General features: G+C 57.0%; 100 protein-coding genes and 4 tRNA genes (2 of these 104 cut by a window edge). 64 read left to right on the forward strand and 40 right to left on the reverse strand.

Features of this window, described 5'->3' with window-relative positions:
- From DSCA_RS30560 to DSCA_RS30675, 25 genes are all read left to right on the forward strand, one after another.
- A protein-coding gene (locus tag DSCA_RS30560) for a 4Fe-4S dicluster domain-containing protein (protein ID WP_155320021.1) crosses the window boundary here: on the forward strand, positions 1-519 show its 3' portion. It extends 183 nt beyond the left edge of the window; 519 of the gene's 702 nt are visible here — the last part of the coding sequence; its start codon lies off the left edge, out of view; its stop codon occupies positions 517-519.
- Positions 519-1,748, forward strand: a complete 1,230-nt coding sequence (locus tag DSCA_RS30565) for an FAD-dependent oxidoreductase (protein ID WP_155320022.1) — start codon at positions 519-521, stop codon at positions 1,746-1,748. Before DSCA_RS30560 ends, DSCA_RS30565 begins: the two co-directional genes overlap by 1 nt.
- Positions 1,745-3,526, forward strand: a complete 1,782-nt coding sequence (locus DSCA_RS30570; protein ID WP_167528023.1) for a CoB--CoM heterodisulfide reductase iron-sulfur subunit A family protein — start codon at positions 1,745-1,747, stop codon at positions 3,524-3,526. Before DSCA_RS30565 ends, DSCA_RS30570 begins: the two co-directional genes overlap by 4 nt.
- A 22-nt stretch (positions 3,527-3,548) precedes the next feature.
- Entirely contained in the window at positions 3,549-4,043 is a 495-nt protein-coding gene (locus DSCA_RS30575) for a hydrogenase iron-sulfur subunit (RefSeq protein WP_167528024.1), read from the forward strand.
- Positions 4,036-4,884: a 4Fe-4S binding protein gene (locus tag DSCA_RS30580; protein ID WP_155320025.1), complete on the forward strand. Its 849-nt coding sequence runs from the start codon at positions 4,036-4,038 to the stop codon at positions 4,882-4,884. The genes DSCA_RS30575 and DSCA_RS30580 overlap by 8 nt, the downstream gene beginning before the upstream one ends.
- 102 nt (positions 4,885-4,986) lie before the next feature.
- Positions 4,987-5,442, forward strand: a complete 456-nt coding sequence (locus DSCA_RS30585) for a 4Fe-4S dicluster domain-containing protein (RefSeq protein ID WP_167528025.1) — start codon at positions 4,987-4,989, stop codon at positions 5,440-5,442.
- Positions 5,443-5,505: 63 nt separating this feature from the next.
- Complete coding sequence (locus DSCA_RS30590; RefSeq protein ID WP_155320027.1) at positions 5,506-6,792, forward strand: 4Fe-4S dicluster domain-containing protein; 1,287 nt, start codon at positions 5,506-5,508, stop codon at positions 6,790-6,792.
- Between the two features lie 40 nt (positions 6,793-6,832).
- On the forward strand, positions 6,833-7,825 hold the full coding sequence (gene moaA, locus DSCA_RS30595) for a GTP 3',8-cyclase MoaA (protein ID WP_155320028.1): 993 nt from the start codon (positions 6,833-6,835) through the stop codon (positions 7,823-7,825).
- A 243-nt stretch (positions 7,826-8,068) separates the two neighbouring features.
- Positions 8,069-9,235 carry a radical SAM protein gene (locus DSCA_RS30600; RefSeq protein ID WP_155320029.1) on the forward strand — a complete coding sequence of 389 codons (1,167 nt, stop codon included), beginning with the start codon at positions 8,069-8,071 and terminating at the stop codon, positions 9,233-9,235.
- Between the two features lie 193 nt (positions 9,236-9,428).
- Positions 9,429-9,953, forward strand: a complete 525-nt coding sequence (locus tag DSCA_RS30605) for a hypothetical protein (RefSeq protein WP_155320030.1) — start codon at positions 9,429-9,431, stop codon at positions 9,951-9,953.
- Between the two features lie 151 nt (positions 9,954-10,104).
- Positions 10,105-12,159, forward strand: coding sequence for a methyl-accepting chemotaxis protein (locus DSCA_RS30610; protein ID WP_155320031.1), 2,055 nt, complete (start codon positions 10,105-10,107; stop codon positions 12,157-12,159).
- A 274-nt stretch (positions 12,160-12,433) separates the two neighbouring features.
- Positions 12,434-12,781, forward strand: coding sequence for an ArsR/SmtB family transcription factor (locus tag DSCA_RS30615; protein WP_155320032.1), 348 nt, complete (start codon positions 12,434-12,436; stop codon positions 12,779-12,781).
- 51 nt (positions 12,782-12,832) lie between these two features.
- The gene (locus DSCA_RS30620) at positions 12,833-14,221 is read left to right on the forward strand and encodes a permease (RefSeq protein ID WP_155320033.1); all 1,389 of its coding nucleotides are present in this window, start codon (positions 12,833-12,835) and stop codon (positions 14,219-14,221) included.
- Between the two features lie 123 nt (positions 14,222-14,344).
- Entirely contained in the window at positions 14,345-14,575 is a 231-nt protein-coding gene (locus DSCA_RS30625) for a thioredoxin family protein (protein ID WP_155320034.1), read from the forward strand.
- Entirely contained in the window at positions 14,563-14,985 is a 423-nt protein-coding gene (locus DSCA_RS30630) for a thioredoxin family protein (protein WP_331457138.1), read from the forward strand. The genes DSCA_RS30625 and DSCA_RS30630 overlap by 13 nt, the downstream gene beginning before the upstream one ends.
- A 24-nt stretch (positions 14,986-15,009) precedes the next feature.
- The gene (locus DSCA_RS30635; protein WP_155320035.1) at positions 15,010-15,729 is read left to right on the forward strand and encodes a cytochrome c biogenesis CcdA family protein; all 720 of its coding nucleotides are present in this window, start codon (positions 15,010-15,012) and stop codon (positions 15,727-15,729) included.
- Between the two features lie 13 nt (positions 15,730-15,742).
- Positions 15,743-16,282, forward strand: coding sequence for a (Fe-S)-binding protein (locus tag DSCA_RS30640; protein ID WP_155320036.1), 540 nt, complete (start codon positions 15,743-15,745; stop codon positions 16,280-16,282).
- A gap of 30 nt (positions 16,283-16,312) precedes the next feature.
- Positions 16,313-16,774 (forward strand): arsenate reductase ArsC, encoded by a 462-nt coding sequence (locus DSCA_RS30645; RefSeq protein WP_155320037.1) that lies wholly within the window; start codon positions 16,313-16,315, stop codon positions 16,772-16,774.
- Positions 16,771-17,958 (forward strand): ACR3 family arsenite efflux transporter, encoded by a 1,188-nt coding sequence (gene arsB / locus DSCA_RS30650; protein ID WP_155320038.1) that lies wholly within the window; start codon positions 16,771-16,773, stop codon positions 17,956-17,958. Before DSCA_RS30645 ends, arsB begins: the two co-directional genes overlap by 4 nt.
- Positions 17,959-18,081: 123 nt before the next feature.
- The gene (locus DSCA_RS30655; protein ID WP_155320039.1) at positions 18,082-18,489 is read left to right on the forward strand and encodes a PA2779 family protein; all 408 of its coding nucleotides are present in this window, start codon (positions 18,082-18,084) and stop codon (positions 18,487-18,489) included.
- Positions 18,476-19,456 carry a PA2778 family cysteine peptidase gene (locus DSCA_RS30660; RefSeq protein WP_155320040.1) on the forward strand — a complete coding sequence of 327 codons (981 nt, stop codon included), beginning with the start codon at positions 18,476-18,478 and terminating at the stop codon, positions 19,454-19,456. Before DSCA_RS30655 ends, DSCA_RS30660 begins: the two co-directional genes overlap by 14 nt.
- Before the next feature lie 47 nt (positions 19,457-19,503).
- Positions 19,504-20,898: a heterodisulfide reductase-related iron-sulfur binding cluster gene (locus DSCA_RS30665; RefSeq protein WP_197904696.1), complete on the forward strand. Its 1,395-nt coding sequence runs from the start codon at positions 19,504-19,506 to the stop codon at positions 20,896-20,898.
- A gap of 192 nt (positions 20,899-21,090) precedes the next feature.
- On the forward strand, positions 21,091-21,882 hold the full coding sequence (locus DSCA_RS32090) for a PAS domain-containing protein (RefSeq protein WP_167528026.1): 792 nt from the start codon (positions 21,091-21,093) through the stop codon (positions 21,880-21,882).
- Positions 21,883-21,985: 103 nt separating this feature from the next.
- Positions 21,986-22,978 carry a response regulator gene (locus DSCA_RS30670; protein WP_167528027.1) on the forward strand — a complete coding sequence of 331 codons (993 nt, stop codon included), beginning with the start codon at positions 21,986-21,988 and terminating at the stop codon, positions 22,976-22,978.
- A gap of 373 nt (positions 22,979-23,351) precedes the next feature.
- Positions 23,352-24,257, forward strand: a complete 906-nt coding sequence (locus DSCA_RS30675; RefSeq protein ID WP_167528028.1) for a glycine cleavage system protein H — start codon at positions 23,352-23,354, stop codon at positions 24,255-24,257.
- Between the two features lie 101 nt (positions 24,258-24,358).
- Here the strand turns inward: DSCA_RS30675 and DSCA_RS30680 are convergent, their stop codons facing one another.
- From DSCA_RS30680 to DSCA_RS30730, 11 genes are all read right to left on the reverse strand, one after another.
- Positions 24,359-24,811 (reverse strand): hypothetical protein, encoded by a 453-nt coding sequence (locus DSCA_RS30680; protein ID WP_155320044.1) that lies wholly within the window; start codon positions 24,809-24,811, stop codon positions 24,359-24,361.
- 131 nt (positions 24,812-24,942) lie between these two features.
- A complete protein-coding gene (locus DSCA_RS30685; protein WP_155320045.1) occupies positions 24,943-26,295 on the reverse strand; it encodes a sigma-54-dependent transcriptional regulator in 1,353 nt (450 codons plus the stop codon).
- 83 nt (positions 26,296-26,378) lie between these two features.
- Positions 26,379-27,953 (reverse strand): sensor histidine kinase, encoded by a 1,575-nt coding sequence (locus DSCA_RS30690; protein WP_155320046.1) that lies wholly within the window; start codon positions 27,951-27,953, stop codon positions 26,379-26,381.
- Between the two features lie 30 nt (positions 27,954-27,983).
- Entirely contained in the window at positions 27,984-29,825 is a 1,842-nt protein-coding gene (locus DSCA_RS30695) for a PAS domain-containing sensor histidine kinase (protein ID WP_155320047.1), read from the reverse strand.
- A 211-nt stretch (positions 29,826-30,036) separates the two neighbouring features.
- Positions 30,037-30,447 (reverse strand): hydrogenase iron-sulfur subunit, encoded by a 411-nt coding sequence (locus DSCA_RS30700; protein ID WP_155320048.1) that lies wholly within the window; start codon positions 30,445-30,447, stop codon positions 30,037-30,039.
- A gap of 58 nt (positions 30,448-30,505) precedes the next feature.
- On the reverse strand, positions 30,506-34,942 hold the full coding sequence (locus DSCA_RS30705) for an FAD-dependent oxidoreductase (RefSeq protein ID WP_155320049.1): 4,437 nt from the start codon (positions 34,940-34,942) through the stop codon (positions 30,506-30,508).
- Between the two features lie 393 nt (positions 34,943-35,335).
- Positions 35,336-36,622 carry a (Fe-S)-binding protein gene (locus DSCA_RS30710; RefSeq protein WP_155320050.1) on the reverse strand — a complete coding sequence of 429 codons (1,287 nt, stop codon included), beginning with the start codon at positions 36,620-36,622 and terminating at the stop codon, positions 35,336-35,338.
- Between the two features lie 386 nt (positions 36,623-37,008).
- Complete coding sequence (locus tag DSCA_RS30715; RefSeq protein WP_155320051.1) at positions 37,009-37,887, reverse strand: methylenetetrahydrofolate reductase; 879 nt, start codon at positions 37,885-37,887, stop codon at positions 37,009-37,011.
- Between the two features lie 41 nt (positions 37,888-37,928).
- Positions 37,929-38,501, reverse strand: a complete 573-nt coding sequence (locus DSCA_RS30720) for a response regulator (protein ID WP_155320052.1) — start codon at positions 38,499-38,501, stop codon at positions 37,929-37,931.
- A gap of 437 nt (positions 38,502-38,938) precedes the next feature.
- Complete coding sequence (locus tag DSCA_RS30725) at positions 38,939-39,451, reverse strand: GNAT family N-acetyltransferase (RefSeq protein ID WP_155320053.1); 513 nt, start codon at positions 39,449-39,451, stop codon at positions 38,939-38,941.
- Positions 39,441-40,142 (reverse strand): AAA family ATPase, encoded by a 702-nt coding sequence (locus tag DSCA_RS30730; RefSeq protein WP_155320054.1) that lies wholly within the window; start codon positions 40,140-40,142, stop codon positions 39,441-39,443. The genes DSCA_RS30725 and DSCA_RS30730 overlap by 11 nt, the downstream gene beginning before the upstream one ends.
- A gap of 284 nt (positions 40,143-40,426) precedes the next feature.
- Here DSCA_RS30730 and DSCA_RS30735 point away from each other — a divergent pair, with 284 nt between their 5' ends.
- From DSCA_RS30735 to hemW, 7 genes are all read left to right on the forward strand, one after another.
- The gene (locus DSCA_RS30735) at positions 40,427-41,662 is read left to right on the forward strand and encodes a lactate racemase domain-containing protein (RefSeq protein WP_155320055.1); all 1,236 of its coding nucleotides are present in this window, start codon (positions 40,427-40,429) and stop codon (positions 41,660-41,662) included.
- A 39-nt stretch (positions 41,663-41,701) separates the two neighbouring features.
- On the forward strand, positions 41,702-44,569 hold the full coding sequence (locus DSCA_RS30740; protein ID WP_155320056.1) for an FAD-binding and (Fe-S)-binding domain-containing protein: 2,868 nt from the start codon (positions 41,702-41,704) through the stop codon (positions 44,567-44,569).
- A 91-nt stretch (positions 44,570-44,660) separates the two neighbouring features.
- On the forward strand, positions 44,661-44,900 hold the full coding sequence (locus tag DSCA_RS30745) for a 4Fe-4S dicluster domain-containing protein (protein WP_155320057.1): 240 nt from the start codon (positions 44,661-44,663) through the stop codon (positions 44,898-44,900).
- Positions 44,901-45,023: 123 nt separating this feature from the next.
- A complete protein-coding gene (locus DSCA_RS30750; RefSeq protein WP_155316640.1) occupies positions 45,024-46,172 on the forward strand; it encodes a 2-oxoacid:acceptor oxidoreductase subunit alpha in 1,149 nt (382 codons plus the stop codon).
- A gap of 1 nt (position 46,173) precedes the next feature.
- Positions 46,174-46,977 carry a 2-oxoacid:ferredoxin oxidoreductase subunit beta gene (locus tag DSCA_RS30755; protein WP_155316627.1) on the forward strand — a complete coding sequence of 268 codons (804 nt, stop codon included), beginning with the start codon at positions 46,174-46,176 and terminating at the stop codon, positions 46,975-46,977.
- Positions 46,978-47,520, forward strand: a complete 543-nt coding sequence (locus DSCA_RS30760; RefSeq protein ID WP_155320058.1) for a 2-oxoacid:acceptor oxidoreductase family protein — start codon at positions 46,978-46,980, stop codon at positions 47,518-47,520.
- Between the two features lie 99 nt (positions 47,521-47,619).
- Positions 47,620-48,831 (forward strand): radical SAM family heme chaperone HemW, encoded by a 1,212-nt coding sequence (gene hemW / locus DSCA_RS30765; protein ID WP_155320059.1) that lies wholly within the window; start codon positions 47,620-47,622, stop codon positions 48,829-48,831.
- 263 nt (positions 48,832-49,094) lie between these two features.
- On the opposite strand, the gene DSCA_RS30770 is transcribed toward hemW, so the two are convergent.
- The 3 genes from DSCA_RS30770 to DSCA_RS30780 form a co-directional block, all read right to left on the reverse strand.
- Positions 49,095-50,435: a DUF2333 family protein gene (locus DSCA_RS30770; RefSeq protein WP_155320060.1), complete on the reverse strand. Its 1,341-nt coding sequence runs from the start codon at positions 50,433-50,435 to the stop codon at positions 49,095-49,097.
- Positions 50,436-50,493: 58 nt separating this feature from the next.
- Complete coding sequence (selB, locus tag DSCA_RS30775; RefSeq protein WP_155320061.1) at positions 50,494-52,407, reverse strand: selenocysteine-specific translation elongation factor; 1,914 nt, start codon at positions 52,405-52,407, stop codon at positions 50,494-50,496.
- Between the two features lie 198 nt (positions 52,408-52,605).
- Positions 52,606-52,776 (reverse strand): hypothetical protein, encoded by a 171-nt coding sequence (locus DSCA_RS30780; RefSeq protein ID WP_231716324.1) that lies wholly within the window; start codon positions 52,774-52,776, stop codon positions 52,606-52,608.
- Positions 52,777-53,173: 397 nt separating this feature from the next.
- Here DSCA_RS30780 and DSCA_RS30785 point away from each other — a divergent pair.
- Positions 53,174-53,249, forward strand: a tRNA-His gene (locus DSCA_RS30785).
- Between the two features lie 66 nt (positions 53,250-53,315).
- Here the strand turns inward: DSCA_RS30785 and DSCA_RS30790 are convergent.
- Complete coding sequence (locus tag DSCA_RS30790; protein ID WP_167528029.1) at positions 53,316-54,137, reverse strand: metal-dependent hydrolase; 822 nt, start codon at positions 54,135-54,137, stop codon at positions 53,316-53,318.
- Between the two features lie 246 nt (positions 54,138-54,383).
- Between DSCA_RS30790 and DSCA_RS30795 the strand changes: the two genes are divergently transcribed.
- Together DSCA_RS30795 and DSCA_RS30800 are read left to right on the forward strand one after the other, a co-directional pair.
- Positions 54,384-54,460: transfer RNA gene (locus DSCA_RS30795), tRNA-Arg, on the forward strand.
- Between the two features lie 98 nt (positions 54,461-54,558).
- Positions 54,559-55,110 (forward strand): DNA adenine methylase, encoded by a 552-nt coding sequence (locus tag DSCA_RS30800; RefSeq protein WP_197904697.1) that lies wholly within the window; start codon positions 54,559-54,561, stop codon positions 55,108-55,110.
- A 621-nt stretch (positions 55,111-55,731) separates the two neighbouring features.
- On the opposite strand, the gene DSCA_RS30805 is transcribed toward DSCA_RS30800, so the two are convergent.
- The 3 genes from DSCA_RS30805 to DSCA_RS30815 all read right to left on the reverse strand — a co-directional run bounded on the left by DSCA_RS30805 (position 55,732) and on the right by DSCA_RS30815 (position 61,603).
- Positions 55,732-57,396 carry an IS1634 family transposase gene (locus DSCA_RS30805; protein WP_155315006.1) on the reverse strand — a complete coding sequence of 555 codons (1,665 nt, stop codon included), beginning with the start codon at positions 57,394-57,396 and terminating at the stop codon, positions 55,732-55,734.
- A gap of 504 nt (positions 57,397-57,900) precedes the next feature.
- Positions 57,901-58,716 (reverse strand): ComEC/Rec2 family competence protein, encoded by an 816-nt coding sequence (locus DSCA_RS30810; RefSeq protein ID WP_155320065.1) that lies wholly within the window; start codon positions 58,714-58,716, stop codon positions 57,901-57,903.
- Positions 58,709-61,603, reverse strand: a complete 2,895-nt coding sequence (locus DSCA_RS30815; RefSeq protein ID WP_155320066.1) for an N-6 DNA methylase — start codon at positions 61,601-61,603, stop codon at positions 58,709-58,711. Before DSCA_RS30815 ends, DSCA_RS30810 begins: the two co-directional genes overlap by 8 nt.
- Before the next feature lie 2,067 nt (positions 61,604-63,670).
- Between DSCA_RS30815 and DSCA_RS30820 the strand changes: the two genes are divergently transcribed.
- The 3 genes from DSCA_RS30820 (at position 63,671) to DSCA_RS30830 (ending at position 69,574) form a co-directional block, all read left to right on the forward strand.
- Positions 63,671-64,192, forward strand: a complete 522-nt coding sequence (locus DSCA_RS30820) for a histidine phosphatase family protein (protein ID WP_167528030.1) — start codon at positions 63,671-63,673, stop codon at positions 64,190-64,192.
- 151 nt (positions 64,193-64,343) lie between these two features.
- Complete coding sequence (locus tag DSCA_RS30825) at positions 64,344-67,184, forward strand: hypothetical protein (RefSeq protein WP_155320068.1); 2,841 nt, start codon at positions 64,344-64,346, stop codon at positions 67,182-67,184.
- 275 nt (positions 67,185-67,459) lie between these two features.
- Positions 67,460-69,574, forward strand: a complete 2,115-nt coding sequence (locus tag DSCA_RS30830) for a M28 family metallopeptidase (RefSeq protein ID WP_167528031.1) — start codon at positions 67,460-67,462, stop codon at positions 69,572-69,574.
- 1,193 nt (positions 69,575-70,767) lie between these two features.
- On the opposite strand, the gene DSCA_RS30835 is transcribed toward DSCA_RS30830, so the two are convergent.
- Complete coding sequence (locus tag DSCA_RS30835) at positions 70,768-71,277, reverse strand: phage antirepressor N-terminal domain-containing protein (protein ID WP_167528032.1); 510 nt, start codon at positions 71,275-71,277, stop codon at positions 70,768-70,770.
- Between the two features lie 495 nt (positions 71,278-71,772).
- Between DSCA_RS30835 and DSCA_RS30840 the strand changes: the two genes are divergently transcribed.
- The 8 genes from DSCA_RS30840 to DSCA_RS30880 all read left to right on the forward strand — a co-directional run bounded on the left by DSCA_RS30840 (position 71,773) and on the right by DSCA_RS30880 (position 81,201).
- Positions 71,773-72,150: a hypothetical protein gene (locus DSCA_RS30840; protein ID WP_155320071.1), complete on the forward strand. Its 378-nt coding sequence runs from the start codon at positions 71,773-71,775 to the stop codon at positions 72,148-72,150.
- 106 nt (positions 72,151-72,256) lie between these two features.
- Positions 72,257-72,970, forward strand: a complete 714-nt coding sequence (locus DSCA_RS30845) for a PAS domain-containing protein (RefSeq protein ID WP_167528081.1) — start codon at positions 72,257-72,259, stop codon at positions 72,968-72,970.
- A 317-nt stretch (positions 72,971-73,287) separates the two neighbouring features.
- Entirely contained in the window at positions 73,288-73,983 is a 696-nt protein-coding gene (locus DSCA_RS30850) for an FISUMP domain-containing protein (RefSeq protein ID WP_167528033.1), read from the forward strand.
- A gap of 512 nt (positions 73,984-74,495) precedes the next feature.
- Positions 74,496-77,546, forward strand: coding sequence for a right-handed parallel beta-helix repeat-containing protein (locus tag DSCA_RS30855; RefSeq protein WP_155320074.1), 3,051 nt, complete (start codon positions 74,496-74,498; stop codon positions 77,544-77,546).
- Positions 77,547-78,011: 465 nt separating this feature from the next.
- Positions 78,012-78,512 carry a hypothetical protein gene (locus DSCA_RS30860; protein WP_155320075.1) on the forward strand — a complete coding sequence of 167 codons (501 nt, stop codon included), beginning with the start codon at positions 78,012-78,014 and terminating at the stop codon, positions 78,510-78,512.
- Positions 78,513-78,605: 93 nt separating this feature from the next.
- The gene (locus tag DSCA_RS30865) at positions 78,606-78,860 is read left to right on the forward strand and encodes a hypothetical protein (protein ID WP_155320076.1); all 255 of its coding nucleotides are present in this window, start codon (positions 78,606-78,608) and stop codon (positions 78,858-78,860) included.
- Positions 78,861-79,620: 760 nt separating this feature from the next.
- Positions 79,621-80,796: a hypothetical protein gene (locus tag DSCA_RS30875; protein WP_155320078.1), complete on the forward strand. Its 1,176-nt coding sequence runs from the start codon at positions 79,621-79,623 to the stop codon at positions 80,794-80,796.
- A gap of 165 nt (positions 80,797-80,961) precedes the next feature.
- On the forward strand, positions 80,962-81,201 hold the full coding sequence (locus DSCA_RS30880) for a YHS domain-containing protein (RefSeq protein WP_155320079.1): 240 nt from the start codon (positions 80,962-80,964) through the stop codon (positions 81,199-81,201).
- Between the two features lie 172 nt (positions 81,202-81,373).
- On the opposite strand, the gene DSCA_RS30885 is transcribed toward DSCA_RS30880, so the two are convergent.
- Positions 81,374-82,063, reverse strand: coding sequence for an SOS response-associated peptidase (locus DSCA_RS30885; protein ID WP_155320080.1), 690 nt, complete (start codon positions 82,061-82,063; stop codon positions 81,374-81,376).
- Positions 82,064-82,424: 361 nt separating this feature from the next.
- The gene (locus DSCA_RS30890; protein WP_155320081.1) at positions 82,425-82,766 is read right to left on the reverse strand and encodes a hypothetical protein; all 342 of its coding nucleotides are present in this window, start codon (positions 82,764-82,766) and stop codon (positions 82,425-82,427) included.
- An 88-nt stretch (positions 82,767-82,854) separates the two neighbouring features.
- Between DSCA_RS30890 and DSCA_RS30895 the strand changes: the two genes are divergently transcribed.
- Positions 82,855-83,502 (forward strand): hypothetical protein, encoded by a 648-nt coding sequence (locus DSCA_RS30895; RefSeq protein WP_155320082.1) that lies wholly within the window; start codon positions 82,855-82,857, stop codon positions 83,500-83,502.
- Between the two features lie 181 nt (positions 83,503-83,683).
- Here DSCA_RS30895 and DSCA_RS30900 read toward each other — a convergent pair whose 3' ends face one another.
- Complete coding sequence (locus DSCA_RS30900; RefSeq protein WP_155320083.1) at positions 83,684-84,220, reverse strand: class I SAM-dependent methyltransferase; 537 nt, start codon at positions 84,218-84,220, stop codon at positions 83,684-83,686.
- A 224-nt stretch (positions 84,221-84,444) separates the two neighbouring features.
- On the opposite strand from DSCA_RS30900, the gene DSCA_RS30905 reads away from it, so the two are divergent.
- Positions 84,445-84,663, forward strand: coding sequence for a hypothetical protein (locus tag DSCA_RS30905; protein WP_155320084.1), 219 nt, complete (start codon positions 84,445-84,447; stop codon positions 84,661-84,663).
- A gap of 240 nt (positions 84,664-84,903) precedes the next feature.
- Here the strand turns inward: DSCA_RS30905 and DSCA_RS30910 are convergent, their stop codons facing one another.
- The gene (locus DSCA_RS30910) at positions 84,904-85,101 is read right to left on the reverse strand and encodes a helix-turn-helix domain-containing protein (RefSeq protein ID WP_155320085.1); all 198 of its coding nucleotides are present in this window, start codon (positions 85,099-85,101) and stop codon (positions 84,904-84,906) included.
- Positions 85,073-85,267 (reverse strand): hypothetical protein, encoded by a 195-nt coding sequence (locus DSCA_RS30915; protein WP_155320086.1) that lies wholly within the window; start codon positions 85,265-85,267, stop codon positions 85,073-85,075. Before DSCA_RS30915 ends, DSCA_RS30910 begins: the two co-directional genes overlap by 29 nt.
- Before the next feature lie 211 nt (positions 85,268-85,478).
- Between DSCA_RS30915 and DSCA_RS30920 the strand changes: the two genes are divergently transcribed.
- The 4 genes from DSCA_RS30920 (at position 85,479) to DSCA_RS30935 (ending at position 90,947) form a co-directional block, all read left to right on the forward strand.
- On the forward strand, positions 85,479-85,805 hold the full coding sequence (locus DSCA_RS30920; protein WP_155320087.1) for a hypothetical protein: 327 nt from the start codon (positions 85,479-85,481) through the stop codon (positions 85,803-85,805).
- A 280-nt stretch (positions 85,806-86,085) separates the two neighbouring features.
- Positions 86,086-87,468 carry a substrate-binding periplasmic protein gene (locus tag DSCA_RS30925; RefSeq protein ID WP_167528034.1) on the forward strand — a complete coding sequence of 461 codons (1,383 nt, stop codon included), beginning with the start codon at positions 86,086-86,088 and terminating at the stop codon, positions 87,466-87,468.
- Between the two features lie 27 nt (positions 87,469-87,495).
- Positions 87,496-89,805: a hybrid sensor histidine kinase/response regulator gene (locus DSCA_RS30930; protein WP_155320089.1), complete on the forward strand. Its 2,310-nt coding sequence runs from the start codon at positions 87,496-87,498 to the stop codon at positions 89,803-89,805.
- 122 nt (positions 89,806-89,927) lie between these two features.
- Positions 89,928-90,947, forward strand: coding sequence for a guanosine monophosphate reductase (locus tag DSCA_RS30935; protein ID WP_155320090.1), 1,020 nt, complete (start codon positions 89,928-89,930; stop codon positions 90,945-90,947).
- A gap of 173 nt (positions 90,948-91,120) precedes the next feature.
- Here DSCA_RS30935 and DSCA_RS30940 read toward each other — a convergent pair whose 3' ends face one another.
- From DSCA_RS30940 to DSCA_RS30955, 4 genes are all read right to left on the reverse strand, one after another.
- Positions 91,121-91,534 (reverse strand): RlpA-like double-psi beta-barrel domain-containing protein, encoded by a 414-nt coding sequence (locus tag DSCA_RS30940; protein WP_155320091.1) that lies wholly within the window; start codon positions 91,532-91,534, stop codon positions 91,121-91,123.
- A 686-nt stretch (positions 91,535-92,220) separates the two neighbouring features.
- Positions 92,221-92,499: a hypothetical protein gene (locus DSCA_RS30945; RefSeq protein ID WP_155320092.1), complete on the reverse strand. Its 279-nt coding sequence runs from the start codon at positions 92,497-92,499 to the stop codon at positions 92,221-92,223.
- Positions 92,486-92,875, reverse strand: coding sequence for a type II toxin-antitoxin system RelE/ParE family toxin (locus DSCA_RS30950; protein ID WP_197904698.1), 390 nt, complete (start codon positions 92,873-92,875; stop codon positions 92,486-92,488). The genes DSCA_RS30945 and DSCA_RS30950 overlap by 14 nt, the downstream gene beginning before the upstream one ends.
- Before the next feature lie 151 nt (positions 92,876-93,026).
- Complete coding sequence (locus tag DSCA_RS30955; RefSeq protein ID WP_155320093.1) at positions 93,027-93,368, reverse strand: hypothetical protein; 342 nt, start codon at positions 93,366-93,368, stop codon at positions 93,027-93,029.
- Between the two features lie 559 nt (positions 93,369-93,927).
- On the opposite strand from DSCA_RS30955, the gene DSCA_RS30960 reads away from it, so the two are divergent.
- Entirely contained in the window at positions 93,928-95,346 is a 1,419-nt protein-coding gene (locus tag DSCA_RS30960) for a hypothetical protein (protein WP_155320094.1), read from the forward strand.
- A gap of 18 nt (positions 95,347-95,364) precedes the next feature.
- The gene (locus DSCA_RS30965) at positions 95,365-97,176 is read left to right on the forward strand and encodes a GspE/PulE family protein (RefSeq protein WP_231716325.1); all 1,812 of its coding nucleotides are present in this window, start codon (positions 95,365-95,367) and stop codon (positions 97,174-97,176) included.
- Between the two features lie 137 nt (positions 97,177-97,313).
- Here the strand turns inward: DSCA_RS30965 and DSCA_RS30970 are convergent, their stop codons facing one another.
- The 5 genes from DSCA_RS30970 to DSCA_RS30990 all read right to left on the reverse strand — a co-directional run bounded on the left by DSCA_RS30970 (position 97,314) and on the right by DSCA_RS30990 (position 101,768).
- Positions 97,314-98,375, reverse strand: a complete 1,062-nt coding sequence (locus DSCA_RS30970) for a LysM peptidoglycan-binding domain-containing protein (protein WP_167528035.1) — start codon at positions 98,373-98,375, stop codon at positions 97,314-97,316.
- 172 nt (positions 98,376-98,547) lie between these two features.
- Positions 98,548-100,209, reverse strand: a complete 1,662-nt coding sequence (gene groL, locus DSCA_RS30975; RefSeq protein ID WP_155320097.1) for a chaperonin GroEL — start codon at positions 100,207-100,209, stop codon at positions 98,548-98,550.
- Positions 100,210-100,248: 39 nt separating this feature from the next.
- The gene (gene groES / locus DSCA_RS30980; RefSeq protein WP_155320098.1) at positions 100,249-100,536 is read right to left on the reverse strand and encodes a co-chaperone GroES; all 288 of its coding nucleotides are present in this window, start codon (positions 100,534-100,536) and stop codon (positions 100,249-100,251) included.
- A 280-nt stretch (positions 100,537-100,816) separates the two neighbouring features.
- Positions 100,817-101,101 (reverse strand): FmdB family zinc ribbon protein, encoded by a 285-nt coding sequence (locus DSCA_RS30985; RefSeq protein WP_155320099.1) that lies wholly within the window; start codon positions 101,099-101,101, stop codon positions 100,817-100,819.
- Positions 101,102-101,216: 115 nt separating this feature from the next.
- On the reverse strand, positions 101,217-101,768 hold the full coding sequence (locus DSCA_RS30990; protein ID WP_155320100.1) for a hypothetical protein: 552 nt from the start codon (positions 101,766-101,768) through the stop codon (positions 101,217-101,219).
- Positions 101,769-101,915: 147 nt separating this feature from the next.
- On the opposite strand from DSCA_RS30990, the gene DSCA_RS30995 reads away from it, so the two are divergent.
- A complete protein-coding gene (locus DSCA_RS30995; RefSeq protein ID WP_073474648.1) occupies positions 101,916-102,014 on the forward strand; it encodes a 30S ribosomal protein bS22 in 99 nt (32 codons plus the stop codon).
- Positions 102,015-102,103: 89 nt separating this feature from the next.
- Here the strand turns inward: DSCA_RS30995 and hflC are convergent, their stop codons facing one another.
- Together hflC and hflK are read right to left on the reverse strand one after the other, a co-directional pair.
- Positions 102,104-103,096 (reverse strand): protease modulator HflC, encoded by a 993-nt coding sequence (gene hflC / locus DSCA_RS31000; protein ID WP_155320101.1) that lies wholly within the window; start codon positions 103,094-103,096, stop codon positions 102,104-102,106.
- Complete coding sequence (gene hflK, locus DSCA_RS31005; protein ID WP_155320102.1) at positions 103,093-104,130, reverse strand: FtsH protease activity modulator HflK; 1,038 nt, start codon at positions 104,128-104,130, stop codon at positions 103,093-103,095. The genes hflC and hflK overlap by 4 nt, the downstream gene beginning before the upstream one ends.
- Positions 104,131-104,626: 496 nt before the next feature.
- Here hflK and DSCA_RS31010 point away from each other — a divergent pair, with 496 nt between their 5' ends.
- Together DSCA_RS31010 and DSCA_RS31015 are read left to right on the forward strand one after the other, a co-directional pair.
- Positions 104,627-104,944, forward strand: coding sequence for a DUF721 domain-containing protein (locus tag DSCA_RS31010; protein ID WP_167528036.1), 318 nt, complete (start codon positions 104,627-104,629; stop codon positions 104,942-104,944).
- Between the two features lie 100 nt (positions 104,945-105,044).
- On the forward strand, positions 105,045-105,767 hold the full coding sequence (locus DSCA_RS31015) for a tRNA1(Val) (adenine(37)-N6)-methyltransferase (RefSeq protein WP_155320104.1): 723 nt from the start codon (positions 105,045-105,047) through the stop codon (positions 105,765-105,767).
- A gap of 59 nt (positions 105,768-105,826) precedes the next feature.
- Here the strand turns inward: DSCA_RS31015 and DSCA_RS31020 are convergent, their stop codons facing one another.
- Positions 105,827-107,155, reverse strand: coding sequence for a DUF1015 domain-containing protein (locus DSCA_RS31020; protein WP_155320105.1), 1,329 nt, complete (start codon positions 107,153-107,155; stop codon positions 105,827-105,829).
- Between the two features lie 181 nt (positions 107,156-107,336).
- Here DSCA_RS31020 and DSCA_RS31025 point away from each other — a divergent pair.
- The 6 genes from DSCA_RS31025 (at position 107,337) to DSCA_RS31050 (ending at position 110,906) form a co-directional block, all read left to right on the forward strand.
- Positions 107,337-107,429: transfer RNA gene (locus tag DSCA_RS31025), tRNA-Ser, on the forward strand.
- 68 nt (positions 107,430-107,497) lie between these two features.
- Positions 107,498-107,591: transfer RNA gene (locus DSCA_RS31030), tRNA-Ser, on the forward strand.
- Positions 107,592-107,750: 159 nt separating this feature from the next.
- A complete protein-coding gene (gene dnaX, locus DSCA_RS31035; RefSeq protein WP_155320106.1) occupies positions 107,751-109,445 on the forward strand; it encodes a DNA polymerase III subunit gamma/tau in 1,695 nt (564 codons plus the stop codon).
- Positions 109,446-109,457: 12 nt separating this feature from the next.
- Entirely contained in the window at positions 109,458-109,769 is a 312-nt protein-coding gene (locus DSCA_RS31040) for a YbaB/EbfC family nucleoid-associated protein (protein ID WP_155320107.1), read from the forward strand.
- A 143-nt stretch (positions 109,770-109,912) separates the two neighbouring features.
- Positions 109,913-110,515, forward strand: a complete 603-nt coding sequence (recR, locus tag DSCA_RS31045) for a recombination mediator RecR (RefSeq protein ID WP_155320108.1) — start codon at positions 109,913-109,915, stop codon at positions 110,513-110,515.
- Positions 110,502-110,906 carry a YkgJ family cysteine cluster protein gene (locus DSCA_RS31050; protein ID WP_155320109.1) on the forward strand — a complete coding sequence of 135 codons (405 nt, stop codon included), beginning with the start codon at positions 110,502-110,504 and terminating at the stop codon, positions 110,904-110,906. Before recR ends, DSCA_RS31050 begins: the two co-directional genes overlap by 14 nt.
- A 61-nt stretch (positions 110,907-110,967) precedes the next feature.
- On the opposite strand, the gene DSCA_RS31055 is transcribed toward DSCA_RS31050, so the two are convergent.
- The gene (locus DSCA_RS31055) at positions 110,968-111,243 is read right to left on the reverse strand and encodes a hypothetical protein (protein WP_155320110.1); all 276 of its coding nucleotides are present in this window, start codon (positions 111,241-111,243) and stop codon (positions 110,968-110,970) included.
- A gap of 204 nt (positions 111,244-111,447) precedes the next feature.
- On the opposite strand from DSCA_RS31055, the gene DSCA_RS31060 reads away from it, so the two are divergent.
- Positions 111,448-112,251, forward strand: coding sequence for a CsgG/HfaB family protein (locus DSCA_RS31060; RefSeq protein ID WP_155320111.1), 804 nt, complete (start codon positions 111,448-111,450; stop codon positions 112,249-112,251).
- Positions 112,252-112,443: 192 nt separating this feature from the next.
- Here DSCA_RS31060 and DSCA_RS31065 read toward each other — a convergent pair whose 3' ends face one another.
- From DSCA_RS31065 to DSCA_RS31075, 3 genes are all read right to left on the reverse strand, one after another.
- Positions 112,444-113,271 (reverse strand): universal stress protein, encoded by an 828-nt coding sequence (locus DSCA_RS31065; protein WP_155320112.1) that lies wholly within the window; start codon positions 113,269-113,271, stop codon positions 112,444-112,446.
- Positions 113,272-113,330: 59 nt separating this feature from the next.
- Complete coding sequence (locus DSCA_RS31070) at positions 113,331-115,061, reverse strand: chloride channel protein (protein ID WP_155320113.1); 1,731 nt, start codon at positions 115,059-115,061, stop codon at positions 113,331-113,333.
- Positions 115,062-115,187: 126 nt separating this feature from the next.
- Positions 115,188-115,343 carry the final stretch of a PTS sugar transporter subunit IIA gene (locus tag DSCA_RS31075; RefSeq protein WP_167528037.1) on the reverse strand. The gene runs 519 nt beyond the window's last position, so only the last 156 of its 675 coding nucleotides appear in the window; its start codon lies off the right edge, out of view; its stop codon occupies positions 115,188-115,190.

Below are 115,343 nucleotides of genomic sequence, written 5' to 3' on the forward strand. Positions count from 1 at the left end.
GGTGCGCTCCGGCCGGCATCGATTTTTGACGGCATGGCCAGTTTCGGCACCCCGGTGTTCGATCCGAGCCGTTGCATCTTCTGCATGGAGTGCGTGCGTGCCTGCCCCACCGGCGCCATCTGCAAGGTCCCCAAGGATGAGGTCGACATCGGCAATGCCGTCATTGACAAGGAGACCTGCCTGGCCTGGCAGAAGAAAAAACGCTGCAAGGACTGCTACCGGGCCTGCAAGGCCAAGGCGATCAAACTGGAAAAACGCCGTTACCCGGTGGTGGTTGCAGAGCGCTGCAACGGCTGCGGTGCCTGTGTGCGGCGCTGTCCCACCCAACCGCTGTCGATCCGGGTTGCCGATGAGGACGCGGGGCGTTACCCGGCCCCGGAAAAGCGGATCGGCATGCGTCCCGAGGACCGGCTGGGTCCCTATGAATTCGAGCAGGACAATTTTACGACCTGGTTCGGCAAGCGGCTGGAAAAAATCGCCGCCAATCACGGACTGGTTGAAAAGAAGGGGGATCGTTAATGGAGATGCACTCCCGGACCGGTGATACCGCCGATCCCGTCCTGGTGGTGGGGGGGGGCGTGGCCGGAATCAGTGCCGCCCTCGACCTGGCCCGGGCCGGAAGAGACGTCCACCTGGTGGAAAAGGGGGGTGAACCGGGCGGCCGGACGGCACGGCTCGACAAACTTTATCCCACCGACCACTGCGGATTCTGTCCGGTGTGGTCCGAGGTCCGGCTTTGCCGGCAGCATCTCCGGGTGACGGTTCATACCCGGACCACCGTCCGGTACCTGGAGCCCGGTGACGGCTTCCAGACAGCGGTGCTTTGCCGGACACCGAATCCCATCGATCCTTCCCTTTGCATATACTGCGGGCGATGCGCCGGTCTGTGTGGGGAAAAGGCGGTGGTCCCGACAGCGCCGCATGTCTGTCCGCCCGCGTTTCGAATCGATTCGTCCGTCTGTACCCGTTGCGGGCAGTGCGTGGAGGCATGTCCCACCGGGGCCGTTGATTTCGAGCGTAAACCGGTAGATATCCGGGTGCGGGTCCAGGGCGTGATCTGGGCCACGGGTTTTGAACCGGCGGACCTGTTGCCGGCCAAGGAGTTCGGTTACGGCAGCCACCCGGACATCATGGAGGCGCTGGCCTTTGAAGACTGGATTGCCGAGGCCGGCCCCAACCGGGGCCGGGCCCGCTGCCACGACGGCCGGCCGGCCCGGCAGGTGGCGTTCATCCAGTGCGCCGGGGCGCGGGACCGTCGGTTGCAGCCCCAGTGCAATGCGGTGTGCTGCATGCACGCCCTCAAGCAGGCCCGGTGGGTGCGGCGGCGCAATCCGGACTGCCGATGCGTGATTTTTTATGCGGATATGCGGACCGAAGGGCACGATTACGAATCCTATTACCGAAACGGGGCGCTGGCGGCAGGCATTGAAATGGTCCGTGCGCGGCCCGGAATGGTATGCCCGCTTCCCGACGGAGACGGAATTGCCGTTCGGTACGAAAATACCCGGACCCGGGAACTGGCCATGGAACGTTTCGATATGGTGGTCCTCAACGGCGGGTTGCGCCCGACGGTTCCCGGGGAAAAGACAAACAGAGGGATTCCCATGAAAGCCGGAGACGGTTTTGTTGGTGCGGTTTCCGGGACTTCGCGAAGCTGCGGTTTCTGCAAGGCGCCTGCCGATGCCGAGACGTCGGCCATCCAGGGGTCGGCGGCGGCCATCGAGATCCTGACGGAGATTTGCCGATGAATCATTTGGATCCCATCGACTGCATTTTGTGCCGCTGTCACGGGGAGATCGACGGCATTGTCGATTTTGACCCGCTCCGGCGGCAGCTGGAAGCGGATCCCCGGGTGCGCACCGTCGACGTCTTCGATGCCCTGTGCCAGGGCGACGCGGTGGAAAAACTGGCCTGGCGTGTCCTGTGCCGCAAGGATCGGAAGGTGCTGATTGCGGCCTGCTCCGTCCTGGCCCGGGGGGGGGAACTGGTTGACGGCCTCTGTAAACACGGCATTGACCCGTCCCGGCTGATGGTGGCCGACATCCGCGAAGGGTGCGCCTGGATTCACGGCGATCACCCCGGGCAGGCGACCCGAAAGGCCGCCGACATCATCCGGATGGGGATCTGTGCGCTACGAAACCGGGAGGTTTCCGGGGATGTAAAGATCCGTGTCCAGCCCAGTGTACTGGTCGTGGGGGCCGGCCCGGCGGGATTGGCCGCTGCCGCTGCCCTGGGCCGTGCCGGCGTGGCAGTGGACCTGGTGGAAGCCGGCGGGCATCCCGGTGGAATGCTCAACCGGCTTTCCCGTGTGGCGCCGGGGGACCGGATTCCAGAAAAGATCCTGGCCCCTTTGCTGGAAACGCTCCAGGCGAATCCAACGATCCGTGTGCACACCCGGACCCGGGTCACCGACATCCGGGGGAGCGCCGGGGATTTTACCGTGACCCTGGCCGGAAAGGATGGCGACACCCGAACCCGGGCAGGTGCCGTCATTGTGGCCACGGGGGCAAAACCGGTGCTTCCCCGGGGCCATTACCGGTACGGTCGGCTTCCGGGGGTGATCAGCGGGATGGCGTTGGAAAAAAATCTGAAGGACGGCCTGACGGAAAATGGAAACACCGTGTTTATCCAGTGCGTGGACGTCCGGAACGAAAAACGGCCCTATTGCTCGGCCGTCTGTTGCCCGGCGGCCCTGAAAAACGCCATTCGCCTGAAAAGAACCGATCCCGGGGCTAAGGTCACGATTCTCCACAGGGATATCATGAGCCCCGGCTCCCTCCTCGAGGCGGAGTATCGACGGGCCACCCGGGCCGGGGTGCGTTTTATCCGTTTTGACCCGGAAGACCCGCCACGGATCCAGGGCGATGACCGGGTGACCGGTGTGCGTGTAACGGATGTCCTGGCCGGTGAAGAGCGGCATCTGGAGGCAGGTCGGGTTGTGCTCAGCACACCCCTTGAACCCCGGGGAAAAACGGACCGGGAAGACCCGGTCATGAACGCCATCGGGCTTGCGGTGGACACGCACGGTTTCTACCGGGTCCTGCCGTTCCTGCATACCGTGGAGACGACCGCCGCCGGCGTTTTTGTCTGCGGGGCGGCGCGCTGGCCGGTACTGGTCGACGGCGCCATGGCACAGGGGAAGGCCGCTGCGGCCAAGGCCCTGAACCTGGTGGCACACGCCGTGCGCCAGGCGTCCGGGCTGATCGGATTCCAGGAACGCCGTTTCGGCTGCGCCCGGATTTCCCAAAAGACCTGTTCGGGGTGCGGCAACTGCGTGGCGGTGTGTCCATACGACGCCTGTGCCCTTGAACAAACCAAAGACGGCCTGCGGGCCGCCGTAAATCCGGTGCGCTGCATGGGGTGCGGCAGTTGTGCGGCCGTCTGCCCGAACGGGAGTGCGTCACTTCCAGAAATGAGTGCCAAGACAATGGTTCGCATGATTGCGAACGCCTTTGCTCCCGAAACTCCCGCCGTGCCGGGGGGGGACGTCGGTGCAGCCGGCCGGCCCGTGGATGCCGGGAAATGAAAAAGGGGAGCCTCGCCAACTGATGACAACATGTTCAGAATTAGAAATGGCCCGGAACGGTCAGCACGGCGAAGCCGGTCCGAAAGTCCTGGTGTTTGCCTGCCGGTGGTGTGCCGGTATCGGCGCGGACGGGGCCGGGCGGCAGCGGCTGCCGCTGCCGGCGGGATTTCGCCTGATTTCAGTTGAATGTGTGTCGCGGATCGATCCGGATACCGTACTGAAAGCCTTTTCCCAGGGACTGGACGGGGTGGCCGTTCTCGGTTGCCACCTGGACGGGTGCCGGTACAACCGGGCCAACCATGTAACCGCCAAGCGAATGGCCATGCTGTCCACCATTCTCGAATCGGTCGGGATCGGATCCGACAGGCTCCTGACCAGTTTCGGGACCGCCCACGAAGGGTACCAGTTCGCCGGCCTGATGCGCCGGTTTGCCCAGCGGTTGCAGGCAATGCCTCCCATGGGTGACCGGGAAAGGGATATGGGGCTGGTATCAGAAAGGCGCGTTGAAGATGCTTGATGCGGTCCGGAAAATTGCAAAAGACCTGCTGAGACAGGGAGCGGTGGAAGGGGTCCTGGGCCTTGGCGAGGATGATGGGGGGGGAGCCCCCCGGGTCTTCGACGACCCCGGGGAAATAGATGCGCTGGTGCTGGAGCCCAAATGGCTCCTTGCCAAAATTGTGGTCTCGATCATGAATCGGGCTCCCGAAGGCTATCGCCTGGCCGTGGTCTGCCGGGGGTGCGATGAACGCGCACTGGTGGAACTGGGCAAGCGAAACCGGATCGATCCCGGGCGTTTGCATATCATCGGGGTGGCCTGTTCCCAGGGGCAGGCGGACCGGTGTCTGTGCCGGCGTCCATGGCCGTCACGGGTGGACGCGGGCGTCCGGGCCAGACCAGCCGATCTTTCCGGTAACGATCAGATCAGAAAGTACCTTGGCGGGAACCGCGGTGAGCGGCTGGAAAAGTGGCGGGAGGCCTTTGCCCGCTGTATCAAATGCTATGGTTGCCGGAATGCCTGCCCGGTATGCAACTGCAGCCCCTGCAAGCTGGAGGACGGGATGTGGGTCCATCGCGGAGATTTTGCTCCGGACATGCTGACCTTCCACCTGGTAAGGGCCATGCATGTCGCGGATGCCTGCGTGGGCTGCGGGGCCTGCCAGGATGCCTGCCCGGTGGACATCCCGCTGATGCTGCTGCAGTCGCCCATGCAGGCGGCATTGGATCACAGCTACCAGTACGAGGCGGGAACCCAGCCGGAACGGCAATCACCGCTGCTTTCCAGCTATATCGAAGAACCGTCCCGCGGGATTTCCATTCCTGACTGGACCGACTCCCTGGAGGCACGCCATGGAACCTGATTTTGTCAGAGCCGTGTGTCCCGGTTTTACGGACCGGCTGCACCCGGCCGCCACCATTTTTCCATGCAGGGCCTGTGCGGCCGACATTGTCAGGGAGGCAGCATGTCCGGTTCAATAAAGGACAAAATAGCTGAGATTATCAAGAATACCGGCGCGGACGGTTGCGTGGAGTGCGGTAAATGCGTGGCGGTTTGCCCCATGTCGGAAATGTACCCGGACTTTGGCTGGGAGATGTCCCCCCGGGGGGTGATCCGGCGGACCGTCATGGGGGCTGACATCCTCCGGGATCCGATGATCTGGCGCTGCACCGGGTGCAATGCCGGTACCGACGTTTGCCCGGAAGGGGTAAGCTGCCGGGACCTGGTGCGAAATCTTCGTCAGCTGGCCCTCGAAACCGGAGGTGCGGCGAAGGTCCGGACATGCGAGCTTTGCGGGGCGCCCTTTTTACCCCAACCGGTGGACGAATATGTCCAGGGCCGTCTGGCCCGTTCGAACCGTGATTACCTGGACACCTGTCCCACCTGCCGGCAGCGCCGCTACCTGGGGAGAAATGCATGAGCACTGGGGCCGTCAGCCGGGCAGACGACCGGGCAACCAACGATACAGGACGGCGATACCGATATGCTGGATAGACGAAAAACAACCGGAACCATACTGCGCATGGACGACCTGAGACCGCGGCCCGGGAAGAAAAAGCCCCCCCGGCGGCCCCCGGTGATGCTGTTCGATCCGACCCGCTGCACGGGGTGCGGCGACTGTGAAACGGCCTGTGCAAACCGTAATCCCGTGCAGGCAACCCCGGTCGCTGCGGCCATCCGGGTTCTGCGATCGGAAGAGAGCGGGAAGAATTTTGCCATTTTCTGCCAGCACTGCCGGGAACCCCTTTGCATGGAGGTATGCCCCACGCGTGCCATCGAGAAGGGTGAAGACGGGATCGTTCGCATTGACCGGCGCTTCTGCACGGACTGCGGCCTGTGCGCCCTGGCCTGCCCGGAGTCGGCCCCCCTGAAGGACCCGGTGACCGGCAGGGTCGAAAAGTGCGACCTGTGCGACGGTGACCCGGTCTGCGTCAAACACTGTCCCGAAACTGCCCTGAAACTGACCCGGGGCAAGGCCTTCGGGTGGATCAAGCTCCTGCGCTGGTCCGTCCAGGCCCTGGCTTTTTTCCTGCTGGTGATGGTTTTTACCGGAACCTTCTGCTACTTCCGGGCCGGTGCGGTCAGCCTGCAATGCCCCGCCGGTTTTCTGCAGAACCTGGCCTCTTCCCGCACCCTGTGGCTGGCCGGCCTCGGATCGGCAGGGCTGCTGATGGTGCTCACCCTGGTCATGGGACGGGTGTTCTGCGGCTGGGTCTGCCCGTTCGGATTTTTCCTCGACCTGGTCGGCAAGGTGACCCCCAGGTTCGGGCTGCCGGGGTTTGTCAAAAGCCGGATGATCAAATACGGCCTGCTGGCCGGTGCGGTGGGGGCCAGCGCCGGTCTTGGATTCCAGCCGTTCTGTACGGTCTGCCCCATTGGCAGCCTGTGCCGTTCCTATGGCCCCGACGGCCTGTTGAAGGGGGCCCAGATGGCCTTTTTCCCGGCTGTCGCTGCCCTTGAAGTCGGCCAGCGCAGAAGCTGGTGCCGGTATTTCTGTCCGGTGGGTGCAGTGCTGGCCCTGGCCGCGCGTATCGGCCTGATCAAAATCGTCATCGGTGCCCGGCAGTGCAAGAAGTTTTCCTGCATGCGGTGCGCCGATGTCTGCCCGACCGGAATCATCGATCGGAACGCCCTGCAGCAGGGAATTTCACCGCGGATTCCCATGGCCGAATGCATCATGTGCCTGCGCTGCGTCGACCAGTGCCCCTACGGTGCGGCCAAGATCCGTTTCCGGTGGCAGAAAACAGCCCCCGGGGATATCGTTTTTTAAACGCACCCCTTGAGTGGGCGGGTGCACAGGAGGTCCATAAATGCGTAAGAATGGGTTGACCGACCGCTACCGGCGGCATCTGAACTACCTGCGGGTGTCCATCACCGACCGCTGCAACCTGCGGTGCGTCTATTGCGTGCCGGGTGTCCCCGTACCCAAATTGAGCCATCGGGAGATCCTGCGCTACGAAGAAATCCTGCGGGTGATTCGCGTCGGCATCGGTCTCGGCGTCAACAAGGTCCGTATCACCGGCGGCGAACCACTGGTGCGCAAGGGGGTCACCGGTTTCCTCGGCCGGCTGACCGCCATGGACGGACTGCGCGATGTATCCCTGACCACCAACGGGGTGCGGCTGGAAGAAAACGTCGATGCCATCCGGGCCGCCGGTATCCGGCGCATCAATGTCAGCCTCGACACGCTCGACCCGGCGACGTACCTTCGGATCACCCGGCGCGACCGCTTCGACAGGGTCTGGAACGGCATCATGGCGGCCCACCGGGCCGGTTTCGATCCCATAAAAATCAACGTGGTGGCCCTGGGCGGCATCAATGACGATGACATGGCCGACCTGGCGGGGCTCACCTATGATTACCCCTTCCACGTGAGGTTCATCGAATACATGCCCATCGGCGATGTGGACCCTGATCACGGCCGCCAGATTTTCGGTGATGATATCCTGGAGCGTGTCGGCAGATTCGGTACGCTCACACCGGTTGCGCGACAGGAACTCGACGGTCCTGCCCGGCGATACCGGCTTGCCGGCGCCCGGGGAGAGATCGGGATTATCGGGGCGGTCAGCCACCATTTCTGCGGACAGTGCAACCGGCTGCGGCTGACCGCCAGCGGACGGCTGCGCACCTGCCTGCTTTCGGACCAGGAAATCGACCTCATCGGCCCCCTCAGGCGGGGATGTTCGGACAGCGATCTGGAATCCATTTTTATCCAGGCCGCCCGACGCAAGCAGGAACGGCACCACCTGAGTGAGCCCTGGATGGCAGGCGTCAATGATCGCATGTCGGCCATCGGCGGATAGCGGCACCGCATGCCGGGATCAGCCGGAAAAATTGCCCTTTAATCATTGCCGGGCTTTGTCGATACCGTCGGAATCTGCCGGCAGCCTGCCACCAGATCCGCCCACGGCGCATGTCAAAGGGGGGATGGGGGCCGGGCATTCCGGCTTCCTTCCTTCTCCGAAGCCAGGTTTCCCGATTTTACTTTTCCCGCCAGTAAAGGTATACAAAGACTCGATCCCCATACTGACAGGAGACCGGTGATCATGACCCGACGCCGCCATGACCAGGATCGTTGCCACGGGTTCGAGCAGGGCCCCATCCGGCCGCCCAGCGAAGCCCGCAGCCTGCTGATCCGGGTGACCCGCAACTGCCCCTGGAACCACTGCGCCTTCTGCCCCGTGCACAAAGGGGCGCGTTTTTCCGTTCGCCCCGAAGCCCACGTCATCGAGGACATCGATGCGGTCCACCGGCATGTGGAAACCCTCAAGGGGCTTGCCGACTCTGCCGGGCAGATTTCCCGGCAGGATATCAGTGAACACCTGCAGGACCTTGCCGTGCACGAGCAGCAGGCCTTTGCGGCGGCAACCCACTGGTTTGCCGGCGGAATGAGCGCCATCTTCCTCCAGGATGCCAACAGCCTGGTGGTCAGGCCCGATCAATTGATCCGGATCCTGCGTCACCTCCGGTCACGCTTTCCCCGGGTCGACCGCATCACCTCCTATGCCCGGTCCCACACCATCGCCCGCATCAGCGACGAGAACCTGACGCAGATGCGGCAGGCGGGGCTGAACCGGATTCACATCGGGCTGGAGTCCGGATCGGACGCCGTGCTCGAGAGGGTCCGCAAAGGGGTGGACAAGCGCACCCAGATCAAGGCCGGCCGCAAAGTGAAAGCCGCCGGCATGGAATTGTCCGAGTACGTGATGCCGGGCCTGGGGGGAAGGGACCTGTCCCGGGATCACGCCCTGGAAACGGCCGATGCCCTGAACCGGATCAACCCGGATTTCATCCGTCTGCGCACGCTGGCCATCCCCGGCGGCATTCCCCTGGCCGAGGAACACCGTGCGGGCCGCTTCGAAAAACTCAACGACCTGGAGATGGTCCGGGAGATCCGGCTGTTCATCAGCAGCCTGGACGGGATTACCAGCATGATCGTCAGCGACCACATCCTCAACCTGTTCGAGGAGATCCGTGGCCGTTTTCCCGACGCCAGAGCCGGTATGCTGGCGGTGCTGGACCGTTTCCTGTCCCTGTCCGACCAGGACCAGTGCTGCTTCCAGGTGGGCCGGCGCCTGGGCATCTTCACCCGCATGGCGGATATGGACAGTCCCAAGAGGCGGGCCAGGGTGGACGCTTTCTGCGATCAGCACGGCATCGGGCCGGATAATGTGGATGGGATGGTCGATGAGATGATGAAACGCTTCATATAGCGTTCATTCAGAGAGGGCATCTTGCGGCCCTGGCCGGCGTTCTCACGCCTTTGCAATCCTCGACGTAGCGCTGCTACGCCTGCGGTTGCAAAGCCGCTGCGGCCTTGGCCAGAACCACAACCTGCCCTCTCTGAATGAACGCTGCCGCAGTGTAAGCAATTGTCGTTCTCCAAAACAAGGAAACTCAGATTCCATGGGACTCAGGCACAGCTTCAAGACGGCCCGGAAGCGAATCGATGCCCTGGACGGGGAGGAGCGGGAGACCCTGCTGGCCATCTGCCGGGATATCCGGCATGCCGAGGAGACCCTGGCGGAAAAAGCCGCCCCCGAATTGGCCAACTGCATGGCCTGCCGGGGCCTGTGCTGCCGGAACATCCATCCCGCCGATATCATCACCGAATGGGATCTGGTCTACATTCTGGCCCTGGCACCACAGATTGAAGAGGCCCTGGCGGCCTGCGTCGCCAGAGAAGGGTTTTTCCCCGCAGACTGCATTTTTCTTGAAAACGGCACCGGCCCCTGCATTTTTCCCGACCACCTGAGGCCGGAGCGCTGCATTATTTCCTTTTGCCGGGTTGCGCCGTCCATAGAAAAAGAGATCGGCCGTGTGATGGGCGGTTTCAGCCGGCTGATTCGGTTTTTCATGCACCGTCCGTTTCGCCGGGCCTTTCGGACGCTGATCTCGTTTACCGCCTTCCGTCGCTTCCCCAACGCTTAAGCCCCCCATTTCATTTTTCATGACAAAGCAGGGCCGGCGCCGGGATTGTTCTATTTTCCTTAAAGAGATGCGCCGTATTGGCCGATAATTGCCTTGATCCTGAAAGTGTCCTTGGGACGGTTTAACCCATAATTGAGAACGGCTAGTAAAAATGCTCAGAAATCTACCGATACTTGTCAAGCAGATGCTCTATTTCTCCTGTATTACCCTGATCTTACTGGTGGTCGGGCTGGTCGGGCTGTTCGGGATGCGTGGCGTCGGTACCCAGTTGCAGGCCACCACGCGATCGGGACCGCTGATCTATGCCGCCATGGAGATGAAACTGGCCGTGGCCAATGACCTGCATCTGTTCAAAAGCCTGGAGGCGGCACAATGGCCCGATGAAATCGAGGCCACGTGGCAGGAACACGAAAAGATCGCCGTCAACTTTACCGCCCTGGGCGAGGCCATCATAAACGGCGGAAAAACGGAAGCCGGGATCATCGAAGCCACCACCGATGACGGGCTGCGGCAGGTGGTGTCCGATGCACTGGGCTTCTACGACACCTCCTTTCATGCCAAATTCAAATTACTGGCGGACCTGATCACCAAAAAAATTTCGGCAGAGCCGTACGATTATGCCCTGCTGGACCAGTTGGGGGCAGAGGCCAGCCAGATCGGCGAAACCATCATCTCCCGACTCAAAGATGTCGAAACCGGCGTCAAGGGGTCCATCGAATCGGTGAACCAGGAGGCCCGGCGGGCCATGGTCAAGGCCCGGACGTCAATGCTGGCAGGCATTGCCGCGGGGGGGGTGCTGGCGCTTCTGCTCGGCTTCGTGAGTGCCCGGAACATCACACGCCCCATCAAGCAGGTGGTCGAACTGGCCCAGCGGATGTCCGACGGAGATTTCACCCACAATCTGAAGACCGATCAAAAGGATGAAATCGGGCTGCTGTTCAACGCCCTGAACCGGCTGGTGGCACGGATGGAACGCACCCTTCGGCGGGTTGTGAACAGTGTGGACACCCTTCATTCATCGTCGACGGAAATGACCCGCATATCCCAGCGCATGGCTCAGGGTGCGGAGCTTACTGCCGGAAAATCAACCACGGTGGCCACGGCGGCCGAACAGATGAGCGCCAGCATGAACAGCGTTTCCGCGGCCAGTGAAGAGGCCACCACCAACGTGTCCCTGGTGGCGGATGCCGTTGCCGGTACCACGGAAACCATCAAAACCATCGCCCGGGATTCGAAAACGGCCAGGGCCATTTCCGGCAATGCGGTGTCCCAGGCGAACCATGCCTCGGAGAAGATGAATGCCCTGGGCAGTGCCGCCGATGCCATCAGCAAGGTGACCGAGGTGATCACGGAAATCTCCGAGCAGACCAACCTGCTGGCCCTCAACGCCACCATCGAGGCGGCCCGGGCCGGTGAGGCCGGAAAGGGCTTTGCCGTGGTGGCCAATGAAATCAAGGATCTGGCCCGCCAGACGGCCGAGGCCACCCATGAAATAAAATCCAGGATCGATGATATCCAGCACTCGACCGATGAAACCGTTGGCGAAATGCGGCAGATCTCCGATGTGATCAACCAGGTGAACGATATCGTTGCCACCATCGCCACATCCGTGGACCACCAACTGGCAACCACCGAGGAGGTGGCCGGGAATGTGCGCGAGGCCTCGATGGGTTTCGGCGAGATCAACCAGAACGTGGCCCAGTGCTCTGGCGTGACCGACCGGATTTCAGCGGACATTGCCGAGGTGAAAGCCTCGGCGGACGACCTGACCCAGACCAGCGTCGACGTGGAATTTAACGTAAAAGAGCTTTCCCAGGTCGCGGAAAAGCTTCATGACGTGGTGGAGAATTTCCAGGTCAGGCCGCCTAAATTCGATATCGCCGCCGTTAAAAAGGCCCACCTGGCATGGGGTGACCGACTTTCCGCAGCCATCAACGGAGACCTGCAGCTTTCTCCGGCGGATGTGATCGATCATAAGAGCTGCGATCTGGGGCGCTGGTACTTTGGTGAGGAGGGGCGGGCCATGGCCGGCCAGACGGGATATGCCCGGACCGGGACCTGCCATGAGGACGTCCACCGGCTGGCCCGGGAGATCGTTGTCCTGGTGAACCGGGGGGAACGTGACAAGGCCAGTCAATTGATGAGTACGTTCAACGATGCCCGGACCGCGCTTTTCGGTGAACTGGACACCCTGTACTGCGCATAACCCGGGTCGTTTCAGCAGATGATGGAAAAAGGCGCCGACGATCATCGACCTTTGGTGGCCGGCAGCGCCTTTGATTTTTTGCCAGCGGCCCACCCCCGCGATTGATGCCACCCGGATCCCCGGACGCGTCCGGCTTGCAGCCCGATGCCATTCCCCCGAGACAGCGCCCCTGCAGACACACCTTGGACACACCTTAGACACACCTTGGCGAAAAATGATGTTGACATGCTGTGGATGCGCTAATATATTCCGATAAAACGATATGGGGGAAGCCGTGAAAGAATTTATCCGCGTCATGAAGGCCATGTCCGATCCCACCCGGGTAAAGATGCTGAAAAGTCTTGAAGAACGCTCGATGTGCGTCTGTGAACTGCAGACCGCTCTCGGTATTGCCCAGTCAACGACGAGCAAGCATCTGAAGACCCTGGAGGATGCAGGACTGGTGGGCTCCCGCAAAGATGGCTTGTGGGTCAATTACCATCTGGCCGATGGCAGCCAGAGTCCATTTGCGGCCGCTTTGCTGGGCAACCTGCGGCACTGGCTGAACGAAGATCCGGACATCCGCACGCTGATGGCATCGATCAACGGCATCGATCGATTTGAGATATTGAATAAGAACTGATTTTTTTTAACCCTTTTATATGAATGTATGACGATATAGGAACTTACAGCGATGAGTGACACACTTTCCCTGACCCAACCGGACACGTCAATTCCTGCCGATGCCGACTGCAGCGAGCAGGAGGAACCCAGCCAGATTGACTGGACAGCCATCTGGAAACCGCTTGGCCTGATCGTGGGCGGTTTTGTGCTTTTCTTTTTCCTGCCGGTCGACAGCGGCCGCTTCACCCATTCGGTCATCGAGGCCCTGGCCCTGGCCAGGTGGTATGCCCGGGAGCATGTACTGCTCTGCCTGGTGCCGGCCTTTTTTATTGCCGGCGCCGTCGCGGTGTTCGTTTCCCAGGGCGCGGTGATGAAATACCTGGGTGCCGGGGCCAGTAAGGTGCTCTCCTATGGCGTGGCCAGCGTGTCGGGCTCCATCCTGGCCGTCTGCTCCTGTACGATCCTGCCCCTGTTTGCCGGCATCTGGAAGCGGGGTGCGGGGCTGGGACCGGCCATCGTATTTCTCTACTCGGGGCCGGCCATCAACGTGCTGGCCATCATCCTGACCGCCCGCATACTGGGGCCGGAGATCGGCATCGCCCGTGCCGTGGGGGCGATTGTCTTCAGCATCGTCATCGGCCTGTGCATGCACCTGATGTTCCGCAAGGAAGAGGAGGCCAAGGCCGCCGCCGCCATTCACATGCCGGAACCGGAGGTCGAACGGCCCCTGTGGCAGACCACCCTTTTGTTTGTCGCCATGGTGGGGCTGCTGGTGTCGGCCACATGGGGCCGGCCGGAGCAGGCCGGCGGTTTCTGGGCTGCCGTTTTTGGGGTCAAATGGCTGCTGGCCGGCGGCTTTGCGGTCGGCCTGGGGGGCATGATGGTCCGCTGGATGGGGGTGACGCTTTACAAGCTGGTCGTCGCCGGCACGGCCGTTCTCATCCTGGCCCTGGCGTTTCCCAGCCAGCCCCTGCTGGCCTTTTCGGCCGGCCTGATCGCCTTTGTGGGCCTGCTGACCACCACCCGGGGAGAGACCGAATCCTGGTTCACGGCGTCCTGGGATTTTGCCCGGCAGATCCTGCCCCTGCTGCTGGCCGGTGTGCTGGTGGCCGGTCTGCTCCTGGGGCAGCCCGGTTCCGAGGGGTTGATTCCCTCCGAATGGATCAGCGGCCTGGTCGGCGGCAACTCGTTGTGGGCCAACCTGTTTGCCTCGGTGGTGGGTGCCTTCATGTATTTTGCCACCCTTACCGAAGTGCCCATCCTCCAGGGGCTGATCGGGGCCGGCATGGGCAAGGGCCCGGCCCTGGCGCTGCTTCTGGCCGGTCCGGCCCTGAGCCTGCCCAACATGCTGGTGATCCGCAGTGTCATGGGCACCAGGAAAACCATGGCCTTTGTCGCCCTGGTGGTGGTCATGGCCACCATCAGCGGGCTGATCTTTGGAAGCCTCACGGCTTCGTGAGCGGTGAGGCGTGAGGCGTGAGGCGTGGCGGGGCCATGGACTGAAGCGTCAAAACAGCCTACAGCCTACAGCCCACAGCCTAAAGCCTAATAACCTGAACGGCTGTTACCAAAGGAGAAGAATATGGACATCAAAGTACTGGGGCCGGGATGCCCGAAATGCAAGCAGACGGAGAAGATCGTCAGGGATGCCGTTGCCGAAAGCGGTGTTGCCGCTTCGGTCGAGAAAGTTACCGACACCATGGAAATTGCCGGCTACGGCGTTTTCGGAACGCCGGCGGTGGTGGTCGACGGCGAGGTTAAATCGGTCGGCAAAATACCCAAGAAGGCCGAGGTCCTCGGATGGATCCGTTGACCCGCTTTCAGCGGCGATCGGTGTGTGCCATGGCGGCCCGGTTTGCCCTGGCCGCAGCCGTGTTCGCCATGGCGGCCACCGCAGGTGCCGACCCTGGAATTGATTTCAACACGCTTCCGGTCAAGGGCATGGTCACCATGATCGACTTGGGTGCCAAAAAGTGCATTCCCTGCAAAATGATGGCTCCCATCCTGGAAAAGATGGAGAAGCGGTACGCGGGCAGGGCGGCCGTCGTTTTCATCGACGTCCGGGAGCACCGGGAGCAGGCCCGCCGTTTCGGCATCAGGGCGATTCCCACGCAGATTTTTTACGATGCCGACGGTAAAGAGGTGTCCCGCCACGTGGGGTTCATGTCCGAATCCGAAATCGTGAAGACCCTTGGCGGAATGGGCGTCAAGCCGCAACGGTAACCCCAGGGGACGGGGAGTAATGGGATGCTCGACTCTGTGTTTCTCGCCATCAACGCATGGATGACCGGCGGTTCGGCCTTCGCCCTGATCGGTTGTTTCGCCTGGGGGGTGGTGAGCGTGATGTTCAGCCCGTGCCATCTGGCGTCCATCCCCTTGATGGTTGCCTATGTGGCCGGCCAGGAAACGGCCGTGGATCCCAAACGGGCCGGGCTTTATGCCGCTGCATTCACCTCCGGGCTGTTTGTCACCATCGCAGTGGTTGGAGTGATCTGCGCCGGCCTGGGACGCCTGCTCGGCGATACGGGCCTGTGGTGGCAGGTGCCGGTGGGCGCCGTCTTGATCTGGGTGGCGCTGGGCATGCTGGGGGTGCAGGCCTGCGCCGTGTCCGGTTCCATGCTCTACCGGTTGAACCTGCGCGGCATCCACGGAGCGTTCGGGCTGGGACTGGCCTACGGCATCCTTTCCGGTTCGTGCACCTTCGGCTTTATCGCCCCCATTCTGGCCGTGGTGACCGTCCAGCAGGAATGGGCAATGGGCTCGCTGATGATGCTCCTTTTCGCCTTGGGCCATTGTCTGCCCATCGGGGTTGCCGGCAGTTCCATGGCCATGGTCCGGCGGCTGACGGAAAACCGCGCCTGGCAGGAAACCGGGAACTGGTTTCGACGCGGTGCGGGGGTGCTGATCGGCCTGATGGGGATATACTTCATGGCCCGCCCATTCCTTATCGAGATACTGAGTACATAGCAGGGAGGTGAACATGCTGCTGGAATCCTATCGTCTCGAGATATTCAACAACGAATGCATGCCCGGAGCCATGACCGTTCAGTGTTTCGCCCACCTGGACCAGGACGTCTCTGACGCATTGCCCTTCCTGAACGCCGAACTGGGCGGCCAGACCTACATCAAGGATCCGCCGTCGGTGACCTTCCAACTGCAGGGCAAACTGCTCACCGTGCACGGCAGGAAGATCGCCGTCAATGCGCTCAAGGATGAAGCCGAAGCCCGCAAGATCGTCGAATGGCTGAAACGGGAGGTCAACGACGCCTGGGAACGGCGCGATACCATTACCCCGCGCTATGAGGGCCTGCCCCGGCCCCAGCTGATCCACATCCTGAAATGCCTGCCCCGGACCAATTGCCGCGAGTGCGGCGAGCCGACCTGTATGGTATTCGCCGCCCGGGTGGCCGAGGGGGCCAAGGGCAGCGACGATTGCCCGGCGCTGACGCCAGCGGCCAAAGCCGACCTGGAGGCCTATCTGAAGCCCTTCGCCATCGATGGGGACGGCATACCCTGGTGACACACCGAACCGAAAGGATCGTGGAGGCTCATGAACCAACCCATAAAACTTCTGTTTCTATGTACCGGGAATTCCTGCCGCAGCCAGATGGCCGAAGGGTGGGTGAATCACCTGAAAAGCGGCCTGATCCAAGCGCATTCGGCGGGGATCGAAACCCATGGCCTCAATCCCCTGGCGGTCAGGGCCATGGCCGAATCGGGGGTGGACATTTCTCACCACCGGTCCCGGCGGGTCGATGATTTTCTCGACGAGCCATGGGATTATGTCGTCACCGTCTGCGGTCATGCCCACGAAACCTGCCCGATGTTTCCGGGAAAAGCTAAGATCGTGCATGTGGGCTTCGACGACCCGCCGGCACTGGCCAGAGACGAAACCACCGAGGAAGGGGCCATGGCCCATTATCGCCGGGTGCGCGACGAAATCCGCGCCTTCGCGGAATCCCTTCCCGAATCACTGAACCCATACCCCGACCAGGAGCCAATCGACCGATGACTTCAGCCCCCGATAACACCCATGACCGCAAAATGACCAGCGTGTTCGAACGCTACCTGTCCGTATGGGTCCTGCTGTGCATTGCCGGCGGGATCCTGCTGGGGAAAATTGCCCCCGGTGTGGCCCGTTCCCTGGACGGGATGGCCATCCGCGTGAACGGGGCGCCGGTGGTCTCCATTCCCATCGCCATCTGCCTTTTTTTCATGATGTACCCCATCATGGTCAAGATCGATTTCGGCGAGGTCATCAAGGCCGGAAAAAGCGGCAAACCGGTGTTTCTCACCCTGTTTATCAACTGGGCCGTCAAGCCCTTTACCATGTATGCCATCGCCCTTTTTTTCCTGGGCACGCTTTTTTACGGTTTCATCGGGCCGGATGCCACGGATCTGGTCAAGATGCCCTTCGGCCTGGACCTGCCCGTGGGGGCCTCCCACGGTGCCGGCACCGTGGTCCTGGCCGACGGCATCAAGATGCTGGAAGTGCCCCTGTGGCGCAGCTACCTGGCCGGCTGCATTCTTTTGGGCATCGCGCCGTGCACGGCCATGGTGCTGGTGTGGGGCTTTCTGTCCCGCGGCAACGACGGCTTGACCCTGGTGATGGTGGCCATCAACTCGCTGACCATGCTGCTGCTCTACGGCGTGCTGGGGGGCTTTTTGCTGGGTGTGGGACGGCTGCCGGTGCCCTGGCAGGCGCTTTTGCTGTCCATCGGCATTTACGTGGCCCTGCCACTGGTGGCCGGCTACTTTTCCCGACGCTGGATCATCGCCGCCAGGGGAGAGGCGTGGTTCAAGGAGAAGTTTCTGCACGTGCTCACGCCCATCACCATCCTTGCCCTGCTGCTCACCCTGGTGCTGCTCTTCTCGTTCAAGGGAGAGGTAATTCTGGGCAACCCATTGACCATCGTCTGGATCGCGGTGCCGCTGTTCATCCAGACGGTGCTCATTTTCTGCCTGGGATACGGCCTGGCGCGACTGCTGAAGCTGCGCTACGAGGATGCCGCACCCGCGGCCATGATCGGGGCATCGAACCACTTCGAAGTGGCCATCGCCACCTCGACCATGCTGTTCGGCCTGTCATCCGGGGCGGCCCTGGCCACGGTGGTGGGCGTGCTCATCGAGGTGCCGGTGATGCTCATGCTGGTCAAGGTCTGCCTCAATACCCGATCGTGGTTCAGGCCGGCTTGACGCCCCAGGGTGACCCGGCTGCGCCGGGTGTGCGAAGCGGATTCAGGCCGGTCGCCGCACCTTGACTTTTGCCGGGGTTCGTGCCTATGGACACCAATTTCCAATCAACCGGGAGGTGAAGACATGAAACCGATCAGAACGACCGCCAAGCCGGTCAGCTGGCTGATGGCGATCCTCATGATGGTCATCGCAGCCCCCTGTCCGACCGTTTTTGCTGCCATGGTCACTGCCGAAACGATTCTCGACGCGGACCGCGTCGCCGATGCACGGGCCTATGTCGACGCCGTGCTGTCCAGGGAAGAGGTCACATCCGCCCTGACTGCCCAGGGCATAGACGTGCGTGAGGCCATGCTGAGAACCCGCGCGCTTTCCGATGCCGAGATCCTCAGCCTGGCCGACCGGATGGAACACCTGCCCGCCGGAGGGGGCGCGTTCGAAACGGTCCTCGTCGTCGGCCTGATCGTTTTTCTGGTGCTGCTGTTTACGGATATTGCCGGCGCGACCGATATTTTTCCTTTTGTCAGAAAATAACACCCCGATCACGACTGTTTGCGGATCCCAAGCAGGCGGCCGGCACCGGTGCCGATTCGCACTGATCCTGGCACTGGCTGCGGCCATGGCCGGTTGTGCGGGGCCCGGTGTGATCAGGTGGCCCGCAGCCACAGGCGACTCCCCTGATCCATACCTGCTGTCCACGGTTCCCTTTTTCCCCCAGGAGGACAATCAGTGCGGCCCGGCGGCCCTGGCGATGGCACTGGCATGGAGCGGCGTGCCGGCCACTCCCCGGGGGCTGGCGGATCAGGTCTTCACACCGGCGCTGAAGGGCAGCCTTCAGCCGGCGATGATCGCAGCCGTGCGCAGGCACGGCAGGATTGCCTGCCTGCTGGCCGGACCGGAGTCCCTGATCGAAGAAATCGCCGCCGGGCACCCCGTCATCGTGCTTCAGAACCTGGGGCTTTCCTGGTATCCCGTCTGGCACTATGCCGTTGTGGTTGGACTGGACCTCGATGGCGGCCAGGTGATCCTGCACTCAGGAACGACCCCCGGCAAGCCGGTTTCCCTCAAAACCTTTGAAACCACCTGGGCACGAAGCGGCTTCTGGGGCCTGATGGTGCTGCCGCCGTCCCGGCTGCCCGCCGCCGCCAGCGAAAAGGATTACCTGCTGGCCGTCGGCCAGCTGGAACGCCTGGGCCGCTGGGAAACCGCCGCCCGGGGTTATGCGACCGCCCTGACCCGCTGGCCGGACAGCCTGCCTGCCCGCATGGGGCTGGGGGTGTGTCGATACGAGACCGGAGACCTGCAATCGGCCGAGGCGATTTTCCGGGCCGCGACGGTCACGTTTCCCGGAGAAGGCGCCCCCTTCAACAACCTGGCCCAGGTGCTCATGGACCAGGGCAGAAAGGCGGAGGCCCTTGACGCAGCCATGCGCGCCGTTCAATGCGGCGGGCCGTTGAAAGCGCATTTCGAAAGCACCCTCGAAGCCATCCGCAACCGATGACAGCCGCCCGACAAGCACCCCATTCACCCGGAAACGATTACCCGCGTGTGCACGTGTTGAAACGGTCCTCACCATCCGAAAAAGAGCCAGTCGACCCGGCAGTCATCGTCCGGCGGGTCATCGACGCCTGCGCGGACTGCGACACCTGCCGGTTTCTGATGAACGAAGACTGCCTGTTCTTCCCGGCGCTTTACCGGCTGGTGGACCGGGAGGCCGCTGACGGCCGGCCATGCAGTGGGCGCGCGCTACGGGGTCTGGTCGAATTGTGCTCCCTTTGCGGGCTGTGTCCCTGTCCCGACATCCGCAACGATGTGATCCGGGCCAAAAGCGGCTATGTCCGTGAATCCGGCATGGCCCCGGCCCATCGCCTGATGGCCGATGTTCAGCGACTCGGACGCATCTGCGGCATGGCTCCGGATGCGGTCAATGCGGCCCTGTCAGTGGGTCCGGTTCATCGGATGGTCAGCCGGCTGGCCGGCATCCATCCCCGGCGGCGCCTGCCGCGGTTCCCCCAAGAGAGCTTTTTCAGCTGGGCCCGGAGAAAGGGCCTGTGCCGCCCTCCTGAAAACGGTCCCGGGGTGGCCTACTTTGCGGGCTGCACGGCCGGCTATCTTTTCCCCGAGGTGGCCCGGGCGGCAGTCAGGGTCCTGCAGCACAGCCAGCTCAAGGTGATGGTTCCGCCCCAGCAGTGCTGCGGCATGCCCACCCTGGTGGAAGGCGACGCCGCCCTTACCCGGCGGCGGGTGCAGGCCAATCTCGACGCCCTTCTGGCGGCCCGCCGCATGGGCTTCGATCCGGTGTGCTCCTGCCCCACCTGCGGTTTTTTGATGAAGGTGCTGATGAAAGAGGGGGCCTGCCATTCAAACGCCTATCAGCAGTCGGTCGGCGCCGCCGCCAACGAGATCAAGATCCCGGACGGTGCGGGCGGCGGTCGCTTCCTGCACCTCAGTAAATCCCTGTATGCCGGCAGGCTCAGGGACGATGGCCTGTTCAGCGATCTTGACCCGATGGATCGCCTGGCGCTGTCCGAAGGCGTGGCCGATATGGGCCAATACCTCCTGAAGCGGCTCGACGGGCGACACCTGGACGTCCCTTTTCAACCGATTGCCGGACGGATGGCGTACTTCGCCCCATGCCACCAGCGGGAACAGAAAATTGGCAGCCCCTATGTGCGTCTGCTGGCCCTGATTCCCGGACTGACCATCGAACCGGTTGGCGGGCCCATGGATTGCTGTGGCATGGGCGGGAGTCTGGGGTACAAAAAATCGTTCCACGACGCCTCGGTCTCCCTTGGCGCCGGCCTCATGCAGAAAATCAGGGCCGCTGCGCCCCAGGCGGTGATCACCGACTGCCTGAGCTGCCGGCTCCAGTTCCGGCATTTGCTGCCTTTTCCGGTTTTCCACCCCCTTGAATTGCTTGCCAGGGCCTGCGAGCCCGGTTAACATGATTTTCACCACATCTGGTTCAAGATCAGGTCCCCCCACCCGATATACTATCGGTACGGTGTGGCAAGGGTTGCGTCCGGCAATGGCATGATCAGTGATTGGGTGAGCCCCTTTCCCTGAATGCCGTCTGACCATTTTTGTGCTCATCGCCTTGTGCCGGCAGTGACCATTTTAAAATGAAAGCGACGATTGAGATTCACTTTTCCTGAACGCCATGTCAACCATTGGGCCCGCCTGGAGCGGCGGTTTATGCCCGCATCGGCGTGGGCCGGTGATCCGCTGACCTTCTGGCGGGAGCGGATTCTGTTCATCATCTGCTTTCTGGTCAGCACCCTGGGCGTTGTGGTCCTGATTCCCTCGATCACCCTGGCTTTTCTGGAAGGCCTGTGGACTGTCGTCGTTCTGGACACGGCCGCCTACCTCTTCCAGTTGATCGACACGCTGGTGCCCCTGGCGATTGCCCTGATGCTGAATGACCTGAAAAAGGCCCTGTCCAAAGAGCAGGAGACCAGCGCCAGCATGCGGGAGAGCCAGTCCCGCTATCGGACCCTGGCCAAAAATTTCCCCAATGGGGCGCTGTGCCTGATCGACCATGACTTCCGGTTTCTGGCGGCCGATGGACAGGAATTGCAGAAACACCGCCTCAGCAGTGACCGACTCATCGGGCGGACGGTCGATCAGGTCATGCCGGAAATAGCAGGCATCATCAGAACCGAATGCGCCCGGGTCTTTCAGGGCATCATCACCGTCGCCCGCGACGGGGCGATCATCGATGTCAATTCCGCATTTGTCGAGATCCTCGGTGCGCCCTCCAGACAGGCGGTTCTCGAGGCCAACGCCTTCCGGTCCCCGCACATCCAGCTCACCCGGTTTCCGGACCAGCTTAAAGATTGCATGGACCACGGTTCTTCTGGGGCCCATGAGACCTCCTTTACGAGCAGCTGGAATACATCCGTTTATCTGCGCTGCGCTACCTGTTGAGCCCACTGATGCATTCCAATGGCGACATCTATGCCGCGATCATCATTATCGGGGACATCACCAAGGAGCGCAGCCAGGAAGAACAGCTGCGGCGGGCACAAAAATGGAGGCGCCGGGGCTTCTGGCAGGCGGCGTGGCCCACGACCTCAACAATGTATTGTCCGGCATCGTGAGCTACCCGGAACTGCTTTTGCTGGATCTGCCCGACAACAGTCCGTTGCGCGATCCGGTAATGACCATCCAGCGGTCCGGCCAGCGGGCGGCCGAGATCGTTCAGGACCTGCTTACGCTTGCCCGCCGTGGTGTTGTCAGTATCGCCGTGATGAATATCAACCGGATGGTGTCGGAGTATCTCGATTCTCCCGAATTCGATAAACTGACCTCGCACCACCCGACCCTTCAGATCGAGACCCGGCTCCGGGCTGATCTGCTCGACGTGAACGGTTCCGCCATCCACATCAAAAAGACGATCATGAACCTGGTGTCCAACGCAGCGGAGGCCCATCCCAGGGGCGGGAACATACTCATTTCAACGGAAAACCGCTATGTGGACCGGCGTATTGAAGGGTACGACAATGTGAAGGCGGGCGAGTACGCGGTCCTGAGCGTCGAAGGGCAGGGGACCCGCTTTGAGCTCTATTTTCCGGCCACGCGAAAGCAACTGGCCGCAGATAAAGCCGCCGTGCCCATGGACGCCTACACGGGAAATGGTGAAACGATCCTGATTGTGGATGACGTAAAAGAGCAGCGCGTGATCGCTTCCGGGATTCTGGGGCGGCTGAACTATCGCCCCGTATCCGTGGCCAGCGGGGAAGGGGCCGTGGACTATCTCGACACCCATGGCGTCGACCTGGTTCTGCTGGACATGGTCATGGATCCCGGTATGGACGGGATTGACACGTACCGGCGGATCCGCGGCCTTCATCCGGAGCAAAAAGCCATCATCGCCAGCGGTTTTTCAGAAACCGAGCGGGTGAAGACGGCCATCGAACTGGGGGTCCGGCAGTACATCAGAAAACCGTATACCATCGAGAAGATCGGGGTTGCCGTCAAACGGGCGCTGCGGCAACAGACCGCAATGGACGCGGATCGGTGACAGGGACTCCTGTGGACCCCGCCCGGCCGGCCCGATCCGTGCAACATGCCCCACCTGGCGGTAGACTGCGCCACCAATACAACCTCCTGTAATTTATTATCATACACACATCTCATGGGCTCGCCGGTGCACCTTGCCCCGGTCCGGGCCCCCGGACGGGCCGGCCGCCATCCTGACGATGGATGATTGGTTTAATAATGATATCAAACGGTTGATATTCTGCCGACGCCTCTGTGCTACGGTGGCACAACTTGTGCGATGGTTCAGTTGGCAAAGGGCTGGGGGCCGGTGGGCCGGCCGCCTGTGATTTAACTTTTTAACCGATGCATCCATAAACGGCCATGGACGCATGGCACATAAAAGGAGGCCTTCGATGAAAGCAACCGCCAAGCCGAAAACCGGACGTCCCCTTGTCTATTCCATGACCAATGACCTGTGCGTCTGGAGCCGCGCCGGCATTCTCAAAGCGATGCGCTGTTTCAATGCATTCGACTGCCTTGGCTGTTCACTGGATAAACGGGTCCTGACCGATTTCAAGAAAAGACAGGAGTGGGCAGGCGCCACCGATACCCGTCCCGTGAGAATGCGGCTGATGATGAAACAGGGCAAGTGCCGCCACATGCTCAGCGGCCGGGTTTCCTACAGCCTGTGCTCCTACGGCTACAATTGCGCCCAATGCCCCTATGATCAGATGATCGAAGACACCAGCTACCTCCCCAATTTGAAATCCGCCCGCTGCGACCAGACATCCGGATTTGATGTGGCCAGGGACCATTATTACCATTTCGGCCACACATGGGCCCGGGTGGAATATGGCGGCCGCGTGCGTGTCGGCATCGATGACTTTGCCTTCCGCCTGCTGGGCCGGCAGGACGAAATCGAGCTTCCCCGCCTGGGGGACACGGTTGGACAGGGCCGGACACAGGCCGTCATCCGGCGTTCGGGAATGGAAGCGGAAACCCTGAGCCCGGTTGACGGAAAGGTGGTGGCGGTTAACCAGCACGTCGTCAACCACGCCGGCACGGCCAATGACGCGCCCTACGATGAGGGGTGGCTCATGGTGATCCAGCCCACCCGCCTGCGTAAAAACCTGAAAAACCTTTTCTTCGGCAACGAGAGCCTGGCATGGATCGATGATGAGGCCGGGCGGCTCACCACCCTTCTTGGGGAAAGCTGCGGCTACCGGATGGCGGCGACCGGCGGCGACGCCATCGACGATATCTACGGCGCCGTTCCGGAAATCGGATGGGACCGGCTGGTGGAGGAGTTTCTCGGCTGATGTGCCATGCGACAATGGGGGATCTCGGGATTATGAGATGGGGGATCTGAGATCGGGATCGGGACTCCGACCTTCGACCGCTGTCCTCGGGATTGAGCGATTCAACGGCGCCGGGTGAAAAGATGGCGCAGCCGGCGGGATATTTCAACCTGGCAGGCGTCACAGAACAGGGGGGGCAGCTGATCCAGTTTTTCAAGGCTGTTGGAATAGTGCATCAGACAGGCCGCCTTCCGGCAGTGTCCGATACCGATGAGGTGGCCGACTTCGTGGAGACCGATTTTCACCGCCCGGGTACAGGTGACGTCTGTTTTCTCATCGGCGAGCCGGAAAAGGGATATGAGGGCGGCGTTGCCGCCCAGCTGGGATTCACCAAAGGCAAACGTAAGGATCGGGGTGCAGATGTCCACCCGGGTCACCCCCAGCGTCAGGGGGACGCCGCCCGCATCCGCTGCCAGCACCTTGATAATCTTCAGGGCATCATATTGATGCCTGCCGTGCTCGTAGGCGTAGTCGGGATCGGGTTGTCCGGGCCTTACATCGGTATTCAGCCCCATTACCGCCTGGAGGTTGGCGGCCACAACGGATACGGCCAGTTCATCGACAGCCCCCAGCGGGACGACCTGAAGGTGGACCGCCTCATGTTTTAAGATTTTATTCCCAATGGGTTTTCACGTCCGGATAGCGGTTAAGGGCGGTTTATCTGATGCCGTTTGATCTTTCTTCGCAGGGTGCTCCGGTCAATCCCCAGCTGTTTGGCGGCCCTGCTGATATTCCAGTTGCAGGCCGCCAGCGCGGCGTGGATATGGTTGATTTCCATATCCCTCAGGGTCAACGGGCCCATATTGCAGACATCGGCTTCCGGGTTGAGAAACGTCAGTTCCCGGGCTCCGATCATCCTGCCCCTTGCAATCACCACGGCCCTTTCGATGACGTTTCGAAGCTCTCTCACATTGCCCGGCCACCGGTAGGCGGTCAGCATGCCGATGGCTCTCTGGGTGAATCCCTCCAGGAATTTGCCGGTTTCCTCGACATAGTGTTTTAAAAAGTGGTCGGCCAGAACCGGCACATCTTCCAGACGCTCGCGCAGGGGGGGGATCTGGAGGCTGATGACATTGATGCGATAGAAGAAATCTTCCCTGAAGCGGTGTTCACGAATCAGGCGGGGCAGGTTCTGGTGGGTGGCGCTGATCAGCCTGAACTCGCTTTTTACGGGCTGGCTGCCGCCCACGCGCAGGAACTGTTTTTCCTCCAGGGCCCGCAACAGGCTGATCTGCATTTTTGACGAAATCTCACCGATCTCATCGAGAAAAAGGGTGCCGTTGTCCGCCATTTCAAGGCGCCCCCGCCTGGTTTTGACAGCCCCGGTAAAGGCGCCTCTTTCATGCCCGAACAACTCACTTTCGAGGATGGATTCCGTCAGGGCACCGCAGTTGACGGCGATAAACGGCCCCTCGGACCGCAGGCTCTGCTGCTGGATGGCCCTTGCCACCAGGTCCTTGCCGACACCGGTTTCGCCGGTAATCAGCACCGGCGCAAGGGAGGGGCCTATTTCTTTTATGGTGGCAAACACCTTCTGCATGGGTTCCGAATGGATGACCATGGCATGATGAAGCGATGCCTGGTGATCCATCAGCTGCTCACGAAGGGCCAGGTTTTCCTCCTTCAGGGCTTTTGTGGCCATGATCCGTTCCATGAGCAGGGACAGTTCATCCGGGTCAAAGGGTTTGCACAGGTAATCGCTGGCCCCCAGCTTCATGGCTTCCACCGCCGTCTGGATGGACCCATGGGCGGTGATCATGATCACCATCGCATCCGGCTGTTTTTCCTTGAGCCGGGACAACAGCTCAATGCCGTCCATTCCCGGCATTTTTATATCCAGCAGGTATACGTCAAATGCGCTGTCCTCGACTCGTGCCAGTGCGTCAAAGCCGGAAGAGGCCGTTTCCACCTGATAGCCATCCTTTGCGAACCACGCGGAAAGGGCTTCACAGATGGTTTCCTCATCATCCACAACCATGATTCTGGTGGAAAGACGCATGATCGACTCCTGAAGATGCAACGACTTCCAGGGATGGTGAACGCGTGCGCAAGGCGCGGGTCAAGGCTTTTGAAAACCGAATTTCATGCCGGACCTGCCGGACCTGCCGGGCCGGCGTTTTCTTCCGGTTTTTCATCCGGCAGCACCCGGGGCAATTTGATCCGGAAGATACTGCCCCTGCCCGGTTCGCTGTCCACTTCCACGGTGCCATTGTGTTCGCGAATAATGCCGTAAACCATTGAAAGCCCCAGTCCCACGCCTTTGCCTTCGGTTTTGGTCGAATAAAAGGGCTCAAAAATGCGCGGCAGTTCATCGGTATCGATGCCATGGCCGGTGTCGGCGATGGTCAGCCAGATCATCTCCTCCTTTTCGTCAATGCCGCCGGTCACCGTCAGCCGGCCGCCCCGGGGCATGGCATCGATGGCGTTGAACAGGAGGTTCATGAGGCACTGCTGGATCTGGGCGCTGTCTCCCCAGGCCGTGTAGTCGGCGGCCGGCAGGTCGCGTTCACAGACGATCCCTGATATTTCAAGCTGGTGGTCGATCAACAGCATGATGGTGTTGATCATCTTGACCATGTCAATGCGGTCTGCCTGCACATTTTTCTGCCGGGCAAAGGTCAGCAGGTTTTTTACAATATCCCCGCACCGCATGGCTTCCCGGACGGACAGGGACAGGTACCGCTCGACATCTCCCATCCGGTCATGGCCGAAATCGTTGTCCCTGGCATAGGACAATATCAACTTGTTGAAGGTGACGATGCTGGTGATGGGATTGTTGATCTCATGGCAGACCGAAGCCACCAGGCGGCCCAGGGACGCCAGGCGGTCATCCTGAACGAAACGGGTCAGGTTGTCCTTGATGGCCTGGGCGCGCTTTTCGATCCTTTCGCTCAGATCCTTGGTCATGTCCCTGACGGTGACCACGAATTGGGTGATATTGCCCAGGTGGTTGAAGATCGGATAGGTGGTGACCTGGCAGATCAGGGTGCCCTCACCGGCTACGGTCACCTCGTGAACCGCGCGCGAAGGCCGGCCGGTTTTCAGGGTTTCCCGGGCCGGGCATATGCGCTCCGGCCCCCTGCAGGGGCCTTTCCCATGGTGCATGATTTCGTAGCAGAATCGCCCGAGGATCGATTCCCGCCCCGCCCCGCCGCCGACCAGGGGGGAATTGTTGCAGTTGAGGATGCGGTGATCCCGGTCGATGACGAGCACCCCATCGGGCGAGGCCTCGAGCAGGGCAGATGCAAAGGAGGTGGCCAGGTTGACCTCTGTCTCCCGCTCGGCCATGCGGCCGTAAAGGGTGGCAATATCAAAAAAAAGCATGGCGGTCTGCCGGTCCAGCACCCCGATGGACGGCGGTTTGCGGGCGATCAGTTCAGCCAGGATGGCCGGATCGCCGGTGAGTTCCAGAATCAGGTTCAGGTATTCGATGGAAAACAGGTCCGCCGGCTTTTCAAACAGCTCGATCTGGGTTTCACCGGCATATTTGTTACAGGCCGCAGACGGGGAAATGGTGGCCATGGCCACCAGTTTGAGGCGAAGGTGCGAGGGCCTGACGGCGCGCAGATCCCTCATGATCGACAGGCAGCGGGAGCCCCGTGCCACAACCCCGATATTCAAGAGCAGGCAGTGTTCCGGCTGTTTCAGGACGCCCATCGTGACCCCTTTATGCCGTTTCCGAAAAAGCTATCCGGCGTCAACCTGCTGCCGGCAGACCGGAAGCGAAATGGTGAACGTGGTGCCTTCACCGACACAGCTGTCCACCTTGATATCGCCGCCGTGGTCCCTGATAAAGCCGTAGCAGACGGACAGGCCCAGCCCAACGCCCTTGACGCTGTCGGTCTTGGTGGTGAAGAAGGTTTCGAAAACCAGATCCAGGTGCTCGTCCTTGATGCCGGCGCCGTTGTCTGAAACGGTAATGTGGACGAAGTAGTCGTCCCCTTCGGTGGCCACGGTCAGACGGCCGCCTTCGGGCATGGCGTCGCGGGCGTTGGATATCAGGTTCAGGAAAACCTGGCGCAGCTGGTTCTTGGATGCCATGATCTTGCCCAGGTGGTCGGCAAAGCGGTGCACCACCTTGATGGAGTGCTCCCACAGCTGTTTTTCGTGCAGCAGCAGGATTTCATCCAGGATCGTGTTGATGTCCACCGGCGTCCGTTCTTCCTGGTCCGGTTTGGAAAAGGAGAGCATCTTGCGCAGCATGTCGGTCACCCGGACGGTTTCGGAAAGGCTCATGTCCAGCAGTTTGCGCCGCTTGTTGCCGACCGGAATTTCGGTCTTCATCAACTCGAGGGTATTCATGATCCCGTACAGCGGGTTGTTGAGCTCGTGGGCGATCTGGGAGGTGAGCCGGCCCATGGCGGCCAGTTTTTCCGACTGGAGGAGCTGTTCCTGGGTGTTGTGGAGTTCGCGTTCCATCTTCAGCTGCTCTTCCAGGTCCACGAAAATCCCCACCGAGGCCATTTCCCGGCCGGTCTCATCGTAGATGATGTTGGCCGACAGGTTGCCCTCCACGGGATGTCCGTCCCTGGCCATGAAGGTCATGGGATAGGATCGCAATTTGCCTTTTCCGCCGTAGTCGGCGCTTCTCATCATGCGCATCACCCGGCGGGCCATGTCGTCCGGATAGAGGTCCTTCACGTTCATGGCGCCGATGGTTTCGGATGCCGGGTAGCCGAGGGTCTCTTCGGCACCCAGGTTCCAGATGATGATGTTGCCGGTCATGTCCGTTCCCATGATGGCGTTGGGAGAACTCTGGATGATGTTGTTGAGAAAATCGTGGGCTTTTTTGATTTCACGCTCCATCCGCTGGCGCTGGGACTGGTCCACGCAGATGCCCTCGTAGCCCAGCACCTTGCCCTGCGGGTCGTAGCGCACGTGGGCGGTGAGCTGCACGGTGATGGGGGTGCCGTCCTTTTTGCGGAAATCGACCTCGTAGTCGACCACCCGTCCGTTTTTCTCGATCATCTGCTGGAAGCGGGTCCGTTCTTCGGCCTTGAGGTAGATGTCCCGGGCCAGGTCGAGCTCCAGAAACTCGTTTTTATCCTCATACCCCAGCATGTCCAGCAGGGCGGCGTTGGCGTCGAGAAACTTGCCTTCTTTACTGCTGATGTAGACGCCGGCGGCCACGTGCTCGAAGAGGCTGCGGAAGCTTTCCCGGGAGGTCTTCAGCCGGTATTCCTGATCCTTGCGGTGGGTGATATCCCTGTATATGCTCAGTTTGGAGATGCTGCCGTCGGTGTTGTGCAGGGGGATCTCCAACAGGTCGTAGGTCTTGTCCACCAGGGGCACATAGACCTCTTCGTGGGTGTTCTGCCGGTTGTCGAACACCTCGCCGGCCTTGCACCAGGGGCAGGGAGCGGTCGTATGATTGACCACTTCGTGGCATTTCCTGCCCACCCCGTCGCCGAATACCCGGATCATGGCCTTGTTCATGAACTCGACCACATAGTCGTCATTGACGATGTAGATGCCGTCGGCCATGGCATCCAGAACGCCGGTCAATCCGTGGGGCTGGGTTGCGTCCATGATCTCCTCTCTGCTGCGCCCGTCCAGAAATGGCATCCTGCGGCCCATATCTGCGTTCTCGGGTTATTGAAATCCGCGACGTAGCGCTGCTACGCCTGTGGTTTCAATAACCCTGCGGCCTTGATCTGAACCGCAAGCTACCTTTTCTGGACGGACACACTTCAGTGAGTCAATTTTAAATTTGAAATTCGATGGTCGATAGTCGTGGGAGTTAGTCTGCTGTCATCGGTCCCAGCGCCGCCACCGTATCCGTCATCCGCCGGGCAATTCGCGCAAACTCCGGGGCCATGGCCGATGAGAGATTGAACATCTGCACCCGCGAGCCGTCGATGCCGACATCTTCCAGGGTTTTTCTCACCAGGGCAACTTTTTTCCGGGTTCTTCGATTTCCTTCCAGGAAATGGCATTCCCCCTCCAGTCAGCCGGCCACGTAAATGCCGTCGGCGCCGGCCTCCAGGCCCTTGAGCAGGTGAATCACATCCACCCGGCCCGTGCACGGCACCTGGACCACCTTGACGCTGGCCGGATACGGCAACCGCATGGACCCGGCCAGGTCGGCGGCTGCATAGGAGCAGTATTTACAGCAGAATGCAAGGACAATGGGGTCGGTCGTTGCGGTCATATTTCCTCCTCAATAAGTTGTTTAACCGAAAACCGAGGTCGGACTTCCGACCTCCGACTCATGCCGCGATGAACAGTGCCTCGATCTTGGCGATCAGCTGGTCGTCGGTGAAGTGGGCCAGGGTGATGGCCTTTCCCGGGCACTCGGCCACGCAGGTGCCGCAGCCATGGCACTGGGCCGGATCGATGACGGCGTGGCTGTGTTCATCCACCCGGGGGATGTCATAGGGGCAGGCCCTGACACAGGTCAGGCAGGCGGCACATTTTCCCGTATCCACCGTGGCGACCACACCGCCGACCATGATGGCATCCCTGGACAGCAGGGTCATGGCCCGGGAGGCGGCCGCCCTGGCCTGGGCGATGCTTTCCTCCAGGGGCTTGGGATAGTGGGCCAGGCCGGCCAGAAAGATGCCTTCGGAGGAGAAATCGACCGGACGCAGCTTGGCATGGGCCTCCACCAGGAACCCGTCGGCATCGACCGGCACCTTGAAGGTTTCGAAGAGTTCGCGGTTGGCATTGGGCACCACGCCGGTTGCCAGCACCAGCAGGTCGGGGCGCAGGCGCACCGGCATGCGCAATACATGGTCGGTCACGTCCAGCACCAGGCCGTTTTCGTCGTCGGCAGAGACGGTCGGCGGGTGTTCCGGCTCGTAGCGAATGAACAGGATGCCCGCTTCGCGGGCCTGCTTGTAAAGATCCTCGCGGAATCCGTAGGCGCGGATGTCCCGGTAGAGAATGCTCACTTTTTTCCCTGGATTGATTTTTTTTACGGCCAGGGCGCTTTTCAGGCTGTGGGTGCAGCAGATTTTGCTGCAGTAAGGCCGGCTGTCGTCCCGGGATCCCACACACTGGATAAAGGCGACACTTCCGGCCAGGAGCAGCCGTTTGTCGCCGGTGGCGACGGCCGCGTCCATGTCCAGGTGGGTGAGCACATCGGGGTGGTCGCCGTACAGGTAGAGATCCGGTTTATACTCGGTGCCGCCGGTGGCCAGGATGGTGGCCCCGTGGTCCACCACGGTTTTCGTCCGGCTGCCGTTGGCCGACACCAGCGTGGTGGAGAAATTGCCGATGCTGCCGGTGGTGGATGCGACCCGGGAGCCGGTAAAAAGGCGGATGCCGGGGTGGGCCTTTACCCGATCGATGGTATCGGCCAGGTAGGGGGCCACGGGTTCCCCCTTCCAGGTGGCATTGAGCAGGTTGGCCACCCCGCCCAGTTCAGTGGACCTTTCCACCAGGACCGCCTCCGCCCCCTGGTCGGCCACCCCCAGGGCCGCTTCCATGCCGGCTACGCCGCCGCCCACCACCAGGGCGGTTTTGTTGATCGCCAGGCTCACCTGATGCAGCGGTTCGATGTGGGCCGCCTTGGCCACGGCCATGCGAACCAGGTCCTTGGCCTTGGCGGTGGCCCGCTGCGGGTCGTTCATGTGCACCCAGGTGTTCTGGTCGCGGATGTTGGCCATTTCGAACAGGTACCTGTTCAGCCCCGCATCCCGGATGGTCTCCTGGAAGAGCGGTTCGTGCGTGCGCGGGGAGCAGGAGGCCACCACCACCCGGTTGATGCCCTTTTCGCCGATGATCGTTTTCATGTGATCCTGGGCATCCTGGCTGCAGGTGAACAGGTTGTCTTCCACGTGGACCACGTGGGGCAGGCTGCCCGCGTAGTCGCGGACCGCCGGTACATCGGCGATGCCGCCGATGTTGATGCCGCAGTTGCACACGAAAACCCCGATGCGCGGTCCCTGGCCGGAAACGTCCAGCTCCGGGGGCAGTTCCCGCCTGCGGGTCTGCGTCCAGCGGGCATCGGACAACAGGCTGCCGGCGGCGGCGGCCGACGCAGAGGCCTCCATAACCGACAGGGGGATGTCCTTGGGCTCCTGGAAGGCCCCGCAGACGAAGATGCCGTCCCGGCTGGTGTTCACCGGGGCCAGGCAGTCCGTAAGGGCGTGGCGGTAGTGATTCAGGTCCACGCCCAGCCGTCGGGCCAGCGAGACGGCGTCCGGGCTGGGGGCCAGGCCAACGGACAGGATGACCATATCGAACCGCTCCTCCACGCTCCGGCCCGCTTCGGTGGCATAGACGATGCGCAGCCGGTCGTCCCCGTCCGGAAACACCGAGTGGATGCGCGAGCGGATGTGGCGCACCCCGTGGTCTTCCCGGGCCCGGTTGGCATACTTGTCGAAATCCTTGCCGAAGGTGCGCATATCCATGAAGAAGATGGCCGTGTCCAGTTCCGTGTCGCTGTGCTCTTTGGCGATCACCGCCTGTTTGTTGGCGTACATGCAGCACACCGACGAGCAGTACCCGTTGTCGCAGGCATTGAGGTCGCGGGATCCCACGCACTGCAGCCAGGCGATCTTCCGGGGTTCCCGGCCGTCCGAGGGGCGAACCAGATGGCCTTCATAGGGGCCGGAGGCCGAAAGGATCCGTTCGAACTCCAGGCTGGTCACCACGTTGGGATGGCCGGCATAGCTGTACGCTTCATAGATGGACGGGTCGAAGGGCGCGAAACCGGGAGCCAGGATGACCGCCCCCACCTGGACCTCATGGATGGTTTCGGTCATCTCGTGGCACACCGCGTCGGCCAGGCAGGCCGAGACGCACTGATAGCACTCCGAGCAGACGCCGCAGGCCAGGCAGCGCTGCACTTCCTTCCGGACCGCTGCCTCGTCCAGGCCCAGCTGGACCTCGTCACCGGTGGCGACCCGCCTGCCGGGGTCGGCCATGGGCATGGCCTGGCGGGCGATGGGGACCGCTGTGGAGAGGTCCGCGTCTTCCACCGGTTCCAGTGGGGGTTCCCGGCCGGCCTTGAGGTCTTCACCGCACAGGTACCGCCGGATGGACTCGGCGGCGGTCTTGCCCGCGGCGATGGCCTCGACCACTGTTTTGGGGCCGGAGACGGCATCGCCGCCGGCAAAAATATCCGCATCGCCGGACTGAAGGGTCACCGGGTCCACGTCCATGGTCCCCCAGTCGCTCAGGGTGCAGGCGCACTCGTCGGTGAGACAGGCCCAGTCCGATTCCTGGCCGATGGCCGGAACCACCGCGTCCACGGCAATGGTAAATTCGGAGCCGGCAACGGGTTCCGGTCTCCGCCGGCCCGAAGCGTCCGGCTCCCCCAGTTGCATGCGGATGCACTCGACGGCCGTGACCCGGCCGTCTGTTTCGACCACCCGCACCGGGTGGGTCAGGGTCATGATGTCGATGCCCTCCTCCCGGCACTCGGCAATCTCTTCGGCGCTGGCCGGCATTTCGGCCTCGCTGCGGCGGTAGATGATGAACGGCTGCCCGGACCCGTTTCGCAGGGCCGTTCGCACCGAATCCATGGCCACGTTGCCGCCGCCGATGACCGCCACCCGGTCGCCCAGGTCGATCCGCTCACCCAGGTTGGTGCGCAGCAGGTAGTCGACCCCGGGCCACACCCCATCGAGCGCTTCCCCCTCGATCCCCAGCAGTTTGCACTCCTGGGAGCCGATGGCCATGAAAAAGGCACCGTATCCCTGGTCGCGCAGTTGGCCCACGGTCGTGTCCGTCCCCAGGTCAACACCGGTTTCAAATGCCACCCCCAGTTCCTGCAGCACCGCAATTTCTTCGTCGATGATGTCCCGGGGCAGTCGGTAGGGCGGGATGCCCAGCGCCAGCATGCCGCCGAGGATATCGTGTTTTTCGAACACCGTGACCGCAAATCCCTCGACCGCCAGAAACCAGGCGCAGGCCAGGCCGGCCGGCCCGCTGCCCACCACGGCCACTTTCTCTTGCCGGTCGGCTTTCTTCTCAGGGATGGCGGTGACCTTGTTTTCCCTGGCCCAGTCGGCCAGGAAGCGGTGCAGGGCCATGATGGACACCGGCGCGTCCACTCTGGCCCGGGTGCAGGCCGTTTCACAGGGGTGGTGGCAGACCCGGCCGCAGATACCGGGGAAGGGGTGCTCGCTGCGAAACAGTTCGAAGGCTTCCTTGTACCGGCCCTTGGCCATGAGGGCCACACAGCCCTGGAAGCTGGGATGGGCCGGGCAGGCCGCCTTGCAGGGCGCCGTACCCTTTTTTGCGATGGTGTAGGCGCCGGGCATGGCCTGGGGGTAGCGTTTGAAGGCCGCGCGCCGGGTCCGCAGCCCCTGGTCGAATTCGTTGGCCGTGTCGACGGGACACACCTTGCTGCATTCACCGCAGGCCGTGCAGCGCTCCATATCGACAAAGCGCGGCCGCTGGCGCAGGGTGGCGGTGAAATTGCCCGCTTCCCCGCTGACGGACTGCACGTCGGTCATGGTATACAGGTCGATGTTCAGGTGGCGTCCGGCTTCCACCAGCTTGGGGGAAATGATGCACATGGAGCAGTCGTTGGTGGGGAAGGTCTTGTCCAGCTGGGCCATGACGCCGCCAATGGCCGAACGCTGCTCCGCCAGGATGACCCGATAGCCCGAATCGGCCAGGTCCAGCGATGCCTGTATGCCGGCGATGCCGCCGCCGACGACCAGTACGGAACCGGTAGTTGCTGTGGTCATATTCTCCTCCTCTGTGGCCGTCCACAAAGGGCATCTTTTGGCCCGGGCCGGCGTTCTCGGGTTATTGAAATCCTCGACGTAGCGCCGCTACGCCTCCGGTTCCAATGACTCTGCGGCCTTGGTCCGAACCAAAATCCACCCTTTATGAACAACCACCGTTGAGTCTTCAATCCCCCAATCCCCGAATCCCGAATCCCGAGCAAAGATGCCGGATGTCGGAGCCCCGATCTCACATCTTATATCCCACATCCCCGGAATTCCCCTCACCCTGTCCCTCTCCCCCAAAGGGGCGAGGGGACGCAGTCACTATTTTGGGAACGAGGCCGGGGGTTCTGATTAAGGGTTATCGTTTTCCGTTCACTGTTCACCATTCACGAATCACTTGTCTTGCGCCTACAGCCCGTAATTCGCCAGGTCCGGCCCCAGATAGGCGCGTTCGTTTTCGCCCAGGATGCCCATGGCCAGGCACATGATGGTCCACAGGTGCAGCACCTGGTAGCCGCCGCCGTAGTGATGCCCCATGTCTTCGATCTGGCTGTGGCAGTTGTGGCAGGGGGCGATGACATAGGTCGCACCGGTGGCCATGACCTGATCGAACTTGATTTTGCCATAGGCCCGGCGCTCTTCGGTAAAACCGCCCTGCAAGGCGCCGCCACCGCCGCCGCAGCAGTAGTTGTTGACGCCGCAGGGGACCATATCCACAAAGTTCTCCTCACCGACGACAGTCTTGACGACGAAGCGCAGTTCATCGGCCATCTCCTGGCGCAGGGTCTTTCTGACGATGTTGCAGGGATCCTGCACCGTGAACTTGATCTTGAGGTCCCGGTTCCAGTCCGAATTGACCTTGAGTTTTCCCTCCCTGATCCAGTTGGCATAGAGCTGGATAATGGAGGTGAATTCGAAATTGTGGGGGATGTTGAACTTGCGCAATCCTTCCAGGATTGCAAAGTAGGAGTGCCCTCACTCGGTGTTGACCACCATCTTGCAGCCCAGGTTGTTGTCAATGTGGTCGACGAACTCCTCCATGATATAGCGCCAGCCCTCCTCGTCGGCCAGAAACAGGCAGTAGTTCTCACCGGCCCACATCACCGAGGGATAGGTCCAGTCGGCACCCACCAGGTGAAGGATCTTCCACAAGGGGCCCAGTTCGTCCGGTTCGGTGACCGGTTCACGGGAGTTCTGGTTGATGGCCATGTATGCGCCCACCCGGTCCACGGACACCTGCAGGTCTTTGAACGCGGGCTGGTCCTCACGAATCTCATCGGCCACGTCCTCGACGGTCCAGATGAAATCCTCGGTGGGCACGCCCATGGCATTGCCGGCCCGGATGTGCTGGTCGCAGGATCCGCGGATGCCTTTGGGCCGCTTGTCCCGGGGCCAGGATCCGCGCATCTGGTAAACCAGCTTGGGGATGTTGATCTTCATGGGGCAGGCATTGACGCAGCGGGCGCACATGGTGCACACCCAGGCCCATTTGGATCTTTTGACCTCCTCGTCCATGCCCAGGTTCACCATGCGCAGCAGTTTGCGCGGGTCCATATCCATCAGGCCCGATGCCGGGCAGCCTCCCGTGCAGGTCCCGCAGGTCATGCACAGGTCCAGCAGGGCATCGGGCACGTTTTCCAGCACCGCTTCCTTGAATTCACATTCCAGGTCATCCAGTTCGATGGGTGATGTCATAAGGCAACCTCCTTGGGTGGGCAGGCTGAAGGGTTTTAGGCTGAAGCCCAAAGGGGGCAGAGATCTTTCCGGCGCTTCTGCCTTAAGTCGAAATGACGGTTTACCTATGAAAAACCGGCGATGCCGGTACACGAATCGTCGGGACGTGCTGTTGGCGCGATTCTGCAGATGAGCGATGAGCAGGAAGCGGTGTCGCCGGTCTACGATTGCCGTTGAACGCGTTGGAGAAACGGACCGGCCGATGCAGTTTTTCGCTGCATGTTCCAATGTGCGCGATGGGCGTGTTCCCGGAATACGGCAGCGCTTCCGGGAAAGATGATGATTGTCAGGTGTTCAGGCTTCAAACGTTCCTTCATGGCATTGCCATCTCAGTGCCTGAATGGGTGCTATCTTATTTTGGCTGCGTCCAGATACGGCTGAATCTTGTCAATCCCCCCCAGGGTGATGATATGCACGCCGTCGCAGATGTCGCGCAGGCCCCTGATGGTGTCGGCAAACAGTTCGACGCTGGCCTTTTTCTTGTCGGGCGCCTTGTCCAGTTTCTGGACGACCCAGTCAGGGATCAGGCCGGCCTTGAAGTGGCGGTTGATGAAACGGGCCATGGCGGCATTTCTCAGCAGCATCACTTCGGCAATCACGGGGATGGCGAAGGTTTTGACCTGCTTGAGAAACCGCTGGAACTGATCCAGGTCGAAGATGGGCGTGGTCAGGAAATAGCCGGTGCCCAGTTCGCGCATGGTTTCCATTTCCTGCATCCCCTGTTTGGGCACATTTTTTCCCCAGAGGGATTCCACCCCCGATCCCATGATGAACTCGACGCGTTGCTCCAGCGCTCTGCCGTCCACCGTGCGGCCGTCTTTCAGGTGCTCCAGGACCGACGCCAGCTTGCCCGAATCCACATGGAAGAACATGGTCTCCTGCAGGCTTTCCCCGGAAATGCGATAGTCTTCGGTAAACACCAGCAGGTTTTCCACGCCGGTTTCGTGGGCCTGGGTCAGGTCTTTCTGCAGCTGGATGCGGTTCTTGTCCCGGGTGGTGGTCTGGTAGATGGCATCGAAGCGGTTCTGGTTGAGCAGTTCGCAGGTGCGGATACTGTCACCCACCACGCCTTCCAGTTCCACCTCGGCAACGGAAACCCCGTCCATGCGGCCCCTGACCCGTTTCAGATTCTCCACCAGCGCTTCGGGGTCGTCGTCGCCCATGGGCGCCTGGATTTCCGAGGTGACCACAAATTTCTTTTTTTCCAGCGCTTCCTTGAGTTTCATGTTACGCCTCCTTATTGATGGCCGAAACGCAGTTCGGGTCGCTATTTAAGGTCCAGCAGCCGGGCCACCTCCTCCTTGAGCTGGGGCAGGGGCAGGGGCTTGGAAAAACAGACGTCGGCGCCATGGTTTTTCATTTCCTTGAATTTTTCCTCATCCAGGTAGGCGGACAGGACGATGATTTTGGTTTCCCGGGTGTCATCGCTGGATTTGATCCTGCGGCACACTTCGTTGCCCTTGATGTCGGGCATCATGATGTCCAGGATCATCAGATGCGGGTGAAAGTGGTTGACCTGCAGCCCGGCCTCGAACCCGTCGGACGCGCTGATTACCTCGTAGTCGAATTCGTCTTCCTCCAGGGCCTGTACGATGGTCTCGACGATAATGGGATCATCGTCGACCACCAGGATGCGCTTGCGCTCATCCTCGGCCTCCGTCTGTGGAACGGGGATGCCCTGGCGGTGCATGAACGCTTCCATATCGCCGCGCTTGATGCGGCGATGCCCGCCAACGGTTTTGTAGGCCTTGATGTGGCCGGCCTCGATCCAGTTGATGATGGTTTTCGAAGAAACATTGCAATACTTGCTGGCCTTGAAGACGGTGAGTGTATCCTCCATTTTCCAATCCCTCCTTCAATCGCATGGGGTTGCCGTGACGGGTGAGACCTGTTGCGGTGTTAACGGCAGGGCCGCTGCCGGTCAATCATGGCGTGGGTGCTGAACAGCAAGGGGCGAGCGATCAAATGGGCGCGGGCAGCGTGGCGCAGGGTACAGGCGTGTCGGGCATCACTTCTACAGGTCCTGTTATCCTGTAAATCACGATGGCAAAAACTTGTCAATAAAAAAATAAAAAAACTAAAATAAACAAAATAACAGAACCATAATTGGGTTATATTGGTATATTAATTATAGTAATTACAGTAATTATAGATTTAAAAGAAACGACTGCCGGGCATGGTGTGGAAAACGGGGAGGTGGCCCGGAAAGACGGGCCGGGCTGCGGCGGAAGCGCCCATGGTGACGGGCGATGAGGTGGCGGTGTGAGGTGGTCCGTTTCAGGAATCGGTCGCCAGCCGGCATTCAAACCGCTGTTCGTTGACCTCGGTGCCCCACTGGGCGCCTTTTTGCTGGCACGTCAGGCGGAACCCGACGCTTTCATACAGGTGCCGGGCGGCATCGAGCCCCTCAAATGTCCACAGGAAGATGGCCGGATATTTTCTGGCGACGCAAAAATCCACGGCACGGGAGACCAGCTGCCGGCCTACGCCTTTTCCACGCAGGGCGTCGGAAAGGATGAACCATCGCAGGTGGGCGCCCCTTTGGGGGGCGCGGGCGCCGTCGATGGCCACCCCCCCTTCCACGCGGCCCCTGACGCTGGCGGTCCACAGGGCATCCCGCCGGGGATCATGGGTCTCGAGAAAGGCGGACAGTTCGGTGGCGACCTTGGCTTCGAAAAACAGGCCGAAACCCCAATGCCTCGCATAATAGCTGGCGTGCAGTTCGGCGATCCGGCCGATGGCTCCGGGCAGATAACCCGTCTGGATGGTGACGGCTGAATCAGGCGCCATGGTCGAAAAAGTCCCTGTAGATTTTATAGTGCCGGGTCTGTTCGTAGGCCGTTTGCCTGATGGACAGGTGATTGAAATCCAGGACCGACGCATTCGGGCAGCTCATCAGGATGGGTGAATGGGTGGAGATGATGAACTGGGCGTGGCCGGCGGCACTGGCTGCGGTCAATACGTCCAGCAGGTGAAGCTGGGTCTGCGGCGACAGGGCGGCTTCCGGTTCATCGAGAAAGTGAAGCCCCTTGACCCGGTAGATGGATTGGAAATAGGCCATGCAGGATTGCCCGTGGGACTGGGTGACCAGGGATTGGCCGCCGAAATAGCCGAGCAGGTCCGGGTTGCCGGAGGCCCATTCATCGACCAGTTGGGAAAAGTTTCGGAACAGTTCGGGAGAGAAAAAAGACCCGGGCACCGGTCCATCGGTCCATTCGACGTCCATGGAAAGATGCAGCATGTTTTCATACCGGCTGGCCTTGTACCTGGCCCGGTGCATGCCTTCCCAGATGTGGATGTTGCACCGGCGGCAGATGGCCTTGAGCAGGGTCGATTTGCCGGTGCCGTTCTCGCCGGTGAATACGGTCACCGGCGTGGGCAGATCGATGGCCGTCGTGTGCCGGACGACGGGCAGATTGAACGGGTATGCCTCGGCGGTCGGAAATCGGTCCCGGGCGATGCTTATTTTTTTCAGGTGCATACAACACTCCAATGGGGGTGCCGCCGGCCGCCTGGCGGCTGCAGGGCGGGTGCCTTGGGTGTGACTTAAAGCCCAAAGCGCAACTTCTGTCAACACCGCCAGCCGGTCCCGCCCCCCTTTCCCCTGATCCGGCCTGCCGGTCCGCCAGCCGTGCAGGCAGCCGCCAGCAGGCGAAAATCGAATAAATTAAGCTTAACATCACGGCGCCAAAGGGGTATAAATCCCTGAACCGCCCTGTGTCGCGGCGGCAATGCAAAGTGGCCGGGGGTGCCCGGCAGCGGACCATGAAAAAGACCATTGAACTGAAAATCGGCCGGAACCGGTTTCGGCTGCCATTGCCGGCGGCTGCGGATGTGCTGAACATTCGGGAACCGGAAAAAACGGTCTCGGCGGCCGGTTTTGCCGCGGACATGGACGGCCTGCTGGCCTCACAGCCCCCCGGCGGTTGCCGGGTGGCCGTGGTGGTGGCGGACAAGACCCGGCTGTGCGCTTACAACCGGTACCTGCCGGTGCTGCTGGATCGCCTCGGCGCCCATGGTGCGAAGCCTGCGGATACCACCGTTTACATTGCCTACGGCACCCATCCGGCCCAAAGCGATGCCGAGAGCCGCCATGCATACGGGGAGGTGTTTTCACGCTGCCGGTTCGTCCAGCACGATTGCACGGACGCGTCCCTTTTCACGGACCTGGGCCGCACCTCCCGCGGCACGCCCGTTCGCCTTCGCCGGGACATCCTCGAGGCTGACCGCCTGATCACCGTCGGCGCCGTATCCCACCACTACTTCGCCGGTTTCGGCGGCGGGCGCAAACTGATCTTCCCGGGCCTGGGATACCGGGCGGACATCTACCACAACCACGGCCTGTTCCTGGACCGGCAGCAGCGGACCCTTGCCCCGGGATGCCGGCCGGGGCGGCTGGACGGCAACCCCCTGGCCGAGGACCTGGCCGAGATCGAAGCACACCGTCCGGCCGACATCGCCGTTCACGGCATCCTGAACAGCCAGGGCGTGGTCTGCCGTCTGATGGCGGGGCGCGGCGTGCCGCACTTCCGGCAGGCCTGCCAATGCCACGGGCGGAACTGCGAGACCGGCACCGCCGGCGGTTACGACACGGTGGTCGCCTCCTGCGGCGGGCACCCCAAGGACATCAACTTCATCCAGGCCCACAAGGCCCTGCACCATGCCGCCGCCTTCGTTAACGATCACGGCACCCTGATTCTTTTCGCCCGCTGCCGGGACGGCATCGGCTCCGAGACCTTTCTGCCCTGGTTCGACATGGGCGGGTGGGACGCCGCCTTCGATCACCTCTCCAGCGCCTATCGGGGAAACGGCGGAACGGCCCTGGCGATGATGGAAAAAGCCCGGCGGATACGCATTCTCCTGGTGACCGACCTGCCACCCGAAGTGTGCCGGACCATGGGTGCCGACAAAAGCGACGCCCGCTCGGCCGCGCACAGGGTCGCCCGGTGCCGCGGCTCCCTGGCCGTGATTCCCAATGCCAGCCTGCTGGTGAGACGATGACCCATCCGTTTATCCCGAACCGTCGACGAGGGCACAGACATGACGACCCCACCCTTTGAACAGCTGATCGGCCGCGTTTCCGGCGATGTCGCCCGGGGGCCGATCGACCGCATCCTGCTGGCCACCGACGGCAGCATCTTTTCCCGGGAGCCGGCGGCGGTGGTCTACCCGAGGCACACCGGTGATGTGGTCGAGACGGTCGCCTTTGCCCGGCAGCACGGTCTTTCCGTGCATCCGCGGGGCGCGGGCAGCGGCCTGTGCGGGTCGGCCCTGGGCAGCGGCATTGTCGTCGATTTCACCCGCTACATGAATCGCCTGATTCACATCGATGAGGCCTCCCGGACCTTTTCCTGCGAGCCCGGCTACCGCTTCGGCGAGCTGGCGCAGGCCCTGAAGGGCCGGGGATTGTTCTTTCCGCCGGATCCCTCCAGCGGGGAATACGCCAGTTTCGGCGGCATGGTGGGCACCAATGCCTCGGGTGCCCATTCGGTCAAATACGGCAATGTCTCCGACTACCTGCTGGATGCCGAGGTGGTGCGCGCCACCGGAGACATCTTTACCCTGTCCGGGCTGTCCGCCGTGGAAACATCAGCCCTCGCTGCGCCCTTTGGCGCGCTGGCCGATCTCTACCGGGAGAACCGGGAGGCCATCGAACGGGCCTACCCGTCGGTGCGATACAATGTGGCCGGCTACAACCTGCGCAACATGGTGCAAAACGACCGGCTTTACCTGCATAAACTTTTCGCCGGCGCCGAAGGCACCCTGGGGATCGCCACCCGGCTGACCTTCCGGCTGCTGGATCGGCCGGCCCATGACAGCCTGGTGGTGGCGTACTTCGATGCCATCGACAAGGCCGCCCTGGCGGTTCAGGCGATTCTGCCCATGGGGCCGGCGGGCATCGAGGTGATGGACAAATCCCTGCTGGCGCTGGCCAGGAGCAGTGACCCGGTGCTGCGGGAGCGGATCCCCGCCGGGATCGACAACGTGCTCCTGGTGGCGTTCGACGGCGACGACCCGCAGGAGACCGAAGCCCGCTGCCGCCAGGTCCGGGAGCTGCTGGGCGAGCAGGACCTCTCCGACAGGGCTTACCTGGCGGTTTCCGCGGACGAGAAGGCGCGTTTCTGGGCGGTGCGCAAGGCCGCCGTGCCGATCCTGTACAAGCTCAAGGGCGAAAAGAAGATCCTGGCGCTCATCGAAGACGCGGCGGTGCCCACGGATCGGCTGGTGGAATATTTCACGGGCATCTATGATCTTCTCAACAGACATGGGGTGCAGTTTGTGGTCTACGGCCACATTGCCAAGGGGCTGCTGCATACCCGTCCCCTGCTGAACCTCAAGGATCCGGCGGACATCGATCTTCTCAAGCCCCTGGCCGATGGCGTGTTTGACCTGGTCAACGGCCTGGGGGGCGTGGTCTCCGGGGAGCACGGGGACGGCCGGCTGCGCAGCACCTACGTTCAGCGCCAGTACAGGACGATTTTTCCCCTGTTCCAACAGGTCCGGCAGCTGCTCGATCCCCATGGCCTGATGAACCCCGCGATCAAGACCGCATCGACGCCGGACCAGATGATGCGCCACCTTCGCTACGGGGCCGGATACCGGCGCATGGAATCGGGTCCCCCGCAGCTCAACTGGGAGGGCGGATGGTACGACGAGATCGAACGCTGCCACGGCTGCACCAAATGCACCACGGTGACCACGGCCACACGCATGTGCCCGATCTATAAATTCACCCGCCGGGAAGCGGCCTCCCCCAAGGCCAAGGCCAACGTGCTCCGGGCCCTGATCAGCGGCGTGCTGGACGATGCCGCCCTTTATGAAAAAGCCTTTCAGGAGGTCATGGACCTGTGCGTGGGCTGCGGCAGCTGCCGCCTGGAATGCCCTTCCCACGTGGATATCCCCAAGATGGCCCTGGAGGCCCGGGCCCGTTACGTGAAGCGTTTCGGCCCCTCGGTCCACGGCCGGCTGGTGTCCTCCGTGGAAACACTGGGGCGATACGGCGGCAGGCTTTCCGGATGGCTCAAGCCGGTCATGGACCTGAAGCTTTTCCGGCGGGCGGGTGAGGGGATTACCGGCATCAGCCGCCGCCGGCCATTCGTCCCCGTTGCCCGTCGGTCCCTGTTCCGGCAGGTCGATCCGGTGGCCGGTGGGGGGCGGCTGCAGGTGCTATATTTTTCAGGCTGCTATGCCGGCTATATCCGGCCGGCCATCGGCACCGCATTGATCCGCACGCTGACGCGGCTGGGGATGACGGTTCACACACCGCCCCAGCATTGCTGCGGGCTGCCGCTGCTGACCAAAGGCCGGGTCGATGCAGCCAGGGAAAAGGTCCGCCGGAACCTGGACCGGTGGCGACACCTGCTCGACCGGGTGGATCACATCGTGGTCACCTGTTCGTCGTGCGGGCTGGCCCTGATGGACGAATGGTCCTGTCTGATGGACGGGCCGCGCATCCGCCGGGTGTCGGGCAAGGTGATCCACGCCAGCCGGCTGATCCGCCGATACCTGCGGGCGGACAGGGTCGCAGCGCGGCAGGCCACCGTGGCCTACCACCAACCCTGTCACCTCAAGGTTCAGGCGGAACCTGGCAGCACGATCGCGATGCTCGATGCCCTGCCGGGAACCGACGTGACCGCCCTGGACAGCCATTGCTGCGGCATGGCCGGCACCTGGGGCCTGGCGGCCAGAAATGATGGTCTGAGCCGTATCATCGGCAGCCATTTGATGGACCTGCTCGACGCTTCCGGCGCCGATGCGGCCGTGACCGACTGCCCCACCTGCGAGATGCAGATGGCGCAGCTGGGCTCCCGGCCGGTGCTGCATCCCGTGGAACTCGTCGCGCGATGTATCGTCCCTGCTCGGGGACATGGCTTGCGCCAAACATCCAAAGATAGTATTCATCCATGAGATGCCATTCATCGCTATCCTGCCGGAACCCGCAAACGAGACCGAGTATAGAGCGCCTTCTCACGACGCCGTCAACCACAGGGGAAGACACATGCCAAAAACAAAGTTGAAGGAACACCGGATCAACCGGGACTGGTGCAAGTGCTGCGGGATCTGCGTGGCGTTCTGCCCGAAGTCGGTACTGGAACTGGACGCTCAGGACAAGGCGGTGGCGGTGCGTATTGAGGACTGCATCGCCTGCCGGCTGTGCGAACTGCGCTGCCCGGACCTGGCCATCGAGGTGACGGTGGCGGATCAGAAGCCAGAAGCCGGGAGTCAGAAGTCAGAATAAATCGGTGCCGCCGAAGGCGACATCCTTTCCTTCTGAATTCTGGATTCTGCCTCCTGAATTCAGGCACTGCAAACCAACGGTTTACCAGACATTACTGAGAAACCAGGCAACAGAGGCAAAGCCATGACCAGACAGATTAAATTCATCCAGGGCAACCAGGCCTGCGTGGAAGGGGCGCTTTACGCGGGGCTGGATTTTTTCGCCGGCTACCCGATCACGCCGTCGACGGAGATTGCCGAGCATTTATCGAAACGGCTGCCGCAGATCGGCGGCAAGTTCATCCAGATGGAGGACGAGATCGCCTCCATGTGCGCGGTCATCGGCGCGTCTTTGACCGGGCACAAGGTGCTGACGGCCACGTCGGGGCCTGGGTTTTCGCTCAAGCAGGAGGCGCTGGGGTACGCGGTGATGGCGGAGATTCCGTGCGTGATCGTGAACGTCCAGCGCGGGGGTCCGTCGACGGGGGTGCCGACCCACGTGAGCCAGGGTGACGTGATGCAGGCGCGCTGGGGGACCCACGGGGACCACAGCATCGTTGCGCTGACGGCGTCGAACCACCAGGACGTGTTCGCCATGACGGTCGAGGCCTTCAACATCGCCGAGACCTTCCGCACGCCGGTGGTGCTGCTGTTCGACGAGGTGGTGGGCCACATGCGCGAGCGGCTTGAGATCCCGGAGCCGGGGGAGATCCCGCTGGTGGAGCGGCTGCGCACGGCGGTCAAGGGGGGGGTGGACTACCATCCCTACCTGCCGCGCGAAGACGGGCGGCTGCCCATGAGCGACTTCGGCGGGGTTCACCGCTACAACGTGACCGGGCTGGTGCACGACATGTGGGGGTTTCCGTCGGACAACCCCAAGATCGTTCACGGGCTGCTGCGTCACCTGGTGGACAAGATCGAGAACAACGCGGCCCAGATGGCGCGCTACAAGACGTTTTACCTGGAGGACGCGGAGACGGTGCTGGTGTCGTTCGGTTCGTCAGCGCGCAGTGCGCTGCACATCGTGGAGAGCCTGCGGCCGCGCGGAGAGAAGATCGGCCTTCTGGAACTGCAGACGCTGTGGCCGTTTCCGGCGGAGGTCATCCGCCAGTACTGCAACGCGGCCAGGACCACGGTGGTGGTGGAGATGAACATGGGGCAGGTGTGCCAGATGGTCAAGACCACGGTGGACCACCCGGAGCGGGTGTTTCTGGCCAACCGAATCGACGGCGCGTTCATCACGCCCACGGACATCAAGAACATACTTCGCCTGATCAAGGGCAAGGGGGTCTAAGATGGCAGTCAACGACTATATCCGGGAGCGGTTTTTTCCCCACCTGTGGTGTCCGGGCTGCGGTCACGGGATCGTCCTCAACGGCCTGATCCGCGCGGTGGAGCGGCTGGGGATGAGCCGCAACGAGATCGTGATGGTGTCGGGCATCGGTTGCTCGTCGCGCATTTCGGGGTACATGGATTTTCACACCCTGCACACGATCCACGGTCGGGCCCTGGCGTTCGCCACGGGTGTGAAGCTGAGCAAGCCGGAGCTGAACGTGATCGTTCCCATGGGCGACGGGGACGCGCTGTCCATCGGTGGCAACCACTTCATCCACGCGGCGCGGCGCAACATCGACATCACGGCCATCGTGATGAACAACCGCATCTACGGGATGACCGGGGGCCAGTACAGTCCGCTGACGGGCCCGGGGATGATGGCGACGACGGCGCCGTACAGCAACATCGACCAGGGTTTCGACGTGGTGGAGATGGCCCGGGCGGCCGGTGCGACGTTCGTTGCGCGCACCACGACCTACCACGTGCAGCAGATGGCGGACATCATCCGCAGCGCGGTGCTGCACGAGGGGTTTTCGGTGGTGGAGGTGATGAGCCAGTGCCCGACCTACTTCGGACGCAAGAACCGGCTGGGCAGCGCCGTTGACATGATGACGCGCATGAAGGAGATGACGGTGCCCATCGGCTCGAAGAAAAAGGCGGAGAACCCGGATCTGATCGAGCGGGGTATATTCGTACAGACGGACAAGCCCGAGTACTGCAGCGAGTACAACCGGATCATCGAGCGGGCCATGGGGGGACGATAGATGGAACGATGCAGAATGGTATTTTCGGGGTCTGGCGGCCAGGGGGTGATCACGGCGGCGATCATCCTTGCCGAGTCGGCGGTGCTTCACGAAGATCTGACGGCGGTTCAGACGCAGGCTTACGGTGCCGCGGCGCGCGGGGGCGCGACGCGCTCCGACGTGATCATCTCTGACACCCAGATCAACTTTCCCAAGGTGATCCAGCCCAACGTGCTGGTGTGCCTGACCCAGGAGTCGTACAACACGTTTTACGACATCATCCGCCCCGGAGGTCTTTTGATCATGGACACGCGTTTCGTCCGGCCGCAGCTGAAGGTGGACGCCCGCCAGCGTCAGCTGCCCATGTACGAGACGGTCATGGACCGGATCGGCAAGCCGATCGTGTTCAACATCTGCATGCTGGGGGCGGTGGTGGGGATGACCGGCCTGGTGCAGCCGGCGTCGATCATGAAGGTTCTGGAGCAGCGCATCCCGTCGGGTTTTCTGGAGATGAACCACCAGGCCCTGGAACTGGGGCTGGAACTGGGACAGGGCGCCAGCTGACGCCCCGGTTTGTGGTTTCTGGTTTTTTGTGGCAACCAGAGACGAGAGACGAAGGACGAGAGGCGAAGGACGAGAGGCGAAGGACGAGAGGCGAGCACCATGAACCAGCCCATTACCACGCCCCCGGATGATCCCGGCGACCACATCGCCCGGCCGGCGCCCGTCCCGCCGCCGGCCGGGCTGTATATTCATGTGCCCTTCTGCCGGGCCAAGTGTCCCTACTGCGATTTTTACTCCGTCACCGACCCTCGGTCGATCCCCGACTATATCGAGGCGTTGCTCCTCGAGTTGCAGCTGTACCGGCGGAAAGTGCCGCGTGCCGACAGCATCTATTTCGGCGGCGGGACGCCATCGGTGCTGGCGCCAGGGCAGGTCGCGCGGGTGCTGGACGGTCTCCGGGCCTGTTTTCCGGTGACGCCCGATGCGGAGACCACCCTGGAGGTCAACCCGGGGACGGTGACCAGGAGCACGTTGACCGCCTACCACAAGGCCGGTATCGGGCGTCTCAACATCGGTCTTCAATCCCTCGATGATCGAACCCTGAATTTTCTGGGACGGATTCACACGGCCGGGAAAGGCATCGACACCTACCGCTGGGCCCGGGAGGCCGGCTTCGACAATGTCGGCCTGGATCTGATCTACGGGGTTCCCGGTCAGACCCTGGACCGCTGGGAAAAGGTATTGGCCCGCGTTGTCGGGCTGGCGCCGGATCACCTTTCCTGCTACACCCTCACCATGGAACCGGGGACGGAAATGACCGCCAGGGTAGAAAACGGCCATATCCAGCCGCTGGGCGAAGGGACGGTCGGGGACTGGTTCGTCTTTACCTCGGCCTACCTGAACGCCAATGGCTACCGGCAGTACGAAATATCCAACTTTGCCAGGTGCGCCCGAGGAGACGCCGCCGACCGGCGTTCCCGCCACAACCGCAAATACTGGACTTTCGCCCCCTACCTGGGATTCGGCCCGGCCGCACACAGTTTCCTGGACAACACGCGCTGGTGGAACCACCGCTCTCTGGACACCTACCTGGCGGATCTGAAGGCCGGCCGACGGCCCGTGGCCGACCGGGAAACGCTTACCCGCGAACAGCAGATCATTGAATTTGTCTATCTCGGGCTGAGGCAGACCGACGGGATCGACACGGCGGCGTTCCGGTCGCGGTTTGACGAGCCGTTTTCCGAATACGCTGCCCCGCAGCTCTCCCAGCTGGCCCGCGAGGGGCTGGTCGAGCAGCCGCCGGGGCGGATCCGGCTGACCCGACAGGGCATGCGCTTTCTTGAGAGCGTGGTGGGTAGACTTCTCAGCTGACCTCAGGTACTCCAGGTAGGTAGACTGAAGGTTGAAGCTGTTAAGTTTTTAATTGGTGCGCTGGTGAGGGCCCGCGAAAAATAAGTTCATTTTTACGACCCCGTCGGAAATGCGACTCCTGAGGAAACGTTAATCAAAACAGGGTTGATTTTCGTAGGAGCGGCTTCCAGCCGCGATGCAATGGCATGATCGCGGCTTGGACCGCTCCTGTCTGATATATGACCATATGTGGCCTGGGCCAAAAGATGCCGTTTCCGCAAGCCCTAAGTGGACAGCGTCTTGATGAGCAACCCCAGGTAAAACCGGGCATGGCTGATGGGGGCCGCCATGTTGGCCCTGTGGTTGGCAAAAATGCTGCTCAGGTTGCGGTCCAGAACGAGCCAGGGCTCGATTGCCGCGGCCCGTTCGCAGGAGACGATGGCGTGGTGCAGCAGTTCGGTGGCGTTGCGCGATTCCAGGGTGATGAGAAAATCGTGGTGCACCGCCTCCAGCACCGTGGCCATGGAACTGGCCACACCCTGGGTGTAGTAGAAGTAGTTGTCCACGGCAAAATGGCTGACCGGGGTGCCGTCTTCATTGACCTCTTTGACCAGGTTCTCGTCGCAGCTGCCCAGAAGGTCTTCAAAGGAGGCCAGCAGGGGGATCAGGTTGTCGGTGCGGGTGTAGAAGGTTGCATTGCCTATTTCGAGCTTTTCCAGGTAGGCCTGCAGTTCTTCGAGCCCTTCCCGGTATTTCGATTCCGCCGAGGGGAACCAGTAACTGCTGGCCTTGACCATGAACCAGTTCATGGCCTGTTCCAGGTTCTCGTCGAAGGCGTCGGTGGTGCCGGTCCTGGAAATGCGTTCGGCCAGGGCCACGGTGGCACGCCGGGTCACTTCCAGCACGCCCATCTGAAAATTGTTCACGTTGTCGGTGAGATCGATGATGTCGTTGGGACGCCATCCCCACCAGCGTTCTTCCAGCTCAAATTGCAGGGGTTTGATGGTCGCTTCGACAAAGGCGACGCCTTTAGGCTTGGGTTTGTGTACCACGGGGCTGGTAACCGTGGTCGGCATGGGGTGCCCGGGGGCGGCGCCCTGCTCCGCCGTCGACGGGCCGGCGGCCGTGCCGTGGGAACCGGTCTGTGTGTCATGGGTGGCGGCCGCAGCCGGCTGCTGCTGGCGGGCCGCCTTCGGATGGGCGGTCGCCGTTTGAGCGGTGCCATGGGCGGCGGTTTCCTGGCCGTGTGCGCCCGGGACGCTCCGGGCGGCCGTTCCCCGGGCCACCGGCGTGCCATGGGCGTCGGTGGTGCCGTGAGCGGCCGTGGCCCCGTGGCCGGCGGTTGCGGGCGCTGCGGCGGTGCCCGTCCCATGTCCTGTGGCGGCGGCACCCGATGCGGATGGACGCGCGGATTGGGCCGTCTGGTGACTGCCGGTGCCGCCGGCCGGCGATGTCGCTTCGGCCGAATCGTGCGGCTGTTCCGCCCTGCGTTGCGATGACGATCCCCCGGATGAACCGAAGATGATGGAAAGGGCCCACAGGACAATGATCACGATGGCGATGCCGCCGATGATGCGCGGTGTTGCAAACTTCCTGAATTCGAATCCCTTGGCGTTGTTTCCCATGGCTGTGCTCCGTCTTCGATGGGTTTCGGAACACCGGCAGGCGTTGCCGGCACCGGCGTTATTGGCGTTTTCTGAGTTGTCGGATATCCCCTACCCGAATGGTGACATGAGTGGCATCAAAGTACTCTATCAGAGGTATCACATATTTACGGGAAGCTCCAGTCATATCCTTGAAGGTCGGCGTGGAGATCTCACCGTTTTTCAGGATGTAGGCCACCAGTTCGTCCTTCAGTTTTTCAATGGTGGCGTGGTCGTAATAAAGGTCCTCTTTGACCTTGACCAGCTCTCCCTCGCCGACGAGAAGTTCCAGGACGCCCCTGGCCGGTTTGGGATCCACGTCCAGGCGCTTGACGATATCCCTGAAATAGGGCGGTGTCAGCCCGCTTTGCCGGTAGGTGTCCACGATCTGCTGTTTGAGCGCCTTCTCGTCCACCTGCAGGGACACGGTGTGGGACGCCAGCCGGACCGTATCGTCTTCCAGCGCCAGCTGCCGGTCCTTGATCATCCGGTTGAGCACCAGGGTGAACAGTTTGCTGCCGGCGTTGCGCGGGAATTTGGATTTCAACTCCTCTTTGGAAATACCCGGTTTGAGGGGATTGTTGCTGTGGTATTGCGCCAGAACGTCCTGGCTCAATTGCTTCAGCCCGTCAAAGACGGCCAGGTGGATGTAGGTCCGGTTCTCCTTGTCCGCCAGCAGGATGGTCTGGCTGCTGAGCATGGCGGCAATTGCGGTCTCCAGCGCCTTGGCCGGCAGGTTGGTCATCAGGAGCAGCTGGGCGAAATTGACCCCGGCCGGCCCGGCCATGCGGGCATGGTAGTCGATGATGCCGTCGGGGGCGGCATCGATCAGGCCCACCAGCCCGTCGATGATCTCCTGCTGGAACCGTTTGTGTTTGCCCGCAATGGGGTTGAGCACCTTGCCGCCGCCGATGGTCCGCACCGGGGAGTAGCTGCGGATCACGAAACGGTCGTCGCGAATCAGGCTGACGGGCCCGTCCAGACGGACCTGCGCCACGCAGGTGTCTCCGGGAGCCAGATCTTCCCGGTCCAGCAGGATCAGGTTTCCCATGGTTTCACTGGTGCCCGTGTGGAAGCGCACCTGGGTCCGGTTTTTGATCGGTTTTTTATTGCTCGAGAGAAAATGAAGTTCCAGGTCAACCATATAGCTGGGCGTCAGCGTGTTCTCGCGGGCCAGGATGTCTCCGCGGTTGATGGCGGTCTTTTCCAGCCCCTGGAAGTTGATGGCGGTGCGCATGCCCGCCTCGGCCGATTCCCGGCTCTGGTTGTGAACCTGGATGCCCCTGACCTTGGAGGTGGTTTTGCCCGGATAGATGATGATGGGGTCCCCGACGCTGACCTTGCCGGAAACCAGGGTGCCGGTGATTACGGTGCCAAAGCCCTTCATGGAAAAGACACGGTCTACGGGAAGCCTGAAAAGACCGGTGGTGGTGCGTTCGGGGACCGCCTGGCTCAGGGTGTCCAGCGCCTCGATGAACTGGGGAATGCCGTCCCCGGTAGCCGAAGAGACCGGTACGATCGGAGATTCTTCCAGGAAGGTGCCCACGGTGAAATCCCTGATGTCCTCGGTGACCAGTTCCAGCCACTCCTCGTCCACCATGTCGGTTTTGGTCAGCACGACCATGCCGTGCCGGACGCCCAGCAGGGAGCAGATTTCCATGTGCTCCCGGGTCTGGGGCATAACCCCTTCGTCGGCGGCGATGACCATGCTGACGATGTCGATGCCCGTGGCGCCGGCAACCATGTTCTTGACGAATTTTTCATGGCCGGGTACGTCCACGATCCCCAGATGGCGCCCGCTGGGAAGGTCCAGCGAGGCAAAGCCCAGTTCAATGGTGATGCCCCGTTTCTGTTCTTCCTTCAGCCGGTCGGTGTTGGTGCCGGTGATGGCCTTGATCAGGCTGGTCTTTCCGTGGTCAATGTGCCCGGCGGTGCCGAGAATAATCTGTTTCACGTTCGATGCGCTCCGGTAGAGGGTCAGAATCTATTCTATTCGTTATATCTCGATTGAGCGATTGGGTGTTTTCCAGAAATGAGGAATTTTGTTCGAGAGCAAGGCTTGCGAGAAATTTTACCGCAGGCATCGTGTTGATATTCCGAGGATAAAATTTCGAGTATAACGCAGATATCGGACAAAATTGCCATTTCCGGTTTATTTTTTACGGTTTCTAAGATACTCGGCGAAATAGGCCAGCCCCACCAGGATGATGCCCAGGCCGGCCACGTAGATGATGTTGGCGTCGGGGTAGAACATGCGGGAGAGGATGACGGCAAAACCCGCCCCCAGGATGGCCCTGATGACGAAAATATGAAATTGGGTCAAGATATTACCTCTTTCCAAACGGGTGGTTAGCGAGATGATGGATGCCAGGTAAGGGTATATTAGAAGGCAAAGCAGGTCAATACTGTCGGGTTGGTAAAAAAACCGATAGCTGCGTTACGCTTCATCCCCCGTCACTACCGCATCGCGTAAGTAGTTCGCATTCTTAGGGATTCGAAAACCCTGATCAGGGCTTTTTTATGAACCCTTCGGATAGGCGACGTTTTTACGAAGCCGTCAATACCTGCGGGAATACACCGGTATCATGATGAAATCCGCCGGTCCGGGGTTCCCGGCCGCCGGTCGGCGGTTGCCCCTCCCGATGTGAAATTTTTTCAGGCGTCATCGAAATTATGGTTGAAATGGGGCAGGTGATCTGGTAGAAAAAATGATTCTTATGGTGGGTGTAGCTCAGTTGGTAGAGCATCAGGTTGTGGCCCTGAGGGTCGTGGGTTCAAGCCCCATCACTCACCCCATAAAAATCAAAAGGCCATTGCAGCGTACCCCGTTGCAGTGGCCTCTTTGTTTAGATCGCCTTCCGGTTAAAATGTACGCACATCCCCCGGCTGCATGTCGATGACCTCGGTGGAGGACCCGGCCAGGCCTTTTTCGAGCTGGTCAGGGGTGCCTTTGAGCAGTCCGAAGGTTCCGTAGTGCATGGGGACCACCTTTGGCGATTTCAGATAATTCCGGACAGCAAAGGCCGCATGGTCAGGGTCCATGGTAAAATGGCCGCCGATGGGCAGCAGGGCGAGGTCGGGCCGGTAGTATTCGCCGATAAAGGCCATGTCTCCGAACACTCCCGTATCGCCGGCATGGTAGATGGTAAACCCGTTTTCCAGCTGGATGATATAGCCGCAGGGCTCGCCGCCCGGGTGAACCGTCTTTTCCTTGCTCGCAGGGTCGGTGTGCACCACCTCCGAGCTGTGCTCCGCGTGCACCATGGTGATCCGAATGCCTTCACCCAGCGGGGTGATCGGGCCGCTTTTGTTGAAGCGGATCAAACGCTCGTAAGGCACCCAGCCCAGGGCGGCGAAGGTATGGCCCATGTCGGCGTTCATGGCCACCTTGGCCCCGTAGGTTTTGGAGATGGCCGCCGTATCGCCCACATGGTCGCCGTGACCGTGGGTGACCAGAATCAGGTCCACCTGTTTCAGTTTGGCCAGGTCCTTTAGGGCTTCGGGCGTTTTGGGGTTTTTGGTGATGAAGGGGTCGATCAGGATCACCTTGCCCCCCGGCGTCGTAATCTTGAATGCCGACTGGCCGAACCACTGGATCTCGACCGCATGGGCCGAAGAGACGGTCAGCACCGCAAAAGCACCAACCATCAGCAGGTATGGGGTTAATTGTTTAATTATTATCATGTGCTTCTCCCTGTATCTTTTTCTGATTTTACGTGTGCCACATTGTGATAGGGGTAATTGTAAGCGCGTAACGGCCATTGTCCACACCGTTTTGGTCAGAAGGGGCAATCAGTCTTCGTTTGAAAAGGCTTTTCCTGCGATTCACCAGTTTTTATAACTATGAATTGAAATTTAGGCCGAAAGTGGGTAATGAAGATACAGCTTGTCGCCAACCAATGCGAAACCATTGGCCGAACATGGAAATACGCGCCCGTAGCTCAGCTGGATAGAGCGCCGGACTTCGAATCCGTAGGCCGCAGGTTCGAATCCTGCCGGGCGCGCCAATAAAGAAAAAAAGGGCTTACCAGCACAATTGGTAAGCCCTTTTTTTCTTTATTGGTCAAAAAACTAAGTCAAAAAAAATCTTACCTTGGCGGCCTGGGTGTTCTTCAAAAAAACCATCTCGAAATACGAAGTGATCAACGACCTGGACAGCGACCTGGTCGTTTTTTACCGGGTGCTTCAAAACCACTTGGAGGAGTTTTTAAGGCAGTTTAAATGGCTGTTGTCATCCCGTGAGTGGTTCGAGGACTGGAAGCGCCAGCAGGATGCCGGCGGGCTCACCGACATCCAACGGGCGGCCCGCTACTATTACCTGCAGCGGCTTTGTTTTGGGGGCCGGGTCAAGGGCCGGGTGTTCGGCACGGCGCCCATGCACAATCCCCGGATCAACCTGCTGCGCATGGAGGAGGAGTTGTCTGCGGTTCACCTGCGGTTGGTTGGGGTTAGTATTGAGCACTTGTCTTGGGATGACTTTATTAGAAGGTATGACAAGCCCGGGACCCTTTTTTATTGCGATCCGCCGTATTACAAGGCGCCGTCTTATGCACATAACCTGGAGCTTTCGGATTATAACTCAACTTTCGGGGTTACGCTGAGGCTGTCACCCTGTCGCTCTTTGACAAGCCGACATATTGCAGAGCGCTTTCAATGATGGCATCAAATATGTCTGATGCAGTTTTCTCACAATAACTGCCGATTTTTCTCAACCGCTCACCTGCAAGTGTTAATATCCGGTAGGCCTGACGCCTTGATAGAGGTGAAAGACTTTATAAAATTCAAGATTGCCATGTATGATCGCCGCCATGGCGAACGTCGTCGACAAGACTCTACAGATTTCAATCCCGATGAGGAACGCCGCTCTGGTAAGGAACGCAGAAAAGCGGTGGGGAGCTAACGCTTGTCGGGAGTAGATATGGCCCCGCCTGGCAAGCGGATAAAAAACTTGGCGGCCGGGCAAACCGCATCGTTCCAGACAAATTCGGCATATCCAATAACAAATTCGTGAGTTGGCCCAAAGTGCATGATGGGTATGCCGATGCAGTAATTACCAACACCGGAATCATCGACAACTGTCTGGTTAAAGGTGAATACCCGGCTACTATTGATCCAAGCTTTTTTGAGGGGAAGTCTCTGGATGACATCCAGGGGATTGTGGACGGCACACCATATATAATGGCAGCCGTCCTTTGTACGATCCGAACAGGCCGTGGGGTGCCTGTGCAACGTACATTCCGCACCCCAAGCAGCAACGATTCGACTATTTTTCATCGCTTTATGGGGCTGTGAATGTGTCAGTTGTGACGCCAAGCGCTTTCAAATACTCAAGCTGAACAGCTTTCAATGGTTTTGCCAACTGTCTGTGGTTCCCGATGGAAACGACCATGATTGAAGAGAACTTGGTCGTCATCATAAAGCTGGTCGGCTTTCTGGTTTTGCGTCGCACCCAACCGGGCAACTCACAGTCATTGGTCTCGACATACTGGCGCATGGAACGCTCCATCAAACGCCAGATCAAAAGGGAGATCAGCAATACCAGGCCCAACACTTCGATCCGCTGGGCCTTTTTCAGAAAAATGCTGTTTACGATGGCCGGGTCCTTCAGGAAGCTGAAGTTCTTCTCGATGCCGATCTGGCTCTTGTAAAGGGAGAGCAGTTCCGGGGCGGACCAGTCGCCTTGTTGGTCCAAAAGATTCGTCAACAGGACAAAGCAACCGGCTTCTTCCCTGAGCGGTTGCACTTTTTGCGGGGCTTCCACAACCGTCGCCGTTACGCGATATTCGTAGCGCAAAACCTTTCGGGGCTTACCGGCCGCAGGCCGGCCGCGACCGTATTTGGGGATTTTTTCAACACCAGCTTGAAGCCGGTGGTAGCTGGACGCGGATTGACGAATCAGTTTGTCTAACGCGACCTGCGCATCGGCCTGACAATAGTACACGGTGTCCGCGAGCTTTTTGCAGTCTTTTTCAAGCTGCTTGCGGTCCTGTTTCAACATGCGATCGATGCGTTTATGACGCCGCTTGTCATGCGCGCTGGAATGCACGACGATCGCCCGGTAGGTTTTTCCGTAAAGCTCGACGGTGCCGTCATAGGCCCGATAGCGGGCAACTGAGCGATTGGGGCGGTCGCGTTCTTCGGCCAGGCGGCCGATGTCGATCCAGTCATCGGCGGCCACGGCTTCACGAATGATCCGGCCGCACTCTTTGTAGGTCGCCGGCAGGCGGGTCAGAAACCAGGTCTGACGCCTGTCGGCTTTCTTCAGATTGTCCTCGGTGACAAATGCAGAGTCGGCCACATAGACGTACGCGCCCGGTTCAAGCCCGTGTCTGGCCATGTATGCGGAGATATTGGTCAGCAGTTCGTTGTTCAAGGTCTTGTCCGAAGCGTTGCCGTCCGTCGTGGTCCCCAAAATGGGGATGTTGCGGTCGACACACAGCATCGATACCAGAAACTGTTTGAGGTCCGGTCGTTTGTCCTTGCTGTAACCATAGGTGATCTCAAACGGTGGATCAACCAGATGGTAATCGCCGAATACACTCACGGAGGTCGTATCGAAATGCAGTCGTCGCGGATCGACGGCAAAAACTGTCAATGCATTCTGCGCGATCTGAGAAAACACCTTCTGGGTACCGGTCTCGAAAATCTGATCCATGGACCGGCCCAAGTTGGTATCGCAAAAGCGTTCCGGTTCGATAGCGGTGCCCAGGAGAAGCTCCGTATCCTTTTCTTCAAAAAATTCGGTCAGACGGTAAAGCGGTGTCCGTCCCGAAAGGGTGTCGAGCACCATGCCGAATACAGCCATGCCGGGGCTCAATTCCATTTGAGAACCGACCATCCGGTCGATGGTCTCCACCAGACCGATTTTTTGTGCATAAGCCTTGACGATCGGCAGATGCCTGACCTCGGTGATGGTCAAACTTTCAGTGTCAAGCGGTGGCATGTCCCCTCCTTTGAACTGTTGTTGTCAAGATTGGGGGTAACGTACCAGCAACTAGTTGAAATGTCTAGGTATTTTTATTTTACAGTAAATACAATATGTTAAATCGCCTATGTGGTTATTTTTGAACGATAAAAAATTTCCTAAAATCGATTCTCACGGGTGCGGAATGTAAGGTGCAATGTACCATAAATAGTAACCGACGGATCGGCATGACTATCTTCGAGCGTCAACAATGTGCAATTCTGCGTCTTTTTGCACAGCGATTTTGATTCAGTCCATATTTCCACTTGTAGGGAAGGATTTCAATTCATTCTGTGCAGAGGGTAGATCAGAGATTTTAATTCGAAGAAGATTCGAATTCTTAGTAGTTTTTCAAAGTGACATTAGATCTCAAAAATCGTCATAGAGTGTGATTCCCAAAAATATTTAGGCAATATTTTTTTTAAAAAAATTACCTTATTAGTCAACCTTCAAAGAATAAACCGAAAAGAAAAATAAGTAAAATCAAATAGCATACCCCACGGAAGTGTGTGGCCCATCAATATTGATATCGATATTTCCATTAAAAGTATATAGGAATTTAATATCCTTGTACTCCTTTTCGGCTTCTTTTAATTCCTCTGAAGGGTGGTCATAATTGTTGTTTTTGCTACAAGAAATAATAACCCAGTTAGGTTGCACATCAGTTAGGAATTCTGAAGCACATATTCCACCTTCTCTCTCGGAAAGCTTAGCTCCATGATGAGGATATTTCAATACATTTGCCTTAATACACTTTTTGTTCATACATTGCCAGACTTCACCACCGGCATCACCACCAAATAAGATTTTAAAATTTTTTGTATCGAATCGAATAACTATTGAATTATTGTTTTCTTTTTCGGGATCTACTACAAATCTGCTATATGGTGGCCAAATAATTTTAAATTTGGCATTAAGCATATCAATATCACAATTATCTTGGTCGCTATAAGCCGGTACTAATTTTATTATCCCCATTTCTAATGCTTCGTGTATCGCTCGTTTTATACTATTTGCAGTTTTATTTTTTATGAATTTAGGATTAATAAAAATTGGCAATTTATCAATTGTATTTTTTTCTATACTACTCAATAAATGAGATATCCCAGAAATGTGATCTGTATGCCAGTGCGTAATAAAAAGAACCTTTAACTCACCAAGATCCATTATATGGGGTTTTATAGAATGCCAACATTTTAAGTCAATTAATGCAGAATGGCTATTAGGAATATTTCTTATTAAGGTCGTATCACCTTGTCCAACGTCAAAGATAGTCACCATGAATTTTTCGTTATTCATTAGCTGCTGTCTGCTTGATGTTGTTAGCATTAAATAAATTCAAAAAATCATTTTCAATGTCTTCAATAGACTTATATGCATTTCTATGCGGACGGAGTGCACGAATAGCCTGATCTGGGTTTTGCATAACTTGTTGAGGGATGTTTGTAGCCAATTCAATCCAACCGGTGGCACCTTCCTTTTTAGCCCATCCAGGGATTATAGGGGTTAAGGGGACCCAGATGCCTTCAGATTCATTTTTATCACCAGAGTCAAAGCCATCAATAATAATTTTTATTTTATTTTCACTTCCCGTTAATTGAAGCGTTTCAAATGTAGTTTCCCAAAAATTAGAGCGACTAAATTCCCTTTCGGAAGAAACATTTTCTACTTTATTATTACGAGTAGAGATTTTGATTATTTTTTTAAATAACGGCCGTTGTTCAGATGGAAAAAAATCTTCAATTACCTCCCTTTGACAATTTGTTATGTTATAGAGTTTATAAATTATATTATCTATTTCATGGATCATTGAACAGAAAGTATTTTTTTCAACGTCTTTAAGTGCTACTGAAGAATATCGTAATTTCCTACCAAAATCCAAGAACTCCTTGGCTTTTTTAGATAAATTCTTAAAATCATCATCAGTTGAACAAAGTGGTAGCGGAAATGATCTAAAATCGTTGGTTGCTATATTTTGCACCTTTTTTCGCTCATAGAACCATAGACTTGCAATCGGATGGTTTAGAATTGCCCACAATGAATATAAGTATTGTTCTTTTAACGGATTTTTATCTTGATTAGAAAAAGCAACATGGAAACTTTCGGAAGGTGCAAGGCTTTTCATATTTTTGGTTAATGGTTGAATCAAGGCAACAGAACTCCACCGAAAATAAGAGGGATCGGTTCTGGTTTTCCTTAACAAAACCATAGGTTCATTTTTATTTAAATGGTCATTACAAAGTTTAGTACGAGGGCTTGAAGGTAAAAAATTACATTTTCTTAACTCTAAATAGCCTTGCTTTTCCTTCACCAAATCAGTTAACGGAGTTGTTCCTAAAATATTTCCTCCGGTCCAAGGGTGAAGGTTAAATTTTTCGTCTTTTCTGTATTCTTTAATGATCTTGCTTTTTAGAGGTTGCAATCCATTGTAAATAAAAAAATGTTTTTTAACCGGGATACCGTTAGATTCAATGTCAGATAAAATCTCATTAAACTTTGATGGAACAAGATTCTTAGGCAATGAATCTTTATTAATTTTGATAGTTCCGTTCCATTTGGATTTCTTCCCAGGTGCAGGAACATCAGAGAGGGAGTAAATAAAAAAGACCTTGTCTCTTGGTGGTGTTTTACGTAAAACCCATGCTAACGCTGGACGTCTAACACCATCAAACCAATTAGGCTTGACAGACCATTGCTCTAAAATCTCAAAATTTTTTAAAATTCGATGTCTTGTTGGCTCTTCTAATTGTTGGTCTAAAATTGTTTCTGTTAAAATTATTCCTATAAGTCCACCTGGCTTTACAATGTCCATGCAGTGGTTAAGTATTTTAGATGATCTGTCTCTTTGGTTTCGTGCTCTGGGCACTGTTGGGTGATCATTCATTCCTCCAACTCCACCAAAAGGTGGATTTGCAACTACAATTGAAGGCTTCAGTGAAGCTTTATGCAGCCACCTTCTTCCAAATGAATCGCTCTCAGCATCTAACGATGTAATCAACCAATTGTTTCTATGAGGAGGATGAAAAAGCATTAATGTCATTTTGGCGACATCATTTGAAAATTTATCTTTATCGTTTCCGAAAATCGAACCAACCAATTGTTGATGAAAATCGCTCGTTGGAGATTCTGAAAGAATCGATTCGGCAAGTCTTTCATAGCCTGCCGATAGAAGGCTGCCCGAACCGCATGTGGGGTCACAAAGTACTCTATCGTCAGGATTTAGTTCCTCAATTGGCATTCGAGACAATAGTGTCCTTGCCAAAAGAGAAGAAGTATAATGAATTCCCCAATTTCTTCTTAGTTCACTTGTAACAAAGGCTTTTTCATAAAAACGACCTACCATATCTATACTTACTTGTGAAAGATCATAACTATTAGAAAACCTCGTAAGGATCGGATCGAGCCTATCAGCGATTGCTATTGAAACATGGAAGTAGCCTGGTAGGTACTGGTCCGCATATGACAAAAAATTACGGGCTCCTGAGGTTATATCCCAGTCTTTTTTAAGCCTATCCCTAAGAATTCTTGCGCCGATTAGTGCAATCGCCCCTTGTACTACATTTCTTTTATGTTGTTTGGGGGTGTTTTCGATGACTCGACCAACGCTTTTTTCGAAACGTTCGATTAACTCTTTATTAGCAATTCTTATGGCTTCATTAAATAAATCAGGATGTATGTCGAATAAGCTAAGTTGCTCAGGCTCCCACTTAGATAACAATAATTTCCGTGGGGAAAATTGCTCTTGGTGTTGTTTTAAATAATCCTGGAATCTTGAAAGTGGAATGACAGTTTTGTCTGAATGATTTTTGGTGAAGCCTTTCTTTAAGCCAACCGGCCTCAAGTTTGGTTCTTTTGTTGAATCATTATCTAAAGCTTCTACAAGAATAACTATAGGTGTAGATAATGCAAAAAAAGGGGCAATATCAGAATGATAATCCCTTTTTTCAATATTACTTGATAGTTTGAATGATATTACGGCGGTATCGGTATCTCTTCTAAATTGACTTGTATATATTACCAAATCAGCAAAAAACGGTTCGCCTCCTTCTGACACAAAAGAGACATTTTGGTCTATCATATCGTCAGTATATCCAATAGAATTGATAGCCAATTTAATTTGGCATAAAAATTCTTCAGATATTCTGTTGTTATTAGCTAAAATAGAATTTAGTCGTGGATCAGGCATCAATATTTTCTGCCATATTTAAGGCTGAATTAGGATTGTGAAGGAAGTTTTATTTTGTGCTATTTTTCATATGGCACATAATATCCTAATATTCAAGTGTTTTCAGCACATCTTATCTCTCTGATATTTTGAACTTTTAATGATCGTTAGAGACGTCCAAAAAAATATAAACAAGGGTTTCCACCTACCTTAAAAAGCCTCTATAGCATTGCACTAACCGGCAATCAGCAGGGAAGTTTTTCCTATAAAAACGGTAAAGACTGAACTGTTTTGACCGACATAGCCCCGTAGTAAAGAAAAACTATACCACACCCAATCGGAATGATTCTTTTCTGGCTTCCACCATTGCGGAAGGATTATAGAACAGCTTAACGGCGCTTCCGGCTTTTCAATTTCGGGTAAGACCTTCCACCCTGGGTCTTGCCCATTTTTCTAATCTCAGGTCAGTTGTTCTGGAAAAGATTCTCTTGGCAGGCAAACTTTATCAGGACGTGAGGAAGGCGCAAGGAAGAAATTCAGGAAGCAAAAATCCCCAAATTTCATTTCCCACTTTCGGTTTTCACGCTAAAACCCTTTTATATTGATTTTATAGGATATTTTCAATTTCACACCGTTTTGAACCCATTTCCCCGCGTTTCCGGACTTTTTTTTCAAGGAGACCATCACCTGACGGTAATAAGATTATCAATAAGCGCCCGAATAACAGGCCTCAAAGTCTATTTAAGAACCCTTAAATAGACACTCAACCATCATTAAATCCGGCCACAAAACACCCCAAAAACCGATTTTGGTTTCATTTTGCCGATCCACGGCACCACGCCACACAAGCCCGACCAACCCAACGACATCATGGCACATCCCACTGAATCCCACCCGATCCCGGCCCATCCCGCCTGGTTTCAAACCGAGTGCCAGATCACACCTTTTCGCACTTTTTCCTGTCCGATGACCATCCCATGAGGCCTTTAAAAACGCTTTAAACCCCTTTTAACAGGCCTTCACACCTATTTAAAGTGTCAGAATAGACATCGACCAGTTTTCCGGCTGCGACCCGAAACCCGCCAAAAACCTCATTTTGGTTTCATTTTGTCGAATCACCCAAAACGGTAAATAGATTCCACGCAAGACCCCGGCATCACGCAACATCCCACTGGATCCCACCCGATCCCGGTCCATCCCGCCTGGTTTCAAACCGAGTGCCAGATCACACTGTTTCAAACCGAGTGTCATCTCACACTATGTCGGAGTGTCCAGTGCCCGGAAAATTCATCCCAGAGTTTCCAAATTATGCCTGAAATTGCCTCAAAAAAAGTTACATATAAGTTACACAGGGTTTCTAAAACGACAAAAGGCTGCAAACCGTTGCTTACAACCTTTTGTTTTTAAATAATTATATTTGGCGCGCCCGGCAGGATTCGAACCTGCGGCCTACGGATTCGAAGTCAGAGACCTCGAGTTTCCTAACCTCCTCAATTTACGATAAAATATTGAAATAATTCGTATCATACGATTCCATATTTTTACCGATTATCGACGTTTTATCAGATTTTGGACAATTTTCCCCACACAATCCCCACACACATACAACCCCGAATCACCATCATCTTCGGGAATATCCTGAACAGATCATGAAATCAGCAGTTTGCTTTTAACCGTGTCTGCTTTTTGGGGAAAGTCCAAACCAAAGAATCAAATCCAAGCTTGACAAACGCCTATTTTTTTTTGTATGGAGATTTATTCATTCCAAAGGCATCTGACCTAATGCTCAAAATGCATAGGTTGATAGCGCTGCCTGCCCGTACGATTTTGAATCGACACCTCAGCTTCTAATATCTGTTTCCAAGCGGTACACTCACCTTAGATCGACTGCACTACAGAGCGACAACCAACGAAACACTATATCAATAACTGCGTCAACAGCCTTTCTTGGGATGCGTTCCATATCCATACATTCAGAACCGACCGCTCGATACGAGTCTGCACCGCATTGCCGGTGCATTGGTATCTTTAATATTTGACGCCATTCTCAAACGGATGTCACGGAGGTTAAGCATTAAAACTATCCGCTTGTCCCCTTTTCTGCTGACCTGTTTACTGATCCTGCTGTTTTTGTTTCCTGCGGCCTGTTCCACAACCGCCACCTCGGTCTATCTTGTCCGACACGCGGAAAAAGCCGCCGGTAACGATCCGGGCCTGTTGCCCAGCGGAACAGCACGGGCCCATGAACTCAAACGCGTCCTGGAGCATGTGCCCGTTATCGCTGTTTATTCCACTGACACAAACCGAACACGGCAGACAGCCCAGCCCCTTGCCGACGACAAATCTTTGACCACCCAAATCTATGGCGACACTTCCGTCGCGGCCGGTATCATGTCGGATCACGGAAGCGAGGTTGCGCTCATAGTGGGGCACAGCAACACCATACCGCAGCTTATCACGGCATTCGGCGGTCCGAACGGTATCAGCATAGAGGAAGATGAATACGACAATCTGTTTCTACTGCTTATCAACCGTCTGAAAAGATCGGGCAGCACAATCCGCTCCAGGACCAAAGTTTTACACATGAAGTACGGCGCAGTGTCGCCATAGACGGTTTCTCGATCTCACGGACATATATCAGCCCCGCTGGTGGTTCTCCAATACGGGCCAGCACCAAGACGTTCCCGGCAAAGGAAGCATTAGAAAACCGGTTCTCTATTAACTTTGTCACACCCTTGCGGTGAATAAAGGAGGAACATCTATGAAGAAGGAAGTGAGAGACACCAAAGACTGGAAAATCTGCGGCATCATCAGCTTTTCGGCCACGGGAAAGGCCGCAGCTGGCATGAAGGTGGTGGCCAGGGATGCGGACCTGTTCTTTGACGACGATCTGGGCACGGCCGTCACGGATGACATGGGCCACTATGAAATCACTTACAGCAAGGAGCAGTTCAGGGACCTCTTCGAGCAAAAGCCTGATATTTATCTGATCATCTATGATCACAAAGATCGTGTCATCACCGATACCAGAAGCTCGGTGGTGAGGAACGCTGGCAAGGTTGAGGAGATCAATGTACAACTGCCCGGCGGACCGGTCGAGGAGGAACCCGAGATCAAAGTCGGCCCGATCAAGGTCAACCGCCGAATTTTTGAGAAACTGGAACCCGAGATGGTCATCGACATGGCCATGCTCGCCCTAAAGGGGAAAGGCGATAAGAAAAATCTCGGGCTTCTGGAAAAACTGAGCCCCGAACTCAGTCTGGAAAAGCTGAAAAAAGAATTTTGCCTGACACCCCTGGTCAATTTCCTGAGCGACACCATACTGGTGAAAAAATGGCCGAGGGATACCCTTCTGGAATTAGAAGATATCCTCATCGGCTATGAGCCGGAAGTCGGCTATGCCAGCCATGACTGCCCCAACTTCAGCATCACCTACCAGACCAGCGGAACGGACCAGCCGCCCTCCGCGGACGTCGGCGGCAATATCACCATGCCCGGAACCGGCGATATCGTGGGCACCACTACCGGCGGCAACGGTGTGCCAGACTATATTGAAAAGGTCTGCTTCTGGCTGGAAAATGCCCTGGCCACTTACACCGACCCACCCTTCAACCTGAGAAACCCGGCCAGCGGCGGCAAGATCCCGGTGACGATCACGGGTGCCGGAATGAACGGTACTGCAAGCCGCGCCACCATGTCCATGACCATCACCCGGGAGTGCAACGACGACCTGCTGGCGGCAATCTCCACCCATGAATTGATGCACCTCATCCAATACCAGTATGAAGGGGCCGGCACTGCCGGGGATTGGCATTACGGCATACTCGAAGGCGGCGCCGTGTTGGGCGAGGATGTGGTCTTCGACACCCACAACCGCTATATCGTCCAAGCAAGCACTTCGGGCTCCCTGGCCAATCCGCAGAGCTCGCTGACCGGCGCTGGGGGCGGCTACTATCTGGCCCTCTTCATGAAGTATATTACCGAGCAACAGTCCAGCCAGGTAGGGCCGGCTGACGAACCCACCATCGGGGTGGAGGCCTACCGAGCCCTGCTGGAGCGCTTCGACACGGATGGTTACATCACCAGCGCCATGGAAAACGAGATCGGACGCCTGCCCTGGTATCACGGCTTTTATAAATTCAGCTACCTGGATGCGGCAAAGCTGGATGAGACATCTTCAGAAACCATCCTGGGCAACTTCTGGGCGGCCTGCTACCTGAAGGAGTTCGGAACGCCGCCCATCATCAACGGTAGAACGGAACGAAGGTTCGATTTCATGGAAGATGAGGAAGACACCACCTGGGATACCCTCTTCCTGGGTGCGGACACGGTGAGCACCCTCGGCACAGTCTCGTTGACAGTGGACACGACCCTCAACAACGATTCCAGCGTCACCCTGAGTTCCGGGGCCGGGGGCTCCGTCCAAGCCTTTGCCGCTCGCTACTACAAGGTAGACATCGATTCGGCCGTGGATACGCTGCGGGTGGATTTCTCTGCCGATGCCGGTTTTACCCGGCCTCTGGTGCAGATCATCCTGGTGGAATCCGGCAACGAGGTGCGGGATATCATACGCTCCGACCGTACCACCTGGTCGCGGACCATCGCCAATTCGAGGGACGGTAACGATCTTGACCATATCGCCATCATCGTAGCGGGCACCGATGTCGGCGGCAGCTTCTCCCTGAGCGTCCAGGAAGTTTCCCCCGCCCCGGATGTGGTGGTGACCCGGTGGCATCATGTGGCTGGCACCGCTTACGAAATCGACTCCTTTGGCTGGGCCTGGACCTGGGTATCGCCGGACATCTGGGTAGACAATGATGGCAACGGCGCCGCTGACAGCGAAGTGTTCTTCGATTACAACAACCAGTTGTTTATTCGTCTCCACAATCAGGGCCATGTCGATGCAGGAGGCATTGAGGTGAATTTCTGGTACCAGGACGCCTCGGCCGGTCTTCACGACGCCGCCTGGATGCAGGTCCGCGACACCTCCGGTACGGTTCAGAGCATCAGCGGAGTCAGCCTTGCGGCGGGCGCCAGTGACCAGTGGTCTGTGAACTGGTCCCCGGAGCCGTCGGGCGGCAGCAATCACTTCTGCATCCGCCCTGTGGTATCGGTGCCCGGAGACCCAAACACGGACAACAAGCGTTGCCTTTCCAATTTCGGCAACGTCATCACGGGGTCGCCCTACTTCGATCTTTCCCTGCTCCGGCGCATTTTTGAGGATTACCGTGAGTTCCGGCTCGATGTGATCCCCAGGGCGGGTGGCCGCTGGTTTGTTTCGGCTGCGGATGCAGAGCGTATCACAAAAGTCCGCACCAAACCGGGTGAGGGGATAGTGGACAACCTACATGTTCGTAAGCGATATAAAATCGCCCACGTTGCCGGGACGGCCAAAATCGACCCCAAATTTGCCGCCAAGCGGACTTGTCATGCCCTGAGTCAGAAAACCCGCATCGAACGCAGGCCGGATATCACGGGTCACTACCCCACCGATCCGAGAGCTCTTCCGCCGGGACTGGACAATGTGCCCCTGATCACCGTGGCACTGGTGGTGGATGGACGGGTCACGGGTGGATTCACCTGGGCCATTCGGGAAAAGTAAAGTGTTAAGCGACCTGCCGGACCGATTCTGGCAAGGAAAGCTGTTGGGGTGGACAAGTTTTGCCACGCCCCATAAAGCGGTTCATGCATCCGGAAAACCGGAACCAGACAGATCAGCCCTCGCGGCTTTCCCAGCGTCCGCGGGGCACCTGTGCTCTTTCCAAGGACCTAACGTAAATGTCTCCAGCCAGGACTCGAACCCAAAGCCCGGCACGGAAAAACATTGGCCACGCTTTTACAAGTCAACAAACAATCCGGAAAACGAGGAATATGACCATGGGAAAAAACAGATCGCGCAGTGTCGTATTCTACCTCGACCAGCATTTTGGCGCCCCCCGTATCCAGCCCCACCGTAAAAATATGAAAATGGTTGGCCTGGATGTTCTGCCCCATGCCAGGGAAAACATGATGCGTCTGAAAGAGAAAGGATACGATGTCTTTCTGGCCTCTCGCAGTAAGGTCCTGAAGAAGTCAGAACAGGACCTCAAGCACTATCTGCCCCATGTGGACGGACTGGTGCTGTCGCAAAAAAGCAACGAGGACCTGGTGAAAAACTGCGTCCAGAAAATAGGCAAGGTTGACAACGACTGCCTCTTTGTGGCGGCAGACCTTGTGCTCCGGGATCTGGCTGCCCAAAATGGTTTCACGGCCCTCGCCCATCCGGCACTGATCCGACCGTATATGGAGGAATCTGAACTCAGCTTCCTGCGGATCAGCGGCAAGAATGGAGAGATACCGGGTTCCGACGCCCTGATACCCTATTTCCTGGAACGCTTTGCCGACGGTAGCTGGCGCTCCTACGGCGTCGGAACTCTCCAGCGCTATTTAACACGAGTGGATGAAAATTTTGAAGTGCAGGTTCTGCCCCTGGACATTTCACGGAAAGATCCGGTGCTGGTGAAGTTTGACGCGAACAAAGGTGTTAAAAAAGAGAGGCTTGAAGGTCTCAAGCCGCTCTGCATCGACGGGGATAAGATGTTGGTCGCCATGGGGCCGTCTCCGGACGAGGCTGCACGGTCCCTGGTTTTGGGCCACGGTGCCACGCAGCGCCTTTTCCCGAATCCGGACCTGACAAGTCCACCGCCTCAAAAAAGGCAGGCGCTGAATGCCTATCAGTCTGCCATGCGTTATTGGCCCCATGATCGCTTTAAGCTCAAGGAGATTGCTCATGAGATCGACCTAAGCCGATTCGTTCTGCGCCGTGCCCCGGCCACTGAGTATACCATACACCAGCTCGTGGACCGTTTTAGCGGGCAGACCGATCTCGACGACGACGGGCCGGTTATCTCGCGACACGTGCTGCACCCCGACAACTCACGGGCGGTATACGCGGTCAAAGAGGAACTACGCTCCATGGGCTACTGCGTGCACTCCCATTTCTTTTCCTATATGGGAAACACCTACAGCAATATTACCGCCGATCTTCCGGGAAAAGGCTATTTCATCATCCACCCGGATATTCTCGAAAAGATACGGGATCTCTTCATCCGTTATCCCCTGCCCGATCCCGTCGGTCCCTGGTTGGAGCAACTCCGCCACATCATCGGGGATGAAATTCTCAAAAAAATGCAGTTCGGCAAAGCCTCGGGGATATCCGAGGCCTCGGCTATCGAACTACGGCATATCATCGAAGAGCGCTTCTGCCTGAGACCCTGGTATCCCTGGTGGCAGAAGCTCTGTCCCCTGCCGGGACCGGGGGCGGGCCTAGTGGTTGTCGGCTGCCATGTCGACAGCACCGCTTCGCGGGAACCCGTCTACAATCCAGCGGTGGACAGCGCCCCCGGAGCAGACGACGATGCCTCCGGTATCGCCGCCACCTTGGAAATCGCCCGTTATTTTTCCGATTTTCTCAGGGGGAAGCTGACCCATACCGTGCGCTTCTGTTTCTTCAACGCCGAAGAGGTGGGTATAGTGGGCAGCCAGGCCTACGCGGGTTGGCTGAAGAGCTGGAACGCGCCGGTGAGGGCGGTGATCTGCATCGACATGATCGGCTACAACAGCGATGCAGAGCGCATCTACGAGATTCACGCAGGTTACACGGATCCCGCAGTGCGTGATGCCAGCGTACCCATTGCCGAAACTATTGCCAACTGGTCGGCTGCCCAGGGAAGCTTGTCTCCCGCACAGATATACCGGGGCACCAACAGCGGCTCGGGATCGGACCGGACCATATACGATGGCGCCATCAACCGTAGCGACCATGGCTCATTTCACCAGCAGGGATACCCGGCCGTAGTGCTGTCCGAGGATTTTTTCATCAACCTGGCCTCGGAGCCGGCCCAGGATGCCAATCCCAACTATCACAAGCAGCTGGATACCGGCATAGACAACAGCTACGCCGCCGACATCACCTGCGCTATCGCACGCGCGGTGCAGGAGCTGGCCCAGTGAAAAACAAAAAAGAAACTGCAAAATAACATGGAACACCCCTCTTGGACGGTTGCGGGTCCATTCCGGGCGCCGTACAAAGAAATTTTTCATTACCTCATTGCTTGTTGTAAAGGCGGCGAAGCAATTCGAGCAGTTCATTGATCATGGAGACATCATTCTTCTCCGTATTGTCGATGGCCTGCTGGGTCAGTTAGTTGCGAAGTACATACTTGGAGGTGACGGCGTTCATATGCCAGCGCCTCTTTTCCCGGATGCTCCTGTCAGAGAGTGAGAGGAGGATACAGCGCCGCAGCTACCCTCCGGTCTGCTGCTGTATCTCAAGGGTCAACTCGTGGGGCATTCCTCCATTAAACGTTCTTTCCCTTATACACAAGACCTGTTTTTAAGATTTGCCGTGCTTTTCGTGAAGATTACATTAAATTCGCCTTTCCTCATCTCTCCATAACTTCCAGCAGTAAAATTTTATTATATTTTCAAAATGTTAACCTATTTACAGCCCCCTTTAAAATTATCCGCTTCTCTATGAAGCTCCAGTGAACCAACTGTGACCGTATCTGTCACACGGCTGCGTTATGATGGCCTCACTACCAACAAAAAGGAGGCCGCCATGACAGACTTTACCATTACTGAGGACTTCCCAAGATCCGAGATCGAAGTTGATCAACGTTTTTCAAATCCGTGTACGACATCGCTAATTATGGCACAATTTACGATTTAAATGGGGTGACACATTTCCCGCCTTTTCGATCTTGATCAGGCCATTTTTCAGCAGCCATTGTTTGGCCGCGATTCGCCATTCCACGTTGGTGATTTCCGCCCTTCCTGCCCGGTCGGCAATTTTGGTTGCCAGTACCCGGGTCCATCAGAAGATACTTTTTCGTTCGCGTTTTGAGTAGCGGATACGATTACCTCTAAAATACGTTCCCTAAACTGTACGATTTTCAAGACAACGCCGAGGCGTGTGAAACCGGACCCGGCCAACCGGTTTTAATTCGACGGATGGGCGACTTTAATTCGCTCATGCTTTTCCTGGGGTTATTTTCCGTTGGGGAGCAATGCCGGCCTTGGGCGGCAGAGGGGGGCCATCTAAACCCGAAATTCCTTTTCTTCAGCGGTGGGCCCGGCGGGAATGGTGTCCCCCGCATGGCCTTGACGGAGTGCGGAGACATAAAAAGAGTATGGAAAACAGATTGTTACATGTCCAGGACAGGAAGCGAGGTTGGCAAAAGTAAAGGCATCTTGTGCCTGTGCAAGGCAGAGCATAAGGAAATGCAGTCTGGTTCCAATGGGGCAAAGGAATCCCGGCCAAACATTTCACGTAAAATGAAGGTAATGTTTTCCTGGTAATAATGCAGACAGGTTACGCTTTCCTCCTGGGCGTCCTTCTCCAACGGGATCGTATCCAACCATGCCGGGACCTCATGGACCGGAAGGCAGGTCAGCCACTTAATTTGGTTTCCGCAAACGAGCTGGGTTGATATCAGGTGAAACCGGTTATGTTTTTTGAGGCCGGCCAACTGAGTCTGCCAGTCAAGCCTTATACCGTCACAAATCGGCTTGAGGGCCAGATAACAGCCACCTTTGGTTTTAACGCCGGAGATCGTGTGGTCCTGGATCCGGTAGCAGATGTAGCTGACATTGGCACCGTGGGTTATCCGCCGCGGCCCATTGTCGTTGGCTGTGTTGCGGTTTTCCGTCCTCATGATAATTCTATTTCCTGACATTTTAATTTCGTGCGTTTAAATCGATAGCTAAAAACCATCAAACGCCCTCCCGCAGCGTCCGGTTTATTTTCGTACCGGTGGGTCGAAAACATTAATTCCACCTGCTCATATCTTCATTTTTTTAAGTTTTTTCCCTCAAGCGTAATCGAACCCCCCGGGTAAGCGTAAGCACCTGCCAGAACCCGAAACCCCTTCCGTGACCCGGTGGGCCGGGCAGAAAAGGATCCCCCCGCATGGTCTGCAGGGGAGGCGAGCCGCCAAGAAAAACTGCAGGCTGACCCTGACGGGATACCCAGGATCACAACCGGGTGCGTTAATTTTCCACAGGAACCCGGCATGCTTGATCCGGTTCCGGGAGCCGGGCCCGCAAGAAGGCCCTGTACACCACAAAGCCGGAACCCCGTTTCCAGGGGCCCGGCTAAGAGGAGCAGGATGAAAAGGAGATGACACCCTGATCATACTAAATGGTTTTTCATGATTACTTCCGGTGTCAATCTGATTTTTATCGCCAAAAGGAAGCCGGGACCTGGACAACGGCCCGGTTCAGGGCGCGAGGGGGAAGGCGTTGCCATTCTCCCGAGGAAAAACCCCACGGGCAATGCCGACCCGGGGGGGAGGCCTGATCCATCCCCGCTGCGCCATCACCCACCGGCCGCCTTCGTCCTGCAGCATGTCCCGGCCCTGGCCGACCTGGTGGGCATCGATTTCGAGCCCGACGAAGGCGAAACATTCGATATCCGTCAGGTTGCCGTCGATAACCTGGATGATCTGGACGCACTTGTCAACCTGAAAAAGCAGGCGGTTCAGCGTGGAAAATCCTATCCCGCGGGTCGACTGGGAAAAGCAGCCTGAACCGAAAAGGAAAAACCATGGCCAAATATCCCTTCTTGGCGTATAAGGCGGGTTTGTGAGCCCTTGCATTATTTTTTGTGGCTCACTATTCTATTCAGGGGCTTTTATGAAAACGAAACAATCGTACTACGAAAAATTTGTGGAAAAGGTTCAAGACCTTCGGCAGGAGCGCCGGAAGCGAAAGGTTGCTGAGAAAGCGTTGCTCAAAAGCCAAAAACGCTATGAGCGGCTTGTCAGCACCATTCCATGTGCGCTGTACGATTATGTTCGCTGGCCGGATGGCCGGACCCGCTTTCTCTACATCAGCTCGCATTGCATGGACATATTCGAACACGATGCCGACAGTATTATAGGAAACCCGGGCCTGTTGTGGGGTATGGTCCATCCGGAAGACGCCCAGCGGCTGAACCGGGAGGATCTGGAAGCCAACCAGGCCAGAACGCGGTTTCACTCTGAGGTCCGGCTTATCTTACCGTCCGGCAAGATAAAATGGATCGAGCTGACATCGATGCCCAGTGGCCAGGAATTCGAATCGCAGACCATTTGGAGCGGCGTCATTCTTGATATCACCGAGCGCAAGGAGGCCGAAGAAGAAAGAAACCAGCTGGTGGTAGAACTTCAAAGCGCTTTGCTCGAAGTCAAAACCTTGAGTGGTTTTTTGCCGATCTGTGCATCCTGTAAAAAAATCAGGGATGACAAAGGCTACTGGAACCAGATTGAGGCATACATTGAAAGTCGTTCCGAGGCAGAATTCAGCCACGGCATCTGCCCCGACTGCGCTCAGCAGCTGTACCCGGAACTGGAGTTAACCGCAAAATAATCTGCCAAAAGACGAAGGCCGCCTGACGGCCCCTCAAAACAAGATCCACCTTACCTGACAATTTCGTGTTGTGTTGTCTTAAAATCAGCCGCTCCGGCAATTATCTTAATTGTCACCCCGCAAATTGGTGTGACGTTTCCTTTTCGTGTATCTGCGCTGGCTTTCCAGTGCTCACCGGGAAGACATTGCTGCGATTAAAAATCCGGTGTCATCAGTATTTAGGTGATGTTGGGGTTTCTGCCAAAAAAAATCCCCGTCTGTCCGGCAATTCGCAGGACCACAATCTATGAAGTGCAACAATATGAATGGAGGTCACTATGAAATTCAAATTTTTCGTCGTTTTTGTATGTCTTGTTTGCTGCCTGTTGCCTGGTATGAGCCTTGCCCAGGATAAGGTCGTGGTGATTCCGCTTGACTCCGGAAATTGTGACTGCAATGAAATCCCAACGGTCACTTCTGCCGGTGGTCGGGTGTGGATGGATCGTAATCTTGGTGCCTACAGGGTGGCCCAGAGCATTGATGATTACCGTGCTTATGGATGGATGTATCAATGGGGTCGGCTGGCTGATGGCCATGAACTTCGATCCAGTCCAACAACCACAACCATCAGTATCGGTGATGTTCCCGGCCATGGCGATTTTATCACGAATTCTTCGTCACCCTTTGATTGGCGGGATGGGCAAAACGATAACCTGTGGCAGGGAGTGTCCGGTACCAACAATCCGTGTCCCGCCGGTTTCAGATTACCCACGGAAACGGAGTGGGAGGCTGAAATCGCTTCATGGAGCAGCAACAACGCTGCCGGAGCTTTTGCCTCTCCCTTGAAGCTCGTAGCTGCTGGTTTCCGCAGTAACAGTGACGGCGCATTCTCCGGCGTTGGTATTAACGGCTACTACTGGAGCAGCACGGTTATCAGTCGCAATGCTTGCTATATGCATACCAACTTAAGCGATGCTTACACATACAACAGCAACCGATCGCGCGGCTACAACGTCCGTTGTATCAAGGATTAAGTCTGGTTGGCTTATTTTAGGACTTTCCCGACGCCTTCCAAAAGGCGCGATGGCAGTAGACGCAGCCGTTAAATGAATGAAGCCGGCGGAAAGCATCTTGAATCAGCCACAGGTTTTGATCAATGCTGACATCAACTTGGATCACAGCACCCACTGACCTCCACAAGAATTGTAACGCCAACAAAGAGCTTAACGGCTCAGCATCCCAAATTGATATCGTCCTTTTTAAGGTTTGCTGGGCCGACTCAAGGGAACGCTCATATCGACTAAAAGGTCATTCTCAACAATACCCGACAGAAATAGTGGCATTATTGTCCAAGACATTCTTCCGATAATATCAATTCCCCTGCCAATTTCACTCTGATCAATATTGACATCACACTTGACTGCAGATACATTCTCATTCATTTGCTGAATATATATTCAGAAAAGGTGCATAATGCCTCCTGCGACTTGGGTTGAGTCTACTCTGAGAACTGATTCGACAATTCAATGACATCTGAAGGGGAAAAATGAGAAAACAAAACGAGGACACATTCAGTTGGACCGGTATTTTTAATTTCAAACCGTCAAGGGCATTCATCGCCGTACTTGGAATCCTAACGCTCTTGTTGGTCCTGGACGCACCCGCAAGTGCCGCCACCTTGTATGTTGGCGCCGGCCTCAGCAGTTCCGGAGACGGCACGTCCTGGGCAACAGCCTATGCAAGTTTAGAGGACGCACTGGACGATGCAGAAGACGGTGACGACATCTGGGTCCAGGAGGGAATATATCCACTCGAAACCTATTTAAGTATTTATGGCATAAACAACGTCTCGATCTACGGCGGCTTCATTGGCACGGAAACCGCTCTGTCCCAGCGCGATTTTGCTGCCCATGCAACCATATTGGACGGCAGTCCCCTCATGTATGCATCGGACCTGGTCACCATCGAGTCCTTTAATACCAGTGGTATTGTCATAGACGGGCTCACCATCGCCAATTATTCCAGTACCGGTTCTGCCATGCGGATACCCGGCGGCAATCCCGTCCTTAGAAATTGCAAATTCTTAAACAACACCACCTCCTCCGGCGAGGGAACCGGCAGCACCAGCGGGTACTATGGCGGGGCCGCCATGAACGTCAGTGGCGGCACGCCGGTGATTGTCAATTGCGTCTTCGCCCACAACACGGCCCCTCACGGATACGGCGGCGCTGTGAATATGCACATAGCATCGGCGGCGGCCGACTTCATCAACTGCACCTTCACCCGCAATTCGGCCATCGGGGGCGGGGCAATGAGTATCTACAGCTCCAGTAGCACCAACCATGAGATATACAACTGCCTTTTCTGGGGCAACACGGTGACAACGTCTCAACCGGATATAATCGCCAACTGCGGATATACCGCCAGTTATAACTTTTATGCCACCTCCGGCGACCCGTTGCTGGTCGACCCGGACAACGGCAATTATCACCTCAGCCCGGGATCGCCGTGCATCGATCAAGGCACTGGCTCGGTGACATTGGCAAACGTTGATATGGACGGCGACAGCCGGGTCATTGACGGGGACGGAAACGGCAGCCTCGTGGTAGACATCGGAGCGGATGAATTCGATCCGACCCAGCAATATTTTGCCGATCTGTATGTGGACGTTACGAAAAGCGATGACAGCGGCGACGGAACCAGTTGGGCCACGGCCAAGGCTACCATTCAGGGTGCCATCGACGCCGCTGCGGCAGGCAACGAGATCTGGGTGCGCACCGGCACCTATGCTCCGGTTTCAATTGATGTGGCGGTATCCCTTTATGGCGGATTTGTGGGCACGGAAATCCAGCGGACCGGCCGCAATCCAGCGACCTGCTTAACCATCATCGACGGCCAGGACAGCGGACGGTGTGTTCATGTGACAGCTGCCGCTGTTATCGACGGATTTACCATCACCAACGGCAACAGCTCCAATGGCGGCGGCATGCTGATCAGCAACAGCGGGGCCACCATCGCCAACTGCAAAATCTCCGGCAATGTCTCACCGGATTATGCCGGCGGCGTCTCTTTCAGCAGCGCCGCAACCATGGAAAACTGTGAAATCACCAATAACCAGGCCAACACCGGCGGCGGCATCTACAACGGTTATGTGAGCAGCACCATCAACTCATGTTTGATCGAAGGGAATCGTTCCAATTCCGGTTCCGGAGGCGGTATTTTCAATGACGGTGGGTTTGCCCCCCGGATTACCAACTGCACCATAAGGGACAACTACGCCTCCACAAATGGCGGCGGAATTTTCAATGACGAAAAGAACGATGCCGTTATCTCCGGCTGTACCATCGTTTTAAATACAGCCACCGGGAGGGGCGGCGGGCTCTACAGCGGTCAGGGAGACAGCAGCAACACGAACTATGCCGAACCCGAAATCACCAATAATGTGATTGCAAACAACTGGGCCTCATGGGGCGGCGGGCTGTATTGTGCGGCCTACAGCAGGCCCGAAATTATCAACTGTACCATTGCCGGCAATACGGCCGCCACGGAAGGTGCCGGGGTGTATGTGGTCGACGCATCCAGTTCGACTCGGATAATGGATTCCATTTTGTATGGCAATGTGCTGGATGCCGGCGGCCATTCCGATATTCATTTTACAGGGGCGAACGAGGCCAGCCTTATTCTGCTGTACAACAATTTCAGTGTGCTGGATGACAGCTGGCACAACTCCGGCGCCCCCCTGAGAACCGGCAACATCTCGGTGAATGCGGGTTTTTCCGACTACGACGGCCCGGATAACGATCCTACTGCCGGCGGTGACAGTGATTATCATCTTATCGACTCAGCAGGGGTTGTGGACAAGGGGGTTCGCTCCTATACGGTTGCCTCCCAAGGGGTTACGCTGGTCGCACCGGACCATGATCTCGAGAACAATACACGGCCACAGGGAGGCGGCGTTGACCTTGGGGCTTACGAGTCAAGCCTCACGGCCCCGATTACCCAATATGACCTGACCGCAAGCGTTCCCGATGGAAACGGAACGGTGTCTCCCACCTTCGGCACCTACGATGAGGGAATAACCGTGACCCTCACCGCCACACCATTTACTGGTTACCAGGTGGCGGCCTGGAGCGGCACCAGTGACGACAGTTCCACCGCATCTACCAATACCGTCATCATGAACAGCGACAAAATTGTCACTGTCACCTTCCACAGCATCCCCTGCCCAGACCCCAACGATACCGATTCGGATGACGACGGTATTCCTGATGATGTCGAGGATGCCAACCAAAATGGCATCGTGGATGCTGACGAAACAAATCCGTGTCTGGCCGACACCGACAACGATGGCATTCAAGACGGCACCGAATCCGGCCTGACGGTTGCCGATGCGGATACAGACCCGGCAGTTTTTGTGCCCGATGCGGACCCGGCCACCACCACGAACCCACTTCTGGCGGATACCGACGGGGACGGGATTTCAGATGGCGATGAAGACCTGAACCATAACGGCCGGGTGGATGAAAATGAAGGGGACCCGAACGTAAAGGAAGCCAAGGCCATGCCCTGGTTACCGTTACTGCTTCTCAATGATTAACGGCTTATTATCCGAAAGAGAACAACGGCAGAGTCCCACAATGGTTCTGCCTTTGTTCTTCAGTTTTGACATTCTGATTACCCAGATGGTCCCGTCAACCCGTGATGTTGTGCTATCTACTGTGTTGACAGACGGCGATGCCCTTTCTATCGAAATATCCTGGCCGACGAATTGATCCGGTTTAACAGCCATTACGCTCGTAAAAATTGCCCCCACACGCTACGGAAGGTAGCCGTCTGGGATAAAGAACAGGACCCTAATACGTTATATCCGGCTGACTGTTCCTCCCTTTATTCGTGTAGTCGCGGAATATTGAGTTTCACCCCAATACTGACACGCCATCTCCATTGCTGCATGCGCTGAGGCGATGCCGCTGCCTGACAATTTCCGTTGCACTTGGATGTTCATTCCAGGTCATGCGTATTCATGAATGGTCCTTACCATCGAACGGAAAGGGGGAGAGAGATGAAAACAAATGGGGGCGTCTGGTTTATCAGTCTTTTTGCTCTTTTCTGTGTCCTGATTCAATCAGGCACAGGTCACGCATATGAGATAAGCTGGAGTGTTATCCAGCATCGCGTGTATGAGTCTCAAGCTCCTGTAAATCGTCTCGTTTTTGAAATTTTAGACTCCGGGAATTATGTTGACGATATAAATGCGGTTTCAGGTGTGGTCCTCAAATATCCCAACGGGAGCGAGGTCGACCTTTCCAATTTCAAGTTCACCCCCATTTTAGACTATTACAGCGCCAAATTTGACCGTAACGCTGACCGGTACCAGTTTGAATGGATTTTTTATCCTGTGAGAGAACTTAGCGAATTTAAGGCCGATATCGAGAGCCCCTTGGTTACCGGCACCTATACGCTTGACGTTTCAATGGCAAACGGGGAAGTGCTCACGACGCCGGTCGATTTTGAGATTCTTCTCGACCTGCCTGTCATCTCTTCACGTACATTCCGGATATAAACCGATTCAAGCGGAAATTTATATTGGACATGGGATACGCCCATTGAACTGCTGACCCTGGCAAAAACATACGACCTGCAGATCAGGGCCGACGTGGATGCATACGCCAACGGGGTTTTGATAGCGGAATACTGGCCCAAACTTCCTGTCGGGCTGGGTTACAGCTTCGTCCCTGTCAGCATCTATCAAAATCTGGCGGGCCAGGCAGATGAAATACGTTTCATATTCCAGGTGAGAACAAGCAACAGCAATTCACGTGCTTACTCGAAGCGAATCATCATCGACCATCCATCTTCCACGGTATCCATTACCCCCAAGAAAAAAGTGGTGGTGGTGCCTCTTGATTAGTGCAAGATCCGGATGGGGCAATAGCGGTGCTGACTCCGGCAGGGGAGGTGTTCCCTGCCGGAAAGGTTTCAGGGGGGGAGGCGGATTTCAAGGCCCTTGCCGACCCCGTGAAACATGCTACAGGCCTAATATTGTCAATGTTTGCGGGCAGGTATCAGTTGCCGGAAGGGGGCGCTTTTAACAGGCGCACTGCCATCCACACCCCTGCTTGTTGCCGCAGCGCCTGAACGGATAAAGGTGGACATGGAACTGCCTGTTTATGAAAAACGGGAACCATCGCCTACGCCGGTCATCATTCCTGAACCCTGCAGATCTCAGTGGCGTCCGGATGGATCCCGGGGGCCGAATCGTCACAATCGCCCCGTTCTCTGGAAAAACCATCTCTGCCCCTGTCGATTGATTTCTTGATGAACGCAGGATAAAAAATTTCCCAGGGGAAATCCTCAACTTCATCCTCGTCTGCGAACGTGCTGCCGGCAAAAAACAAACAAAAGAGCAAGAAAACGAATGTCCAGATCAACCCGGACCTGACCCGTCCAGGTATCATGGCGGAACCTCTCCTGTCTGTTGTTTAACCGCATTAAGCGGCCCTCCTTCCGCCGGAAACTGAGGAATGTCGAAGATCTGTTTCCCAAAGGAGAAAAGTCTGATTGATTATTGATAAATTTATATCTTGTCAATATAATCAATGTTTGAATTTGCATCGAAAAAGGGAAAACTTTAACAAACAAATGCTGGTTTCTGTTCCTGGAGATGAATCGTGAAGGAGGTTGATCAGATGGTGCTCATAAAATTAGCTGTGCTGACGGTCCTGACTTGCCTGTCATTTTCCGGCCCTGTGGATGCCAAGATGGTTGTGTCCGGGGATTACCTGTTGAGCGTTTTTGACGATGAGATAGAAGGCGCCAGCGCTGACCACCCGGAGGCCGGACTGGTCCGGATCTCGTTGGATGGCAGCGGCGGCGGTACGTTTCAGGATTTGATCCTATCGGATGACGGGTCCCTGGAATCCGGACCTCTCAATTATACACTGCATCCAACCGGTGCGGTGAAATTGCTGCCCGGCGAAGGGTTCATTCCGGGCATCGCCAGTCAAAACGCTCAATTGCTGACATTTGCCGAAACAGGAGAAAACGCTCCTGGTTTTATTTTCGGGATCAAGAAGCCGGATGCGGCGCTAACCATGGCGACGAAATCCTATATTGCGGTCCAGTTTTCTGACGATATCGATAATCCGGGGCCGGGCCAGACCGCCGACGAACCTTCCGTCATATTGATGGAATTGACGTTAGGCGCCGACGGCATCGGATCTTTCCAGGATTTGTACAGCTCTGACGGGGAAATCGAAAACGGTGCATTCACCTACAGCATCGACTCCACCCCGGCTGATGGAAATCTAACCGTGACCATCGACCTGCCGCCAACGGAGTCCTCCATCGACCATACGGGTATCATCAGTCAGGACGGCAGTGTGTTCACTTTCCCTTTGATCCTTGCCGAAGAACGCGGGATCCTTGTCGGTATTGAAAAATCCGACGGTGACATGGATGCCTCCACGGCCAGGGGACGGTATCTGATGAGCCAATTTGCCGATGAGATTGACAACCCGGGGCTGAGCCAGAATGCTGACAGCCCTGCGTCCGGCATCATTGAGATGGTCCTGGACGGAAAGGGAAACGGAACGTTCAGGGAATTATACACGTCCAGGCCGGAGGGCCTGACAGGAGACGGCAGTTTCACTTACACGCTTTCCGTAAATGGCGAACTGACGGTGAATACACCGGGTGGTGAGGCCCTCCATGGTATCCTGAGCAAGGATGGCGATATATTCATTCTGGCGGAAACCAGCAGAGATTACCCGGCAATCAATGTAGGGATTAAAAAAACACCGTCGGGCTCCCAAAGTGCCCTTTTTCTGCTTCTGGATGAAGATTGATCCTTGATGTAAGGGGACAACCCCTGTGCAGCGTCCAATTGGCGGCGATTGAGAGCGACTTCCGATCCGTGGGTGCCAAATAAAAATAAGGTCTTATATTCATGTTGTATGCTGTGCCCCCATTGCCGGACAACCCGCAACCATAACCTGTAAGGAGGCTGGCCCATGACCGAAAACAAGACCGTCCCGGAGACCGTCGTGGATCCCGTATGCGGAAAGACCATCGATCCGCGCAAGGTGCAATTTACCGCCAAAGATGACAAGGGGACCCATTACTTCTGCTCGGACAAGTGCCTGCGTCGATTTGACACTGCGGACGCTAAAACGAAAAAGGGGTTCTGGGAGAGATATACGGATCGCCTGAAAAAAACCCACTGCACACAGACACCCCCCGAATGCCGGTGACCGACCGGTGCCTATGGGACGCTTACTTTGCCAAGATCGCCCCGGATGATGTGCGGCGGTCGTTTTAACCGGTTTTGGGTCGGAGGCTGGGGGGGCGTTGCAACGGGATCTGCTGCGCATGCCGTCGCTGTGCCGCGGCACTTTCCGTGCAAGCGGAAGGCGGCGGCCCCGCCTATCCTTCGGCATGCGCCTCCAGAGGGCGTATGTTGCCCGGCCTGTTGACCTTTACCGAGTTGACCTGTTTGGATACGGGGTAACTTCTCAGCGTCGTGTAAACGTTGTCGTGGATAAGCGCCAGCAGTGACTTGACATCCTGGTTGCCGCGGCTGAGCCAAGGCCCAAAGGCCTCCGGTTTCAAAATCACAGGCATCCGGTTGTGAATGGCCACGACCGACGCACTGGATTCTCTGGTGAGGATCGTGCACGAGCGATATGGGGCCGGCGCCTTTCCCCTGGCATCCCAGGTTTCCCACAGGCCTGCAAAAGCCAGGGGGCGGCGGTCCGGCAAGGTGATGAACATGGGCTGCTTCCGGCCTTTTTCTCCCTTCCATTCGAAATATCCATCGGCGAGGATCAAGCACCTTCGCCATTTGAAGGCCGTTTTGAAGCTGGGCCTGGTATCCACCGTTTCAGACCGGGCGTTGATCATCCTGCTGCCGATGGCGGTATCCTTTGCCCAGAAAGGAACCAGTCCCCAGTGAAGTTTCTCTAAATGATTTTTTCGGTCATGCCGGGTAATGGCCAGAATTTCCTGAGTCGGGGAGACGTTGTAGCTGGGCCCGACCTGGGCGCTGGCCACATCGATGGGAAAGCTTTTTTTCAACGCTTCGAGCCGTCTGAACCTTACAAACCTGCCGCACATGTCAGCCCCCGTTCACCTTCTTCCCGGTATTTTCCAGAACACCTGAATGCCACAGCCCGCCTGGCCGGCAGGAAAACGCCCCACCCGTAGCCGGATGACGGCCTTTGCGGCCCTTTTTGCCCGTCGCACTGAACCTTGCCAAAACCGGGCACCCGGGCATCATGGCCGGGTTGCAGCGAGGTCCTGATCCGCCCGAGACGGGTTTCGGTGTTCTCAATGGATTCATTTCCGGGCAAGCCGGCGCCGGCATGGACTGGCGCGGCGTTACCGTGTCCGGTCAGCGCCATGCGCGGGAATACCTGACCCCGATATGGAAAATGGCCGCAGAACGCAATCAGGCTGGCAGAGATCACTATTCCTGTCAAGGGGGTGCTTCCCGGTGTATCCTGGTCGGGTGCCCCCCTGGAGCGGGGATGGCTTTGCACGCTGCGGGCAGGACCGTTCCCTCAGCAGTGGATTGGCCGATCAGGTTCCCATGCCTTAAGTCAGCATCGCCGTTGAACCGTGCCGGCTGAAACCGACCAAAAATGGCATCGCCATTTTTAATAATGAACATGAAGCGCTCTCCTGGCTCGGATTCACCGGACGGAAAAGAGACGTCCTCCGGAAATTCATTGACCGGCATCGCGCCTGACAGTGCTTCTTCCGGCCGATGCCTGCGGGTCATCTGACATTTACTTTCAGGTTGTTTTTTTTCAGTCAATCGGGATACAATTATCACCGTTCGCAGCTTTGGATCCGGTCTGCCCATCTTTGCGCCATCCTGGAGCGATTGCAGCCACACGCTGAAAATGCCTCGGCGGTTGATCGTCCAACCCGTGCTCATCCGTGATTGTCCCTTCAAGGGATATCTTTCCCCGATTTTTAACCAATATGGTGGCGGCCATTATGTTGCTGACCACCTGAGCGGCGGGATTCCCGCCTGGTATGATCTGCTGGATCCGGATCACGATTATGTGGGCATCACGAATGACAGCGATTACCTGAACGATGGATTCTCACAAAATGGCGGGCTGTACGTCTCCACCCATGATGCGAAAACCATAGTTGCCGGTGGCCAGCGCATCAGCCTTGACCACGACACCTGCCCCTATCTCGTCATCCCCGGATATACCTGGTATAACGAACTGGTAATGCTCGACCACGTGTCGAAGACACTGAAAATCGAGCATTTTTATGAACCCGGCAGAAACCACCTCGTCGAATTGCTGTCATGCAGCGGGATCGCCGAAAGCCGCCGCAACCTGAAGTGGGCTGTCACTTACAACCGCGATGACGGGAACATGGTGGACGGCGACAATATTCAGGTCAAATTGGGGCTGGACGATTTTCTGGACACATGGCCGGACGAGGGCGTACAAACCATTCAACTGAATCTTAAAACCGGACGGCACGGCACGGCCCTGCCGGGCCTGATTATTAACCTGCTGCTCGACTGATGGGCCGACGCCGCAGATAGCGGTTCCAAAAGACTCAAACCCGGATGTCGCGGCTGAAAAGGATTACAGGCGGCGGGATGCAGGCCGCCGTTCTCTCACCCTCTCAGGCTGTCTTCGTTTGTTCGAATCTCCGGTGGGAGAGGACCATTGGCTCTCCGGGTCCGTGCGGGCAAAAACCGTCTCACTCGGTTTTAATGGCAACCAGCGAGGCGGTTTGATCAAATCTGGCACCATGGCTTGCCTTTTTCTCTTCGTAATATACGATGCGAAGTGATTGAAACACCCTGAGCAATTCCTTCGGTTTCAGGCAATACGCATCCTTGTGCCCATCCAGAAAGGATTCAAAAATCAGTACCCCGCCGGGTTTAAGCCCTTCGCGGATCATCGGAAACAGGCGCCTGTCCAGAAAGCGGACATTGACAATGAGGTCATAGCGGTTGGGGATAATCTGCCAGGAGTCGATATCCAGGCAAGCGACATGGATATTCGGATTTTCGCCCGCCAATCGATTCGTGGCCACCGTTGATATGTCGACGGCATCCACAACGAACCCTTTTTTTGCCAGAAAAATGCTGTTTCTTCCGTTTCCGCAGGCAATATCCAGCGCCTTCCCGCAGGATGCCAGGCCCCAGAATTTCATCAGGATCGATGACGGGGTAAGGCCCCCCCGCTGTTTCAGGTACCTTGAGTTCCATTTTTCGCGGTCTTTATCGGTCATGATCCCATATCCTGCCGAATCTTTATGCCCATACCGGCTGGGTCCGCAATCCCGTTGGATGACGATGGGAATCCTGTCAAAAAGAAAATGATAGAATCGGGGCCCTGTTTTTTCCCGGTAGCCAAAACAGAAAACGTGCGCATTGTATAATCATGGCCCCGGACCCCGTCGGTCCGCAGATTGAACCAGGGACCCGCTCATTTGAACTTGAAGGGAGGCAGGCAATGGAAACGTGTCGACTGGACGATTTTATAAAGATGCTCGATCCCTGGCTCGACAGTGATTATATCCGCGGCGTGTACCTTGAAAACCCGGACAACCTGGTATTATTCTTCACCGATGGCGGGCAGAAGGCCTACCGCATCGATGACTGCACCCAGGCCCAACTCGACGGTATCCTGGAAGATTTCCGAAAAAGAGGCATTGCCATCAACGAACCATAAGTGCGCTGTTTTCAAATACGATGCCGAACCCATTGTCCACTACCGTCGATTGATACCCTGTCGTGGCAGGGAAACCGGGTTTGTTCATCATCGATGGGCCTTGCACCAGATAAAGGAACGGCATTCCGGTAATTGCCGCTGCGCCTGGAAATGATCCGCACAGGAGGCCTCACGGCAAGAGAATGCCGGGTTGTGCCTTGCCGTGGGCGGCACGATTCCTGATTGCCGCCCAAAGCCGGTTTACGGCCGTTTGCCACTGCTGTGAAAGGCTTCCAGACTGCTCCTGTCGATCAATACTTTGCCGTGCTCACGCACCGCGCGTATTTCATCGAATTCGATCAGTTGATAAATCACTTTCTTGCCCACGCCGATAAATCGGGCCGCATCCGCCACTGTCATTACCGGTACTTCAATATATCTGTTGCTGTTGATCGTCATTGGTGAATCCTTTTATCATGATCCTCAAGCGGCAGCGGATGACGTCGGTTTCTCCGGGCGGCATTCCCATGGCCGCATGGGGCACTTTTTGAAAGATGACGTCGCCGCGGCTGCGCACGAACTGATTTTCAATATCGGCATTACCGTCCGGCAGTGCGACGTTCATCGGCCGGTTGCGTTTTTTCCGGTACTGTACAGGAAAAATACAACGAAAATGAGAATAATCATCATTTCATTGACCGCAAGCAAAGGGCCGCGATGCCTCAACGATATGCGGGAAATCCGGGACAGGACCATTTGTGCAGGGATTGGTTGTAAATGGCCAAGCGTATTCTTATGTTGAAATTTTAACGCGTACCTGATGCGGGAGGGAAACGATGGAAGAGACATGGACATACAAGAATTTTGAGATCAAAGAGGGGCTCAAACCGGGAAGCAACATGTTTCGTTATTTTTTCCGGGTGTTCGAGGATGGCCGGAAAAAATGCAATTGTTGCGTCTGGATTGTTGACGACGCGCTGGACCGGTTTGACCCGGCCGGTAATTTCAACGCCATCGCCGCGTCACAAAAAGCGTCCTGGCATGGGTGGATCAGGGAAAAAATCGACGCCGGCGATTTTCGTGATCGGGCGCTGAAATATGAAAAAACAGGGGAAACGGAAATCGATTTGTCGGAAATGAAAACCCATGTGAAGGTGGAATGATCGGGGCTTTGGACGGTCATGTTCAGCCTTGACCGTTTTCAGGGGAGGCCTCGCCATTCGGGGGTTTACGAAGGAATGCCCGGATCCGGGATGAACATGGAAAAAGGACCTCGGGTATCCGGTTGGCGACGCGAAAGGGCTTAAAACCGGAACCGGATTGACCGGATGATACCCCCCGCCCGTAAAAACTCCTTGATTGGATCGACGGATGAAATGGACTTCCGTATTCTTATCGCTGGTATTGCTCCTCGGTTCAACAAGCGTTTCCGCAGCCGCTGATATGACGCTTCTTACCGAGGACCTGCCCCCGTTCAATTATCTGGAAGGCGGATCGCTGACCGGCGCCACCACACAGGTGGTCCGGGAAATCGCCCGACGCTTGCGTATTCCGGACCGCATTGAGGTCCTTCCATGGGCCAGGGCGTACCAGCGGCTGCGCATCGAATCCGATGTGGTCCTTTTTACCACTGCCCGTACCCGGGAACGGGATCCGCTGTTTCATTGGGTCGGACCGCTGTACACCGTCAAACTGGCGTTTTATGCCAGAAAAAAGGATGCCCTGCGCATCGATTCCATTGATGCCGCCAGGCAGGTGGGTGCCATTGGCACCTACCGGGACGATTTCAAGGAACAAACTTTAAAATCATTGGGATTTACGAATCTTGACAGTTCCAACAGTCCGCAGAGCAATATCCTTAAACTGATATCCGGCCGGGTGGACCTCTGTTTTTTTGACAACATCGGCGCCGAGCATCTGTCCCGTTCGGTTGGCATCGATCCCGGGGAAATCGAGGCCGTCTTTACCTACGAGGCGCATTTTTCCTATATCGCCATTTCCAAACAGACATCCATGGCCACGGTCAGGCAGTGGCAGGCGACCCTGGATGAAATGAAATCGGACGGCACTTTCTGGTGGCTGACGCGAAAATGGCTGCCTCCTGACGCCATCATGGTCTCCGAACGGCAGACCGGCCCTGCCGGTGGGTCCTATCCCCTGAAGCTCTACTCGGAAGATTCCCCTCCGTCCGCCTATTTAGAAAAGGGGCGGATCAAGGGGCTGTCCACCGAGATCGTCCGGGAAATCCTTCTCCGGATCGGCCAGCCGGATACGATATCGCTGGTGCCATGGGCCAGGGGATACAACCTGGCCCTGTCGGATGCGGACACCGCGCTTTTTTCCACGACGCGGCTTCCCCAGCGTGAAGACCGGTTCGCCTGGGTGGGGCCGCTCTACCGTCAGCGCTGGGGCTTTTACCGATGGAAAGGAAGCGGCGTCCAGGTTGCCGACATGGATGCGGCCAAACGGGTGGCGCGCATCGGCACCTATAATCAGGACGCCAAAATGCAATATCTGGAAACCCTGGGGTTTAAAAACCTGGTGCCCACCAATAAAAATGTCACCAACGTGATGCACCTCAAACGGGGGAATGTCGATTTGTGGGTCAGCTCGGATTTCAACATGCCGCATCTGGCCAGACAGGCCGGCGTGCCGCCGGACCAACTGGAACTGGCGCATGCCATCCGTACCGTGGGCAACTATATTGCCTTTTCTAAAAAGACCTCTCCCCATGTCATCCGGCTGTGGCAGACGGTGCTGGACGAAATGAAGTCAGACGGCAGCTACCGGCAGATCTGCCGTAAATACGCCTATGAACCGCATTAGCAGAGCACTCACAAGGAATCGTTGCGCTTGAACCCTGAAAAAGACACGGCCCGAAAGCCAAGGCCACGGAGCCCGCACCTCAGGGGGATCGACGCGTTGCGGCGCCGATCCATCTCCATGGAACTCTCCATCAGTCTGGTGCTGCTGGTGTTCATCGTGGAAGGGGTCCTGCTTCTTTTGATATACCATCGCCAGGCAGCCGATCTTTTCCACCAGCTGCAGGCAAAAGCGGACGAGTATGCCATCAACCTGTCCGAGACGCTGGCCGTGCCGATCTGGGACTTTGACGACGAGCAGATCCGGCGCATCGGCGAGGGCTTTGCCCGTAATGATCGGGTCACGGCCATTCTAATCCGCGGTGTTGACGGGACCGTTCATTTTGAATTCAGGCGGGACAACCCGGACGATCCGATCGTTCGCGAGGTATCGATTGTTCATACCGGGAAACCGATCGGCCAGGTTCGGTTCTCATTATCGCCGGACGCCTATCGCAAGGATCTGGCATGGCTTCGCAATACCGCCATCATGGTGCTGGCGGTATCCCTGGTGGTCATTGTCATCGCCACGGGAATCGTATTGCGGGTGCTCATGCGCAAACCCCTGGCCATACTCCGCCAGGGGATGGACCGGGTGGCCCGGGGAGACGGTGACTACCGGTTCGATGAGGTCCATCATGAGGAGTTGGCCGATATTGCCCGACGGTTCCGCAAAATGGCGGATGAAGTCCGCCATCGTGAGCGATCGCTGCAGAAAGAAGTGGTCGAACGCAAGCGGGCAGAGGATAAAATCAGGGAAAGTGACGCCAGGACACGGGCCATTTTGAATGCCATCCCGGATGGGTTGTTCCAGTTTGACCGTGATGGTCGGTTTCTTGATATGAGGGGCGATCCGAAAAACCTTCCGGAATCGCCGGATCGGTGCATCGGGCGGGAAATCGGTTATGTGATGCCGGCAGACATCGCCCGATTATTCCGCATGCAGCTTGCCCGGGCATTCGAGACCGGGGAGGTGAGGGTATTCGAGTACGAACTTGCGTCCGGCGGCCGTGTCAGAAATTACGAGTGCCGGCTGGTGGCGGTTTCCGAGGACCTGGCCCTGGGAATGAGTCGGAATATCACCGATCAGGTGACGGCAGCGGCGGAAAAGAAACGCCTGCTCGAGCAGCTCCAGCGCGCCCAGAAAATGGAGGCCATCGGCATGCTGGCCGGCGGTGTGGCCCACGACCTGAACAACGTCCTGTCCGGCCTGGTCAGCTACCCCGAGTTGATTCTCATGGACCTGCCGGCACAAAGTCCCTTGCATAAACCCATCCGCACCATCCAGAAATCCGGTGAGCGGGCCGCCCATATCGTTCAGGATTTGTTGACCCTGGCGCGACGGGGCGTGTCGGTGTCCGAGGTGGTCAACCTGAACCAGGTGATCCGTGAATACCTCAAAAGCCCTGAATATGAGCTGTTGCGGGCCCACCATACGGACGTTCAATTGGATCTTGACCTGTCTGATGACCTCTTCGATATTACCGGATCGCCGGTTCATCTCAATAAAACCGTGATGAACCTGATTTCCAATGCTGCGGAGGCAATCCTGAAGGAAGGGCGTATCCGCATAGAAACGGAAAATCGATATGTCGACGCCCTCACAAAGGGGTATGACGATATCCAGGAGGGGGATTACGTGGTCCTGCGGGTTACGGACAACGGCATCGGTATCTCCGAAGCGGACATTGAACGGATTTTCGAGCCGTTCTACACCAAAAAAGTGATGGGTCGAAGCGGCACCGGTCTGGGAATGGCAGTGGTATGGGGAACCGTCAAGGACCACCGGGGGACCATTGACGTCCAGAGTCATCAGGCACAAGGCACCACGGTGACCCTTCATTTTCCTTCAAACAAAGAGCATCGGATGAAGGCGGGGGAGCCCGGAACCCTTGAGGATCTGAAAGGCGCCGGTGAGCGCATCCTGGTTGTTGATGATGTCGAGGAACAGCGGGAAATTGCCACGGGAATGCTCACCCGGCTCGGCTATCAAGTGGAAAGCGTGTCCAGCGGCGAAGCTGCCGCTGATTACTTGAAGACGCACCGTGTGGACATGGTGGTCCTGGACATGATCATGGACGCCGGCATCGACGGACTTGAAACCTATCGGCGCATCGTCCGCATCCACCCCGGTCAGCGGGCCGTGATTACCAGTGGATTTTCCGAATCGGATCGGGTTCACGAGACGCGCAAGCTGGGCGCCGGCGCCTACGTGAAGAAGCCGTATCGGTTCGAAACCATTGCAAAGGCGGTAAAGACCGAGTTGCAAAGAGGTTTGGACGGGGGCCGTAATCGAACCTGACGCCCGTTGGCCGTTACGATTTTCTGCAAAGCGCCTGCACGTTTGGGCCCAGCATCATCAGGGGCGGGGGCTGATGCTATTTCTGCTGGCCGATGTGCCAGCCCACGACTGAGGAGGATACCATGACCGATGCGATCACCTACGATGACGTGCTTCTCGTTCCGTCATACAACCACTGGGAATCGCGAAAAATTGTTGACACCGCCATGACGGACAAGACCGGCAAGCTGAATCTGCAGATTCCCGTGATGACCGCCAATATGGATACCATCACCGAATCCGCCATGGCCGATTTCATCGGCGCCAAGGGAGGGGTCGGTGTGATCCACCGGTTTATGCCCATTCAGGACAATGTTGATATTTTCAAGGCCTGCGCCCACAAGGCCTTTGTCTCCATCGGCTGCTCAGCCGATGATATGGCCCGGGCAGAAGCCCTTCGGGATGCCGGCGCGGATCTTTTCTGCATCGATGTCGCCCATGCCCATGCCCGCTATGTCGGTAAAACTTTGAAAGCCATCAGGGATATGCTGGGCAAGGAGGCCTGCATCATGGCCGGTAATGTGGCCACCTATGCAGGCGCCGACTATCTGGCGTCCCTCAGCGCCGACATCATCAAGGTCGGCATCGGGGGCGGTTCGGTATGTACGACACGCATCAAGACCGGTTTCGGGGTGCCCAACCTCACAGCGATCCGAAACTCCGCCCGGGTCGATCGTTCCATTGTGGCAGACGGGGGCATCCGAGCACCCGGAGATATTGTCAAGGCGCTGGCCTTCGGAGCCGATTTCGTAATGATTGGCAGTATGCTGGCCGGATCGCGGCCGACCCCGGGGCCGGTCATAAGAAGAAAGAAGGGGGACGGTGAGGACGTGCTTGTAAAATCCTATCGCGGAATGGCCAGCAGCGAGGTTCAGGACAAGTATCACGGCGGCATGGCCGAGTGGAAGACGGCAGAGGGCGTTTCGGTCGATGTGCCCTATTGTGAGAGCGAAGAGGCGATCGTTGCGGATATCATCGGGGGCCTCCGCTCGGGCCTGACCTATGGCGGGGCCGCCACGATCAGGGAACTGCAGCGCAAGCTGGATTTTATACGGATCACACCGGCAGGCCGCAGTGAAAGCCTGGCCCACCGGACGCTGTGAGTCTCCACCGTTACCAGACCGGCAACCCTTTCCCATCAGAAGCGCCTGGCCCGGTTGCGCGCATGCATTGCCGGGTAGAGAAGGGAGCAGAGGCCTGAGAAGTATGGTCCGGTTCAGTCCGTCAGCCTTCTGCAGCATGTCTCGTCCGCCTGCAGAACCGGCTGGCCGCATCCCTATCGCCGGGTATCGATGACTTCCACCATCAGGCGCTGCCGGCCGAAATGCCGCGCTTTCTGATACTCGTGTTTGTGCATGGCAATATCTACCCGCTCCCGATATCGCCTGTGCGTCCGATCCGTTACCAGGCAAACGCCTACCGTTTCAACATGCAGCCGCGTGCCCAACGGTACGAAATTCGCCGCGCATCTTTTTTTGCCCATTGACAGCGCTTTGCAGATGTCTTCGCCATTTGCCGAGATGCAGGGGGTATCGTCCGTCTGTCTGGGATCTCCGACGTTATATGCGGTGACCACCCGGATGGTCGCAGGTGGTTTCGGATCCTTTTGCCAGCTGTCGGCTGGTCCCATCGGATTGACCATGTCGGCTGCCGCATCGACCACCAGAACATGAAATACGACTATTGCCAATAAGTACTTGAAAGATCCGGTTTGTTTTTTGAAATGGCTCCTCCTTTTCTCCTTTATCCGGAGAAAATAAGTTGAATGGGGAGGATTGTCAAACCGGTGCGGGCCAGATATCGGCATTGGCGTTGGTCGTGATCAGTCGACAGCAGCTTCTGTGCCGCTTTCTGGGTCGCCGCCTATCCCGGCCGCATCCTGCGGGCGGCCGGCATCTTTCACCGGCATGAAATCGGTCATGAGGAATCCACAGAAATGGGATGCACGAAGCGTCCCGTCGGTGCCTGCGCGCTGGCCGATCAACCTGCGATCGAAAATTGGCGGCAAGAGGTGAAGCCATTTTTTTAACTGGCCAATAGCGTTCCGGGATGCTGCACCAGGTCGTTCATGCCTTCCCGGATCCGCCGCAACGGGTCAGGGCAGGGGGGGGCGCCGACCACCAGTCTTTTTGGATGTGGCGCTCAAACCAGATTTCCTGAGGGGGTGCAAAAAGAAAGGCACGCAGAAAAAGAACGATGCCGCCAATCAGGACGTTTTTCACACAGGGGGGCAGACACCATCACCCGGATCATTTGGGGCAGCCAAGGGGATTATCTCCGGTAGGGGGCTTTGACCGGTGATTCTCAGTTAGCATGGCGCGGGGCAGCAAAACCCCAATGCGTGTGCCGTAAAATTCCGGGGGCGATTGCTGAAGCTTATCCCAGTCTCGGGCAGTCATCCGGCTGCCTAATCCCCAGTCGCCGGCAGAGGCGAACCGCCAGGCGGGGATCACAATGGTCTGCATCACGCAACGCTTCAAGTTCCGGCAACTCAGCGTCCACCTCCCTGGCCAGACGGGCCAGAGGAATTTTTTCACGGTCCGCTTTTTCGAAAATTCCCATCGTGTTCGCACATACGTGGCATTCGGCGTCATACACGGTCCGAAAGCCGGTATCGTTCATTTTATTCTTGAAGTAATCTCTAAAGGACTCCATTTACCAGGTCCTCCAGCGCTTCCGGCGTCACGTTATACAGAAAGTGGCTGCGGTAGCGCTTGACGCGGTCGATGAATTTTTCGGGAACTTTTCGGGTATTTTTTACAAAGGCCACATAAAATACGATGAATTTGCGAAAACAGAAGAAGTAGAGCATCCGAACCTGATCACCGGACAGTTTGATCCGCAACTCATGAATGCCATCCCGCAACAAATCTGCGTAGGGACGCGGCAATGTGGGCCCCATCTCCTCCAGCAGGGACAAAAACCGGATGATTTTCACCTGGTGTTTTTGATCGCATCCATCTATAAATTCAGTAACCGGACACGGATCCATCTGTTCATCGCAGTAAACGATATGCCATCGGTTTTTCAAAATCGGACCCTCCGCATGTTTTCCGTACCCGAGGAACCGGGACGCTGCTGGAGGGTCTACATACTAAAATCGGCCAGCTTTCTCAAGTGCATCAACGGGCGGGAACCTGCCGGACCGGTGCTGCAGGATCGACGCCGCCGCATGGGCATGATCAGGTAAAGTTGCAGATCATGCTGTCGTTCGGCACAAAGCTTTTGAATGACTGCCCGGCCTCCCTGGCCAGGTGCCCGGGCACGGCAATACCGGAACCGTATTCGGCGTAGTTGACAAAGGTGCGGCCGTCGATGCGGACCTTCATGCCGCTCTGTGGCGATTTCAACGGTACAATGGCATACGTGTTCCGGTATTTTTCCTCCAGGTCATCGTAGCCCAGTTTCTGCGCCTGTTTCCCGACACTGACCTCGATGTAGTGCCTGGATCCTTTTTTGACTTTGAACCGGAATTCTTTCTCAATCATATCCAGAATGGTGTTCAGGTGACGATTCATTTTCATACCTCGCTTGCTATCACAGCCGGTCAACCCGCTGATGCGCTGATTTAAATATTGTGTGAACGGTTCCTTGTTTTATGTGCTACAGAAATATCTGCATGGCAGGCGCCCTCGGCAATACGAGCCGATTGGCAATTTGTTGGGGGTAAAATCCTATCATTTAGCATGACCGTTTTAAGGACCCGGAGACGGGCTGAATACAGAATGAAGGGAAACACACGAATGTCCTGTCGCCGGAATGGGGCATCTGCTCACGCTGGCCTGGCACCCGGGTCCGGTTTGGATGGGAAGCCGGGGAAGCGGCAGCGCTTGAAAAAACCTGGCGGCCCTGCCTGTCGAAAACTGCGAATTGGCTTTTGGTGAATGCCTGTGATATGCTGCCCGTAACGGAATGAGGGTGCCTGCGGCGTCCGTGCCGCAGCGATGCTGAAAATAAAAATGCCGCTGGTTGCGGCTGGTTAAGTTGACATTTTCAGTTTTGCAGGCTCATCTTTCAGTCCTGTTTTCTACCTTTGAAAGTTTGAAATACGAGCCGGCGATTTCAATCAGATGGAGAAATTCAATGAAGGACGGCAGATTTTTATCCGCTGACATCGATCCTGCCAAAGACTCCAATGTGAACAACCTGAAGGAACAGGCATTGCAGTTGATTCATCAAGCGTTTTCCGAGGATCAGCGCCTTCACGACGCTGCAGCCGTTGCCATTTTAAATGACTACGACGATATGGGCGCCGATACGTTTTTAAAGCAGCTGCGCACCTATAGTCTGATTCTGAACGCCCTCAGGAAGGACGCTGTTTTCCAGGAGATGCTGACGATCCTGATGAACCTTTTGCGGACAGGGGTTTACAGGGTGTCGGGCGAGGCGCTGGACGCGGTAACCGTCCGACGGGATGCCTTGCGGGTTGATATCGACGGCAAGTCCACCCTCATCGGAAACGTAAATGGAGAACTCCTGACCATCCTGTCGCTGGGCAAGGAGAGCCGTGAAACGGAACGGCAGCTGATGGTGATCGACCGCCTGGTCAAATGTCGTAACGATGCCAACCTCGAGGCGGTTTCCCGCTCTTTCAAAATTCCTTTACACGACACCGAGAAGATAACGCTTTTGATCGAACGCCTGTTTGATAACCAGGGCAACTTTATCCGCAAGACATTCGAGCCGATGCTCGATGAACTGGCGCGGCATGGGAATCACGCTTTCGAACTGCTGTGGTGTTATTTCAAGGTGCTCAAGGGCCGCGCCAACCGTGTTTCTTTTCTCAATGCCCTGCAGCACCTGATCAGCCGGATCAATCGGCCCAAACACGCACTGCGCTTTTTGCTGGCGGATTTCTGCAGGCATCCGGACCAGGTGGAACCGTCGGATCGGAATGCCATCATGCTGGCCAACATCCTTCTCAGGACATACAACAAGGAACTTGACGTCGATATCGAAATGACACCGGAGGAAGTCCTGAATGTCCGCAACGGGCTGGACAGGGACGTGGTGCACTACGCGAAGTTCCGCATCGATTCGGTCGAGTACCGGTTCTCCACCAAGGTCCGTGCCATCCACGAGAAACTGGTTGCGCGCCTGAACGCCACCACATCCGGCAGACAGACGCCCTCCGTCCGCCACCTGCTGTTTCTCGAGCGTGAGATTTTCATATTCCTTTCCTTGTTGTCGGGAAAAACCGCACGGCTCGTTCTGGTTTCGGCATTGACCGAATATGGCGATCCCAAAGCGGGGATCTATCGCCACCTCAGGGCGGCCAGCTATCTGCCGGTTTTTCTGCAGCACCTTAAAATCATTGTCCGCGGTGTCGGCCGTGTGGGAACACGTGATGATGTGGGGCTGCTCAGGCAAATCAGCGAGTACGGGTTAGAGTTGTCCCAACTCAGCGGCACGCCTGAAAACCAGCGATCCGTGGTTCGCACCATGGGGTGGATCGAAAATGTCATCCGAAGCATCACCACCGCCAACTGGCATTCGGCTTGAGCGAAGGGAGATATTCTCGTGGATGAACGGCTGTCGGCCAAACGTCTCCTTTCCGCCCTTGAACAAAACGGGCTGATTTCATTTCAGCAGGCCCGGGACCTGTACGCCAACCGTTCTGACCTGGTAAAGCAGGTTAACCTGCGCCGTTCCAAACAGGAGCGGGTTGACGGTTTTGACCAGAACCATCCGTTTCTCATTTTCGATGCCATCGTTGCCCTTAACCTGAAGCGGAACGATGACCCGTCGAAAACCCTCGACGAGGATACCATTTTTAAAACCCTTGCGGGCGTCTGGGGAATCCCCTTTGTCAAGATCGACCCCCTGAAACTGGACCTGAATGTCGTCACCACGACCATCCCCATCTCCTTTGCCAAAAAGCACCTGGTCCTGCCCATCGGGATCAGCCAGGGGCAACTTACCGTTGCCACGCCGAATCCCTTTAACCTGGAAGTTCTGGAGGATATTACGCGGGCCTGCCAGATGCAGGTGAACACGGTGGTCAGTCCCCGGTCGGACATCATCAAACTTATCGAAGAATTCTTCGGCTTTAAGCGGTCCATCGCAGCGGCTGAGCATCAGTTTGCCGGACCCGGCGTGGACCTGGGCAACCTGGAGCAATACATCCAGCTTCAATCCGCGGACGAACTGCCGTCCACCGACCAGCATGTGGTCAATGCGGTCAACCACCTGTTCATTTATGCCTTCGACCAAAAAGCCAGTGACATTCATATTGAGCCCAAGCGGGATCTCAGCCTGGTCAGAATGCGGATTGACGGTGTGTTGCACACGGTTTACAAACTGCCTAAAAATGTCCATTCGGCGATTATCAGCCGGATCAAAAACCTGTCCGGCCTCGACATGGCCGAGAAGCGGCGCCCCCAGGATGGGCGCATCAAAACGGGCAAAAAGGACGTGGAGGTCGAGATTCGCGTGTCCACGGTACCCGTTGCATTCGGTGAGAAGGTGGTCATGCGGGTCATGGACCCTGACATCCTGTTCCAGGATCTCGAAAACCTGGGATTCTCATCTGTGGACATGGACAAATATAACCAGATCATATCCCATCCCCACGGCCTGGTTCTGGTCTGCGGCCCGACGGGCAGTGGAAAGTCCACCACGCTCTACTCCACGCTCAGAAAAATCAGCAATGCGAAGGTCAATGTTACGACGATTGAGGATCCCATTGAAATGGTGCATGAAGATTTCAACCAGATTGCCGTCAGGCCGCAGGTGGGAATCACCTTCGGGACGATCATGCGCAATATTCTCAGGCAAGACCCCGATATCATCATGGTGGGAGAACTGAGGGACCTGGAAACAGCTGAGAATGCCATTCAGGCGGCCCTTACCGGCCACCTGGTGCTGTCGACCCTGCACACCAACGATGCCCCGTCGTCGATTATCCGGATGATGGACCTGGGCGTTCCCTCTTTTCTTATCCAGGCGACACTCAGGGGAATCCTTTCCCAGCGGCTGGTCAGAAAAATCTGCAATGCCTGCAAAACGCCCATTGCCGTAGAGGCCGCACGGCTCAAGGCCCTGGGACTGGAAACCGGAAAATCGGGCATGTTGTCGCTTTTTCATGGCAAGGGATGCCAGAAATGCAGGGGGACCGGCTACCTGGGAAGGACCACCATCCATGAAGTTCTTCCATACACCGATGCCATCAAAGCCCTGACGGTTCCGGACGCCGACCTGGCAAGCCTGGCAGGGCAGGCCAGAGCGGAGGGAATGGCTTCATTACGGGAAAGCGCGGTGGAGAAACTGCTGGAGGGCATCACTACCTATCAGGAAGTGCTTCGCGTCACATCCGGTGGCGATCTGTGGTGACGGTCGCATCCTTTTTCCGGTAAACGTCCCATTCCCAATCGAAACGCCCGCCCCGGGGGGCAGGCGTTTTTTCCCGGTTGCGCCAAGTTTATTTTCAGATGGCCGGTTTACCCATGTCTGCGGGACTGAGAGGCGGCCTACTGGATTGGTGTTCTGAATCGTTCCCCGGGGGAGATGTGTTTCGAGGTAATCGTGATGATGACGGTTGATGTGGTTTCCTCGGTATGAAGGACGACAAAGGTTCCAAAATCAACCGGGGGAAGCGCTTTGGAATTGATCTGGTTGTTTTCCAATACCATTTTCTGCGAATTGTAGATGCTGTATTGCTGGCCCACGTCGATGTTGTCCGCACGACCTTTGTCGATGAAGGCCAGCATATAGTCGCCAATCAATTTGGTATGCTCTTCGGACGTGATGATTTTACCCTCGATTCCGGGGACGCTGGGTTTGAGCTCGATATTGGAATGCCGCGGGCTGAAAGGCATCAGTTGGTCGTCAACACGAATTGTGCGGAATGATTTCAGGACCTTCGCGATCACCATGTCCGGCTCTTTTTTGGTTATTTCCACGATGCCAAGAATATAATGCTGGGTCCCGATGGTTTCCGTTGCGTGGGGTTCATCCGTCGGTTTCATGTACTTGAAGACGGTATGCCGGCTGCCGGGGATGAGTGCCCCCTGCGCAGAAATGCCTGCAGGGCGTATATAGACCATGTCTCCTTCGCTGATCAGGACTTTTCTTCCCTGAACCTCGAAGATAGTACCCAATGAGGAAACCGGCGGTTTTCGGATGAATCCGACACTGTCGATCGAAGAATATACGAAATAAGGAGCCGCAGAAACGTTTTTTGCGGAGGCGGGTGCAGGCACGGGAACCACCCCAACGGGTTGGGATGGTTCGGTTTTCGTCATGGCTTGTGCACCGGATTTTCTGTAAAGGCGAATTCGCTCACCGGGAAAGATCCAGTGAGGATTCGAAATCTGGTCGTTTTCTTCCCATAATTCCGGCCACAGCCAGGGGGAATTGTTAAACTGCTGTGACAGATCCCAAAGGGTGTCACCCTTCTGGATGGTATAGTAAAACCCGGCTTCACTTTCGACCACATTGATCTGGTCCCCAGCCGTTATCAGGGGGGGGGACATCAGCGGAAGGATCAGAACAACAAAAAAAAGAACGGCTGAATTTGTTCTGCAATTCATCAGATACCTCATTTTTTGGTGTCATCGATGTATCTATTGCAACTTTCTCATTGATTTCAGTAGCCTGATTAATGGTGTGTTGTCAAGTGTAACCGTGGCAACGGGGGAAAACAAAAAAGCCCCCGCACAGGTAACATGCGGGGGCCGGTTATTTTTACCAAACTCGGCAGGGTTACATCATACCGCCCATACCACCCATGCCGCCCATGCCGCCCATGCCGCCGGCACCGGCGCCGGCCATCGGGTCAGCGGCCTTTTCCTCAGGCTTATCGGCAATCATGGCCTCCGTGGTCAGCATCAGCGATGCGACGCTGCCCGCATTCTGCAGGGCGAAGCGAACCACCTTGGTGGGATCGATAACGCCAGCTGCAATGAGATCTTCATATTCATTGGTCGCCGCATTGTAACCCATGGCGCCCTCGGTGTTTTTGACCTTGTCGATGACTACGCTGCCCTCGTAACCGGCGTTGGAAGCGATCCGGCGAAGGGGTTCTTCGATGGCGCGCATGACCACCTTGACGCCCAACTTCTGGTCGGCTTTGATTTTGATTTTTTCCAGAGCGGCAAGGGAGCGCACCAACGCCACGCCGCCGCCGGGAACGATACCCTCTTCAACCGCTGCACGGGTTGCATTCAGGGCGTCCTCGACGCGGGCTTTTTTCTCTTTCATCTCGGTCTCTGTCGCTGCGCCGACATTGATGACGGCCACACCGCCGATCAGTTTGGCCAGGCGTTCCTGCAGCTTCTCACGGTCGTAATCGGAGGAGGTTTCATCGATCTGAGCCCGGATCTGTTTGACACGGCCTTCCAGGGCAGAACGTGCACCGGCGCCGTCGACGATGGTGGTGTTGTCCTTGTCGATACTGATGCGCTTTGCCTTGCCCAGATCGGCCAGGGTGAGGTTCTCCATTTTGATGCCCAGGTCTTCGGAAACGACTTGCCCGCCGGTGAGAATGGCAATGTCTTCCAGCATGGCTTTTCGGCGGTCGCCGAAACCGGGAGCTTTTACGGCCGCAACCTGCAGTGTGCCGCGCAGTTTGTTCACGACCAGGGTCGCCAGGGCTTCGCCATCAACATCTTCGGCGATAATCATCAGGGGTTTGCCCATTTTGGCCACCTGCTCGAGCACCGGCAGGAGGTCTTTCATGTTGCTGACTTTTTTCTCGTTGATAAGGATAAAGGGGTCATCCAGGGACGCAACCATTTTTTCAGGGTCGGTCACAAAGTAGGGGGAGAGATAGCCGCGGTCGAACTGCATACCTTCGACCACATCCAGGGTGGTTTCCATGCCCTTGGCTTCTTCAACGGTGATGACGCCTTCTTTGCCGACTTTGTTCATGGCTTCGGCGATGATGTTGCCGATGGTTTCGTCATTGTTGGCAGAAATGGTTCCCACCTGAGCGATTTCGCGCTGATCCTTGGTCGGTTTGCTCATCTTGTGAAGCTCTTTGACAGCTACTTCAACAGCCTTGTCGATGCCACGCTTGATGGCCATGGGGTTGTTGCCGGCAGCGACGAGTTTCTGGCCCTCTTCGTAAATGGCGCGGGCGAGAACGGTTGCAGTGGTGGTTCCGTCACCGGCCATGTCACTGGTCTTGCTGGCCACTTCCTTGACCATCTGTGCGCCCATGTTTTCGAACTTGTCTTCCAGTTCGATTTCCTTGGCAACGGTGACCCCGTCTTTGGTGACGGTGGGAGAGCCCCAGGATTTATCGATGACTACGTTTCTGCCCTTCGGACCAAGAGTGACAACTACTGCATCGGCAAGCGCTTTGACGCCGTTGAGCATCGCTTCGCGGGCTTTCATATCATATTTAATAATTTTACCAGCCATTTTACTTAACCTCCATATCTCACGTTAGTAGGGTAATCGTTACTCAATGACGCCGAGCACGTCGTCTTCGCGCATGATCAGATACTCTTCACCTTCGATCTTCACCTCTGTGCCAGAGTATTTCCCGAACAGAATCCGGTCGCCGACCTTGATCTCCAGTGCCACACGCTTGCCGTCATCTCCGATTTTACCATTCCCGACGGCGTTGACTTTTCCTTCAGCCGGTTTTTCTTTGGCGGTATCCGGGATGATAATGCCACCTTTGGTCGTGGTTTCTTCTTCGACGCGCTGCACCAGAATGCGATCCTGCAATGGTCTGAGTTTCATGTTTCCTTCTCTCCTTTTTCATTTAGCACTTGTGTTGATTTACCAAAAAAGCCAGTTTTTCTCTGATTTTTGAAACAGGCCGTTGCCATGGCACCTGTTCAGCAAACCATATGGTCCCATATACGCTGATTATCTGGGAGAAACTAAAGATCAGCTAATTTAATCACACGTCGTGATTTGTAAAGTGCCTATGTTGAATTTTGTTCGGATCAGCAAATGACCGGTTGTTTTCCTGCACTGTGAAAGCATTACCCATAAAAATATCGTGTCGTCTATCCGGTTATGCATCGCTCTTGGCGGCTTTGGATTCGGTGCCGCCCGAACTGCTTTTCTCACCGGCAGACGATGTCCCTTCTGGTTTTTTACCTTTTTTCGTCGCTTCAGGCTGCTTCGAATATCCGGTGGCGTACCAGCCGGTTCCCTTTAAATGGAAACTGCTTTGGGAAATCAGCTTGGTCAGCTTTCCGGAGCAGTGTTTACAGGTTTCCAGCGGGACATCTGAAAACTTCTGGATCGCCTCTTCAATTTTTCCGCACGCTGTACATTGGTATTCGTAGAGCGGCATGGTTCTGATCTCCTGTAACTTGGTGCAAAAATTAAATATATTTAGGGTTTCCCGTCGAATTGACTGCTCTAATATATGTCATCTTTCCTGCTTGTCAAGAATATGCAGATGAAAATCAGGGGATGGTTTTCAGGCCATCGAGGGGAGGGCGCCACGTGCTGTAAAAATCAAGGACGGCATCGAGTCCCTGGATATTTACAGGGATGAGGATGTCGTGGGTGATCGCATGTACGCGGCGTTCTTCATCGAGCTTTTCATTGTCGCTGGCTTTGAAATTCTGCAGGAACCGACTGAAGCGGACGATGTGGACCAGTTCATGAGTGACCACATACAGGGCGAAAGGCGACAGAGCCATTTCCGGATGCATCCTCAGGGTGCTCAAAATGGCATGATCCTGAATACAGATTTTATAAAAATCATAGGCGCTGGATCCTAAGACTCCGCCTTTCAGCTTGCCTTCATATCGAATGATTTGGGCAAAGGGGCCGTCGACGATTTCTTCATCCGTGAGGTCGGTGAGGGTTTCCACATCATATTTCGGGCGAAGCCACTGGCTTGCCGACATTTTAAAATGATTGCTGACCAACTCTTCGGCCATGGCAACCGCATTGTTGACAATGGTGATTTCTTTATTTCCGAATGTGGGGCGGGCAGACTTTTTTCCCATCAAATTCCTGTAACATACCCCATATCAAGGATCAATGGCCAGGTCATGAACCGTAACGGTGGTAAATAAAAATTATGGACAAAAATGGGGTGATGGTATAAAAGATATAGTTTATCTGAATACTCTAAAATGAATGGGGGTGATCTGTTGGGCAGCGTGATCAAGAAACGAAGAAAAAAGATGCGCAAGCATAAGCACCGTAAGTTGCTAGCCCGCACGCGGCATCAGAGAAGAAAGGGTAAATAATGCCACCTTCAGGCTTCTGTGATGGGCACCAATAAAAAAGCACCGGCACAATCTGCGTCGGTGCTTTGGTTTTCCCTGTTGCGGTCGGGTCAGGGGGCCTTTGCCGTCTGGCCCTGATACCCCTTCATGTATTTGAATATCTCCGAATCGGTCGAGAGGATGATCGAACTGTTGTCGGTGAGCGCCTCGTTATACACTTCCAGCGTCTTGGTGAAGGAATAGAATTCAGGGTCCAAGCCGAATGCCTCCGCGTAGAGGCGTGTTGATTCCGCGTCCGCCTTTCCCTTGATTTCCTGTGCCGTCCGGTACGCTTCAGATTCGATGCGCTTCAATTCCCGTTCTTTTTCGCCCAGGATCTTCTGGGCTTCGCCCCTTCCTTCGGAACGGAATTTCTGCGCGATTTGCTTTCTCTCGGCAATCATCCGGTCGTAGACGGATTTCCTGACTTCTTCAACGTAGTTCACCCGCTTGATCTTGACATCCACCAGTTCGATGCCGAATTGGGCCAGTTTGGGCTTTGCCTGGGTCAGGATGCCGTTGTCGATCTTGTCTCTACCGACGGTTACCTGGGCAAACCTCACGGGCATCTGTTTTTCCTCTTCCGCTCCGGTGTCTTCTCCCCCAACCGCATGTACGTTGTCACCCAGGTCCTCGAACGTGTCCAGTTCCCGGTTGCTGTTCCGGACCGCTTCGATAAGACGGTTGGAGGTTATAAAATTCCTGACCGTGGGATCGATAATCTCATCAAGCCGCTGCTGGGCCTGGCTGATATACCCCACTGTCTTCAAAAAGAGGACCGGATCAACTATTTTCCAGCGGGCAAAGGTGTTGACCCAGATATAGGTCTTCTCTCTGGTCGGAATCTGGCCGGGGTCGCCGTCCCATTCCTGAAGGTTGTTCGGAAAGACAAGCGCTTTTTCGATAACCGGGAGTTTGAATTTGAGTCCGGGAGTCGTTACGGTCCGCTGGATTTTGTCGAAACGGGTAACCACCACCTGCTCGGTTTCGTCCACCGTGTAAGCACAGATGAAAAGGGTCAACACCAATAGGCCGGCGATGGCCAGCAATGCTTTTGATTTCATTTTGATTCACCACCACTGTTTCCGAGGTTCAAAAGGGGAAGGACGTTCTTCTGGTCGGCATCAACGATAAACTTCCGGTTGATTTTGGGAAGCAATTCCTTCAACGATTCCAGATAAAGCCGGCGCTTGGTCACGTCCTTGGCCTTGACGTATTCGCTGAACTGGTCCTTGAACCGGGCTGCATCACCCTGAGCCCGGTTGACCCGGTCGAGGGAATAACCCTCGGCGGCTTTGATCGTCCGCTCCGCTTCACCCTTCGCGGCCGGGATGGCTTTGTTGTAGTCTTCCCGCGCCTGGTAGATCATCTTCTCTTTTTCCTGCGTGGCCTGGTTGACTTCGTTGAACGAGGCTTGCACCGGTGTGGGAACGTTGGTCTTCTTCATTTCCACGGTGACAACGTTGATGCCCGTTTCCGCCTGGTCCAACTCATCCTGCAGCACCTGGTGGGCCTCAACGGCTATTTCATCGCGCTTGGTGATTACCTCGTTGATGCTGCGGTCCCCCACGACCAGCCGCATGCTGGATTCCGAAAGGTCGCGTAACAAGCCGTTGGCGTCCTTGACCTTGAACAGATAATTGTAAGGGTCCTTGATCTTGTATTGAACAATCCATGGCACCACCGCCACGTTGAGATCGCCGGTGAGCATCAGGGAGATACTGGCCGTGTCCGAGGCCGACGCGTATCTGCCTTCATACTGGCCGCGCTCCGACTGAAAACCGAATTCTTCCTTGTAGACCCGGTCCTGGCGAACTTTGGTGACATTTTCGATGCCAAAAGGCAGTTTGAAATTGGGCCCCGGCTGCGCGATGCGGACAAATTTTCCGAAACGCTGAACCACCCCGACCGAACCGGACTCGATGGTAAAAAATACGGAGTAGCCAATCATCAGAGCAACGATGACTACGATAATCAGCAGTGAACCGCCCGGCGGCTTTATTTTTTTCAGCTGATTGACAATGTCGTCCATTTGCGGTGGAACGCCGCCCGGCTGCTGCTGATGCTGACGGTTTAACTTTTCCCAATCCCAAGCCATTTTTTATCCTTGTTTAGTGGTGAGTTGAAAATGCTCTCTGCCGCTGCCCACCTGACCGAAAACCTCGAAACGGTGACGGGGTCGCCCCTGTGTAGGGGGCAGTTGAAAATCGGCAAATAGAGGAATTATAACTGGCCATAGACGTTGTCAAAATGTAGATTAATCTAAGATTGGCATCCGGCTAAGTCAAGGGAAATCCATGCGATGCGACAGCGCGGGGCATGTACTCCTTGATTTCAGGTTTCGATAGACCCGTTTGACAAGGGTTTGTCTTGACTTCAGGCAGGACAGTTTCTATACCGGCTCCATCGCACCGGTGGAGCGGATCCCGGGACGCCGTCATCGACCCTGCTGCCTGCTTTTCTGTCGGTCTGCCGTAGCCGTTGTCCCGCGCCCGCCCCCGTCCCGCGCATGGGGGGCGCAGGCCCGGCGGAATATGTGGCCCACTGCCGCGCGTGTCCTTTTTCAGGCGAACCTTAACGGAGATCAGCCCCGTATGGAGAAAAAACGTCTGCCCAACAAAACGTTTACGCCCATCGGCCAAGTGCTTGAGTCCCTGATCGATCAATTCCGGTCCGACAACCACGGCGGTATCCTGCATCTGGTCCATGTGTGGAAAAAAGTGGTGGGGCCGCCGATTTCAGACAACGCGACCCCTTTTGCTGTCAAAGGATCCCTGTTGCTGGTGCATGTGTCCAGTTCCGCCTGGCTGCACCAGCTTCAGTTTTTGAAGGTTGAATTGCTGGAAAAACTTAACCAGGGGCTTAAAAACGAGCGAATCGAGGAGATCAAGTTCAAGATCGGTCCCATGTAGTACCGCTCCGGCCCCATGTGGCTGGCTTGCCGAAGTCCGCCGGATGCCGCCTGCATTCATTTTCTTTCAGAACGGCTGAACCCCGATAAATGGTAACCCCATGGAACCGCTGACCCGCGATCATTTTTTCAATGGCGACATTGTCCTGACCCAGCCGAAATCCGGCTACCGGTTTTCCATCGATGCGGTTATCCTTTCACATCTGGCCGATCCTCAGCCCGGTGAGACGGTGCTGGACCTGGGAGCCGGTTGCGGTGTGGTTCCCATCATGATGGCCTATCGCCACGCGAACATCCGCCTGACGGGCGTGGAAATCCAGCAGCCGCTTTGCGATATTGCCATCCAGAATGTGGCGGCCAATCGGATGAGCCACCGGGTCCGAATTGTTAGTAAGGATATGAGCGTGTTATCGCTTGCGGACATCGGCGGACCGGTCGATCTGGTCGTCACCAACCCACCTTATCGTAAGCGGGGCAGCGGCAGGATCAATGCCGACAGCCAGAAGGCAGTAGCCAGACATGAATTGCGCGTTGACCTGGAAACGGTGTTGCAGACCGCCCGTCGGATGCTGCGCCCGTCCGGGCGGTTTTGTATCATTTACCCGTCCGTGCGGACGGTGGATCTCGTGACCGCCATGCGCGCCGCGGGACTGGAGCCCAAAAGCCTGACGATGATTCACTCCAAACCGGGGTCGTCGGCCTCCCTGGTCGCCATGAAGGGCCTCAAAGCAGGCCGCCCGGGAATCGAGGTGGGGCCGCCGCTTTATCTGTACCATGAGGACGGAACCTACACCGGTGACCTCGAAGCCATGTTTTCGGGCTGAATGACCACTTCATCTGAACCTCAGAAGCCGGTCGCCCAATAAGGACGCCCCCATCGAATCTATTCCGCCAGCGTGTTCATTACCAGGCCCGATTTTACTTTTGGAAAAAAATAGGTGGATTTCCGGGGCATGATCAATCCTTTCCGGGCGACCTCCTGAACCTGTTCGATCCGGGTGGGATTGAGGATAAAGGCGGCGTCGTAGGCCCCGGTATCGATTGAACGAAGGGCTTCGTCTGCCGTGCTGGCGTACCCGATGAGCTGTTCGTTGTCCAGTCGTGCCTGGTCAAACCCAAGTATCTTCATGAACACCAGCCGGGTCAGTACCGTCACATCCAGGACCCGGAGAGACGCGTCCAATTCGTTTCCATACAGACGTTCCATAACGCCTTCCTTCAGATTCAGCAGGTGGAAAACCGGTGTCCCATGGACATAAATGCCGATAGACTGCCGGCTGGCACCACGGCTGAGGTCGGCCAGAAAGGTTTGTTCAACCTGTTGGCGATCATCGGGTGTATAGGGGTATTCGGCAATTTCGAAATAGGTGCGGGCCGTTTTGAGCGCCTCTTGCATGTCCGCGGCGCTGAGTGCTTTTATGAGGCGGTGGGCGGGGAGGATGACCAACCCCGGATCGCTCATGCTGCAAAGGTACATGAGGACATAGTTGGCAGGATGACGGTCGCTGAAGCCCGGATCTGTGTCCTGCAGGTATTTTTTGAAGTTCATTGCCGTTTCGTAGCGGTGGTGGCCGTCGGCGATAAACAGTCGCTTGTCTTTCATGACACCGGCGACCCGGCTGTGGATCACCGGATCGATGATGCGCCACAACTGGTGCCGGTGACCCTTTTCATCCTTGAAGTCAACAATGGGCGCCGATTGGCCTGCGGCCTGCTCGAGCATTTTCAGGACACTGCCGTCATCCGGATACAGTGAAAAAATAGGGCAGTAGTTGCACTGGGTGGCTTTCAACAGTTCGAGCCGCTCGGATTTGACTTTTGAAAAGGTTTTTTCATGAGGAAGGATGATCCGCTTTTCAAAGGATTCGATGCCGACCCGCGCCACCAGGCCATAGCGGGTGACGGCCTTTTTTTTTGTGGGGTAGGTGATGGCTTTGAGATACAAGGCGTCCTGTTCATCCCGTTTGAGAATGCCTTCCGAAACCCATTTCCGGTAGAAACCTGCCGATCGCGTATGGATGTTGTCCCGGGGGGTATCGGTCGCTTCGGCCCGGTTCAAGATCAGGCGGATGACATTGTTCGGGTGTCTGTCATAATAGGCGTCCTGTTCTTCAGGTGATATCACATCATAAGGCGGGGCGGTGACGTCCGCATGGTCGCTGATTTTTTCCTGATTATAGAGAATCCCTTTCAAGGGCTTGACGGTGGCCATGGCGTATGATTTCCTTTCTTTTTTATTTCCGGTGCCAAGCGGACACTGATACTATAGGTCGCCTCGCAAGTTCAAGAGGAATCCGGTTCATGACGCCTTCCGAAAGTCCAACTTGAGGGTTGACAAACCACCTGACAAAGGATATCGAAGGCTTCTTTAAGCTGGTGCCTGTGAGGGTTACGGAGAGGTGGCCGAGCGGCTGAAGGCCCCGCTCTCGAAAAGCGGTATCCTGCCAAAAGCGGGATCGTGGGTTCGAATCCCACCCTCTCCGCCACTTCCGGTATTGTTTTCCATCCGCGAAGGGCCTGCGCCGGTACAATTTGCTTTTTGTCTGCCTTATGCGGAGAGATGTCCGAGTTGGCTGAAGGAGCACGACTGGAAATCGTGTGTGTCGTTTATAGCGGCACCGAGGGTTCGAATCCCTCTCTCTCCGCCACCATCTATTTTACCCGACCCGCTTTATTTTCCCTCGCATCCGTTTTTTCAGACCGCATTCCCTGCCCCTGATGGACGGAATACGGGAGACGATGGGTTGCCTCCCATCGGCGCATGGGGTACACTGGGGCGGCAAATCGGCCTTCGAGGACCTGAGAAAATGGCATATCTGGTTTTAGCACGCAAATACCGGCCCCAGACATTTGCGGACGTGGTCGGACAGGAGCACGTGACCCGGACCCTTGAAAATGCAATCCGGGGAGACCGGATGGCGCATGCCATCCTGTTTTCCGGACCGCGGGGAACCGGTAAAACCACGATTGCCCGTATTCTGGCAAAGGCCATGAATTGCGAGTCCGGGCCAACGCCGACCCCGTGCAACACCTGTCGCTCCTGTCTGGACATCACGGCCGGACGCGGTGTGGATGTGTTCGAGATAGACGGCGCCTCTAATAACAGTGTCGACCAGGTCAGAGAACTCCGGGACAACATTCGATACATGCCGGCCCACAGCCGCTTCAAGATCTATATCATCGATGAAGTCCACATGTTGAGCATTGCCGCCTTCAACGCCCTGCTCAAAACCCTGGAGGAGCCGCCGGCGCATGTCATGTTTTTTTTCGCCACCACCGAATCCCACAAAATACCCATTACGATTCTTTCCCGCTGCCAGCGTCATGACCTGAAGCGGATCGACCCTGCGGCCATTTCCCGGCACATGGAAACCCTTTGCCGGAAGGAAGCCGTCTCCATTGGTGCAGACAACCTGTGGACCATCGCCCGTGAATCCGGCGGCAGTATGCGCGATGCCCTTAGCCTGTTGGATCAGATCCTGGCGTGCAGCGGCGGGCAGGTGGACGATGAATATGTAATGAGCCTTTTGGGGGCGATGGACCGACAGGTGCTTTTTGAGCTTTCCGAGGCGGCCTTTGCCAAAGATATCTCCCGAGTCCTGGCCGCCATCGATACCGTTTACAAGAACGGGCAGGATTTAAAACGTTTTTATGCAGACCTGCTGGTGCATTTTCGTCACCTGATGCTGATCAAGATGGGTGCCCGTCCCGATTTGCTGGCAGACCTTTCCGCCAACGAAATTGAGATCCTGAACCGTCAGGTGGCAGGGGTCTCCACCGCTTTTATCGATCAGCTCTTTAGCCTTTTGTTCAACGCGGAATCCACCGTTCGGCATGCCTCCCAACCCCGGCTGGCCATTGAGATGGTTTTTTTCAAGATTCACCAGGTCACCCCGGCGTTGCCCATCGATCTGCTGATCGAGCGACTGGACAGCCTTTTGAAGGATCCGGGACTGCAGGCGGTACCGGGCATCGTCGAGACCCAGTCCACCTACGGAAGCGTCGCGACGCAACCCTTGCCCGATTCTCCGGGCCAGCCCCATGCGCCCCATGGCAGTCGTCAGGGCGCCGTCACGGAACCTGCAGCCAACGCTCCGCAGGGGGATTCCCCATCAGCCCGGTCGGGCGACCCGGGTTCCGGTGATGCGGCCTGGAATCAGGTGGTCGACATCATTGCAAAAACCAAACCCTCCGTTGCTGCGGCCCTTTGCCGTGCGCAATTGAAGTCCGTCTCACAAGAAACATTCTCATTGGCGGTGCGTGACAACGACTATACGATGAAAATGGTCAAAAAGAATATGGCCATGATCGAGACCGTCTGCCGAGAGCACGCCGGCCGGGGGGTCGAGGTCGACTTTTCCAATGGCGATGCCGAAGGAAAAGATGCGGTAACGGTGAAACAGAAGGCGGACACCATCAGACAGCAACTGCTCAATCACCCCCTGGTGGCCGATGCAGTGGATATTTTCAGTGGAAAAATAGAAGAGATTAAAATCAGATAGGAGGAAACGCCGATGAAAGGCATGGGAAACATGATGAAGCAGGCCCAGAAGCTTCAGTCCAAAATGATGCGGATGCAGGAGGAACTGGCCGGTCGGACGGTTGAGACCACCGCCGGAGGAGGCATGATCACCGTGGTGGCCAACGGGGCCCAGCAAATTGTCTCCATCAAGATAGAAAAGGAAGTGGTGGACCCGGATGATGTCGAGATGCTCCAGGACCTGGTTCTTGCCGCGGTCAACGACGCGTTGACCAAATCCCAGGAGATGGTTTCCGGAGAGATGGGAAAAATTACCGGCGGCATGAAAATTCCAGGGCTGATGTGATGGCATCCTGGTACCGGCGGGGCCGACGCCTGTTTCTGTGGGCTTCGTGAATGACCGCCTGAGATGGATTAAACTGACCTGATACACGTCACGCTGCCGGCTGTCATTGTCGATGGCCGTTTCAGCGCGGACTCGCGGTGCATATGGACCACTACCCCGGATCAATAAAAACCCTGATTAACAGCCTGGCCCGACTGCCGGGCATCGGCCGGAAGACCGCCGAACGGCTGGCCATGCATATTCTCCAGCAGCCGGACGAGGATGCCCAACTGCTGGCGCGGAGTATCGTGGACCTGAAAAGGAAATTACGGCTGTGTTCGCGCTGTTTTGCGCTCAGCGACGATGCCCTGTGCCGGATTTGCAATGACCCTTCCCGCGACAATGGCCTCGTTTGTGTGGTGGAACAGCCGGCCGACATGGCATCAATCGAAAAGTCCGGTGCCTTCAAAGGGCGTTACCACATCCTGGGGGGCGTTCTTTCACCCATGGATGGTATCGGTCCCGATGATATCAAGATCAAGGAACTGGTGGCTCGGGTGAGAAAAGAAGGGGTCCGTGAAATCATTCTGGCCACAGGCACCAATGTGGAAGGGGAGTCCACGGCAGCGTACATCGCCGAAATTCTTGCCCCCCTGCCGGTGACGGTCACCCGTATTGCCTCAGGGGTGCCCATGGGCGGAGACTTGAAGTATGTGGATCAGGTTACCCTGAAACGTGCGATGGAGAGTCGACATGGGCTGCAATGACCCGACGTCACCCTGTGAGGGCCTGTTTGCCTGCACTCTTTGCGGCGAATGCTGCAAGGGATATGGCGGTACCTATCTGTCCTCGGCGGACATCCTTGCCATTTCCCGCTATATCGGGGTCTCCAAGGATCGGCTGGTTGCTTCCTACACCCGCAAATCCGGAGATAAGCTTCTGATCTCCCAGGCAGATACCGGTTATTGTATTTTCTGGGACAAGGTCTGCACCATCCATCCGGTTAAGCCGAAAATGTGCCGGCAATGGCCCTTCATCCCCGCCATTCTGGCGGATGTGGGCAACTGGCGGGCCATGGCGGGATCCTGTCCTGGAATGGATGCCGGCGCACCTGACCAGAAAATCATCGACTGCGTAAAAAAGGCCTTGAAAGCCTGATCCCGGTCGTTAAAATGCGACCGGGATGACGGCCTCAATGACCACCGTTACAGGTCGATGGTCAGGCCCATTTCTTTTCATCGGCAATCTGGTATACCGGCTCACCTCCGGCGGCCGCTTCCTGCCGGCATAAGATGTTTTTCTGTTCCAGCAGCTGCAGCTCGTGTTCCAGGCTGCTCCGGCTGCCGTTCCATTTGTCCTCAAGTGCCGTCCCCGTGATCGCTGCACCCGTGTCGGCCACTGCACAGCACAGCAGGTAGAGAGACACGGTCTCAACGCCAAGGTTCATGGAAAATATTTTCTGGCTCATGGCCGGTCCCGCCGAATTCGGATTCATGGTTGTCTCCCGCTTGGTCTCGCATGTCGTCGGCAATGTTTCTGATAAATGGAGCACACTCGGTGAGGATATGCAAGCTGTTTTGGTTGTGTTTCAACACCGTCTTGACACTTTGGTAGAATTATGCAACAAAGTGCAAATTGCCCCTGATAGTTCTTTTTTTCCAGCAAAACAAACAGTTGTAAAAACGACGGAGGCTCTGTGATGGAAAAGAATGCGATGTTGAGAATTCTACTCTCCCTGTTGATTCTGCTCACCTTTTCCGGTTGTATGGAGAGCATGGTCAAACCCGAGGCGAAAACGGATACGGGTGCGGAAATGAATCTTCCCCCTTACAGTGGACCCCGTGCCCGGGCGGCGGTGGCGGATTTCGAGTGGAAGGTCGATGAGAGCAGCCGCACCACCAAGATCGGTTTTGGCGGCCAGACCATGACCATTTCCTCCTCGGAAAGCTCCGGCTATACCACCGGCCTTCGGGATATGCTCACCACAGCCATGGTTCAGACCAAACGCTTCCGTGTACTCGAACGGCAGAACCTTGATTCCCTGAAAAGCGAGATGGCGCTGACCGGATCGGGATATACCGATAAAACCGGTGTTACCAAAGGTGCGGTCAAAGGTGCGGATTTGTTGGTGATGGGGGCCATCACCGGCTGGGAGCCGGGGACGTCGGGAGGGGGCGGCGGTCTTGGCGGTGGCGGTCTGCTGGGCCAGGCGTCTGCGCTGTTTGGCGCGGTCAAAGGGGCCTATAGCAAATCCTCGATGGCCATGGATATTCGAATTGTGGACACCCACACCTCCGAGGTGCTGGCAGCCACCCGCGTGGAGGGCGTTGCCAAAGACGTGAACCTCGGCGCCGCACTGGCCGGTTTTGGCGGCAGCGGCGGCATGGGGGGAGGCCTGGGGGGGTATGCAAAAACGCCCATGGAAAAAGCCATCCGGACCTGCCTGTACAACGCGACCAAATTTGTCGCCGAGAACACCCCGCAGGAATACATGAAATATTAATGGACGACGCGACGATGGTTCCGTATCGTTTCGGGCGAGATAACTTCCTCCTGCTGACGGAAGGGGAACCCATCGCTTTACTGCATCCCACAAGGCGTGTATCCCGCGTGAACGTTTAAAAAAACCCCGCCGGGGCCGATGTCGGCCCGGCGGGGTTTTTATATCGGGTGCGCTCACCAGAAGGGCCGGCTGTCAGCCGGCCACCGTATACTTCGGGCCGGCGATGAGCAGGTTGTTGGAGATGGTGGATTGGATTTTTTCCATCATGCTGCCGAACATGATGTCCCTGATAATGCCATGGCCGTAGGCGCCCAGAACGACAAGGGCGTCGTGGGGAACCTCGTAAAGGTTGTCTTCGAAGCGGCCTTTGTCGAAAAAGACCCATTCGCGGAGCACCTTTTCCAGTTGTTTTTCCATGCCCTCGTCCCGGACAATCGCCCTGTATTCAGAGGCCTTGGTTTTACCGGCCTGGGTGAAAATGTCCAGGGGCATCCCGGTTCTCTTTGCGGTCCTGATTCCCAGCCGAAGCGCGTTGACGGCGTTGGCCGAGCCGCCGAAAAAGACGGCCACGCGATTCCAGGGCTTGTATACCGGACTGGTAATGAGTACCGGGAACCGGGCCGCCTGGATGATGCGGCGGACCCGCGGGCCGATGTACCCCAGGCCGATTTTTGACGAGAGGTCGCTGATGCTTCGCGGACAACACATGAATTCAAAATTGGTGGGAATGTCGGGAAGGGTGGAGGCGGTGTAGTTTTTAGGAGAAAACCGTTCCGGCTTGATCTTTGCCGCATTCAGCAGTTGCTCTGCGTGCGCCACAGCCGTTTCCGGATCGTTGAGGTAGGAGGGGTCCAGATCCACCTGGACCACGTCGTTTTCGAAGTACATGAGAAATTTGGTGGATTCGGGGATGTATACGGTCGGCAGGACGCCCATTTGCTTGCAGAAAAAGATGGACTGCAGCAGGGTTTCCCTGCCCAACGGCGTATTCCTGAAGATGTGCAACAGTTTTTGTGCCATTCTCGCTTCTCCTGTTTCCGTTCATTTTTCCGGGTCGGTAGCGGTCTTTGTCTCTGCATTCAGAAACGGCCGGTCTGAACCATCAATTCTTTTCTGTACTGGTCAAGCAGGGTGGCTTTGGAGATCATGCCTAAAAAACGGTTGTCCGATACCACCGGCATGCTGAAAATATGGCCGGTATCCATTTGCTGGAGGACTTCTGACAGGTCATCGTGCAGGGATACCGTTTTCACGCTGGTGTTCATCAGCTGGCCGGTCAGCACTGCATTGTGCATGGCCGGGTCGAAAAGGTAGGGGCGGATGTCATCCAGGTGAATCATGCCCACAAATTGCCGGCTCTGCCGATCCTCGACCGGAAAGTAGTTGCGGTGGGAGGATTTGACAATGTCGATGAACTCCGCCAGGCGCATGTCGGGGTGGACGCATATGCAGTCGGTTTCCAGCAGTTCCTGAATGCTCAGGTCCGTCAGGACGCGGGCGTCGGTTCCCGGCCGCAGGAGTTGCCCCTGCTCCACCAGATCTTTCAGGTAAAAAGAGGCCGGCTCCAGATAATGGCAGAGCGTGGTGGAAATGGCCGATACGACGATCAGCGGGAGAATCACCTCATAGCCGCCGGTAATCTCGATGACCAGGAAAATACCCGTCAGCGGAGCCTGCAGGATGCCGCTGATGAGGCCGGCCATGCCCAGCAGCGCAAAGCAGCCCTCGTTGACCCAGATGACCGACGACCATACCGTGGTCATGAACCGGTGAAAACTCAGCCCTACGAAGGCCCCGATGACCAGGCAGGGGGCAAAAATTCCCCCGGAACCGCCCCACCCTAAAGTGAGCGACGTCGCCAGTATCTTGACCAGGGCGATCACTGCCACCAGCATCAGGCCGCCCGGGAATCCCCCCTCGATGGCCGTTCGGATGGCATGGTAGCCCTCGCCGAGAATATACGGGAGATAATAGCCGATGGCGCCGACCATGGTCCCGCCGACAGCGGCCCGGGCCCACAGGGGCAGGGTAACCTCCCTGGAAACGTGATGCATGGACCGCACCGCCCGGGTCAGCAGGATCGAGGCCACCGCGCATAAAATCGCCAGTCCCACGCAGGCCAGGATGTCCTGGAAATGGATGTTGAACTCCCGGTGGGCAAAAGCGATCTGGTTTCCCTTGAGCAGGCGGCTGACCTCGGTTCCTGCCACGGCGGCGATGGCGATGGGGATGATGTTCATGGTGCTCCATTCACCGAGAATGACTTCGATGGCGAACACCATGCCCGAAATGGGGGCATTGAAAATGGCGGCAATGGCGCCTGCCGCTCCGCATCCAACCAGCGCCACCCGCTGGCGGTCATTGAGGGAAAACGCCTGGGCGATGTTCGATCCGATCGCTGCGCCACTCATGACCACCGGGGCCTCAGGACCGGCAGAGCCCCCGCTTCCGATGGTCAGGCAACTTGAGATCAGCCGGGAAAAACTGGAACGAAGGCGCAGCAGCCCGCCGTATCGGGAGACGGCGTATATCACTTCGGGAACACCGTGGCCGGCACCTTCGTTGACGATTTTTTCCAGGAACAGAGACGACAGGGCCGCACCGATGGCCGGCAAAAAGATGGCCCACCAGTACGCCCGATAGTGGTGCAGCCATGTCAGCATGGCTTCCAGGCCGCGGTTCAAAAAGAGGGCCGCCAGGCCACTGCAGATGCCGACAATAATGGCAAAGACGATCAGCAGCAGCCGGTCATCGGACCTGAACAGCGACCAACTGCCGGGGTATTTCAGTTTTTTAAACAATTGTATCATCGGATGCTGCTGATTTCTGTTCCCGGTCTGACAACGGGGTTCCCCGGACGCCGGTCAGCAGGTTGCGTCCTGCCGGTGCGGGGGTGTTTTCTTTCCAGGATCGTGGTCGGGGCGAAGTCATGGTCGTCAGAGGGCATCCAACTGTTTTTCAAACCCGGCCACCCGTGAATACAACGCCGACGCATCGGGCTGCGTCTTCAGATAGGCGACAAATGCAGCGTCCCGGATGCAATAGGAAAGTCTGGACAGCAGGTGCAGGTGATGCTTGACTGTCGGGCTGAT

The sequence above is a fragment of the Desulfosarcina alkanivorans genome (assembly GCF_009688945.1).
GTDB lineage: Bacteria > Desulfobacterota > Desulfobacteria > Desulfobacterales > Desulfosarcinaceae > Desulfosarcina > Desulfosarcina alkanivorans.

Bases quoted from the DNA above. Each gene is read 5' to 3' on its own strand.
- dnaX (WP_155320106.1), top strand. From the start codon at position 107,751: ATGGCATATCTGGTTTTAGCACGCAAATACCGGCCCCAGACATTTGCG.
- DSCA_RS31015 (WP_155320104.1), top strand. From the start codon at position 105,045: ATGGAACCGCTGACCCGCGATCATTTTTTCAATGGCGACATTGTCCTG.
- DSCA_RS31055 (WP_155320110.1), bottom strand. From the start codon at position 111,243: ATGAATCCGAATTCGGCGGGACCGGCCATGAGCCAGAAAATATTTTCC.
- DSCA_RS30585 (WP_167528025.1), top strand. From the start codon at position 4,987: ATGTCCGGTTCAATAAAGGACAAAATAGCTGAGATTATCAAGAATACC.
- DSCA_RS30880 (WP_155320079.1), top strand. From the start codon at position 80,962: ATGACCGAAAACAAGACCGTCCCGGAGACCGTCGTGGATCCCGTATGC.
- DSCA_RS30855 (WP_155320074.1), top strand. From the start codon at position 74,496: ATGAGAAAACAAAACGAGGACACATTCAGTTGGACCGGTATTTTTAAT.
- groES (WP_155320098.1), bottom strand. From the start codon at position 100,536: ATGAAACTCAGACCATTGCAGGATCGCATTCTGGTGCAGCGCGTCGAA.
- DSCA_RS30695 (WP_155320047.1), bottom strand. From the start codon at position 29,825: ATGGACGCAACCCAGCCCCACGGATTGACCGGCGTTCTGGATGCCATG.
- DSCA_RS30910 (WP_155320085.1), bottom strand. From the start codon at position 85,101: ATGACGATCAACAGCAACAGATATATTGAAGTACCGGTAATGACAGTG.
- DSCA_RS31010 (WP_167528036.1), top strand. From the start codon at position 104,627: ATGGAGAAAAAACGTCTGCCCAACAAAACGTTTACGCCCATCGGCCAA.
- DSCA_RS30680 (WP_155320044.1), bottom strand. From the start codon at position 24,811: ATGGGGCTGAATACCGATGTAAGGCCCGGACAACCCGATCCCGACTAC.
- DSCA_RS30625 (WP_155320034.1), top strand. From the start codon at position 14,345: ATGGACATCAAAGTACTGGGGCCGGGATGCCCGAAATGCAAGCAGACG.
- DSCA_RS31050 (WP_155320109.1), top strand. From the start codon at position 110,502: ATGGGCTGCAATGACCCGACGTCACCCTGTGAGGGCCTGTTTGCCTGC.
- DSCA_RS30990 (WP_155320100.1), bottom strand. From the start codon at position 101,768: ATGGGAAAAAAGTCTGCCCGCCCCACATTCGGAAATAAAGAAATCACC.
- DSCA_RS30955 (WP_155320093.1), bottom strand. From the start codon at position 93,368: ATGAAAATGAATCGTCACCTGAACACCATTCTGGATATGATTGAGAAA.
- DSCA_RS31065 (WP_155320112.1), bottom strand. From the start codon at position 113,271: ATGGCACAAAAACTGTTGCACATCTTCAGGAATACGCCGTTGGGCAGG.
- DSCA_RS30900 (WP_155320083.1), bottom strand. From the start codon at position 84,220: ATGACCGATAAAGACCGCGAAAAATGGAACTCAAGGTACCTGAAACAG.
- DSCA_RS30590 (WP_155320027.1), top strand. From the start codon at position 5,506: ATGCTGGATAGACGAAAAACAACCGGAACCATACTGCGCATGGACGAC.
- DSCA_RS30905 (WP_155320084.1), top strand. From the start codon at position 84,445: ATGGAAACGTGTCGACTGGACGATTTTATAAAGATGCTCGATCCCTGG.
- DSCA_RS30705 (WP_155320049.1), bottom strand. From the start codon at position 34,942: ATGACCACAGCAACTACCGGTTCCGTACTGGTCGTCGGCGGCGGCATC.
- hflK (WP_155320102.1), bottom strand. From the start codon at position 104,130: ATGGCTTGGGATTGGGAAAAGTTAAACCGTCAGCATCAGCAGCAGCCG.
- DSCA_RS30935 (WP_155320090.1), top strand. From the start codon at position 89,928: ATGACCGATGCGATCACCTACGATGACGTGCTTCTCGTTCCGTCATAC.
- DSCA_RS30670 (WP_167528027.1), top strand. From the start codon at position 21,986: ATGGAGGCGCCGGGGCTTCTGGCAGGCGGCGTGGCCCACGACCTCAAC.
- DSCA_RS30770 (WP_155320060.1), bottom strand. From the start codon at position 50,435: ATGGGAAACAACGCCAAGGGATTCGAATTCAGGAAGTTTGCAACACCG.
- DSCA_RS30730 (WP_155320054.1), bottom strand. From the start codon at position 40,142: ATGCACCTGAAAAAAATAAGCATCGCCCGGGACCGATTTCCGACCGCC.
- DSCA_RS30685 (WP_155320045.1), bottom strand. From the start codon at position 26,295: ATGCGTCTTTCCACCAGAATCATGGTTGTGGATGATGAGGAAACCATC.
- DSCA_RS30970 (WP_167528035.1), bottom strand. From the start codon at position 98,375: ATGAATTGCAGAACAAATTCAGCCGTTCTTTTTTTTGTTGTTCTGATC.
- DSCA_RS30620 (WP_155320033.1), top strand. From the start codon at position 12,833: ATGAGTGACACACTTTCCCTGACCCAACCGGACACGTCAATTCCTGCC.
- DSCA_RS30610 (WP_155320031.1), top strand. From the start codon at position 10,105: ATGCTCAGAAATCTACCGATACTTGTCAAGCAGATGCTCTATTTCTCC.
- DSCA_RS30860 (WP_155320075.1), top strand. From the start codon at position 78,012: ATGAAAACAAATGGGGGCGTCTGGTTTATCAGTCTTTTTGCTCTTTTC.
- DSCA_RS30735 (WP_155320055.1), top strand. From the start codon at position 40,427: ATGAAAAAGACCATTGAACTGAAAATCGGCCGGAACCGGTTTCGGCTG.
- DSCA_RS30815 (WP_155320066.1), bottom strand. From the start codon at position 61,603: ATGCCTGATCCACGACTAAATTCTATTTTAGCTAATAACAACAGAATA.
- DSCA_RS31020 (WP_155320105.1), bottom strand. From the start codon at position 107,155: ATGGCCACCGTCAAGCCCTTGAAAGGGATTCTCTATAATCAGGAAAAA.
- groL (WP_155320097.1), bottom strand. From the start codon at position 100,209: ATGGCTGGTAAAATTATTAAATATGATATGAAAGCCCGCGAAGCGATG.
- DSCA_RS30920 (WP_155320087.1), top strand. From the start codon at position 85,479: ATGGAAGAGACATGGACATACAAGAATTTTGAGATCAAAGAGGGGCTC.
- arsB (WP_155320038.1), top strand. From the start codon at position 16,771: ATGACTTCAGCCCCCGATAACACCCATGACCGCAAAATGACCAGCGTG.
- DSCA_RS30845 (WP_167528081.1), top strand. From the start codon at position 72,257: ATGAAAACGAAACAATCGTACTACGAAAAATTTGTGGAAAAGGTTCAA.
- moaA (WP_155320028.1), top strand. From the start codon at position 6,833: ATGCGTAAGAATGGGTTGACCGACCGCTACCGGCGGCATCTGAACTAC.
- DSCA_RS30840 (WP_155320071.1), top strand. From the start codon at position 71,773: ATGATTACTTCCGGTGTCAATCTGATTTTTATCGCCAAAAGGAAGCCG.
- DSCA_RS30805 (WP_155315006.1), bottom strand. From the start codon at position 57,396: ATGCCACCGCTTGACACTGAAAGTTTGACCATCACCGAGGTCAGGCAT.
- DSCA_RS30810 (WP_155320065.1), bottom strand. From the start codon at position 58,716: ATGAATAACGAAAAATTCATGGTGACTATCTTTGACGTTGGACAAGGT.
- DSCA_RS30895 (WP_155320082.1), top strand. From the start codon at position 82,855: ATGCCTCGGCGGTTGATCGTCCAACCCGTGCTCATCCGTGATTGTCCC.
- DSCA_RS30675 (WP_167528028.1), top strand. From the start codon at position 23,352: ATGAAAGCAACCGCCAAGCCGAAAACCGGACGTCCCCTTGTCTATTCC.
- DSCA_RS30655 (WP_155320039.1), top strand. From the start codon at position 18,082: ATGAAACCGATCAGAACGACCGCCAAGCCGGTCAGCTGGCTGATGGCG.
- DSCA_RS30830 (WP_167528031.1), top strand. From the start codon at position 67,460: ATGGGAAAAAACAGATCGCGCAGTGTCGTATTCTACCTCGACCAGCAT.
- DSCA_RS30925 (WP_167528034.1), top strand. From the start codon at position 86,086: ATGACGCTTCTTACCGAGGACCTGCCCCCGTTCAATTATCTGGAAGGC.
- DSCA_RS30580 (WP_155320025.1), top strand. From the start codon at position 4,036: ATGCTTGATGCGGTCCGGAAAATTGCAAAAGACCTGCTGAGACAGGGA.
- DSCA_RS31060 (WP_155320111.1), top strand. From the start codon at position 111,448: ATGGAAAAGAATGCGATGTTGAGAATTCTACTCTCCCTGTTGATTCTG.
- DSCA_RS31040 (WP_155320107.1), top strand. From the start codon at position 109,458: ATGAAAGGCATGGGAAACATGATGAAGCAGGCCCAGAAGCTTCAGTCC.
- DSCA_RS30635 (WP_155320035.1), top strand. From the start codon at position 15,010: ATGCTCGACTCTGTGTTTCTCGCCATCAACGCATGGATGACCGGCGGT.
- hflC (WP_155320101.1), bottom strand. From the start codon at position 103,096: ATGAAATCAAAAGCATTGCTGGCCATCGCCGGCCTATTGGTGTTGACC.
- DSCA_RS30945 (WP_155320092.1), bottom strand. From the start codon at position 92,499: ATGGAGTCCTTTAGAGATTACTTCAAGAATAAAATGAACGATACCGGC.
- DSCA_RS30790 (WP_167528029.1), bottom strand. From the start codon at position 54,137: ATGATAATAATTAAACAATTAACCCCATACCTGCTGATGGTTGGTGCT.
- DSCA_RS30985 (WP_155320099.1), bottom strand. From the start codon at position 101,101: ATGCCGCTCTACGAATACCAATGTACAGCGTGCGGAAAAATTGAAGAG.
- DSCA_RS30715 (WP_155320051.1), bottom strand. From the start codon at position 37,887: ATGAAACTCAAGGAAGCGCTGGAAAAAAAGAAATTTGTGGTCACCTCG.
- DSCA_RS30605 (WP_155320030.1), top strand. From the start codon at position 9,429: ATGGGACTCAGGCACAGCTTCAAGACGGCCCGGAAGCGAATCGATGCC.
- DSCA_RS30885 (WP_155320080.1), bottom strand. From the start codon at position 82,063: ATGTGCGGCAGGTTTGTAAGGTTCAGACGGCTCGAAGCGTTGAAAAAA.
- DSCA_RS30565 (WP_155320022.1), top strand. From the start codon at position 519: ATGGAGATGCACTCCCGGACCGGTGATACCGCCGATCCCGTCCTGGTG.
- DSCA_RS30600 (WP_155320029.1), top strand. From the start codon at position 8,069: ATGACCCGACGCCGCCATGACCAGGATCGTTGCCACGGGTTCGAGCAG.
- DSCA_RS30760 (WP_155320058.1), top strand. From the start codon at position 46,978: ATGGAACGATGCAGAATGGTATTTTCGGGGTCTGGCGGCCAGGGGGTG.
- DSCA_RS30745 (WP_155320057.1), top strand. From the start codon at position 44,661: ATGCCAAAAACAAAGTTGAAGGAACACCGGATCAACCGGGACTGGTGC.
- DSCA_RS31070 (WP_155320113.1), bottom strand. From the start codon at position 115,061: ATGATACAATTGTTTAAAAAACTGAAATACCCCGGCAGTTGGTCGCTG.
- DSCA_RS30835 (WP_167528032.1), bottom strand. From the start codon at position 71,277: ATGAGGACGGAAAACCGCAACACAGCCAACGACAATGGGCCGCGGCGG.
- DSCA_RS30750 (WP_155316640.1), top strand. From the start codon at position 45,024: ATGACCAGACAGATTAAATTCATCCAGGGCAACCAGGCCTGCGTGGAA.
- DSCA_RS30915 (WP_155320086.1), bottom strand. From the start codon at position 85,267: ATGAACGTCGCACTGCCGGACGGTAATGCCGATATTGAAAATCAGTTC.
- recR (WP_155320108.1), top strand. From the start codon at position 109,913: ATGGACCACTACCCCGGATCAATAAAAACCCTGATTAACAGCCTGGCC.
- DSCA_RS30640 (WP_155320036.1), top strand. From the start codon at position 15,743: ATGCTGCTGGAATCCTATCGTCTCGAGATATTCAACAACGAATGCATG.
- DSCA_RS30690 (WP_155320046.1), bottom strand. From the start codon at position 27,953: ATGGGCGTCCTGAAACAGCCGGAACACTGCCTGCTCTTGAATATCGGG.
- DSCA_RS30720 (WP_155320052.1), bottom strand. From the start codon at position 38,501: ATGGAGGATACACTCACCGTCTTCAAGGCCAGCAAGTATTGCAATGTT.
- DSCA_RS30725 (WP_155320053.1), bottom strand. From the start codon at position 39,451: ATGGCGCCTGATTCAGCCGTCACCATCCAGACGGGTTATCTGCCCGGA.
- DSCA_RS30740 (WP_155320056.1), top strand. From the start codon at position 41,702: ATGACGACCCCACCCTTTGAACAGCTGATCGGCCGCGTTTCCGGCGAT.
- DSCA_RS30575 (WP_167528024.1), top strand. From the start codon at position 3,549: ATGACAACATGTTCAGAATTAGAAATGGCCCGGAACGGTCAGCACGGC.
- DSCA_RS30645 (WP_155320037.1), top strand. From the start codon at position 16,313: ATGAACCAACCCATAAAACTTCTGTTTCTATGTACCGGGAATTCCTGC.
- DSCA_RS30825 (WP_155320068.1), top strand. From the start codon at position 64,344: ATGAAGAAGGAAGTGAGAGACACCAAAGACTGGAAAATCTGCGGCATC.
- DSCA_RS30570 (WP_167528023.1), top strand. From the start codon at position 1,745: ATGAATCATTTGGATCCCATCGACTGCATTTTGTGCCGCTGTCACGGG.
- DSCA_RS30755 (WP_155316627.1), top strand. From the start codon at position 46,174: ATGGCAGTCAACGACTATATCCGGGAGCGGTTTTTTCCCCACCTGTGG.
- DSCA_RS30960 (WP_155320094.1), top strand. From the start codon at position 93,928: ATGAAGGACGGCAGATTTTTATCCGCTGACATCGATCCTGCCAAAGAC.
- DSCA_RS30630 (WP_331457138.1), top strand. From the start codon at position 14,563: ATGGATCCGTTGACCCGCTTTCAGCGGCGATCGGTGTGTGCCATGGCG.
- hemW (WP_155320059.1), top strand. From the start codon at position 47,620: ATGAACCAGCCCATTACCACGCCCCCGGATGATCCCGGCGACCACATC.
- DSCA_RS30850 (WP_167528033.1), top strand. From the start codon at position 73,288: ATGAAATTCAAATTTTTCGTCGTTTTTGTATGTCTTGTTTGCTGCCTG.